This is a genomic window from Rothia sp. SD9660Na (assembly GCF_030064065.1).
In the GTDB taxonomy this organism is placed as follows: Bacteria; Actinomycetota; Actinomycetes; order Actinomycetales; family Micrococcaceae; genus Rothia.
In genome coordinates this window covers 1,087,114-1,200,607 of the sequence record NZ_CP125946.1, presented here as the reverse complement: position 1 = coordinate 1,200,607, position 113,494 = coordinate 1,087,114, and the positions used below count along the sequence as shown (strand labels likewise).

General features: G+C 57.7%; 122 protein-coding genes (1 of these 122 cut by a window edge). 51 read left to right on the top strand and 71 right to left on the bottom strand.

What is annotated here, in order from left to right; translation table 11 throughout:
- On the top strand, nt 1–677 hold the 3' portion of the coding sequence (locus QM007_RS05860; protein WP_283489109.1) for an alpha/beta fold hydrolase. Its footprint begins 241 nt before the window's first position; 677 of the gene's 918 nt are visible here — the last part of the coding sequence; its start codon lies beyond the left edge, outside the window; it ends in the stop codon at nt 675–677.
- A gap of 1 nt (nt 678) precedes the next feature.
- Nucleotides 679–1,791: a glycosyltransferase family 4 protein gene (locus QM007_RS05855; RefSeq protein WP_283489108.1), complete on the top strand. Its 1,113-nt coding sequence runs from the start codon at nt 679–681 to the stop codon at nt 1,789–1,791.
- Nucleotides 1,792–1,840: 49 nt separating this feature from the next.
- On the opposite strand, the gene QM007_RS05850 is transcribed toward QM007_RS05855, so the two are convergent.
- The 31 genes from QM007_RS05850 to hisS form a co-directional block, all read right to left on the bottom strand.
- The gene (locus QM007_RS05850) at nt 1,841–3,925 is read right to left on the bottom strand and encodes a primosomal protein N' (RefSeq protein ID WP_283489107.1); all 2,085 of its coding nucleotides are present in this window, start codon (nt 3,923–3,925) and stop codon (nt 1,841–1,843) included.
- Nucleotides 3,926–3,939: 14 nt separating this feature from the next.
- Nucleotides 3,940–5,145 carry a methionine adenosyltransferase gene (gene metK, locus QM007_RS05845; RefSeq protein ID WP_185172881.1) on the bottom strand — a complete coding sequence of 402 codons (1,206 nt, stop codon included), beginning with the start codon at nt 5,143–5,145 and terminating at the stop codon, nt 3,940–3,942.
- A 5-nt stretch (nt 5,146–5,150) separates the two neighbouring features.
- Nucleotides 5,151–6,449, bottom strand: coding sequence for a bifunctional phosphopantothenoylcysteine decarboxylase/phosphopantothenate--cysteine ligase CoaBC (gene coaBC / locus QM007_RS05840; RefSeq protein ID WP_283489106.1), 1,299 nt, complete (start codon nt 6,447–6,449; stop codon nt 5,151–5,153).
- 13 nt (nt 6,450–6,462) lie between these two features.
- Nucleotides 6,463–6,849: a DNA-directed RNA polymerase subunit omega gene (rpoZ, locus tag QM007_RS05835; RefSeq protein WP_283489105.1), complete on the bottom strand. Its 387-nt coding sequence runs from the start codon at nt 6,847–6,849 to the stop codon at nt 6,463–6,465.
- Between the two features lie 155 nt (nt 6,850–7,004).
- Nucleotides 7,005–7,580, bottom strand: a complete 576-nt coding sequence (gene gmk, locus QM007_RS05830; protein ID WP_283489103.1) for a guanylate kinase — start codon at nt 7,578–7,580, stop codon at nt 7,005–7,007.
- An 8-nt stretch (nt 7,581–7,588) separates the two neighbouring features.
- Nucleotides 7,589–7,903 carry an integration host factor, actinobacterial type gene (gene mihF, locus QM007_RS05825; protein ID WP_283489101.1) on the bottom strand — a complete coding sequence of 105 codons (315 nt, stop codon included), beginning with the start codon at nt 7,901–7,903 and terminating at the stop codon, nt 7,589–7,591.
- Nucleotides 7,904–8,146: 243 nt separating this feature from the next.
- A complete protein-coding gene (pyrF, locus tag QM007_RS05820) occupies nt 8,147–8,989 on the bottom strand; it encodes an orotidine-5'-phosphate decarboxylase (RefSeq protein WP_283489099.1) in 843 nt (280 codons plus the stop codon).
- The gene (gene carB / locus QM007_RS05815) at nt 8,989–12,294 is read right to left on the bottom strand and encodes a carbamoyl-phosphate synthase large subunit (RefSeq protein WP_283489097.1); all 3,306 of its coding nucleotides are present in this window, start codon (nt 12,292–12,294) and stop codon (nt 8,989–8,991) included. Before carB ends, pyrF begins: the two co-directional genes overlap by 1 nt.
- Nucleotides 12,295–12,306: 12 nt before the next feature.
- Complete coding sequence (gene carA / locus QM007_RS05810; protein ID WP_283490965.1) at nt 12,307–13,470, bottom strand: glutamine-hydrolyzing carbamoyl-phosphate synthase small subunit; 1,164 nt, start codon at nt 13,468–13,470, stop codon at nt 12,307–12,309.
- 52 nt (nt 13,471–13,522) lie between these two features.
- The gene (locus tag QM007_RS05805; protein ID WP_283490964.1) at nt 13,523–14,053 is read right to left on the bottom strand and encodes a PH-like domain-containing protein; all 531 of its coding nucleotides are present in this window, start codon (nt 14,051–14,053) and stop codon (nt 13,523–13,525) included.
- Nucleotides 14,054–14,071: 18 nt separating this feature from the next.
- Nucleotides 14,072–15,379, bottom strand: a complete 1,308-nt coding sequence (locus tag QM007_RS05800) for a dihydroorotase (RefSeq protein WP_283490963.1) — start codon at nt 15,377–15,379, stop codon at nt 14,072–14,074.
- 21 nt (nt 15,380–15,400) lie between these two features.
- Entirely contained in the window at nt 15,401–16,384 is a 984-nt protein-coding gene (locus tag QM007_RS05795; RefSeq protein WP_283490962.1) for an aspartate carbamoyltransferase catalytic subunit, read from the bottom strand.
- 2 nt (nt 16,385–16,386) lie between these two features.
- Nucleotides 16,387–17,007: a bifunctional pyr operon transcriptional regulator/uracil phosphoribosyltransferase PyrR gene (gene pyrR, locus QM007_RS05790; RefSeq protein ID WP_283490961.1), complete on the bottom strand. Its 621-nt coding sequence runs from the start codon at nt 17,005–17,007 to the stop codon at nt 16,387–16,389.
- 174 nt (nt 17,008–17,181) lie between these two features.
- Nucleotides 17,182–17,592: a transcription antitermination factor NusB gene (nusB, locus tag QM007_RS05785; RefSeq protein ID WP_283490960.1), complete on the bottom strand. Its 411-nt coding sequence runs from the start codon at nt 17,590–17,592 to the stop codon at nt 17,182–17,184.
- Nucleotides 17,593–17,597: 5 nt separating this feature from the next.
- Nucleotides 17,598–18,161 carry an elongation factor P gene (efp, locus tag QM007_RS05780; RefSeq protein ID WP_283490959.1) on the bottom strand — a complete coding sequence of 188 codons (564 nt, stop codon included), beginning with the start codon at nt 18,159–18,161 and terminating at the stop codon, nt 17,598–17,600.
- 203 nt (nt 18,162–18,364) lie between these two features.
- A complete protein-coding gene (gene aroB / locus QM007_RS05775) occupies nt 18,365–19,459 on the bottom strand; it encodes a 3-dehydroquinate synthase (RefSeq protein WP_283490958.1) in 1,095 nt (364 codons plus the stop codon).
- Entirely contained in the window at nt 19,456–20,076 is a 621-nt protein-coding gene (locus QM007_RS05770; protein ID WP_283490957.1) for a shikimate kinase, read from the bottom strand. Before QM007_RS05770 ends, aroB begins: the two co-directional genes overlap by 4 nt.
- Before the next feature lie 2 nt (nt 20,077–20,078).
- Nucleotides 20,079–21,293 carry a chorismate synthase gene (gene aroC / locus QM007_RS05765; protein WP_283490956.1) on the bottom strand — a complete coding sequence of 405 codons (1,215 nt, stop codon included), beginning with the start codon at nt 21,291–21,293 and terminating at the stop codon, nt 20,079–20,081.
- Nucleotides 21,294–21,394: 101 nt separating this feature from the next.
- Nucleotides 21,395–22,324: a shikimate dehydrogenase gene (locus tag QM007_RS05760; protein ID WP_283490955.1), complete on the bottom strand. Its 930-nt coding sequence runs from the start codon at nt 22,322–22,324 to the stop codon at nt 21,395–21,397.
- Nucleotides 22,324–23,541 carry an endolytic transglycosylase MltG gene (gene mltG / locus QM007_RS05755; RefSeq protein ID WP_283490954.1) on the bottom strand — a complete coding sequence of 406 codons (1,218 nt, stop codon included), beginning with the start codon at nt 23,539–23,541 and terminating at the stop codon, nt 22,324–22,326. The genes QM007_RS05760 and mltG overlap by 1 nt, the downstream gene beginning before the upstream one ends.
- A complete protein-coding gene (gene ruvX, locus QM007_RS05750) occupies nt 23,534–24,052 on the bottom strand; it encodes a Holliday junction resolvase RuvX (protein WP_283491008.1) in 519 nt (172 codons plus the stop codon). The genes mltG and ruvX overlap by 8 nt, the downstream gene beginning before the upstream one ends.
- 28 nt (nt 24,053–24,080) lie before the next feature.
- Nucleotides 24,081–26,768: an alanine--tRNA ligase gene (alaS, locus tag QM007_RS05745; protein WP_283490953.1), complete on the bottom strand. Its 2,688-nt coding sequence runs from the start codon at nt 26,766–26,768 to the stop codon at nt 24,081–24,083.
- Between the two features lie 46 nt (nt 26,769–26,814).
- On the bottom strand, nt 26,815–27,285 hold the full coding sequence (locus QM007_RS05740) for a peptide chain release factor 4 (protein WP_283490952.1): 471 nt from the start codon (nt 27,283–27,285) through the stop codon (nt 26,815–26,817).
- Nucleotides 27,286–27,711 (bottom strand): DUF948 domain-containing protein, encoded by a 426-nt coding sequence (locus tag QM007_RS05735; protein ID WP_283490951.1) that lies wholly within the window; start codon nt 27,709–27,711, stop codon nt 27,286–27,288. It abuts the gene before it with no gap.
- Nucleotides 27,712–27,854: 143 nt separating this feature from the next.
- The gene (gene rpsD, locus QM007_RS05730; protein WP_283490950.1) at nt 27,855–28,487 is read right to left on the bottom strand and encodes a 30S ribosomal protein S4; all 633 of its coding nucleotides are present in this window, start codon (nt 28,485–28,487) and stop codon (nt 27,855–27,857) included.
- A 422-nt stretch (nt 28,488–28,909) separates the two neighbouring features.
- The gene (locus tag QM007_RS05725) at nt 28,910–29,425 is read right to left on the bottom strand and encodes a hypothetical protein (protein ID WP_283490949.1); all 516 of its coding nucleotides are present in this window, start codon (nt 29,423–29,425) and stop codon (nt 28,910–28,912) included.
- Nucleotides 29,426–29,729: 304 nt separating this feature from the next.
- Complete coding sequence (locus QM007_RS05720) at nt 29,730–30,854, bottom strand: hypothetical protein (RefSeq protein WP_283490948.1); 1,125 nt, start codon at nt 30,852–30,854, stop codon at nt 29,730–29,732.
- 376 nt (nt 30,855–31,230) lie between these two features.
- The gene (locus QM007_RS05715) at nt 31,231–32,637 is read right to left on the bottom strand and encodes a replication-associated recombination protein A (protein WP_283490947.1); all 1,407 of its coding nucleotides are present in this window, start codon (nt 32,635–32,637) and stop codon (nt 31,231–31,233) included.
- Between the two features lie 12 nt (nt 32,638–32,649).
- On the bottom strand, nt 32,650–33,084 hold the full coding sequence (gene dtd / locus QM007_RS05710) for a D-aminoacyl-tRNA deacylase (protein ID WP_283490946.1): 435 nt from the start codon (nt 33,082–33,084) through the stop codon (nt 32,650–32,652).
- A gap of 134 nt (nt 33,085–33,218) precedes the next feature.
- Nucleotides 33,219–34,991, bottom strand: a complete 1,773-nt coding sequence (gene aspS / locus QM007_RS05705) for an aspartate--tRNA ligase (RefSeq protein ID WP_283490945.1) — start codon at nt 34,989–34,991, stop codon at nt 33,219–33,221.
- Between the two features lie 108 nt (nt 34,992–35,099).
- Complete coding sequence (hisS, locus tag QM007_RS05700) at nt 35,100–36,452, bottom strand: histidine--tRNA ligase (RefSeq protein WP_283490944.1); 1,353 nt, start codon at nt 36,450–36,452, stop codon at nt 35,100–35,102.
- A 301-nt stretch (nt 36,453–36,753) separates the two neighbouring features.
- Between hisS and QM007_RS05695 the strand changes: the two genes are divergently transcribed.
- Nucleotides 36,754–38,043 (top strand): DUF349 domain-containing protein, encoded by a 1,290-nt coding sequence (locus tag QM007_RS05695; protein WP_283490943.1) that lies wholly within the window; start codon nt 36,754–36,756, stop codon nt 38,041–38,043.
- A gap of 160 nt (nt 38,044–38,203) precedes the next feature.
- The gene (locus QM007_RS05690) at nt 38,204–38,959 is read left to right on the top strand and encodes a type IV toxin-antitoxin system AbiEi family antitoxin (protein ID WP_283490942.1); all 756 of its coding nucleotides are present in this window, start codon (nt 38,204–38,206) and stop codon (nt 38,957–38,959) included.
- Here QM007_RS05690 and QM007_RS05685 read toward each other — a convergent pair.
- The 10 genes from QM007_RS05685 to QM007_RS05640 form a co-directional block, all read right to left on the bottom strand.
- Entirely contained in the window at nt 38,956–41,334 is a 2,379-nt protein-coding gene (locus tag QM007_RS05685) for a RelA/SpoT family protein (RefSeq protein ID WP_283490941.1), read from the bottom strand. The two genes, QM007_RS05690 and QM007_RS05685, sit on opposite strands and share 4 nt — an antisense overlap.
- A 130-nt stretch (nt 41,335–41,464) precedes the next feature.
- The gene (gene secF, locus QM007_RS05680; protein WP_283490940.1) at nt 41,465–42,541 is read right to left on the bottom strand and encodes a protein translocase subunit SecF; all 1,077 of its coding nucleotides are present in this window, start codon (nt 42,539–42,541) and stop codon (nt 41,465–41,467) included.
- On the bottom strand, nt 42,534–44,279 hold the full coding sequence (gene secD, locus QM007_RS05675) for a protein translocase subunit SecD (protein WP_283490939.1): 1,746 nt from the start codon (nt 44,277–44,279) through the stop codon (nt 42,534–42,536). Before secD ends, secF begins: the two co-directional genes overlap by 8 nt.
- Nucleotides 44,280–44,364: 85 nt before the next feature.
- A complete protein-coding gene (locus QM007_RS05670; RefSeq protein WP_283490938.1) occupies nt 44,365–44,712 on the bottom strand; it encodes a preprotein translocase subunit YajC in 348 nt (115 codons plus the stop codon).
- 109 nt (nt 44,713–44,821) lie between these two features.
- Entirely contained in the window at nt 44,822–45,859 is a 1,038-nt protein-coding gene (ruvB, locus tag QM007_RS05665) for a Holliday junction branch migration DNA helicase RuvB (protein WP_283490937.1), read from the bottom strand.
- 7 nt (nt 45,860–45,866) lie between these two features.
- A complete protein-coding gene (ruvA, locus tag QM007_RS05660) occupies nt 45,867–46,484 on the bottom strand; it encodes a Holliday junction branch migration protein RuvA (protein WP_283490936.1) in 618 nt (205 codons plus the stop codon).
- 186 nt (nt 46,485–46,670) lie between these two features.
- Nucleotides 46,671–47,342, bottom strand: a complete 672-nt coding sequence (gene ruvC / locus QM007_RS05655; RefSeq protein WP_283490935.1) for a crossover junction endodeoxyribonuclease RuvC — start codon at nt 47,340–47,342, stop codon at nt 46,671–46,673.
- 22 nt (nt 47,343–47,364) lie between these two features.
- Nucleotides 47,365–48,123: a YebC/PmpR family DNA-binding transcriptional regulator gene (locus QM007_RS05650; protein WP_237185748.1), complete on the bottom strand. Its 759-nt coding sequence runs from the start codon at nt 48,121–48,123 to the stop codon at nt 47,365–47,367.
- 61 nt (nt 48,124–48,184) lie between these two features.
- Nucleotides 48,185–48,964, bottom strand: coding sequence for a type 1 glutamine amidotransferase (locus tag QM007_RS05645; protein WP_272878463.1), 780 nt, complete (start codon nt 48,962–48,964; stop codon nt 48,185–48,187).
- Nucleotides 48,964–50,271 carry a Mur ligase family protein gene (locus tag QM007_RS05640; RefSeq protein WP_283491007.1) on the bottom strand — a complete coding sequence of 436 codons (1,308 nt, stop codon included), beginning with the start codon at nt 50,269–50,271 and terminating at the stop codon, nt 48,964–48,966. Before QM007_RS05640 ends, QM007_RS05645 begins: the two co-directional genes overlap by 1 nt.
- Before the next feature lie 44 nt (nt 50,272–50,315).
- Between QM007_RS05640 and QM007_RS05635 the strand changes: the two genes are divergently transcribed.
- Nucleotides 50,316–51,293, top strand: a complete 978-nt coding sequence (locus tag QM007_RS05635; RefSeq protein WP_283490934.1) for a hypothetical protein — start codon at nt 50,316–50,318, stop codon at nt 51,291–51,293.
- A gap of 131 nt (nt 51,294–51,424) precedes the next feature.
- Here QM007_RS05635 and QM007_RS05630 read toward each other — a convergent pair whose 3' ends face one another.
- A complete protein-coding gene (locus QM007_RS05630) occupies nt 51,425–51,973 on the bottom strand; it encodes an HIT family protein (RefSeq protein WP_283490933.1) in 549 nt (182 codons plus the stop codon).
- A gap of 38 nt (nt 51,974–52,011) precedes the next feature.
- Complete coding sequence (locus QM007_RS05625; RefSeq protein WP_283490932.1) at nt 52,012–53,097, bottom strand: NADH:flavin oxidoreductase/NADH oxidase; 1,086 nt, start codon at nt 53,095–53,097, stop codon at nt 52,012–52,014.
- 90 nt (nt 53,098–53,187) lie between these two features.
- Here QM007_RS05625 and QM007_RS05620 point away from each other — a divergent pair, with 90 nt between their 5' ends.
- Together QM007_RS05620 and QM007_RS05615 are read left to right on the top strand one after the other, a co-directional pair.
- Nucleotides 53,188–53,682: an FBP domain-containing protein gene (locus QM007_RS05620; protein ID WP_283490931.1), complete on the top strand. Its 495-nt coding sequence runs from the start codon at nt 53,188–53,190 to the stop codon at nt 53,680–53,682.
- On the top strand, nt 53,679–54,182 hold the full coding sequence (locus tag QM007_RS05615) for a GNAT family N-acetyltransferase (protein ID WP_283490930.1): 504 nt from the start codon (nt 53,679–53,681) through the stop codon (nt 54,180–54,182). The genes QM007_RS05620 and QM007_RS05615 overlap by 4 nt, the downstream gene beginning before the upstream one ends.
- A gap of 69 nt (nt 54,183–54,251) precedes the next feature.
- On the opposite strand, the gene QM007_RS05610 is transcribed toward QM007_RS05615, so the two are convergent.
- The 9 genes from QM007_RS05610 to QM007_RS05575 form a co-directional block, all read right to left on the bottom strand.
- Nucleotides 54,252–54,569 carry a nucleotidyltransferase family protein gene (locus QM007_RS05610; protein WP_283490929.1) on the bottom strand — a complete coding sequence of 106 codons (318 nt, stop codon included), beginning with the start codon at nt 54,567–54,569 and terminating at the stop codon, nt 54,252–54,254.
- Between the two features lie 10 nt (nt 54,570–54,579).
- On the bottom strand, nt 54,580–54,954 hold the full coding sequence (locus tag QM007_RS05605; RefSeq protein ID WP_283490928.1) for a hypothetical protein: 375 nt from the start codon (nt 54,952–54,954) through the stop codon (nt 54,580–54,582).
- A gap of 185 nt (nt 54,955–55,139) precedes the next feature.
- Nucleotides 55,140–55,634: a hypothetical protein gene (locus tag QM007_RS05600; protein WP_283490927.1), complete on the bottom strand. Its 495-nt coding sequence runs from the start codon at nt 55,632–55,634 to the stop codon at nt 55,140–55,142.
- 612 nt (nt 55,635–56,246) lie between these two features.
- Entirely contained in the window at nt 56,247–56,861 is a 615-nt protein-coding gene (locus QM007_RS05595; RefSeq protein WP_283490926.1) for an HNH endonuclease, read from the bottom strand.
- Entirely contained in the window at nt 56,842–58,299 is a 1,458-nt protein-coding gene (locus QM007_RS05590; RefSeq protein WP_283490925.1) for an AAA family ATPase, read from the bottom strand. The genes QM007_RS05595 and QM007_RS05590 overlap by 20 nt, the downstream gene beginning before the upstream one ends.
- A 15-nt stretch (nt 58,300–58,314) precedes the next feature.
- A complete protein-coding gene (gene thrS / locus QM007_RS05585) occupies nt 58,315–60,318 on the bottom strand; it encodes a threonine--tRNA ligase (RefSeq protein WP_283490924.1) in 2,004 nt (667 codons plus the stop codon).
- An 87-nt stretch (nt 60,319–60,405) separates the two neighbouring features.
- Complete coding sequence (locus tag QM007_RS05580; RefSeq protein WP_283490923.1) at nt 60,406–60,624, bottom strand: hypothetical protein; 219 nt, start codon at nt 60,622–60,624, stop codon at nt 60,406–60,408.
- Complete coding sequence (locus tag QM007_RS11140) at nt 60,582–60,854, bottom strand: DUF1648 domain-containing protein (protein WP_502949084.1); 273 nt, start codon at nt 60,852–60,854, stop codon at nt 60,582–60,584. The genes QM007_RS05580 and QM007_RS11140 overlap by 43 nt, the downstream gene beginning before the upstream one ends.
- Nucleotides 60,855–60,867: 13 nt before the next feature.
- Complete coding sequence (locus tag QM007_RS05575; RefSeq protein ID WP_283490922.1) at nt 60,868–61,764, bottom strand: DNA-methyltransferase; 897 nt, start codon at nt 61,762–61,764, stop codon at nt 60,868–60,870.
- 99 nt (nt 61,765–61,863) lie between these two features.
- Between QM007_RS05575 and QM007_RS05570 the strand changes: the two genes are divergently transcribed.
- Complete coding sequence (locus QM007_RS05570) at nt 61,864–62,163, top strand: ArsR/SmtB family transcription factor (protein WP_283490921.1); 300 nt, start codon at nt 61,864–61,866, stop codon at nt 62,161–62,163.
- Nucleotides 62,164–62,168: 5 nt separating this feature from the next.
- Nucleotides 62,169–62,492, top strand: coding sequence for a hypothetical protein (locus tag QM007_RS05565; RefSeq protein WP_283490920.1), 324 nt, complete (start codon nt 62,169–62,171; stop codon nt 62,490–62,492).
- Nucleotides 62,493–62,568: 76 nt separating this feature from the next.
- On the opposite strand, the gene QM007_RS05560 is transcribed toward QM007_RS05565, so the two are convergent.
- Complete coding sequence (locus QM007_RS05560) at nt 62,569–63,417, bottom strand: fumarylacetoacetate hydrolase family protein (RefSeq protein WP_283490919.1); 849 nt, start codon at nt 63,415–63,417, stop codon at nt 62,569–62,571.
- A gap of 183 nt (nt 63,418–63,600) precedes the next feature.
- Here QM007_RS05560 and QM007_RS05555 point away from each other — a divergent pair, with 183 nt between their 5' ends.
- Nucleotides 63,601–64,107, top strand: coding sequence for a GNAT family N-acetyltransferase (locus tag QM007_RS05555; RefSeq protein ID WP_283490918.1), 507 nt, complete (start codon nt 63,601–63,603; stop codon nt 64,105–64,107).
- A gap of 101 nt (nt 64,108–64,208) precedes the next feature.
- On the opposite strand, the gene QM007_RS05550 is transcribed toward QM007_RS05555, so the two are convergent.
- From QM007_RS05550 to QM007_RS05540, 3 genes are read right to left on the bottom strand one after another with little or no spacing between them, the layout of a single operon-like run.
- Entirely contained in the window at nt 64,209–65,192 is a 984-nt protein-coding gene (locus QM007_RS05550) for an SOS response-associated peptidase (protein ID WP_283490917.1), read from the bottom strand.
- Nucleotides 65,192–65,881 (bottom strand): lipoate--protein ligase family protein, encoded by a 690-nt coding sequence (locus QM007_RS05545; protein WP_283490916.1) that lies wholly within the window; start codon nt 65,879–65,881, stop codon nt 65,192–65,194. The genes QM007_RS05550 and QM007_RS05545 overlap by 1 nt, the downstream gene beginning before the upstream one ends.
- Nucleotides 65,881–66,711: a GNAT family N-acetyltransferase gene (locus tag QM007_RS05540; protein WP_283490915.1), complete on the bottom strand. Its 831-nt coding sequence runs from the start codon at nt 66,709–66,711 to the stop codon at nt 65,881–65,883. The genes QM007_RS05545 and QM007_RS05540 overlap by 1 nt, the downstream gene beginning before the upstream one ends.
- 195 nt (nt 66,712–66,906) lie before the next feature.
- Here QM007_RS05540 and QM007_RS05535 point away from each other — a divergent pair, with 195 nt between their 5' ends.
- Nucleotides 66,907–67,386 (top strand): AAA family ATPase, encoded by a 480-nt coding sequence (locus tag QM007_RS05535; protein WP_283490914.1) that lies wholly within the window; start codon nt 66,907–66,909, stop codon nt 67,384–67,386.
- Nucleotides 67,387–67,576: 190 nt separating this feature from the next.
- Here the strand turns inward: QM007_RS05535 and QM007_RS05530 are convergent, their stop codons facing one another.
- Entirely contained in the window at nt 67,577–68,824 is a 1,248-nt protein-coding gene (locus QM007_RS05530) for a tyrosine-type recombinase/integrase (RefSeq protein ID WP_283490913.1), read from the bottom strand.
- A 543-nt stretch (nt 68,825–69,367) separates the two neighbouring features.
- Here QM007_RS05530 and QM007_RS11135 point away from each other — a divergent pair.
- From QM007_RS11135 to QM007_RS05520, 3 genes are read left to right on the top strand one after another with little or no spacing between them, the layout of a single operon-like run.
- The gene (locus QM007_RS11135; protein ID WP_502949083.1) at nt 69,368–69,685 is read left to right on the top strand and encodes a helix-turn-helix domain-containing protein; all 318 of its coding nucleotides are present in this window, start codon (nt 69,368–69,370) and stop codon (nt 69,683–69,685) included.
- 2 nt (nt 69,686–69,687) lie between these two features.
- Nucleotides 69,688–70,206 carry a hypothetical protein gene (locus QM007_RS05525; RefSeq protein ID WP_283490912.1) on the top strand — a complete coding sequence of 173 codons (519 nt, stop codon included), beginning with the start codon at nt 69,688–69,690 and terminating at the stop codon, nt 70,204–70,206.
- Between the two features lie 51 nt (nt 70,207–70,257).
- Nucleotides 70,258–70,467, top strand: coding sequence for a hypothetical protein (locus QM007_RS05520; protein ID WP_083091133.1), 210 nt, complete (start codon nt 70,258–70,260; stop codon nt 70,465–70,467).
- A gap of 72 nt (nt 70,468–70,539) precedes the next feature.
- Here QM007_RS05520 and QM007_RS05515 read toward each other — a convergent pair whose 3' ends face one another.
- From QM007_RS05515 to QM007_RS05505, 3 genes are all read right to left on the bottom strand, one after another.
- Nucleotides 70,540–71,055 carry a hypothetical protein gene (locus QM007_RS05515; protein ID WP_283490911.1) on the bottom strand — a complete coding sequence of 172 codons (516 nt, stop codon included), beginning with the start codon at nt 71,053–71,055 and terminating at the stop codon, nt 70,540–70,542.
- Nucleotides 71,056–71,068: 13 nt separating this feature from the next.
- On the bottom strand, nt 71,069–72,031 hold the full coding sequence (locus QM007_RS05510; protein WP_283490910.1) for a hypothetical protein: 963 nt from the start codon (nt 72,029–72,031) through the stop codon (nt 71,069–71,071).
- A gap of 152 nt (nt 72,032–72,183) precedes the next feature.
- Nucleotides 72,184–73,260, bottom strand: a complete 1,077-nt coding sequence (locus QM007_RS05505) for a DivIVA domain-containing protein (RefSeq protein WP_283490909.1) — start codon at nt 73,258–73,260, stop codon at nt 72,184–72,186.
- Nucleotides 73,261–73,410: 150 nt separating this feature from the next.
- Between QM007_RS05505 and QM007_RS05500 the strand changes: the two genes are divergently transcribed.
- Nucleotides 73,411–73,611 (top strand): helix-turn-helix domain-containing protein, encoded by a 201-nt coding sequence (locus tag QM007_RS05500; RefSeq protein ID WP_283490908.1) that lies wholly within the window; start codon nt 73,411–73,413, stop codon nt 73,609–73,611.
- Nucleotides 73,612–73,697: 86 nt separating this feature from the next.
- On the opposite strand, the gene QM007_RS05495 is transcribed toward QM007_RS05500, so the two are convergent.
- From QM007_RS05495 to QM007_RS05485, 3 genes are all read right to left on the bottom strand, one after another.
- Nucleotides 73,698–76,088, bottom strand: coding sequence for a hypothetical protein (locus QM007_RS05495; RefSeq protein WP_283490907.1), 2,391 nt, complete (start codon nt 76,086–76,088; stop codon nt 73,698–73,700).
- Between the two features lie 166 nt (nt 76,089–76,254).
- Nucleotides 76,255–76,668 carry an ImmA/IrrE family metallo-endopeptidase gene (locus QM007_RS05490; RefSeq protein WP_283490906.1) on the bottom strand — a complete coding sequence of 138 codons (414 nt, stop codon included), beginning with the start codon at nt 76,666–76,668 and terminating at the stop codon, nt 76,255–76,257.
- Nucleotides 76,649–77,035 carry a helix-turn-helix domain-containing protein gene (locus tag QM007_RS05485; RefSeq protein WP_283490905.1) on the bottom strand — a complete coding sequence of 129 codons (387 nt, stop codon included), beginning with the start codon at nt 77,033–77,035 and terminating at the stop codon, nt 76,649–76,651. Before QM007_RS05485 ends, QM007_RS05490 begins: the two co-directional genes overlap by 20 nt.
- A gap of 95 nt (nt 77,036–77,130) precedes the next feature.
- Here QM007_RS05485 and QM007_RS05480 point away from each other — a divergent pair, with 95 nt between their 5' ends.
- Nucleotides 77,131–77,361 carry a helix-turn-helix transcriptional regulator gene (locus tag QM007_RS05480; RefSeq protein WP_283490904.1) on the top strand — a complete coding sequence of 77 codons (231 nt, stop codon included), beginning with the start codon at nt 77,131–77,133 and terminating at the stop codon, nt 77,359–77,361.
- 80 nt (nt 77,362–77,441) lie between these two features.
- Complete coding sequence (locus QM007_RS05475; protein WP_283490903.1) at nt 77,442–77,606, top strand: hypothetical protein; 165 nt, start codon at nt 77,442–77,444, stop codon at nt 77,604–77,606.
- Here the strand turns inward: QM007_RS05475 and QM007_RS05470 are convergent.
- Nucleotides 77,603–77,989: a hypothetical protein gene (locus QM007_RS05470; protein ID WP_283490902.1), complete on the bottom strand. Its 387-nt coding sequence runs from the start codon at nt 77,987–77,989 to the stop codon at nt 77,603–77,605. The two genes, QM007_RS05475 and QM007_RS05470, sit on opposite strands and share 4 nt — an antisense overlap.
- A gap of 121 nt (nt 77,990–78,110) precedes the next feature.
- On the opposite strand from QM007_RS05470, the gene QM007_RS05465 reads away from it, so the two are divergent.
- Nucleotides 78,111–78,614 carry an HNH endonuclease gene (locus tag QM007_RS05465; protein WP_283490901.1) on the top strand — a complete coding sequence of 168 codons (504 nt, stop codon included), beginning with the start codon at nt 78,111–78,113 and terminating at the stop codon, nt 78,612–78,614.
- Between the two features lie 450 nt (nt 78,615–79,064).
- Here the strand turns inward: QM007_RS05465 and QM007_RS05460 are convergent, their stop codons facing one another.
- Complete coding sequence (locus QM007_RS05460) at nt 79,065–79,799, bottom strand: hypothetical protein (RefSeq protein WP_283490900.1); 735 nt, start codon at nt 79,797–79,799, stop codon at nt 79,065–79,067.
- A gap of 113 nt (nt 79,800–79,912) precedes the next feature.
- On the opposite strand from QM007_RS05460, the gene QM007_RS11130 reads away from it, so the two are divergent.
- From QM007_RS11130 to QM007_RS05300, 33 genes are all read left to right on the top strand, one after another.
- Nucleotides 79,913–80,335 carry a beta-sandwich lipoprotein gene (locus QM007_RS11130; RefSeq protein ID WP_502949097.1) on the top strand — a complete coding sequence of 141 codons (423 nt, stop codon included), beginning with the start codon at nt 79,913–79,915 and terminating at the stop codon, nt 80,333–80,335.
- A gap of 61 nt (nt 80,336–80,396) precedes the next feature.
- Nucleotides 80,397–80,660 carry a hypothetical protein gene (locus QM007_RS05450; protein WP_283490898.1) on the top strand — a complete coding sequence of 88 codons (264 nt, stop codon included), beginning with the start codon at nt 80,397–80,399 and terminating at the stop codon, nt 80,658–80,660.
- Nucleotides 80,657–80,833 carry a hypothetical protein gene (locus tag QM007_RS05445; protein WP_283490897.1) on the top strand — a complete coding sequence of 59 codons (177 nt, stop codon included), beginning with the start codon at nt 80,657–80,659 and terminating at the stop codon, nt 80,831–80,833. Before QM007_RS05450 ends, QM007_RS05445 begins: the two co-directional genes overlap by 4 nt.
- A complete protein-coding gene (locus QM007_RS05440; protein WP_283490896.1) occupies nt 80,823–81,152 on the top strand; it encodes a hypothetical protein in 330 nt (109 codons plus the stop codon). The genes QM007_RS05445 and QM007_RS05440 overlap by 11 nt, the downstream gene beginning before the upstream one ends.
- On the top strand, nt 81,122–81,322 hold the full coding sequence (locus tag QM007_RS05435; protein ID WP_283490895.1) for a hypothetical protein: 201 nt from the start codon (nt 81,122–81,124) through the stop codon (nt 81,320–81,322). The genes QM007_RS05440 and QM007_RS05435 overlap by 31 nt, the downstream gene beginning before the upstream one ends.
- A gap of 85 nt (nt 81,323–81,407) precedes the next feature.
- Nucleotides 81,408–82,853 (top strand): ParB/RepB/Spo0J family partition protein, encoded by a 1,446-nt coding sequence (locus QM007_RS05430; protein WP_283490894.1) that lies wholly within the window; start codon nt 81,408–81,410, stop codon nt 82,851–82,853.
- Entirely contained in the window at nt 82,853–83,527 is a 675-nt protein-coding gene (locus QM007_RS05425) for a hypothetical protein (RefSeq protein ID WP_283490893.1), read from the top strand. Before QM007_RS05430 ends, QM007_RS05425 begins: the two co-directional genes overlap by 1 nt.
- Nucleotides 83,496–84,098, top strand: coding sequence for a thioredoxin domain-containing protein (locus tag QM007_RS05420; RefSeq protein ID WP_283490892.1), 603 nt, complete (start codon nt 83,496–83,498; stop codon nt 84,096–84,098). Before QM007_RS05425 ends, QM007_RS05420 begins: the two co-directional genes overlap by 32 nt.
- A gap of 10 nt (nt 84,099–84,108) precedes the next feature.
- Complete coding sequence (locus QM007_RS05415) at nt 84,109–84,252, top strand: hypothetical protein (RefSeq protein ID WP_283490891.1); 144 nt, start codon at nt 84,109–84,111, stop codon at nt 84,250–84,252.
- Nucleotides 84,239–84,436 (top strand): hypothetical protein, encoded by a 198-nt coding sequence (locus tag QM007_RS05410; RefSeq protein ID WP_283490890.1) that lies wholly within the window; start codon nt 84,239–84,241, stop codon nt 84,434–84,436. The genes QM007_RS05415 and QM007_RS05410 overlap by 14 nt, the downstream gene beginning before the upstream one ends.
- Before the next feature lie 107 nt (nt 84,437–84,543).
- Nucleotides 84,544–85,638 carry an HNH endonuclease gene (locus QM007_RS05405; RefSeq protein WP_283490889.1) on the top strand — a complete coding sequence of 365 codons (1,095 nt, stop codon included), beginning with the start codon at nt 84,544–84,546 and terminating at the stop codon, nt 85,636–85,638.
- 45 nt (nt 85,639–85,683) lie between these two features.
- Nucleotides 85,684–86,376, top strand: a complete 693-nt coding sequence (locus QM007_RS05400; RefSeq protein ID WP_283490888.1) for a hypothetical protein — start codon at nt 85,684–85,686, stop codon at nt 86,374–86,376.
- Nucleotides 86,377–86,593: 217 nt separating this feature from the next.
- Nucleotides 86,594–86,893: an HNH endonuclease gene (locus tag QM007_RS11125; RefSeq protein ID WP_377129212.1), complete on the top strand. Its 300-nt coding sequence runs from the start codon at nt 86,594–86,596 to the stop codon at nt 86,891–86,893.
- Nucleotides 86,894–87,393: 500 nt separating this feature from the next.
- Complete coding sequence (locus QM007_RS05395) at nt 87,394–88,863, top strand: terminase large subunit domain-containing protein (RefSeq protein ID WP_283490887.1); 1,470 nt, start codon at nt 87,394–87,396, stop codon at nt 88,861–88,863.
- On the top strand, nt 88,860–90,116 hold the full coding sequence (locus QM007_RS05390; protein ID WP_283490886.1) for a phage portal protein: 1,257 nt from the start codon (nt 88,860–88,862) through the stop codon (nt 90,114–90,116). The genes QM007_RS05395 and QM007_RS05390 overlap by 4 nt, the downstream gene beginning before the upstream one ends.
- Nucleotides 90,117–90,224: 108 nt before the next feature.
- Nucleotides 90,225–91,511 (top strand): VG15 protein, encoded by a 1,287-nt coding sequence (locus QM007_RS05385; RefSeq protein ID WP_283490885.1) that lies wholly within the window; start codon nt 90,225–90,227, stop codon nt 91,509–91,511.
- 127 nt (nt 91,512–91,638) lie between these two features.
- On the top strand, nt 91,639–92,118 hold the full coding sequence (locus QM007_RS05380; RefSeq protein WP_283490884.1) for a capsid assembly scaffolding protein Gp46 family protein: 480 nt from the start codon (nt 91,639–91,641) through the stop codon (nt 92,116–92,118).
- A 119-nt stretch (nt 92,119–92,237) separates the two neighbouring features.
- Nucleotides 92,238–93,167, top strand: a complete 930-nt coding sequence (locus tag QM007_RS05375) for a phage major capsid protein (protein WP_283490883.1) — start codon at nt 92,238–92,240, stop codon at nt 93,165–93,167.
- Between the two features lie 99 nt (nt 93,168–93,266).
- Nucleotides 93,267–93,725 carry a Gp19/Gp15/Gp42 family protein gene (locus QM007_RS05370; protein ID WP_283490882.1) on the top strand — a complete coding sequence of 153 codons (459 nt, stop codon included), beginning with the start codon at nt 93,267–93,269 and terminating at the stop codon, nt 93,723–93,725.
- 2 nt (nt 93,726–93,727) lie between these two features.
- Nucleotides 93,728–94,069, top strand: coding sequence for a hypothetical protein (locus tag QM007_RS05365; protein ID WP_283490881.1), 342 nt, complete (start codon nt 93,728–93,730; stop codon nt 94,067–94,069).
- Complete coding sequence (locus tag QM007_RS05360; RefSeq protein WP_283490880.1) at nt 94,053–94,355, top strand: DUF5403 family protein; 303 nt, start codon at nt 94,053–94,055, stop codon at nt 94,353–94,355. The genes QM007_RS05365 and QM007_RS05360 overlap by 17 nt, the downstream gene beginning before the upstream one ends.
- A complete protein-coding gene (locus tag QM007_RS05355) occupies nt 94,346–94,747 on the top strand; it encodes a hypothetical protein (RefSeq protein WP_283490879.1) in 402 nt (133 codons plus the stop codon). The genes QM007_RS05360 and QM007_RS05355 overlap by 10 nt, the downstream gene beginning before the upstream one ends.
- Nucleotides 94,748–94,798: 51 nt before the next feature.
- Nucleotides 94,799–95,398 (top strand): phage tail tube protein, encoded by a 600-nt coding sequence (locus QM007_RS05350; RefSeq protein ID WP_283490878.1) that lies wholly within the window; start codon nt 94,799–94,801, stop codon nt 95,396–95,398.
- 97 nt (nt 95,399–95,495) lie between these two features.
- Nucleotides 95,496–95,882 (top strand): hypothetical protein, encoded by a 387-nt coding sequence (locus QM007_RS05345; RefSeq protein WP_283490877.1) that lies wholly within the window; start codon nt 95,496–95,498, stop codon nt 95,880–95,882.
- A 387-nt stretch (nt 95,883–96,269) separates the two neighbouring features.
- Nucleotides 96,270–99,062, top strand: a complete 2,793-nt coding sequence (locus QM007_RS05340; protein ID WP_283490876.1) for a phage tail protein — start codon at nt 96,270–96,272, stop codon at nt 99,060–99,062.
- A 769-nt stretch (nt 99,063–99,831) separates the two neighbouring features.
- A complete protein-coding gene (locus QM007_RS05335; protein ID WP_283490875.1) occupies nt 99,832–102,039 on the top strand; it encodes a hypothetical protein in 2,208 nt (735 codons plus the stop codon).
- A gap of 6 nt (nt 102,040–102,045) precedes the next feature.
- Nucleotides 102,046–102,297: a hypothetical protein gene (locus QM007_RS05330; protein WP_283490874.1), complete on the top strand. Its 252-nt coding sequence runs from the start codon at nt 102,046–102,048 to the stop codon at nt 102,295–102,297.
- The gene (locus QM007_RS05325; protein WP_283490873.1) at nt 102,279–102,668 is read left to right on the top strand and encodes a hypothetical protein; all 390 of its coding nucleotides are present in this window, start codon (nt 102,279–102,281) and stop codon (nt 102,666–102,668) included. The genes QM007_RS05330 and QM007_RS05325 overlap by 19 nt, the downstream gene beginning before the upstream one ends.
- Nucleotides 102,661–103,848 (top strand): hypothetical protein, encoded by a 1,188-nt coding sequence (locus QM007_RS05320; protein WP_283490872.1) that lies wholly within the window; start codon nt 102,661–102,663, stop codon nt 103,846–103,848. The genes QM007_RS05325 and QM007_RS05320 overlap by 8 nt, the downstream gene beginning before the upstream one ends.
- Entirely contained in the window at nt 103,845–105,080 is a 1,236-nt protein-coding gene (locus QM007_RS05315; protein ID WP_283490871.1) for an SGNH/GDSL hydrolase family protein, read from the top strand. Before QM007_RS05320 ends, QM007_RS05315 begins: the two co-directional genes overlap by 4 nt.
- Nucleotides 105,077–105,481 carry a hypothetical protein gene (locus tag QM007_RS05310; protein ID WP_283490870.1) on the top strand — a complete coding sequence of 135 codons (405 nt, stop codon included), beginning with the start codon at nt 105,077–105,079 and terminating at the stop codon, nt 105,479–105,481. The genes QM007_RS05315 and QM007_RS05310 overlap by 4 nt, the downstream gene beginning before the upstream one ends.
- A gap of 80 nt (nt 105,482–105,561) precedes the next feature.
- A complete protein-coding gene (locus tag QM007_RS05305) occupies nt 105,562–106,476 on the top strand; it encodes an N-acetylmuramoyl-L-alanine amidase (RefSeq protein WP_283490869.1) in 915 nt (304 codons plus the stop codon).
- 17 nt (nt 106,477–106,493) lie between these two features.
- Nucleotides 106,494–106,943, top strand: a complete 450-nt coding sequence (locus tag QM007_RS05300; protein ID WP_283490868.1) for a hypothetical protein — start codon at nt 106,494–106,496, stop codon at nt 106,941–106,943.
- A gap of 230 nt (nt 106,944–107,173) precedes the next feature.
- Here QM007_RS05300 and nrdF read toward each other — a convergent pair whose 3' ends face one another.
- From nrdF to QM007_RS05270, 6 genes are all read right to left on the bottom strand, one after another.
- A complete protein-coding gene (gene nrdF / locus QM007_RS05295) occupies nt 107,174–108,148 on the bottom strand; it encodes a class 1b ribonucleoside-diphosphate reductase subunit beta (RefSeq protein ID WP_237242228.1) in 975 nt (324 codons plus the stop codon).
- A 109-nt stretch (nt 108,149–108,257) separates the two neighbouring features.
- Entirely contained in the window at nt 108,258–108,695 is a 438-nt protein-coding gene (locus QM007_RS05290; protein ID WP_283490867.1) for a MarR family winged helix-turn-helix transcriptional regulator, read from the bottom strand.
- A 210-nt stretch (nt 108,696–108,905) separates the two neighbouring features.
- Nucleotides 108,906–111,086, bottom strand: coding sequence for a class 1b ribonucleoside-diphosphate reductase subunit alpha (nrdE, locus tag QM007_RS05285; protein WP_502949082.1), 2,181 nt, complete (start codon nt 111,084–111,086; stop codon nt 108,906–108,908).
- Nucleotides 111,050–111,496: a class Ib ribonucleoside-diphosphate reductase assembly flavoprotein NrdI gene (gene nrdI, locus QM007_RS05280; protein ID WP_185174643.1), complete on the bottom strand. Its 447-nt coding sequence runs from the start codon at nt 111,494–111,496 to the stop codon at nt 111,050–111,052. The genes nrdE and nrdI overlap by 37 nt, the downstream gene beginning before the upstream one ends.
- Before the next feature lie 113 nt (nt 111,497–111,609).
- Nucleotides 111,610–111,843, bottom strand: a complete 234-nt coding sequence (nrdH, locus tag QM007_RS05275; protein WP_283490865.1) for a glutaredoxin-like protein NrdH — start codon at nt 111,841–111,843, stop codon at nt 111,610–111,612.
- 495 nt (nt 111,844–112,338) lie between these two features.
- On the bottom strand, nt 112,339–113,421 hold the full coding sequence (locus QM007_RS05270) for an App1 family protein phosphatidate phosphatase (RefSeq protein ID WP_283490864.1): 1,083 nt from the start codon (nt 113,419–113,421) through the stop codon (nt 112,339–112,341).
- Nucleotides 113,422–113,494: the final 73 nt, after the last annotated feature.

Here is a 113,494-nt window from a genome sequence, read left to right as displayed (position 1 = left end):
AGACTGCCCCGATTGAGGGGGCTGAGCATGCGGTGAGCACCTATGCTGCCTGGTTGGTTGATTTCATTGAGACTGCCGTGGGTATCCCGGTGCACCTGGTGGGCCACTCTTTCGGGTCGATCGTGAGCTCTTATGCCGCCCTGGTTCGCCCCCAACTGGTAGAGCGTTTGACCCTGATTAACCCCATCTGCCAGCCTGCCCTTGAGGGGGACCAAAAGGTGATGAGCCGCCTGGCTGAGCTCTATTACGGTGCGGGAGCAGCCCTACCTACTTCCTTAGGTTTTGCCCTGCTGCGCTCCCGCCTGGTCACCAGATTGAGCAGTGAGTTCATGATGAAGAATCACGACCCCGCCCTGCGCCGGTTCATCAACGGCCAGCACGATGCCTACTTTGGTGCCTTTGCCTCCCGTGAGGCAGTACTAGAGGCCTATCGGGCTTCTATCAGTTCCACCGCAGCTGATTTCACCCCGGCCCTGCCGATGCCGGTGCAGCTCATTGTGGCAGAAAAGGACGACCTGGGTACCCTAGAACTTCAGCAGGCCATGGCCCGTAAACTCCAGCGGGGGCGGCTCGATATCATTCCCGAGGTCGGCCACCTGATTCACTACGAAACTCCCCTGCGGGCTGCTTCGCTCATTGCTGACTTTCATTCCCACAACCTAGAGGAGGGCAAGTAGCATGAAACTCTTTATTGATGCCCGCTATACCCGCATCGGTTTTCACGACGGTATTAGCCGCTACACCGCGTCCTTACTCTTTGCCCTCAAGGAGCTAGCGGACGCCGGGGATCCGCGCCTGCCCGAAGGTCTGGAGCTCACCATGGTCATTAGCGATCAGCGTCAGCTTGAGATGCTGCCCGACCTGCCGTCCGTGAAAATCTGTGCGCCGACATCCGCCCTGGAACCTACCGCCGCCCTGCAGCTCAACCGCTACTCCCCCGACGTGGTCTTCTCGCCCATGCAAACCATCGGGCTGGGTGGGCTCGGCAGGCAGTTCAAGCTGATCCTGACCCTGCACGATTTGATTTACTACTCCCACCCCACGCCGCCGGGCTTCCTCCCCCTGCCGGTGAGGCTGGGCTGGCGGGCCTTCCACACCACCTACGCGCCCCAGCGCTACCTGCTGAACCGGGCGGACGCCGTCGCTACGGTCTCGCAGACCACGGCGGCTTTGATGCGGGAGCACGAGCTGACCACCAACCCCATTACGGTGATACCCAATGCCCCCCAGGCTAAGGACTTTGTGGCCCAGGAGCAGGCGCTCGAATTGGCCCCGGCGCGTACTAAAGACCTGATCTACATGGGCTCTTTCATGCCCTACAAGAACATTGAAACCCTGCTACAGGCCATGAAGTTCCTGCCAGATTACCGTCTGCACCTACTCTCCAAGGTAGCTCCAGCCCGCCTGGCTGAATTACAGCCCCTAGTCGGCGAAAACGTGGTGTTCCACGGGGGAACCAGCGATGAAGACTACCGCCAGCTGTTATGCACCGCCACCGCCCTGCTGACCGCCTCGCGGGAAGAAGGCTACGGGTTGCCAGCGGTAGAGGCCCAGTCGGCGGGCTGCCCCGTGGTGCTGTCGGATATCCCGATTTTCCGGGAAATTGCCCCTTCAGCCCTCTTTGCTGAGACCAGCTCCCCCTTCGCCTTTGCGCAGGCGGTACGTGATCTAGAAGACCGGCAAATCCAGCAGACCAGCATTGTGAACGGTCTTGCAGACGCCGCCCGCTATACCTGGCAACAGAGTGCCCTCACCCTGCTGGATTTATCTTCTTCCCTTCATCGGCAGTAGAAGCCTAGCTGCCCCAGGCACGTGCCCTCTACCCAGTCAACGAGCAGACCTAGAGAATATCGAGCCCGTCGCAGCGTATTTGCACGGGCTCGCTCTTTTTCAGGGCAGCTAGCGAGGCCTTGATGGAGCGCAGGTGGTGAGTGAGTTTGGCTCCCACTGCGTAGGGGAAGAAGATAATGGCGCGGTAGAGGTCGCTGTCGGCGTCCCCCTCGTAGTAGCCGGTCGAATCGGCCAGGGGCATGGGGCCGTTGACGCGGGCCTCATCGGGCAGGGTAATAGCCTCCAAAAAGACCTGCACGGCACGCTCACTACCGGTGATGGCGGCGGTGCGGACAGCCGGGGGCAGGCCAATTTCGGCCCGCTCGTCCATTTCCCAGAGGGCAAAGCCCATGGGGTCCCAGCGCACCAGGGCTTCAAGAGCTGCGGAAGGGCTGGCCGTGGTGACGACGCGGCCGCCCACGGCAAAGGAGCGCACCAAGGCTGCCGCGTTCAACCAGCGCCGAAGGGCGGTTTCGGGGGCTCGCAGGGAGTCGAACTGCAGCATCCGGTCGGCATCGAGTAGCAGGGCGGCCGCATAACCGCCATCAGCTACCGGTTCGCCGCCGGGGGTTGCGATGACCAGGGCCGGTTCTGGGCCGATATTGGTTTTGATGTTCTCGCCGCTGGAGGTTATCACCGGCACGCCGGGAAAGGCTCGCCCCAGTTCTTCTGCGGTTCGCAGGGCACCAGCGATGCCGGTACGCCAGCGGTTATACCCGCAGTCAAGGCAGTGCCAGTGGTGGGCCAGGTGGCCGCACCAGCCGCACTGGGGGGCACTTCCCCCGGCGGGCTGAGTCAGGGGGCCGCGACAGTTATCGCAGCGGGCGGGCATGCGGCAGCGCTGGCAGGCCAGAGCGGGGATGTATCCGGCACGGGCCACCTGAATCAGCACGGGTCCCGTGGCGAGGGCGTCCTTGGCTACGGCAAAAGCCTGGTGGGGTATGCGGGCAATTGCAGCCAGGGGGTCGCGGGCAAGCTGATAGTCATCGCCAGTGGGCATGACCCGGGGAGTAAAAGACCTGACCAAGGCCCTATCAGCCCCCAGGAAACTGGCCCAGCGGGTGCGGACCAGGCGGGCAGCCTCACTAGAGACCGCATACCCCATGAAGAGGGCCGCCGTTTTTTCGAGGGTGGCCCGCAGTAGAAGAACATCCCGGGCCTGGCAGTAGGGGGCCCGCTGCTCGACCAGGGAAGAGTCCCCGTCGTCCCAGCAAGCAACTAGACCCAGGTTCGCTACGGGAGCGTAGGCGGCTGAACGAGTACCGATCACGATACGCACCTGCCCGCTTTGGGCTTTCAGATAACTGCGGTAGCGGGGGGTGGGCTTGTCGTTGGCGGTCAACCGAACGAAGGCGTCCGTATCTACTAGCTCTTCAAGGGCAGCAGTAAGGCGATCTAAGCTCTTGTGGTCGGGTACGACGGCTAGCGCTCCCCTGCCGGTGGAGGCGGTAGCTACCAGGGCGGACGCCAGCAGCTGCTCCCAGCTCCGTTCCGGGTGGGAGGGCAACACAGCCATCACCGCCCGGGCCTGATGGCCGGCAAGCAGATCCTCACAGAACTCTGCCCCCTGGGCGTAGTCAGTGAAGCCGGTGAGGTCGGGGCAATCTGGAGTGAGCACCTCAGCCGTTTCTTCTGCCTCTAAAAAAGCTTTCTCAACGCTAGCAACCCGCGGGGGTACAGCCAGGCGGAGTACATCGGGCACCAGCCCCGCGTAACGCTCCGCTAGGGCATCAGCTAACTCAAAGATTTCAGGGGTAACAATAGGCAGGGGCGATATGACCTTGTGCAGAGGTACCAGTCGGGCGGGGGCGTCCGAATGTTCTACCCGCTCCCGTAGCCAGCCGGTGACCTCTCTCCCCCCGAACTTAACCCGCACCCGCACCCCGGGCTGGGCCTCCTCATCAAGGGCCGCTGGCACTCGGTAGTCAAAGAGCCTATCGAGGTGGGGCACGTGGGTGTCGATGTGCACGCGGGCAATCGGCAGCGTCACCGCGGCGTCCTCGGCTGCAGTGGAACCGACCAGGTGCGCATCGGGTATGTCGAATCCCTGCAACAAATCAGGTTGCAGGGATTCGGGGGTGGGTGCCGTTGTCATACAGACATTTTAGCTTAGAGGCCTACAGCCGCCTTGAGTTCGCTCACGCGGTTGGTGCGTTCCCAGGTGAACTCGCGCTCTTCGCGGCCGAAGTGGCCGTTAGCGGCGGTCTTGGCGTAGATAGGACGGCGCAGCTCTAGGTCGCGAATAATGGCCAGTGGGCGCAGGTCGAAGACCTCGCGGATAGCCTGTTCAATCTTGAAGATTTCGACCTTTTCGGTGCCGAAGGTTTCAACGTAGATACCGACGGGGGCGGCCTGACCAATAGCGTAGGCGACCTGAACCTCGGCGCGGTCGGCGAGTCCGGCAGCAACGATGTTCTTGGCAACCCAGCGCATGGCGTAGGCGGCAGAACGGTCAACCTTAGAGGGGTCCTTACCTGAGAAGGCACCGCCACCGTGGCGGGCCATGCCACCGTAGGTATCCACAATAATCTTGCGGCCGGTCAGACCGGCGTCGCCCACGGGACCACCCTGAACGAAGCGACCTGCGGGGTTGATGATGAACTTGGCCTGAGACGAGTCAAAGTCGAAGCTGGCCAGAACCGGCTCAATCACGTGCTGCTGAATATCGGCTGCAAGCTGGTCGAGATCGTAGTCTGCGGTGTGCTGGGTCGATACCACAACGGTGTCAATCATGACGGGCTTGAAGTTCTCGTCGTAGCCCAGGGTGACCTGGGTCTTGCCGTCGGGGCGCAGGTTGGGCAGGGTGCCGTCCTTGCGTACCTTGGTCAGCTGCTCGGCCAGGCGGTGGGCAACGTAAATGGGGGCGGGCATGAGCACTTCGGTCTCGTTGGTGGCGTAACCGAACATGATGCCCTGGTCGCCTGCACCCTGACGGTCCAGGTCGTCGGCTGCGGTGCCCTGGCGGGCTTCGAGGGAGTTGTAAACACCCGAGTTAATGTCTGGTGACTGCTCGCCAATCGATACAGACACGCCACAGAATTCACCGTCGAAGCCGTGGGTGGATGAGTTGTAGCCGATGTTGAGGATAGTCTTGCGCACAATACTGGGGATATCGACGTAACCGTTGGTGGTCACCTCACCCGCTACGTGCACCTGGCCGGTGGTGACCAGGGTTTCAACCGCTACGTTTGAGAGCGGGTCAACGGTCAGCAGAGCGTCCAGGATTGAGTCAGAGATCTGGTCACAAATCTTGTCGGGGTGGCCCTCGGTCACGGACTCACTGGTGAATAAACGAAGATGATTATTTTCAGTCACGGTTTTTACTGTACTTCTCTCGGCCCGGTGGGGCTACTTGGTGAATGATTGTTGAATTCTTGCGCTATATGACGAAGTATTGCGCGGGAGACGTCGAGCTTGCTGCCCTGGAGGGTTACCTCGCGGTCATTCTGGCCCGAGAGCAGGGTAATAGTGTTGCTATCTGCCCCAAATCCCTGGGTTTCGCTCACGGTGTTCACCGCCAGGTAGTCGCAGCCCTTGCGCGCCAGCTTGGCGCGGCCGTAGTCGAGCGGGCTTGTGGTGGCATCCCCGGTCTCGGCAGCAAAACCAACGATGGTGTGGGGTGCTCGCTGCGGGTTTTCCTCGCGGTAGAGCACGGCTTCTTTGAGGACGTCGGGGTTGCGCACCAGCCTAATCACGGGGTCTTGGCCGGGGTCGTCCGTCTTTTTAATCTTGGCGTCCGCGTACTCTGCCGGCCTGAAGTCGGCCACCGCCGCGGTCATAATCAGGACGTCGGTGGCTGCCAGGTGCTCAAACACGGCTTCGCGCAGCTGCAGGGCACTTGATACCCGGGTGACCCGGTGCAGGTTACCCGGTATCTCGACCTCCACATGAGCTGCAATGAGGTGTACCTGTGCGCCAAGTTCAGTAGCGGCAGTAGCAAGGGCAATGCCCTGCTTGCCCGAGGATCGGTTGCCCAAGAAGCGCACCGGGTCGAGGGCTTCACGGGTACCGCCGACTGTAATGAGCAGTCGCTGCCCAGCCAGGGGCAGCCCACCTGCCTCAACCGGCTGGCCCTCCCCCGCGGCGTCCTGATTCCATCCCAAAAGAGCAAGAGCCTGAGTAAAGATATCTTCAGGCTCGGGCAGGCGCCCCACGCCGGAGTCGGGGCCGGTCAGTCGACCCACGGCAGGCTCGATGACGTGGTAGCCGTAGGACTTCAGGGTCGCTACGTTGGCCTGGGTAGCCGGGTGCTCCCACATCTGGGTGTGCATCGCCGGCGCTAAAATAACTGGGGCATGAGTGGTCAGCACGGTTGCAGTCAGCAGGTCGTTAGCCCGCCCAGCTGCTAAACGAGCCATGAGGTCAGCTGTCGCCGGGGCAACAATCACAGCGTCAGCCTGCTCAGCCTGCCGCACGTGATTGACCTCGGGAACCCGCTCAAAGACGTCCACCGACACCGGGTTGCCGCTCAGGGCTTCAAGAGTAGGCTGCCCCACAAACTTGAGGGCAGCCTCGGTGGGTACCGCAATAGCCTCGTGCCCGGCCTTACCGAAAAGACGAAGGAGCATTGCCGCCTTATAGGCAGCAATGCCCCCTCCAATGCCAATAACAACTCGCATGAGCTACTGCAGATTAGGCCTGATCTGCATCTTCAGCGTCGACGTATTCAACGAAGGGCTCGTCGATGTAGAAGTCGCCACCGGCCAGGAAAGCGCTGGGCTCATCCTCGTGCAGCAGGGTGCCGTTTTCATCGAACTGGCCATCGGCGATATGGCGGGCCTCAATCAGGCCTTCGTTGATTTCACGCATAGCCACAGAGAGCGACTTCTTGTTGGGCTCAGAATCTACCAGGGGGCCTACGTGATCGTACAGGTTCTCGTGAAGCTGTGAGTAGTAGGCGTTAATCTGGCGAGCACGGCGAGCACCAAAAATCACCAGACCGTACTTCGACTCAGCTTTTTGGATCAGAGCGTCTGCGCTGGGATTGATGATACCTTCATCGTTGTGTGCGTTTGCCACGTAAGACTCCATCTTGACTGTGCTTGCTCACCACCGAATCTACCGGTGGTATAAAACTCTACCTATACTATCGGTCAACCGTTTTTTTGTCACGCAAAAGGGCGGCGGTGCAGGGGTGATATTCCCCTAAACCGCCGCCCTAGCGACTCCCTGGCTTACTTGTGGTGAGCACCCATGAGACGCACGATTTCTTCCGCCGCTTCTGCCACGGTTTCGTTGATGACGGTGTAATCGAACTCAGGCTCAGCAGCCAGCTCAATCTTGGCAGTATCGAGGCGGGCCTCCTGCTCCTGCGGGGACTCAGTTCCTCGACCAATGAGGCGGGATACCAGTTCGTCCCAGCTGGGAGGAGCTAAGAAAATGAGCTGCGCTTCGGGCATGGCGTTGCGCACCTGGCGGGCGCCCTGCAGGTCGATTTCGAGTAGGACGTGCTTGCCGGCGTCCAGCTGCTTCTGCACCATGGAGCGAATCGTGCCGTACTTGTAGGAGTTGTGCACAGTGGCCCATTCCAGCATCTTGCGGTTCTCTACCATCGACTCAAATTCTTCATCTGAGACGAAGTAGTAGTGCACGCCGTCCTCTTCGCCCGGGCGGGGGTCGCGGGTGGTGGCGGAGACAGAGAACCACACCTCTGGGTAGTGCTCACGAATGTAAGCAGAAACGGTTCCCTTGCCAACGGCAGTGGGGCCAGCTAGCACGGTCAGTTTAGGTGCTGCGGTCTGTTCAGCCATGGTTTCCCTTATCGGTCGAGAAGATTGATGAGTGCCTTACGCTGGTGGATACCAAGACCACGCAGACGGCGGGACGCAGCAATATTCAGTTCGTTCAAAATGTTCTCGGTACGGACCTCACCCACACCCGGCAGGGAGGTGAGCAGGTCGGTTACCTTCAGTCTAGCGACTGCTTCGTCAGTTTCGGCGCGCTTGAGAACTTCTGCAATAGTAATCTGCTTGTTCTTAACGGCGTCCTTGATTTCGGCGCGGGTAACACGGGCCTTCTTGGCCTTTTCGCGAGCGTCGGCGCGCTGTTCTTCGGTGAGGGGCTGAAGAGGCATAATCCTTGTCCTTCTGTGCGAGATGCCGTGTAAGGCAAAAGGGGTGGGGTGTGTTGGAATAAACATGCAACCGAGCAACTTTGCTCATTCTTGGGGGGTGTTGCTTATCTATTTGCGAACCAACAATTACAAAATAGCATGTCAGAAACGGTTATGGAAGATAGTTACCCGTCAGTAACCTTGTTTTAAACAAAAATGGTGGGAATTTGTTTCAAACTCCCACCATTTTTGTTGGTCTAGACTCTACCGGGCATTTAGAAGCTCGTCACGAGCCTTTTCAGCCGCCTGACGTAGCCCTTGAGTCGACGGCCCCGCCGCCAGCACGCCTCGACTCGAGTTCACCAGCACCTGGTTCTCGATACCGGCAAAAACGGTATAGAGGTCGTGTGCCGTAGCTCCTTGGGCGCCGAAACCCGGTGCCAGAATGGGCCCGTTGAAGGTCGAGAGATCAATCTCTAGCTTCTGCAGGGCATCAGCGACGGTTGCGCCTACCACCAGACCGCAGGGGCCTATGGCCTCCCACTGGCGCTGGTCGTTCTCAGCCCGGGCCGCGGCGATAATCGATGCGGCAACAGATGAGGTACCGCCCACATGCTGCACGGTCTGCCCCTCGGGGTTCGAGGTCAGCGCGAGCACGAAGGTGCCCCGGTCATTGCGGTCGGCCAGGTCAAGGGCCGGGCGCAAAGACTCAAACCCCAGGTAGGGGCTCAGGGTCACTGAATCGGTACCCAGCGGTGAAGTCTCACCCAGCCAGGCGTCCGCATAGGCTGCCATGGTCGAGCCGATATCGCCGCGCTTGGCGTCGGCAACAACTAGAACACCGGCGTCCGCAGCATCCCGCTGCAGCTGCTCGAGGGCAGCCAGACCCGCTGAACCGTGGCGCTCAAAGAGCGCCACCTGGGGCTTGAGGGCTGCGGCTACCTGGCCGCAAGCCTCAAGCACGGTCGAGGCGAAGGTGGTTAAGGACGCCGCGGTGTCGGGCAGCCCCCAGGCATCGAGCAAGGCGGGGTGGGGGTCTATGCCCACGCAGAGGGGGCCCTTCTCCCCCATAGCCGCAGCCAGGCGATCACCAAAACCGCGTGACATTAGGCCTCCCGAGCTTTCAGGGCAGCCTCAATGGAGGCGCCGTGTTCCTGCAGGCTCATGACCTCCCAGCTGTATTCGCGCAGGGCGTTAATACCCTGAACTGCTGCACCGAACTCAGAGACGGTGGTCATCACGGGGCAGCCTACCGAGGTGGCCGCAGCGCGAATCTCATAGCCATCGCCGCGCGCCTGACCGCCGGAAGGGGTGTTGAAAATCAGGTCTATGTCTCCATCGCGCACCATGTCAACGATGGAGCGTTCCCCGTCCTTGGTTTCTGCAATCTTAGGAACGACCAGGGACTCCACCCCGTTGCGGCGCAGAACGTCTGCGGTGCCGCCGGTCGAGACAATCTCGAAGCCCAGCTGCTGCAGCATCTTCACGTAGATGATGGAGTTGCGCTTGTCACGGTTAGCTACAGAGACGAAGACCTTACCCTCGGTCGGCAGCTTAGAACCTGCAGATGCTTCAGCCTTAGCGAAGGCGGTATCGAAGTGGCGGTCTAGGCCCATGACCTCACCGGTTGAGCGCATTTCGGGGCCGAGTAGGGAGTCAACCACTACACCTTCGGGGGTACGGAAGCGGCTGAAGGGCAGCACAGCTTCCTTGACCGCGATGGCGGTTTCGGCGGGCAGGGTGGCGCCGTCCATGGTAGCGGGCAGGTAGCCTTCGGCCTTGAGATCTGCAATGGTCTTGCCGGTACCAATCAGGGCCGCAGCCTTAGCCATCTGCACACCGGTTGCCTTCGAAACAAAGGGGACGGTACGAGAAGCACGGGGGTTAGCTTCAATCACGTAGAGAATTTCAGAAGCTACAGCGAACTGAATGTTAATCAGACCGCGTACGCCCACGCCGGCGGCAATCTTGTAGGTTGCCTCCTTGACCTGCTCGATGACATCCGGGCCCAGGGTGATGGGGGGCAGGGTGCAGGCGGAGTCGCCCGAGTGAATACCGGCCTCTTCGATGTGCTCCATGACGCCGCCCAGGTAAAGCTCTTCACCGTCAAAGAGGGCGTCGACGTCGATTTCGACGGCGTCCTCAAGGAACTTATCGATCAGAGCGGGCTGGGAGGGTGAAACCTCGGTAGCGTTTTCCAGGTAGCGGGCCAGCTGAGCTTCAGAGTAGACAATCTCCATGCCGCGTCCGCCCAGAACGTAGGAGGGGCGCACCAGCACGGGGTAGCCGATTTCGTCCGCAATCTTCTTGGCGTTCTCGAAGGTGTAGGCGGTGCCGTTCTTGGGGGAAATCAGGCCGGCTTCTTCCAGTACGCGGGAGAATTCGCCGCGGTCTTCAGCCAGGTCGATAGCCTCGGGTGAGGTGCCCAGAATCGGGATGCCAGCGGCCTTGAGTTCCTGGGCTAGCTTGAGCGGGGTCTGGCCACCGAGCTGCACGAAGACGCCCAGCAGGCCACCGGTACGATGCTCAGCCTCAACGATTTCGAGCACGTCTTCCAGGGTGAGGGGCTCGAAGTAGAGGCGGGTAGAGATGTCGTAGTCGGTTGATACGGTCTCGGGGTTGCAGTTGACCATGACGGTCTCGTAGCCGGCCTCGCGCAGCACCATGGAGGCGTGGACGCAGGAGTAGTCAAACTCGATACCCTGGCCGATACGGTTGGGGCCGGAGCCCAGAATCATGATTGAGGGCTTCTCGTGGTGGGCTACCTCGTCCTCCTGGTCGTAGGAAGAGTAGTGGTAAGGGGTGAAGGCCTCAAACTCGGCGGCGCAGGTGTCTACGGTCTTGAAGACGGGGCGGATGTTCAGGGCGTGGCGGATACCGCGCACTACTGCCTCGCTCATACCGAGAATCTCACCGATCTGAGCATCGGAGAAGCCGTGACGCTTGGCCAGGCGCAAGGTGCGCTCATCCAGGGTCTTAGATGCGGCGATTTCTGCGGCAACCTCGTTGAGGAGCACTAGCTGGTCGAGGAACCAGGGGTCAATGGCGGTTGCCTCGTACATCTGCTCGACGGTAGCACCAGCCAGCAGGGCCAGCTGGACCTGGAAAATACGGTCGGTGGTAGCGGTCTTGCTCTGCTCAATCAGGGCGGCCAACTCGTCCGCACCGAGTTCGGGGTTGTCGAAGCGGAAGGTTGAGCCCTTCTGCTCCATGGAGCGCATGGCTTTCTGCAGGGCTTCGGTGAAGTTGCGGCCCAGGGCCATGGCCTCACCCACCGACTTCATGGTGGTGGTCAGGGTGGGGTCTGCTGCCGGGAACTTCTCGAAGGCAAAACGGGGAACCTTGACCACGACGTAGTCGAGGGTGGGTTCGAAGGAGGCCGGGGTCTTCTGGGTGATGTCGTTGGGGATCTCGTCCAGGGTGTAGCCGAGGGAGAGCTTGGTGGCGATCTTGGCAACCGGGAAGCCGGTTGCCTTAGACGCCAGGGCGGACGAGCGGGACACGCGGGGGTTCATCTCGATGACGATGACGCGGCCTGTTGCCGGGTCGATGGCGAACTGGATGTTACAGCCGCCGGTGTCAACGCCGACCTCGCGAATCACGTTGATAGCGATGTCGCGAAGCTTCTGGTACTCGCGGTCAGTGAGGGTGAGGGCGGGGGCTACGGTGATGGAGTCACCGGTGTGCACACCCACGGGGTCGAAGTTTTCGATGGAGCAGACGACAACCACGTTATCGTTCTTATCTCGCATCATTTCCAGCTCGTACTCCTTCCAGCCCAGGATGGATTCTTCGAGCAGGACCTCGCTGGTAGGGCTGTACTGGATGCCGGCGCCGGCGATGCGGTGCAGGTCTTCTTCGTTGTAGGCCATACCCGAGCCCAGGCCGCCCATGGTAAATGAGGGGCGCACCACCATGGGGTAGCCCAGTTCCTTGGCGGCTTCGAGGGCTTCTTCCATGGTGTGCACGATGACGGAGCGGGCAGATTCGCCACCGGCACGCTCAACGACGCCCTTGAAGGCCTCGCGGTCTTCGCCCAGGTTGATAGCTTCGATGTTGGCGCCAATGAGCTCTACGCCGTACTTGTCGAGAATGCCCTGCTCATCGAGGGTGATAGCCGCGTTGAGGGCGGTCTGACCACCGAGGGTGGGCAGAATGGCATCGGGCTTTTCCTTGGCAATAATCTTTTCGATGACCTCTGGGGTAATCGGTTCGATGTAGGTGGCGTCGGCAAACTCGGGGTCGGTCATAATAGTGGCCGGGTTGGAGTTGACCAGAATGACGCGCACGCCTTCTTCTTTGAGAACGCGCAGGGCCTGGGTACCCGAGTAGTCGAATTCGGCGGCCTGACCAATGACGATCGGGCCAGAACCGATGACGAGGATTGAGTTGAGATCGTTACGCTTCGGCATGGTTCGGTGTCCTTAGTTCTTCTTCTCGAGCATGAGATCGATGAAACGGTCAAAGAGGTAGGCAGCGTCGTGGGGGCCTGCGGCTGCTTCGGGGTGGTACTGCACCGAGAAGGCGGGGATGTCGAGGCAGCGGAGGCCTTCAACCACCTGGTCGTTGAGGCCCACGTGGGAGACCTCGACTCGGCCGAATTCTTCGTTGGGGGCAGTGACGGCGCCGTCCAGCGGGGCGTCTACGGCGAAGCCGTGGTTCTGGGCGGTGATTTCTACCTTGCCAGTGGTGCGGTCCATGACGGGCTGGTTGATACCGCGGTGGCCAAAGGGCAGCTTGTAGGTGCCGAAGCCCAGGGCGCGGCCCAGTAGCTGGTTACCGAAGCAGATACCGAAGAAGGGGGTGCCGGTGCGCAGGACGGACTGCAGGAGCTGAACCTGGTCGTCCGCGGTTGCGGGGTCGCCGGGGCCGTTAGAGAAGAAGACACCGTCGGGGTTGAGGGCGGTGATGTCTTCGATGGTGGCGGTTGCGGGCAGCACATGCACGCGGACGCCGCGCTCGGCAAAGCGTTTCGGGGTCATGGCCTTGATACCCAGGTCGAGGGCAACCAGGGTGGCCTTGACGTCGCCGTCCCAGCCCTGGTCAGCGGGTTCTACAGTGTAGGCCTCTTCGATAGAAACGGAGTCAGCCAGTTTCTGGCCCTTCATTTCGGCTGCTGCCTGTACCTGGGCAACCAGGTCTGCCAGGGGCAGTTCTGTGTCTGAACCGGTGAAGATACCGGCGCGCATGGAGCCGGCGCTGCGCAGGTGACGGGTCAGGGCGCGGGTGTCGATGCCCTGGATGCCGACGATTCCCTGCTCTACCAGTTCCTCATCGAGGGAACGCTCTGAGCGCCAGTTGGAGGGGCGGCGGGCGGCGTCGCGCACGGCGTAGCCTGCAACCCAGATTTTGCGGGATTCGGCGTCCTCGGTGTTAACGCCGGTGTTGCCGATATGGGGTGCGGTCTGAACCACAATCTGCCCCGCGTAGGAGGGGTCGGTCAGGGTTTCCTGGTATCCGGTCATGCCGGTTGAGAAGACCGCTTCGCCAAGGGTCTTGCCGGTGGCGCCGTAGCTTTCGCCGCGGTAGAAGGTACCGTCTTCAAGGACGAGTACTGCTGCACGTGGGGTGGGTGCTGGGTGGAACATTCACACACTTCCTGTTGGTTGGTGTAGTCACCTGCAATCAGCAGGTGGAAACTTAGGGGCGGGCTAGGGTGTCGTGGCCGACGGTTGCCTGAGGCGCGATAGCCGCAACGGCATCGAGGATTGATTTTTTGTCAGCCGCATAGCGGGTGCGGAAGCCGGTATCGACGGGGTTGCCGTTGAGTGACCAGGAGAGGACGGCCAGGCCGTCCTTCTCGACGAACTTACCGTTCATACCGGCTTCGGTGCGCACACCGATAATGTCGCTGGCAGGAATCCAGATATCTTGGGAGCCGTTGCGCATGATGATAACAGCGTCCTCGTAAACGAAGAAGACGCCGGTTGATTTCACACCCAGGGTGTTGGTGGCGATACGGTCGAGCCAGTCCCCCATGACGGTAGTGGCAACGTAGGTGCCGGGTACCGCGAGTAGGGATTCGGCGTCGTCGTAGCACTCAGGCACATCGAGCAGGGTGCCGGTGTGAACCTGACGCTGCTTCCTACTCTTCCAGCCCTGCCACATAGCCCAGAAGATGAGGGCGGCAACAAGGGCCAGGATCAGGGTGGGAATTAGCTTGTCAGACACGGGCACTCTCCTAGCGGGTTACTGAGCGGACGGGGTGTTCAGTGCACCGTTGAGAACGGTGGGGTGACCGCCGAAGAAGGTGGCTACGACCGCGCCGGGCACTTCCAGGCCCCGGTAGGGGTTGTTTTTGCCCTTGGTGGCCTGAGCGGCGGGGTCGATGACGCGGGTTGCGGCAGGGTCGACCAGCACCAGGTGAGCGGGCTCCCCCGCTTCGAGCGGACGTCCGTGGTCGGCTGCTAGGCCGATTTCGGCGGGCTTGGTGCTCATGATGCGGGCAACGTCGGCCCAGGTGATGTAGCCGGTATCAACCAGGGTCTTCTGGATGATGGACAGTGCCTGTTCAAGGCCGGTCATACCGTTGGCGGCGCAGGCCCACTCGCAGTCCTTGGATTCAGCGGGGTGGGGTGCGTGGTCGGTGCCGATGATGTCGATGATGCCGTCGGCAACTGCCTGACGCAGGGCCAGCACGTCATCTTCGGTGCGCAGGGGCGGATTGACCTTGTAGACGGGGTCGTAGGTGCGCACCAGCTCGTCGGTTAGCAGCAGGTGGTGGGGGGTGACCTCGGCGGTTACCTTGATGCCCCGTTCCTTAGCCCAGCGCACGATTTCGACGGAACCCTTGGTTGACAGGTGGCAGATGTGCAGGCGAGAGCCAACATGTTCAGCCAGCAGCACGTCGCGGGCGATGATGGATTCTTCAGCAACTGCGGGCCAGCCAGCCAGACCTAGTTCTGCTGACACCTTACCCTCGTTCATCTGGGCGCCTTCGGTCAGGCGGGGTTCCTGGGCGTGCTGGGCGATGACGCCGTTGAAGGTCTTGACGTATTCCAGGGCTCGACGCATCAGGGCCGGGTCCCAGACGCACATGCCGTCGTCTGAGAAGACGCGCACCTGGGCACGGGATTCAGCCATCGCACCAATATCTGAGAGGCGCTCCCCCGCCAGGCCCACGGTAACAGCACCGATGGGCTGCACCTTGACCCAGCCCGAGTTCTTACCCAGTTCATAGACCTGCTCCACCACGCCGGCAGTATCGGCAACGGGGTTGGAGTTAGCCATGGCGAAGACAGCAGTGTAGCCGCCCAAGGCTGCCGCACGGGTGCCGGTTTCGACGGTTTCAGCGTCTTCCTGGCCGGGTTCACGCAGGTGGGTGTGCAGGTCGACCAGGCCGGGTAGGGCGATAAGCCCATGGGCCTCGACAACCTGGGCTGCGGCGTCCTCAAGGTTCTCGCCAATTTCAGCGATGAGGCCGTCCTTGATCAGAATATCGGCGGTTTTCTCACCTAGCAGTGAGGCGCCCTTGATGAGGTAAACAGATTCAATCATTGTTTCTCTTTCGTACAGGGCTTAGGAGCCGGAGTAAAAGTCGTTGGCGGAGCCGCCGGTCATAAGCAGGTAGAGCACCGCCATGCGTACCGACACGCCGTTAGTCACCTGGCGCAGCACCCAGGAGCGGCGTGAGTCAGCTGCTTCGGCGCAGATTTCGAGACCGCGGTTCATGGGGCCGGGGTGCAGGATAGCGGTTTCGTGGGCGGACGCATCGAGGCGGGCAAAGCGCTCGGGGGTCAGCCCCCACAGGCGGGAGTATTCTTCGGATGAGGGGAAGAAGGCCGCATTCATGCGTTCTTTCTGGATACGCAGCATCATTACCGCATCAACTCCCGACTCGATGGCGTCGTCAAGGTTGTAGTAAATCTCTGCCGGCCAGTTTTCGATATCTACCGGGAGCAGGGTAGGCGGGGCAACGAACTTGACGGTTGCTCCCAGGGTGTGGAGCAGCCAGAGGTTGGAGCGAGCCACGCGGGAGTGCAGGATATCGCCCACAATAGCTACGCGCAGACCCTCTAGGGTGAGGCCGCGGGTTGTTACGCCCTCAACCTGGGCCTTGAACTGGCGCAGGGTCATGGCGTCTAGCAGGGCCTGGGTGGGGTGGGCGTGGGTGCCGTCACCGGCATTGAGCACGGGCACGTCAATCCAGCCGGCTTCAGCCAGACGCTGGGGGGCACCCGATGCACTGTGACGAATCACCACGGCGTCGGCATTGATAGCTGCCAGCGTCTGGGCGGTGTCCTTGAGTGACTCCCCTTTAGAGACAGATGAGCCCTTGGCTGAGAAGTTGATGATGTCGGCAGACAGGCGCTTTTCGGCGGCCTCGAAGGATAGGCGGGTGCGGGTGGAGTCTTCAAAGAAGAGGTTGACCACGGTGCGCCCCTGGAGCACGGGGAGTTTCTTGACTTCGCGCTGGCCGACCTCGCCCATGTAGTCGGCGGTATCGAGAATGTTGAGGGCGTCGTCAAGGGAGAGATCCTTGGTATCAAGCAGGTGACGCATGGCTACTCCCCTCCTTCCTGGGCTGAGGTGGTGGAGTGGGCGGGCTGGGAAATAATCACCTTGTCGTCTTCACCGTCGATGGACGAGAGCAGCACCTTTACCGATTCATGGGTGCTGGTAGGCAGGTTCTTTCCCACGTGATCTGCGCGGATGGGGAGTTGGCGGTGGCCGCGGTCAACCAGCACAGCGAGGCGGACGGCTTCGGGGCGGCCGTAGTCCTTGAGGGCGTCGAGGGCGGCGCGGATGGTGCGTCCTGAAAAAAGTACATCGTCAACGAGGACGACGGTGCGCCCCTCAATCCCCGCTGCGGGCAGGCGGGTGGGTTCAGGCGTCCGCCCCGGTTTTGAAAGCAGGTCATCACGGTACATGGTGATGTCGAGTTGCCCCAGAGAAAAAGCGGGGTTGAAGCCGGAATCGGTCTGGGCGATTTTATCGGCCAGACGCTGGGCTAGGGGGAAGCCTCGGCGCGGAATACCTAGGAGAACCAGGTTTTCGCTGCCTTTATTGGCTTCAAGAATTTCGTGGGCGATGCGAGTCAGAGCTCGCTCGATGTCGGCTGACTCCAGGATGACCCGGTGGGCTCCTGCAGATACGTCGGTGGGTACACCGGTGGTATCGGTCATGTGCCGGCCTCCTTCCCCGCCTCACAGGACGGACTTAAAGGTTGCTGTCACACCTCAATGTATCACGTCTACCCCTCACCGCGGCTGAATTTGAGACACATTTCAGTAGGTACCAGAAAATCAGAAAAACCCACCTCGTTGGTGGGTTTTTCTGATTTTCTGATACCTATAGGCCTAAGCCAGCAGGGCGGGCTTCACCTGGCGCAGGCGGTCGAGCAAGCCATTCACAAACTTGGGTGAATCGTCAGTCGACAGCAGGCGAACCAGGCCGGTAGCCTCTGAGATAGCTACGGCATCGGGAATCTCGTCATTGAAGAGAAGCTCCCAAGCGCCGAGCCGCAGGGCCACGCGGTCCACGCTGGGCATGCGGTCCATAGTCCAGTCTTGGGCGTAGGTTTCGATGTACTCGCGAATCTCTTCGTCATGGTCGCGTACGCCACGAACAATCTGCTCGGAGTAGAGCGAAATCTGTGCTGAGGTGTAGGTGCGGCGGCGAATCAGGACGTCAATGACGTCATCGCCGCGCTGATCGGCCTCAAACAGGACTTCGAGGGCGCGAAGTCTAGCTTTGGTTCTTGAATTCACGGTACTTAGTCGTTGACGCGGCCGAGGTAGTCGCCGGTGCGGGTGTCGACCTTGACCTTGGTGCCGGTTTCGAGGAAGAGGGGCACCTGAATCTCGGCACCGGTCTCGACGGTTGCAGGCTTGGTGCCACCGGTGGAGCGGTCACCCTGCAGGCCGGGCTCGGTGTAGGTAATTTCGAGGACGACTGAAGCGGGGAGCTCGATATAGAGGGGTGAACCTTCGTGCATGGCGATGGTTGCGGTCTGGTTTTCGAGCATGTACTTGGCGGCATCGCCAACGGTGACCTCAGAAACGTTAATCTGGTCGTAGGTCTTCATGTCCATAAAGACATAGTCGGTGCCGTCCTGGTAGAGGTACTGGTAGTCAGAGCGGTCGACGGTTGCGGTCTCAACCTTAGCGCCGGCGTTGAAGGTCTTATCAACTACCTTGCCTGAGGTGACGTTGCGCAGCTTGGTGCGGACGAAAGCGCCGCCCTTACCGGGCTTGACGTGCTGGAATTCGATGACGGACCAGAGGTTGCCGTCAATCTTGAGAACGACACCGTTCTTGATATCTGCGGTAGTAGCCAACAGACTCTCCTCTAAACTGAAATTTTCAATAAGCGTTGCGGGGTGAACCGTAGACCAGTCTACCGTGTGCTCTGCAGGTTTGAGGAGTTTCTTGGTGAGACTCACACGAGATATTAGAGACCAGCTTTTTACAGAGGGACCAGATTACTCTCAATGGTATGTCACGGCGTGAAGTACTTTGAGAGTAATCTGGTCCCTACTGATTAGGCGGCGATTTCCTGGTAGGTCATAAACAGAATCGAATCGTCGGGTACCTCGTAAATACGGGGTTTGCCCAAGCTCTCCAGCACGACGAAACGCAGCATGTTGCCGCGGGCCTTCTTGTCGCGGCGCATGGTTTCAAGCAGTTTGGGCCAGCGGTCTGCCGGGTAGGTGGTGGGCAGGTCAAGGGCTGTGCAGATGGCGCGGGTTCGCTCGACGGTTGCCTCATCAAGGTAGCCAGCGGCGAGGGACAGTTCTGCGGCGAAGACCATGCCTACCGCTACGGCAGCCCCGTGGCGCCACTGGTAGCGTTCTGCGTGCTCGATGGCGTGGCCCAGGGTGTGCCCATAGTTCAGGAATTCGCGGCGGCCCGACTCTTTCAGATCCTCAGACACTACGTCAGCCTTGACCCGGATGGATCGCTCGATGAGTTCCCGTACTACCTCAGACTGGGAGTCCCGAATCTTGCCGGGGTTGGCTTCAATCAGGTCGAGAATCACCGGGTCTGCGATAAAGCCGCACTTGATGACTTCGGCCATTCCGGTGAGTAGCTCGTGTTCGGGGAGGGTGCGCAGCACACCCAGTTCGCAGAGGACGGCTGCGGGCGGGTGGAATGCCCCTACCAGGTTCTTGCCCTCTGCGGTGTTGATGCCGGTCTTGCCGCCGACTGCGGCGTCCACCATGCCTAGTAGGGTGGTGGGAATGTGGATGACACGGACGCCCCGCAGCCAGGTTGCTGCCACAAAGCCGGCGAGGTCGGTGACGGCGCCGCCACCTACAGAAATAATCGCGTCGGTGCGGGTGAAATCATTCTGCCCCAGCACCTGCCAGCAGAAGGCTGCAACCTGAATGTGCTTGCCCTCTTCGGCGTCCGGAATTTCAGCCGAGTAGGCCTCAAATCCCGCTGTGCGCATCTGCTCCATCACCAGTTCACCGGTGGAGCGCAGGGCGCGAGGATGAATCACCAGGATGCGCTGGGTACGCTTACCCAGAATGTCGGGGATAGTTCCCAGCAGATTGTGCCCAACATAGACATCGTAGTTTTCTGAAGGCTGGGTGCCGGTGACGGGTATGACGGTGGTGGGCTGGTCGCTCACGCTTGACCCTTTCGATTTTTGATGATGAAGTTCTGAATTTCGGCTGCCATGTCGGCTATTCCCCTACCGCCGCAGGCGTCCAGAGTGTAGCTGGCGAGCTCTTCGTAGCGGTCCCGCCGGGCCTCAAATATCTCGGTCCATTTTTGCACCGGGTTGGGCTGGAGTAAGGGCCGGGTTTTGCTGTTCTGGATGCGCGGGGCTACGGTCTCAGCGTCAACCTTGATGTAGATAACGGTCTCGTCTTTGAGTACATCGGCTACCTCCGGCGTCATCGGTGCCCCCCCACCCAGGGAAAAGATGGTGTTACGCCGGGCAGGTGAGGTGAGGACCTCGCGGATAACATCGGCCTCGATACGGCGGAACTCAGCTTCACCGTAGTCGGCAAAGATTTGTGACACCTCACCGTACTTTTCGACGATGAGGTGGTCAGAGTCGAGGAACTCATAGCCATAGAAGCGCGCGAGGTGCGTACCTATATAGGACTTACCCGCAGCCATGGGGCCGATAATCACAACCGGGCGGGATTTTTCGATATAGGTTTCTTGCACCTCGCGAACCTGGTTGGGTGCGAGCACCTCGGTCATGTCGATCGCGTGGTCACGTGATCGGGGGGACATGGTTAGGCGTCCCACCCTGCTACATTCGATTCCCAGGCCAGGGATTCGGGGATAGCTGCCAGGTAGGAGTCCATGTTGCGGCGGGTTTCGGTGATGGAGTCGCCGCCAAACTTTTCGAGGGCTGCTTCTGCCAGCACCAGAGCAACCATGGCTTCTGCTACGACTCCGGCTGCGGGCACGGCACAGACGTCTGAGCGCTGGTGGTGGGCGCGGGCAACTTCACCGGTAGAGGTGTCGATGGTGGCCAGCGCCTTGGGCACGGTAGCGATGGGCTTCATGGCAGCGCGTACACGCAGCAGGTCACCGATGGTCATGCCACCTTCGATACCACCTGCGCGGTTTGAGACGCGCTGGACGCCGTGTTCACCGGGGACGATTTCGTCGTGGGCGCGTGTGCCGGGGCGCTTGGCGGTTTCAAAGCCGTCACCGACTTCAACGCCCTTGATGGCCTGAATTCCCATGAGGGCGGCAGCCAAACGAGCGTCAAGACGGCGGTCCCAGTGCACGTAGGAGCCTAGTCCCGGGGGAAGGCCGTAGGCCAGAACTTCTACCACGCCGCCCAGGGTTTCGCCGTCCTTGTGGGCCTTATCGACGGTGGCGACCATTGCTTCGGAGGTCGCAGCGTCGAAGCAACGCAGGGGGTCGGCGTCGAGGGAAGCTACATCGCGAGGGCTAGGACGCGGGGCGTCGGCAGGGGCTGCCACCTCGGCGATAGCGGTGGTGTGGCTGACCAGCTCTACACCCAGAGCCTTGAGAATCTGGGCAGCCACAACACCGAGGGCTACACGAGTTGCGGTCTCGCGGGCGCTGGCGCGTTCCAGAACCGGGCGTGACTCGTCAAAACCGTACTTCTGCATGCCAGCGAAATCAGCATGGCCGGGGCGGGGCCGGGTAAGGGCCGCGTTGCGGGCACGCCCTTCGATGAGGGCGGGATCAACCGGGTCGGAGGACATCACATCAACCCACTTGGGCCATTCGGTGTTCGCGATTTCGATAGCTACGGGGCCACCCTGGGTTTTACCGTGGCGCACACCGCCGAGGATGCGGACGCGGTCTTCTTCAAACTTCATGCGGGCACCGCGACCGTAGCCCAGACGGCGACGGGCTAGAGCGTCGCGGACCATTTCGCTGGTGAGTTCAACACCTGCCGGTACGCCTTCAATAATTCCTACCAGGGCTTCGCCGTGGGATTCACCGGCTGTGAGCCAACGTAGCATCTCTAACCTTCTTTACGTTTGCCTGTGGGTCTTGTGTTCTAAGATTTCCAAAAATAACGGTCGATAGCAAACTGCTACTTCACGATTCGGTACGAGTAGTCTCAGCGTGTGAGCCAGGCTGACTCGTTCACCGATTCGGGTTCAAAGCCTGTAACCGGTAGCCCTACCGCCTGACGCATGGCGGTGAGCACTTCGTTCTGCCAAGGTAAAGGGCGGCTCCTATCGTGGCCGGTAAAAAGCTTGACCTGGTCTACCGCCTGGTACATCAGCATCTCAAGGCCCCTGGTCACGGCCCCTCCGCGGGCCTCCCACTCCCCCGCTAGAACCGAGGGCCAGGGGTCATAGGAGACATCGAGCAGGTAGCCGGCAGATTCACCCTGGCTAGCGGTAGCCAGCAGCCCGTCGGCTGCTCCCGCAGGAAGGGTACAGATGGTCACATCGAACTCTGCGTAGATGTCTGCGAAGCTATCGATGGGCAGGAAGTCAAGGTTCAGGCCCAGGCGAGTGGCGGTGTCCGCAACCCCCTGAGCCCGGCTAGCGTCGCGCACAAAGACGCGGACACCGTCCGCCCCCATGGCGCGCAAGGCGGCAAGGGCTGCGGTGGCGGTACCGCCGCCACCAATAATTGCAGCACGCGCTGGCTTGCCGACGAAGCCGGCCTGGCGCAGGGCATTGACGATACCCGACACGTCGGTGTTATCACCCCAAGAGGTCAACTGGCCATCAGCATCGTGCCGCCAGTAGACGGTGTTAACAACGCCCACTGCTTGGGCAAAGGGGGTGAGGTGATCTAGGTGCTCTTTGACCGCTGATTTCAGCGGCATGGTGACAGAAAAGCCGCGGGTGCCCTGCTCGGGGGTGTAGCGGGAAAAGACGTCGGCAAGCTGGTCCTCGCGGGTGTCCAGCCGCTCATAGTCCATCTCGATGCCAAGAGCCCGGTAGGCGGCCCGGTGGAGCAAGGGTGACTTGCTGTGCTTAATGGGGTGCCCCAAGACAAAAGCCTTGGGGCACTCGGTAACCTGCTGACCCATTAGGAGCAAACACCCTCGTGAGCTTCACAGAACTCGTTGTACACTTCCACGTTCTTCAGGTGCTCCTCGTAGGTTTCGGCGAAGAGGGTTTCACCGGTGAAAAGATCAACGGTGACCCAGAAGTAGTAGTCGTTCTTCTCGGGGTTCGCCGCAGCCTTAATGGCAGCCAGGCCCGGTGAACCGATGGGGCCCACAGGCAGACCCTTGTAGTAGAAGGTGTTGTACTTGTTGCTGGCGTCCTGCTTCTGCTCGTTAGAGATATGGTAGCTCTGAATACCTAGGCCGTAGGCTACGGTTGCATCGGACTGCAGGAAACCGCTGGTCTCACCGTCGGGGTTGTTCAGACGGTTTTCAATGGCACCGGCGATCGGGTAATAGTCAGCCTCTCGGCCTTCGAATTCAAGAATCGAGCCAACGGTAATCACATGAAAAATCTCGTCGTCGCCTGAAACACCGGCCTCTTCGAGGGCCTTGAAGGTGTTATCAACCATCATCTGCAGAATCTCTTCAGCACCGGCGTCCTTGGGGAGGCGGTATTCTCCGGGGAAAAGGAAGCCTTCGATGGTGGGGAACGTAGACGGGATGCCAAATCGGGTGGGATCGGTAGAAAGTGCCTTGAATTCCTGGGCGCTGATACCGGTACCGGCAGCCAGGGCTTCAAAAGTTTTATCCATACGCCAGGTACGGGCTACCGCCACATAGTTGGTGTTGGCCTCGTCAAAACGCAACAGCTCGCTCAAAGCTGAAGCACTGCTCATTTCTTCCTGCAACTTGTACTCACCGGGCTGGAAGAACTGATCCTGGCCATTTTCAGCGTATTCCTGCAAGAAGCGGTCGGCGTTAGCAATAATGCCCTGTTCTTCCAGAGAGTTAGCAATACCTATAGCCGATGCGCCCTCGGGGATTGTGAAGGTAACTTCGGTGCCGTTACCTTCACCGGCAAAGTCTTTTCGCTCGAACCAGCCAAACTTGGGGGCAAGAATGGAGACAACCAGAACGAGTGCAACAGCAAAAACTAGAGCAGCTGAGATAATAAAGTTGCGGGAACGACGGCGGGTGCGGTCTCGATCGTCCTTGGTGTATTCCTCTTCTTCAACGGCGGTGAAGAAACCACCGTTAGCTCCGTCTTCGGTGGAGGCCAGCAGGCCGTCCAGGTCGGTCTGCTGGTTCTTGGTGGGGCGGCGCGGCGGGCGGCTAGAACTCGAGTTCTCAGACATTCGGGTTCTCCGTTTCGTCGTTGGAGGTGCTGGAATCAAGCTCACCGTGAGGGGCAGTGAGCTCAAGGCGATAGCCGGCCAGGTGCTGGCCAGCCTTGAGGGTGTCGACAGCATGCTGCAAGATGTTGACGGCAGCTACCTGATCGACCATGTTTTTAAAGTCTCTGCTCGACACACCTGCCTCGTGCAGGGACCGGTGGGCGCTCACGGTAGTGAGTCGTTCATCGACCAGCCACACGGGCACGGAAGCACCGTCAGCGGCTAGTTCCTGCACCAGGGCCTCGGCATACTCGCGGGCCATAAGGGTCGAGGGGCTCTCTCCCCCGCGCATGGTCTTGGGCAGCCCCACAAATACTTCGGTCACTTCGTTAACTTCAATGAGTTTACGAAGGACCCGCCGGTCAGAATTCTTTTTCACATCGCGGCGGAGGGTTTTAAGGGGAGTTGCGAGTATGCCGTCGGGGTCGCACAGGGCCAGGCCGACGCGGGCGTTGCCCACGTCGACTCCCATGCGGCGGCCTCTGGTGAAGGTCACTGGGTTAGACTCCCAGCTCTGAAATGGTGGATCGGATAGCGTTGAAAGCTTCGTCAATCTTAGTGGCGTCCTGACCGCCGCCCTGGGCGACGTCGTCCTTACCGCCACCGCCACCGCCGAGCACACCGGCAGCGACGCGGACGAGGGCGCCCGCCTTAACACCGGCATCACGAGCGGCCTGGTTAGTGGCAACCAGAATAACCGGGCGGCCGTTGTTAACACCGGCAACAGCTACGGTGGCAGCGTCCTCACCCAGGCGTGAACGCAGGTCAAGGGCGAGTTCGCGCACGGCGTTGGCGTCCAGTTCACCGGCATTGTGGAGCAAGGTGCGGACGGAGCCCACCATCTGGGCGGTTTCGGTCAGCTTACCGGCCTCAGCCTGCAGCTTTTCCTTGCGCAGCTTAGCCAGTTCCTTCTCAGCTTCCTTGAGCTTGGTCAGGGTCTGGTTGATCTTTTCGGGCAGTTCGGTGGAGGACTGTACCTTCATCAGACCGGTCAGCTGGTTGACCAGGGTACGCTCGGCAGCCAGGTGGTTGAAGGAGTCCAGGCCGACCAGGGCTTCAACGCGGCGGTTGCCCGAGCCGACGGACTGTTCGGTGAGCAGGGTCAGAGAACCAATCTGAGCGGTTGAGCCAACGTGGGTACCGCCGCAGAGTTCGCGGGAGAAGTCGCCGCCCATTTCGACCACGCGCACGGTGTCGCCGTACTTTTCGCCGAATAGGCTCATGGCGCCGAGCTTCTTGGCCTCATCCAGCGGCATTTCGCGGGTGATGGTCTGGAAGTTGTCGCGGATAGCGGTGTTAGCTACCTCTTCAACTTCCTGCTTGGCAGCGTCGGAGAGTCCCTCGCTCCAGGAGAAGTCGAAGCGCAGGTAGCCTTCCTTGTTGAAGGAGCCGCGCTGGGTTGCCTCGTTACCAAGCACCTGGTGCAGGGCTGCGTGGATGATGTGGGTGCCGGAGTGGGCCTTTTCGCCGTCCTGGCGGCGCTGTACGTCCACCTGGGCAATAACGGGAGCGCCAGCTACAACTTCGCCCTCGCGCACGACTGCGCGGTGAACTGAGAGACCCTTGACAGGCTGCTGGACGTCTGAAACGTCAATGGTGAAGCCGTTACCGGTGATAACGCCGGTGTCAGCGGCCTGGCCGCCTGCTTCTGCGTAGAAGGGGGTTTCGTCGAGTACGATTTCAACCTTCTGACCTGCGGACGCTGCGGGTACAGAAACACCGTCGACCAGGATGGCACGCAGGGTAGTTTCGGTGCGCAGCTCGTCATAGCCGGTGAAGATGGAGCCGCGTTCGTCAGCCAGTTCACGGAAGACTGAGAGGTCGGCCATGCCGCCCCTCTTGGCCTTAGCGTCGGCCTGGGCACGGTGGCGCTGTTCTTCCATAAGGGCACGGAACTGGTTCTCGTCGACCTTGACGCCGGCTTCTTCGGCCATTTCCAGGGTCAGGTCGATGGGGAAACCGTAGGTATCGTGCAGGGCAAAGGCGTCTGCACCTGAGACTTCTCCCTTACCGGCAGCCTTGGCGGAGGCAACTGCCTCTTCCAGGCGGGCGGTACCGGATTCAATGGTCTTCAGGAAGGCCTTCTCTTCGGCGTAGGCGATGCGGGAGATCCGCTCGAAGTCTTCAGCTACGTAAGGGTAGGCACCGGCCATAGCGTCCTTAGAGGCGGGGAAGAGGACAGGCAGGCAGGGCTCAGTCACACCCAGCAGGCGCATAGCGCGGATGGCGCGGCGCATGAGACGGCGCAAGATGTAGCCGCGGCCTTCGTTGGAGGGGGTGACTCCGTCAGCAATGAGCATGAGGGAGGAGCGAATGTGGTCGGCGACCACGCGCATGCGGACGTCGTCCTCGTAGCCGTCGTCATTAGCGTTTTCAGAGCCGTGGTATTTCTTGCCGGAGAGCTTGGCTGCGGCGTCGAGGACGGGGCGTACCTGGTCGGTCTCGTAGAAGTTCTCAACACCCTGCAGGAGCATGGCCAGGCGTTCTACGCCTAGGCCGGTATCGATATTCTTCTTGGGCAGGTCGCCAAGAATCTCGAAGCTGTCCTTGCCAGTGCCCTCACCACGCTGGTACTGCATGAAGACCAGGTTCCAAATTTCGATGTAGCGGTCGTCGTCGGCTGCGGGGCCGCCTTCCTTACCGTACTCGGGGCCACGATCGTAGAAGATTTCAGAGTCGGGGCCTGCGGGGCCGGGCTGACCGGTGGACCAGTAGTTCTCGGCCATGCCCATCTTCTGGATACGTTCGGCCGGGAACTTTACGTCATTGACCCAGATGTCGTAGGCTTCGTCGTCTCCCTCGTAAACGGTGACCCACAGGCGGTCGGGGTCCAGGCCGTAGCCGCCGTCTTCGATGGATGAGGTGAGTAGCTCGTAAGCCCAGGGGATAACTTCCTTTTTGAAGTAGTCACCGAAGGAGAAGTTACCGGCCATCTGGAAGAAGGTGCCGTGGCGGGCGGTCTTGCCAACCTCGTCGATATCCAGGGTGCGGATGCACTTCTGCACGCTCACTGCGCGGGAGAACTTGGGGGTCTCACGGCCCAGGAAGTAAGGGATGAAGGGGACCATACCCGCGATGGTGAACATAGCGCCGGGCTCGTGTGATACGAGTGAAGCAGAGGGTACTACGGTGTGCCCGCGCTTTTCGAAGAATTCGATCCAGCGCTTTGAGATTTCCTGTGAGAGCATCGAGGCTTTCTTCCTTCGGTTGGTAGTAAATCTTGGGGTGGTTCGCTTATGCGAAAAAGTCTTTGCCGAGATCGGCATCGCGCTCTAGGCGCCGTCTAATGTCAGCTTCTCGATCTGCCAGGCTACCGGCCGGTGGTAGGGCTTCAGATTCAATGACCTGGTCGTTTGCAAGCTGGTGGTATCCACTCCCCTGCTGCCAGGTGTCGAGGGAGCCGGGCCGGGCATCCTTAGTCTGGGCATCGAAGCGGTCTTTAAGCTCTGCTTCTTTTTCGTCCATACCGGCCTTGACGGTTGCTGCGAAGCTCATCGCTTTGAGGGCGGCGCCTTTAAAGGGGGCCCCGTATTTGGAGTCAAAGAATTGGGCCATGGTGTTACCTTCTGCGGTGAACTTTTGCAGGGGGTGGTTCGTTGAAACCTCTAGGTCGGTGGACGCCGGTGCTGCGCTAGTGGAGCGGGTGGCTAGATAGCCTGCGGCGGCTCCACCTGCGATAAGGAGTAGGTTTTTGAGCAGTCCCATTTAGTGGCTTTCGGGTGAGGTGCCGGTGTAGCCCTGGCTTTCGGTTTGGGGCGCTGCCTGGTGTGAACTAGCTGGCACACCGCCGTCCCCCTTGACGGCTTTACGGATACCGTGGGAGAAGGCTGCAACCTTAATCAGGGGCTGACCTACTGTGGAAGTAACTAGAGAAGAGAGGGCAGATACGTTAGCTGAGGCGTCCGAAACGTTGCTGGTGATACTATCGACTTTTTCTATCTGGGCGTTAGTGCTGGCCACAGTCTTGGTGACTTCGCCGATTAGCGGGGTGGTCTCATTGTTGAGGGACCGGATGGTTGCGGTGAGTTCGTCGAAGACCTTGCCGAGTTTGATGATGGGCAGGGCTAGCAGGGCTACCAGGATGGCGAATACGCCTGCGGCGATGAGGCCTGCGATGTCTGCTCCGCTCATGGCTTTCCTGCTTTCTGCCGAGTCATCCGGCTGTTAAAGGACACGATTTGATAACAATCTTACTTTACACGGCATTAAGGAGCCAGCCCGCTCCCCTGTTCCCGTGTGGGTGCAGGTGGGCGGGCTGGTTAAGCTTGGCGTGATTAGGCCAGGCGTGAGTAGTATTCAACCACGAGCTGCTCTTCGCAGGTCACGGGGATTTCTTCACGCTTGGGTGCGCGCTCGAGCTTTGCGTGGAGCTTCTCGATCTCGACGTTCAGGTAGGCAGGGGTGTCGGGCAGAACATCCTGGTGTGCGCCGGTGGCTGCAACCTGGAAGGGTGCCATCTTCTCTGACTTGGGGTGAACGTGGATGAGCTGGCCGGGCTTGACGCGGAAGGAGGGGCGGTCAACGCGGATGCCGTCTACCATGATGTGGCGGTGGACAACGAGCTGACGTGCCTGTGCGATAGTGCGAGCGAAACCTGAGCGCAGGACGAGGGCATCCAGGCGGGTTTCGAGGATCTCGACCAGGTTCTTACCGGTCTGGCCTTCGATGCGCTTAGCTTCGAGGTAGGCGCGGCGCATCTGAGCTTCACGGATGTTGTACTGTGCGCGCAGACGCTGCTTCTCGCGCAGCTGGATGGCGTAGTTTGAGTCAGCCTTCTTGCGGCTGCGGCCATGCTGGCCGGGGCCGTAAGGACGACGCTCGAGGTACTTTTCTGCCTTGGGGGTCAGTGCGATGCCGAGGGCACGTGACTGACGCACGGTACGGCGGGTACGGTTGTGGTTTGCCACAGTTCGTATTCCTTTTCTTTAGCGGTTGGCACGGCTCGTAACGCATATACGGTGGTGTGCTGAGCGTTCCCCACGGGTGTGGGTGTGCCATTGTTCTGGTGGTCTGGCCTCCGGTGGGCCGCCCACGGTTTGGGCGGTGGAGAGTAGAGAGCAGCCGCACTCTCGGTACTACGAGCCACCCGGTGATCAGCTTCTGCACCCTTGCCGGGGCGGACGCTGCGTTTTGGGTAGTCTGCCAGCCACTTCCCTAGTGTAGCCACTCAGGGTAGGCCAGGGAGGAGAAACTGACTATGATATTAAACATAGCGCCTCCTGTATGCTCAACAAGCTTTTTCTGGGTTGACAAACATAAGAAGTCGACTCCAAGGGAGAGCAATCCCCTAGAGCCGACTTACTCTCATATAGGTGGAACCTTTAATTTCTTAGATGCCGCGGCCGTAGTTATCGTAGACGCCGGTATTGTTAGCAGTGTTGGTGTCTACAGCAGTGTTAGGGATGTAGTCGGTGGTAACCACAATCTTGTTACGCTTGGAGTGGTTAAAGTAGTGGCCATGAGCCCAGTCAAGACGAATCTGCTCGCCGGGGCCCAGCTCACTGCGGAGGGTCACCATAAAGGTGTGGGAGTTAACACGAGCAATCTTGATTTTGGTTGACATCGGGGTAGTGAGGGTTAAAGAGGTGTTCCGGACGGGGGCACCACTCATATCCTCGACAGTTACATAGAAACGAGTTCCGCTGGGCAGGTTACCTGAGGCGGAGCCTGCATTCCCTAGATAGAGCTGGCCGATGGTGGCTAGGCCGGGAACCGGAGCGAAAGAACTTACGTTGGTGTAGACATCAACAGAGGTAGGTGCGGTAGCTGCCTCCGCAGGAGTCAGGGCTGCACCACCCAGGGCTAGAGCGCCTACAGCGGTTGCAGTCAGGGTCTTTTTCATCATAGGTATATCATCCAATCTCTAAAGATGCGAAAGCGTGAGCGATATGCCAAGGAGGGGCCGACTATTAAGTCTTAACCAATCAGCGGCATATCTAAGATTTTAGCAAGCTAAAAACTGACTATGCATTCGGTTTTTACCCCCTTTTATGGGTACAAAAGCACTCTATTTGCGCCTTTCTCAGCCTATACCGGACTTTCAGAGGACATACCAGAGCAGGGGAGGGGTATGTAACCCCTCCCCTGCTTAACCCTTTCCCTACGAGTCTAACTATAGACACGAAGAGTTGGATTTATATTCTTTAATCTTACCAGATACCATCTGCATACATGAGCTGGTAGCCAAGCTGGGTGTCCTGGCCACGAGTGAGTCCAACCAGCTGGTTATTGAAGAAAGTAATAGCGTTGCTGGTAGAACCGTTGAAGCCGGTACCAGCGTTACCTGCAGGGGTAACACCCTGGAAAGCACCAATCTCATTGGAGTAAACGTAATCGCCACCGGAGTAGGTAACGGCCTTAGTATCACCACTGGTGTCATGGGACCAGCCAGAGAACTGGATAGTAGCACCTGCGAAACGCTCGTTACTATTGTTCCAGATAGCTACACGCTTAGTGTATGCATCTAGCAGGCATTCCTGATCAACCGAGGACCCGATGGAAGCGCGAACCTCATTGAAGCTAGGAGGTAAGAAGCCAACGGGGCGAACACCGATAGCAGTATAAATTGCACCGGACCCAACAACGGAGGCATCACGCCAGTGGGAGTTAATGAAGTCAACAGCAGAACCCTTAGTGGCTCTAGTGTTGGGCTTGATGGTGAATAGCCACTTAAGGTGGTTACCTTCAGCAACACCAGTCTCTTCACCAACTTCAGCGGAACCCAGGTTGTTGTAGCGGCCATCGGCAGAGTAGACGTTCATGAAGGCAGAGGCATGGGAAACGTCGCGCTGGTTAGGAGCGTTGGGGTTGTCCACGTTGATAGCTGCGGGTGAAGCATCAGCTACACCGGTGCGAGTGTTCCACTTGCCGGTGGCGGGCCATTCAGCAGGCATACGGGCACTGCGGATGGTGCCGCCACCAAAGAGCTTGTTGATAGCGGGAGAAGTGGCAACATTACGCTGAGCGAACTCGAAGCCAAAAGGCAAAGTAGAGACGTCCAGAGACCCGCCGTTGGTGATCTGCATACGCAGGTTAGAGGTGTGCAAAGCACCGTTGCTACCAGAGTTATTTGTGAACCAGAAACGGATGTTGGTGTTCCGCAGGCTAGGCAAAGAAGCCAAGCGTTTCTGGAAGATCTCTTCGACCTGAATATCAATATCGTCAGGGCAGCTCATTGAAGCTGCATACGCGGGAATAGCAGCAGTTGCCACAACAGCAGGTGCCGCCCAAGCGGCACCCTTAGCCAGGGTGCGGCGAGAAACATTGTGAGTCATGTATGTTTTCCTCATATAAAGGGGATGAAAAGACGTGTTACCACTGCAGCAGCCTAGTGCGAACCGCCGTTCGCAATGGAAACTAAATCAATTATAGGAAAGAAAAATAGAAGATACAGCCCTTTGACGTAGCTGAGATATGAAATTGCGTGAGAAGAAACCACTTTTATATGTCTAGTTTTACCAGATAGGTAAACACATGCACAGCTATTGTTGCTATATAAGCTTGTCAGAGCGGAACTCACCCCCAGTTTTCACAACCCTTTACAACTCTTGGGATTGATAATCTTCTCCCACAAATCCCACATTATGTGTGGCAATTCACTATGATATACGGTAAGTTCAAGTAATTTTTCACTGCTTGACCCACTCATGTCTACCAATAACCATCAGGCTTTCTCAATAATTCCACCCTTTTCAGCCTTTCTCCCAGCTCCTTTTCCGCTCCGAAGACCGTAGGGACGTAGTAAACCTTCCCTGCGAGGGCATCGGGAGCATACTGTTGGCGGGCCACCCCGTTCTTTTGGTCGTGGGGGTAGATATAGCCCTTGCCGTGCCCCAGCGCAGCAGCCCCCGGGTAATGACCATCGCGCAGATGCAGCGGAACTGGCCCCGCCAAGCCGGCGCGGACGTCCGCCAATGCCCCGTCAATAGCCCGGTACACGGCGTTGGACTTAGGGGCAGATGCCAAATGAATCGTCGCCTGCGCCAGATTCAAACGGGCCTCGGGCAGCCCCACCAGCTGAACAGCCTGGGCAGCATTCACCGCAGCGGTCAGAGCCGTGGGGTCAGCCATGCCGATATCCTCACTGGCATGAACGATGAGGCGGCGGGCAATAAACCGGGGATCCTCCCCCGCCTCAATCATGCGCGCCAGATAGTGCAAGGCAGCATCCACGTCTGAGCCGCGAATCGACTTAATAAAGGCACTGGTGACGTCGTAGTGCTGGTCCCCCTGCTTGTCATAGCGCACCACTGACCGGTTGACCGCCAAACTCGCGTGCTCAGCCGTCACCGGCAGGGGCTGGTTGACCGAATATTCAACCCCGGCGTCTGCCGCCTCACCAAAAGCCACCGCAGCAGCCGCCTCTAAAGAGGTCAAGGCCTTACGAGCGTCCCCGTTTGCCATCTTGACCAGGTGCTCGGAGGCCTCATCATCGAGGGCGATCACACCGGCAAAACCACGGGAATCTGTGACCGCACGCTGGAGCAGCTCAGCTATATCGGTGTCGGTCAGCCCCTGCAGGGTCAACAGAATAGAGCGCGACAGCAGGGGTGAAATGACTGAAAAGGAGGGGTTCTCGGTGGTTGCCGCCACCAGAACCACCCAGCGGTTCTCTACCCCCGGCAGCAGGGCGTCCTGCTGGGCTTTCGTAAAACGGTGAATCTCGTCCAGAAAAAGCACGGTGGTGAGCCCGCGAAAATCGCGATCCTCAAGAGCCTGGTCCATGACGGCGCGCACGTCCTTCACCCCGGCCGTGATGGCAGAGAGCTCCACAAACTTACGCCCGGCTCCCCCGGCAATCACATTCGCCAAGGTGGTCTTGCCCGTACCCGGAGGGCCCCACAGAATCACCGAGCTGGGCCCGGCTGGCCCACCGCCCTCACCTGCCAGCACCCGCAGGGGTGAGCCCGGGCCCAGCAGGTGCTTCTGCCCCACCACCTCATCGAGATTTCGGGGGCGCATACGCACCGCCAGCGGAGCTCTCTCCCGGCTGCGCGTTACCCGCTCACTATCGGTATCGGGCTGAGAATCGTCAAAAAAGAAAAGGGAGGGTTCCACGATGAACTTACCTTAGAGAGAGTCAGTATCGAGAATCAGAGTGACGGGGCCGTCGTTGGTCAGGTTCACCTGCATATCGGCACCGAACCTGCCGGTCTCAATGGTTACCCCCAGGTCACGCAGGGCCTGAACATAGTCATTAAAGAGGGGCTCGCTCACGGGGCCGGGCGCTGCCGCAGACCAGGACGGACGCCGCCCCTTCTTCCCATCCCCATAGAGGGTAAACTGGCTCACCACCAGCACCGGGGCACCCTCATCAAGCACAGACCGCTCCCCCACTAAAAGCCGCAGGTTGGCGGTCTTTTCTGCGAGCTTGGCAACCTGGGCGGGGCCGTCCGTATGCGTAATACCCACCAGAGCCAGCAGGCCGGGCCGGTCGATTGCGCCCACCGTTTCACCGTCGACAGTGACGGATGCTGAGGTAACCCGTTGAATAACTGCGCGCATGGCTGCTCCTTTGTGTGGAGGGTGGCTGACGATTCTAGCCTATCAACTGCCCTAGAAAAGGCCAGAAAAACCAGAAATACCCACCTAGTTCGTGGGTATTTCTGGTTTAAATGGTACCTACCGGGAAGGAGCGGTTACTTCTCGCCGTCCTTCTTGGGCTTGAAGTCAACGCCGGCTTCCTTACGCTGCTGGGCAGTAATAGGAGCAGGAGCTGCGGTCAGCGGGTCGTAGCCGCCACCGGTCTTGGGAAAAGCAATCACATCGCGGATGGAGTCGGTGCCACCGATTAGCTGCAGCACTCGGTCCCAGCCGAAGGCGATACCGCCCATGGGGGGCGCACCGAAGCTGAAGGCCTCCAGCAGGAAGCCGAACTTCTCGGCAGCCTCTTCCTCGGTAATACCCATGACCTTAAAGACACGTTCCTGCACGTCACGCTGGTGGATACGGATCGAACCGCCACCAATTTCGTTACCGTTGCAGACAATGTCGTAGGCGTAGGCCAGGGCCTCACTAGGGTTCTCGTCGAAGGAGTCCAGGTACTCGGGCTTCGGTGAGGTGAAGGCGTGGTGCACGGCGGTCCAGGCTGAGTGGCCCAGGGCAACGTCGCCGGACGCGGTTGCGTCAGCTGCTGACTCAAACATGGGGGCATCCACTACCCAGACGAAGGACCAATCGCCGTCCTTAATCAGGCCGGTGCGGTGGCCAATCTCAACGCGGGCTGCACCCAGCAGGGCACGGGAGGCCTTGGCCTCACCGGCTGCGAAGAAGATGCAGTCGCCGGGCTTGGCACCGGTAGCCTCAGCCAGGCCCTCACGCTCAGCGTCGGTGATGTTCTTGGCAACGGGGCCGGTCAGCTCGCCGTCCTCCTGAATCAGTACGTAGGCAAGACCCTTAGCGCCGCGCTGCTTGGCCCATTCCTGCCAGGCATCCAGAGTGCGGCGGGCCTGGGAAGCACCACCGGGCATCACAACGGCACCGACGTAGGGTGCCTTGAAGACGCGGAAGGTGGTGTCCTTGAAGTAGTCGGTCAGCTCGGTGAGCTCCAGGCCGAAGCGCAGGTCGGGCTTGTCAGAGCCGTACTTCTCCATGGCGTCCTTGTAGGTAATACGCTCGATGGGGCGGGGAACCTTCACGTCAATCAGGTTCCAGACGGCCTCAACGATACGCTCACCCAGGTCGATGATGTCTTCCTGGTCAACGAAAGAGGCTTCGATGTCCAGCTGGGTGAATTCGGGCTGACGGTCGGCGCGGAAGTCCTCGTCACGGTAGCAGCGGGCAATCTGGTAGTACTTCTCGATACCGCCCACCTGCAGCAGCTGCTTGAAGAGCTGGGGTGACTGGGGCAGGGCGTACCAGGAGCCGGGTGCCAGGCGTGCGGGCACCAGGAAGTCGCGGGCACCTTCGGGGGTGGAGCGGGTCAGGGTGGGGGTCTCAACCTCGGTGAAGTTCTGGCCGTGCAGCACCTCGCGGGCTGCGCGGTTCGCTTCTGAGCGCAGACGCATCAGGCGGGCAGGCTCGGGGCGGCGCAGGTCCAGGTAACGGTACTTGAGGCGGGCTTCTTCGCCCACTTCTACGTGCTCATCGATCTGGAAGGGCAGGGGAGCTGAGGTGTTGAGCACCTCAGTCTGCTTGACCATAACCTCGATGTCACCGGTAGTGAGGTTGGGGTTTTCGTTGCCCTCGGGGCGGCGGGTTACTTCGCCCACGACCTTGAGGACGTACTCGTTGCGCAGGTGCTCGAAGTCGGCTTCGTTGTGGAAGACCACCTGGGTGACGCCTTCGCGGTCACGCAGATCAACGAAAGCCACGCCACCGTGGTCGCGACGGCGGGCTACCCAGCCAGAGAGGGTAACGGTTTCTCCGATGTTCTCGGCGGTGAGTTCGCCGAGGGTGTGAGTGCGTAGCACTGAGTTCCTTTCGATGGGGCACGGTACCGGGTGGCACTGTCTAAAGTTCAGTTTGCTCCCGATTGTACCGTGTTGTGGTGCGCCTGGCACCGGTTGGATGGGTATGAATTAGGCGGTAGGGAGCACGCGCACGTGCAGGTCCTCAGCCGGTGGGGCCCAGCTGGCCGGGTCTGCTGCTACCTGCTCGCCGGTGCGGATGTCTTTTACTTCGTGGGTGAGCTCGCCGTTCTCCCCTGCCGAGGTAAACCAGACGAAGGGGATGCCCCGCTTCTCGGCGTACTTAATCTGCTTGCCAAACTTAGCGGCGGTGGCTGAGACCTCGCAGGCAATACCGCGGGCGCGCAGGGCATCGGCGACGTCCTGGGCACCAGACCACATCTCGTCATTGGTCAAGGCAATTAGGGCGGCGGTGGGCACCTTGCGGGTAGCTTCGGCAAAGCCCTGGGACAGGATGCGGGCAACTAGGCGGGTTACACCGATCGAAAGGCCCACACCGGGGTAGGTCTTCTTGCCGTTGGAGGCCAGAGACTCGTAGCGGCCACCGGAGCAGATAGAACCCAGCTGCTCGTGTCCCACCAGCACGGTTTCATAGACGGTGCCGGTGTAGTAGTCCAGACCGCGGGCAATAGACAGGTCAGCAACCACCTTGCCGGGGGCCCGTTTGGCAGCCTCACCGATAACCTCGGTCAGCTCAGCCAGACCTTCTTCGAGCAGGTCGTGGGTGACCCCCAGGGCGCGAACCTGGTCAGCAAAAGACGTATCTTCAGCACGGATGCTGGCAAGTTTGAGGGCGGCAGCGGCCTGCTCGTCAGTGGCTCCGACCTCGTCCTTAAGAAGCTGAGCGACGGCGTCCGCACCGATCTTTTCAAGCTTATCGATATTGCGTAGTACACCCGCGGTATCAGTGAGGCCCAGACCCAGGTAGAAGCCCTCGGAGAGCTTGCGGTTATTGACGCGCAGCTTGAAGTCAGGAATCGGCAGCTTGGAGAGCGCATCGACGATAACCAGGGCCAGTTCCACATCGTAGCGGAAGGGCAGGGCACCGTCGCCAACGACGTCCACGTCGGCCTGGGTGAACTCGCGGGCGCGACCCTCCTGGGGGCGTTCACCGCGCCAGACCTTCTGAATCTGGTAGCGCATGAAGGGGAAGGAAAGGTAGCCGGCGTTCTCTACCACGTAGCGGGCAAAGGGCACGGTCAGGTCAAAGTGTAGGGCCAGCTTTTCCTTCTTACCGCCCCGGGCCTCGTCCGCATCGTCCAGCAGACGGGAGACCGCGTAAACCTCTTTATCGATATCGCCCTTGCGTAGCAGCTGCTCAATGGTCTCTACCGAACGGGTCTCAATCGACGAAAAACCGTGAAGCTCAAAGGTCTCTCGCAAAGTATCGAGAACAAAATTCTCTACCAGGCGTTCCTCGGGCAGGTGCTCCGGAAAACCAGAAAGCGATTGTTTGCGAGCCATGTGCTCCCCTTTTATCGGTTGAAAACGGTCGAAGTAGGTAACGTGCCCTCGCGAAATAAGCGGTCTCACAGCAGAGCACAGTCCCTTTAATACTAGACCGAAGGCGCACCTGCCGGGTAATTGCACCCGCTTTCGCCCTAAACACGCTATGCTGGTAACTGCGCCACCTGCGCCCGATAGATTATTGCCGCCTCTTCACGAAGCGGCAACCAGCCCTATCGATACGGCCCGGTCTGGTGCACTTTTCATTACTTAAACGGGGGTTAGCTCCCCCACTACTGATGCGAAAAGAGTTATAGCGGTGATTACCCAATCCGACGACACCACCCTCAACGTAGACCTCGTCAAGGCCCGTAAGTTTGGCCGCGTGGACGAGGACGGCCACGTTTTCGTAATCGTTGACGGTGAAGAATACGCAGTAGGCCAGGTACCCGGCGCGTCTGCCGACGAAGCCCTCGGCTACTTTGCCCGCAAGTTTGAGAACTTCGAAGCCCAGGTTGCTCTGCTCGAAGAGCGCGTAGAGCGCAAGGCCAAAGCCGCTGACCTGCAGAAGGCAGCTGCCCACCTGGGCCAGCAGGTTGCTGTACGCAACATGGTAGGCGACTACACTGCCCTGCAGGAACGCCTGGTTGCCCTGGTTGGTAAGATCAACGAGCGTGAGGAAGCAGAGAAGACCGAGAGCGCCGAGGCTCGCCAGGCAGCTCTTGAAGCCCGCGAGGCCATTGTGTCTGAGGCTGAAGCTATCGTGGCTAAGGACGACTCCGCTATTCACTGGAAGAACTCCCACGCCCGCATGAACGAGCTATTCGAAGAGTGGAAGAAAACCCAGAAGGAACACCACCTGGCCAAGAGCATCGAGGACGAGCTGTGGAAGCGTTTCCGCGCTGCTCGCACCAGCTTTGACCGCCGCCGCCGCGCCCACTTCTCCCAGCTCGATGAGGCTAATGCCAAGGCTAAGCGTGTTAAGGAAGCTCTCATCGCTGAGGCCGAGGCCCTGCAGAACTCCACCGACTGGGCAGCAACCGCCGCTAAGTACCGCGATCTGATGGACCAGTGGAAGGCAGCTCCCCGTGGCACCCGCAAGGAAGATGACGCCCTGTGGGCCCGTTTCCGTGCAGCCCAGGACGTCTTCTTTGACGCCCGCACTGCGGTGAACGCTGAGCTGGATAAGGAATTTGAGGCTAACCTGCAGGCTAAGGAAGCCCTGCTGGAAGAGGCCCGCGGCATCCTGCCTGTCACCGATATCGCTGCGGCTAAGAAGGCCCTTGAGGGTATTCTGGACCGCTGGGAAGCTATCGGACGCGTCCCCCGCAACTCCGTGCGCCGCGTAGAGCAGGAGCTACGCAAGGTTCAGGACGAAATCCACCGCGCCGAGAATGCTAAGTGGCAGAAGACTGACCCCGCTAAGCAAGCTCGCGCTAACTCCATGCTGACCCAGCTCGAAGACGCGATCGCCGGTCTTGAAGCCGACCTGGCTAAGGCTGAGGCTAGTGGTAATGCCCAGAAGGTCAAGAAGGCCCAGGAAGCCCTGGATGCCCGCAAGCAGTGGCTTGAAACCCTTAAGGCTTCTTCTGCTGAGTTCAATGCCTAAGCCTGGCACTTTGTCTGTGACGTCTTTGTGACGCGGAATCCCCCGTCTACCGATCGGTAGGCGGGGGATTTTTGTGGATAAGCCTACCTGGCTAGCCTACTTATCCACAGCCTGACAGATTTTTCTCTTGCACCCGACGTTGATGTGCTAGAACGGAGTCATGGAACAAATCAATGTAGTCGCTGCCCTCTCAGAGCTCCCCTTCCCCTTAGCGCCAGTGCCGCACAAGCCAGCAAGCTCCCTGTACCTCATCGCCCGCGACAGCCATTCCTACCTGCCACGAGGGGCAGAAGCGCCGCCGCAGCAGCATGAGCCACCTGCGCTCGTCCGCCTCTATAGCCAAGAAACCACGCAACTTTCTGCAGATCAGTGGCGAGCCCTCATCAAGGAGCGTCAGCTTGTCCATCTCCATCACGGTATCTACCGAGAGCCAGAGGACGAACCCACCCCACTCATGCGGGCAGCCAGCTTGGGGCTGCTCACCCCGGCAGGCTACCACCACCGCATCCGCTACTCTCGAACCACCGCAGCCTGGGTGCTGGGCTACCTGCCCGAGCTACCTGAGGGACGCCTGCACGTTGATTACGACCGGGATAACCGCTTCAACTTACCCCGCCCCTGCCGGGCGAACTTCGCAAGCCATCAGGCCCAGTTACGCCCCTACGACACCATGGCTATCGGGCCCATTCGCCTCACCACGCCCCTCAAGACAGCTCTGGATATCATCACCCATTCTCTCGATGAGAGCGACCTGGCCATCGTCAAAGCAATCCTGCTCGATAGCCACAACAGCGTCACACCTGAGCTTCTGCTCCAGAGCGCCCGAGAACACATCAACCTGAAAGCGACAGCCCTACTCAGGGCTCAGCACCTGGCCCACCAGCTCATGGCGGGTGCCCTTGCGACTGGGGCCTAGCCATGCTGGTTCATGAGCGGACGGGAACCTGTCAGCCGGTAGGCGTTGTAAATACCGGGAACGTTGCGAATCTGATTGAGCAGGTGCTCCATCATGAACCGATCTGAGAGCTCCACGGTGTACCGGTTGACCACAAAACGTTCGTCGCTGGTGTGCACCTTGGCATCCACAATATTGCAGCCGGCCTCAGAAATAACCCGGATGGTATCTGAGAGCAGGGCCTTACGGTCGATGCCCTCCACCTGGATCGACACCCGGTAGACGGAGTTACTGTTAGAGGCCCACTCCACCGCGGTCTGGCGGGGGTCATCGGCCTGACTCAACACATTGGGGCAGTCAGTACGGTGCACAGAGATGCCCTGCAAGCGGGTGACAATACCGACGATGTCGTCCGGGGGGACGGGGGTGCAGCAGCGGGCAATCTTAGTCAGAATACCCTCGGCCCCGGGTACCACCACACCGTTGTCATCGCCCACCGAGCGGCGGTTAGATACCAGCGAGGCGTCGAAGCTATCGAGTTCAACAGTCTGGTCGACCTCGTCCTCGCCGTAGTAGAGGTTGACCAGAGAGGTAATGACGGCCTGGGTCTCCACCTCGTTCTCGCCCACAGCGTGGTAGAGGGTGGCCACATCGTGCTTGTGCAAGTCCTGGGCCACCTGCAGCATAAGCTCGGGCGTCATCATCTTGGTCAGAGGCAACTCGTGCTGGCGCATAGCCTTGACCACGCGCTCCTTGCCCCGGTTCATGGCCTCGATACGACGGCCCTTAGCGTAGTGCTGGCGAATCTTGGTGCGGGCCTTGCTGGTGCGCACGAACTTGAGCCAGTCCTCGCTCGGGGCGTGGTTCTCGTCCTTAGTTGTCTGAATCTCAACCGTTGAGGCGGTTTCGAGCTCGGTGTGCAAGGGAACCAGCTTGCCGTTGACCTTAGCACCGATAGTGCGGTCCCCCACCTCAGTGTGGATAGCGTAGGCAAAGTCAACGGGGGTAGAGCCCACCGGCAGGCTAATGGGCTTACCCTGCGGGGTCAGCACCACAATCTCGTCGGTCTCAAGCCGCTCAGACAGCTGCTGGTAGAACTGCTCAGACTCGGGATTAGAGTTAGAAATCTCAGATATCGACTGCAAGATGCCGATATTGAAGGCGGCGGTCTGAGTGCCTGGCTCCTTGAAGGAAAGATCCACCTTCTCCCCGCGAGAAGCAGCCTTGTAACGCCAGTGGGCAGCCACACCATACTCGGCCTCTTCGTGCATCTTGTAGGTGCGAATCTGGATTTCCAGGGGCAGGCCGCCGGGCCCGTGCACCGTCATGTGCAGCGACTGGTAGTGGTTGTGCTTAGGCTGCTTGATGTAATCCTTGAAGCGCCCAGGAACCGCCATCCACAGGGACATCACATGCCCCAGGGCGGTATAGCAATCGTTCTCATCCTCGACCATGATGCGCACGGCCAGAATATCGTTGATATCGTCGAAGCTCTTACCCTTGGTCTTCATCTTCTGATGAATCGAGTAATAGTGCTTGGGGCGGCCCGTCACGGTGGCCTCAAGACCCACCTGGGCCAAGCGATCCTCAATCGTCACGCGGGCCTCGGCCAGGTACTTTTCGAGCTTAGGGGTACGCTCGCCCACCATTCGCACAATCTCAGCATAGATATCGGGGCTCATCGCGGCAAAGGAGAGGTCTTCCAGCTCCCACTTGATGGTGTTCAAGCCCAGGCGGTGGGCCAGCGGGGCATAAATCTGCAGGGTCTCCTCAGCCTTACGCGCCGCAGAAGCACCGGATACAAACCGCCAGGTACGGGCATTGTGCAGACGGTCAGCCAGCTTGATGAGTAGCACGCGCACATCCTGCGACATCGAGATAACCAGCTTGCGAATTGTCTCAATGGGGGCGTTATCGCCGTAGCTGACCTTATCGAGCTTGGTCACCCCATCAACCAGGTAGGCAACCTCCGGGCCAAAGTCAGCAGTCAGCTGCTCCTGCGTATAGTCGGTATCCTCCACGGTATCGTGCAACAGACCCGCGACCAGCACAGGGCCGGTAGCACCAATCTCAGCCAAGATAGTGGTCACAGCTACCGGGTGGGTAATGTAAGGGTCCCCGCTCTTACGCTTCTGCCCCCGGTGATAGTGATTCGCCACCTGGAAGGCCCGCTGCAACACCTCAAGATCTTCCTCAGGGTGGTACTTCTTAACGGTTCGAATCACAGGAGCCAGGACCGGCGAAAAACGCGGCGCCGGGCCTTCCGGTTGCTCCCGACCAAACACCAGGCGAGTGGGCACGCGCCCCGAAGCAGACATGACCCGGTGCGACCCACGAACCGGCCGCTTCTCCCCTGCCTGGGCTACCTTCTGAGTGCTCTCTTCTGACCGGCTCATGCCCTATTCCCCCTCAAACTTATTTATACGTGTGGGACTATCTTAGATTAATTCCACACCCTGCGTAAGAAAAACGGGAGCGAACTACTGTCCGCTCCCGTCTCTAGGGCAAAAGACCTAGCTCTTGGCCCTACTTGCTATCGAGGTTAACCGAATGCACGGTGACCATCACCGGGGCAGCCGGCTGCGCGTCGACGTCCTCGCGCTCATCGCCCTCTTCTACCTGCCCCTGGCGGGCCCGGCGGACGAGCTCGGTATGCTCACGCACGCCCTTCTCGCCCAGACGCAGGGCAGCGTAGGCAGGAGCCGCCACAAAGAGGGTGCCCAGGGTGCCGATAATGATACCGACGAAGAGAGCCAGCGAGAGGTCCTTGAGAGTACCCGCGCCCAGGAGCAGGGCACCGATGAAGAGAATCGAGCCCACCGGCAAAATACCCACAATCGAGGTGTTGATTGAGCGCACCAGGGTCTGATTGACCGCCAAATTCACCTGCTCAGCAAAGGTAGTATCGCGGCGCTTCTCTAGCCCCTCGGTATTCTCACGAATCTTATCGAAAACCACCACGGTGTCGTAGAGAGAGTAGCTCAACACGGTCAGGAAGCCGATAATCGCACTGGGGGTAATCTCAAAACCGATGAGAGCGTACAGGCCCACGGTGGTCACGATGGTAAAGATCAGGCCAGCAATTGCCGAGACCGACATCTTCCAAGTGCGGAAGTACAGGGCCATACCGATCATCACCAGCAGGATAAACCAGACCAGACCCACCAGAGCCTGCCGGGTCACCCCGGCACCCCAGGTAGGGCCCACGAAGGACGAAGTCACCTGGTCAGCGCTCACACCGTAGGCCGACTGCAGGGCCTGGCCCACTGCCAGAGTCTCATCGTCCGTCAGCTCACTCATCTGAGCCCGCACGGTACCCGCAGCGATATTAGTGACGCGCACATCGGTAGCCTCGGGAGCGGCGTCCGCAATCGCCTGCTGACCGATAGAAATATCGGTATCGACCACCTGCGACACGGTGAACTCAGAACCACCGCGGAACTCAATACCCAGATTGAAGCCACCGCGCACCACCGGCACCAGGGCCGCCAGCACAACCAGAGCCAGGGCAATCGTCAGCCACAAACGACGCTTAGGCACAAACCCAAACGACCGCTGACCAGAATGCAGTTCATTACCGAACTGAGCGAGTTTATTAGCCACGGCGAGCCTCCTCGGTAGTGGTGGAATCTGCGGCAGGCAGGGGCTCCACATCAGCACTCCCCTGCGCCGCTTCAGCTTCAGCTGCCTCAGCGGCCAGGCGCTCGCGGCGTTTGCGCTCAGCCAGGGAGAGGGAACCGTCAGCTTCTTCAGAGGTGCGGATGCGCCCCGCACCACGGTAGAGCGGGGTGGAGCCAAGGGCTACTGGGTCCATGCCAGAGAAGCGGCCGCCGTTACGGAAGTAGTCCTTGCGACCCAGCAGAACCATAAGCGGGTGGATGAAAAGGAAGGTGATAAGCAGGTCTGAAACAGCGGTGAGACCCAGGGTGAAGGCAAAGCCGCGCACGTTACCGACCGAGGCGAAGTAAAGCACTACAGCGGCCAGCAGGTTCACGGCTTTAGAGGCCAAAATGGTGCGCTTGGCGCGCAGCCAGCCGTGGTCGATACCGGCAGGGATGGTACGGCCGGCACGAATCTCATCGCGAATACGTTCAAAGTAGACAATGAAAGAGTCTGCCATCAGACCGATGGATACAATCAGACCGGCTACCCCCGCCAGTGACAAGCGGTAGTTCATCAGGTGGCCCAGCAACACAATCACACCGTAGGAGAGCAGGCCCGCAACAATAATCGAGGTGATGTTAACCAGGCCCACCAGACGGTACTGGAAGAGGGAGTAGATAAACACCAGCAGCAGGCCGATCAGACCAGCAATCAGACCCATCTTCAGCTGGTCAGCACCCAGAGTTGCAGAAATCTGCTGCTCCGACTGGATAGTGAAGCTAATGGGCAGGGCACCGTACTTGAGCTGCTCAGCCAGGTTGGCTGCCTCTTCTTCGGTAAAGTTACCGGTGATCTGAGGCTGGCCGTTGGTAATCACTGCCTGGGTGACCGGGGAAGAGAGCACCTGACCGTCCAGCATAATGGCAAAACGGGCGCGGGGGTCGGACGCGTTGGTGCCGCGAATAGCGTTCAGGCGGGTGGTGACGTCCTTAAAGGTCTGGGTAGCAGCCTCGTTGAAGACGATATTCACGCCCCACTGGCCGGTCGCGTAACCGGTTGAGCTAGCCACCTGGGAGTAGGAGGCTGTCTCGATATCGGTACCCTCGATTTCGATGGGGCCCAGGATGTACTTCTCACTACCATCTGATGCGCAAGCAACAATGGCGGCATTGGGATCCTGGTTGGTGGTATCCACATTGGCGGGGATAGTGCAGTCCAGCTGCTCGTACTGGCGCCAAAGGTCGCCTGTCACCCAGTTGTAGTCGGACCCGTCGGTGGGTTCAGCCGTCGGTGAGGGCAGGGCGTCCTCGGCAGCGGTAGCGTCCGCCGTAACCGCCTGCGGGGTGCCAGCGTTGATGACCGCGCGGAAGCTCATTTGCGCCGAGGTCTGAATCAGATCGCGGGTTTCTGAGCTCAAAGTGCCGGGCACAGAAACCACGACGTTCTGGCCCGACTGGGTGGTCACTTCAGCTTCCGCCACGCCCGCGCCATCGACGCGCTGGCGGATAATTTCAACAGCCTGGTCGAGCTGCTCAGCAGTAATTTCCTCGCCAGAGGAATCGTTGGTCTCTGGCGAGAGAATCAGCTGGGTGCCGCCAGAAAGGTCGAGAGCCAGTTTGGGAAGCCAGGTGCCCCCGGCAAAGGTCGTGCCGAAGATCCCTCCGGCCAGTAAAAGCAACACCAGGGCCATCGAGGCAAGTGCCCCTCTGGCTTTGGTGGCGTGGGATGGTTGAGCCATCGGTACCCCTTCAGGTGAGTGGGTTAGTGAAACATGAAAAGGCGCGCCACCTCCACAAAAGAGGTAGCGCACCTGAGAATAGTGTTTAGTTCTTGGGGTCGTCTGCGACTTCACCCTGGATGACAGGACGCTCGGCGTCAGCTACCGGCGTGGTAGCGGTGTCATCCTCGATGCTGGTGACGGTCATGAGGTGGACCTTGGCCACGGTACCGGGGGCGATTTCCAGGTGAGCGGTGTTAGCTTCCTTGTCGATGAAGACTACCGATCCGTAGAGACCGAAGTTGGTCATGACCTGGGTACCTGGCACCATGGCGTCATGGCGTTCTTTAATCTGCTGCTGGGCCTTTTTGGCGCGGCGTGCTGGTAGCACGATAAGTACCAACATCATGATGCCTAGGAGTAAGAGCATAAACAGGGGTGAGCCTGACTGCACGAGAATCCCTCTTAACGTGGTTGATGGGGGTGAACAAACTAAGTCCCCATTCTATGCTAAGTTCCTTGCCCTTGGCTGGCTGCTCCTTGATATTACAGGCACCCTGCCGTTAGGACAGGTCCGGAGCCTCCAGTCCGAGGTGTTCCCAGGCCGCAGGCAGGGCAACACGTCCACGGGGTGTGCGCCCAATCAGGCCTTCACGCACCAGGTAGGGCTCGGCAACGGTCTCGACGGTTTCGGTCTCTTCGCCCACTGCAATAGCTAGGGTTGAGAGGCCCACCGGTCCCCCGCCGAACTTAGTAATCAGAGCTTCGAGCACAGCACGGTCTAGGCGGTCCAGGCCGCGCTCATCGACCTCATACATATTCAAGGCTGTGGCAGCGGCTGAGGCTTCGATACGGTCAATACCATTCACCAGAGCCCAGTCACGCACACGACGTAGCAGGCGGTTGGCGATACGAGGCGTGCCCCGGGACCGACCCGCAATCTCTGCAAAGCCTTCGGGGCTGATATTGAGTTCCATCAGGCCAGCCGACCGGCGGATGACGCTTTCCAGCTCGGCCACGGAGTAAAACTCTAGGTGTCCGGTAAAGCCGAAGCGGTCACGCAAGGGCCCGGGCAGCAGGCCCGCGCGAGTGGTTGCCCCCACCAAAGTGAAGGGCGGTAGCTCTAGCGGGATAGAGGTAGCACCGGCTCCCTTACCCACCACGATGTCCACTCGGAAATCTTCCATGGCCATGTAGAGCATTTCTTCAGCCGGGCGACTCATTCGGTGGATTTCGTCGAGAAAGAGCACCTCGCCCGGGGTCAAAGAGGAGAGAATCGCAGCCAGATCACCCGAATGTTGAATAGCCGGGCCGGAGGTAATACGCAGGGGGGCATCCATCTCGGCAGCAATAATCATGGCCAGGGTGGTCTTACCCAGGCCGGGAGGGCCCGACAGGAGCACGTGGTCGGCCGAGCGTCCGCGCATCTTCGATGCTTCAAGCACCAGGGACAACTGCTGACGCACGCGCTGCTGGCCCACAAAGTCATCAAGGGACTTGGGGCGCAGGGCCGCCTCAATCATCTTTTCTTCGGGTTCTTCATCCATCGAAACCAGGCGCTGGCCGGGAATCTGCCCATCGGCATGAGGGAACTGACTCATAGATTACCTATCGACCTACCGTGTTCTGGTTACCCAGTGAGGCCAGCACGGAACGCAGGGCCTCAGCCACACCCATGGTCTCGGCCTTCGGGTAATGTTCGATAAAGGACTCGATGGCACTGACTGCATCGCGCTCGTTCCAGCCCAGGCTGGTCAGGGCGTCCTGCACCTGAGGCTTCCAGCTCACGCCCTGGTCAATCGGCAGCTGGTCGGTAGCGCCGTCTGCCAAAATCAGCTTGCCAGCAAGCTCCAGGACGATACGGCGCGCCCCCTTGGGGCCGATACCGGGTACTTTAGTGAAGGCCTTATCGTCACCGGTGGCCACAGCGCGCTCAACCTCGGCCGGGGTATGCACGCCGAGCACAGCTAGGGCAATGCGCGGACCAATACCCGACACCGACAGCATCATGTCAAAGACCTCACGCTCGGCAGGGTCAGCAAAGCCGTAGAGGGTCATGGAGTCCTCACGCACAATCATGGTGGTCAGAACCGTTGCCTTCTCCCCCAGGCGCAGCTGCGAGGCGGTACGGGCGTTGAGGTGCACCAGCATGCCAAAACCGTTTACATCGATAACAGCGGTCTCCAACCCCAGGTGGGTCACGGTACCGGTCAGTGAGCTAATCATGAAACCAATTCTATTCGAATATATGTACTAGTACAAGAAACGTGTGTCTTGTATGTTGCGGGCAAGCAGCGGACTCACGCTCACTGCCGACCCTCTCGCGCGACTCGCTACGCTCGTTACGCGATTCACGCCAGCCCCGAGCCAGCAGCTTCGCTGTGAGTCCGCCGCCTACCCAAGACCCTCGCCCTACCTTCGTGCCCTTGCCTCTGCCTCCATCCAGGCCCGCTGGGCGGGGGTGAGCTGGGACGTTCGCCGTGCTGCCGCCGGGTTTGACCCCTGATGGGTTTGGGTAGTGGCTGCCATGTTAATGCCCGAGCCAATACCACCGCCGCGCCAACCGTGGCAGATAGCTAGAGCGAGGGCGTCCGCCGCGTCTGCAGGCTTGGGCATCGTGTCAAGCCCCAAAATGCGGGTGACCATGCGACCCACCGAGGCCTTATCGGCGCGTCCGGAGCCCGTCACAGCCGCCTTAACCTCTGAGGGGGTGTGAAAGTGTACCGGCACACCGCGTGCAGCGGCAGCTGCGATGACCACGCCTGAGGCATGGGCAGTTCCGATAACGGTATTGACCTGCTCCTGGGCAAAAACTCGCTCAATGGCCAGGGCATCGGGCTGGTAGGTATCGAGCCAGGCTTCGGCGGCGCGCAGAATCTTGAGGATGCGGGCGTCCAGGCTCTCTGATGCGGCAGTACCAGCCACCCCCACGTTCACGAAATGGGCCTTGCGGTTGGACGTCATATCGACCAAACCGAAACCGCACCTGGTGAGACCCGGGTCGACCCCCAGAATGCGGGCAGCGCCCGGAACTCGCGGTGCGGGTTCCGGGCGCTGGTGTGAGGTGCCGTGAGCCGGGGCCACGCGCTCCTCCTTTCCCTGCTGGTTACTCAGCTTCGAGCTCGGCCATAACGGCTTCGCTGATGTCTGCGTTGGAGTAGACGTTCTGTACGTCGTCTAGTTCTTCGATGGCGTCGGCAAGCTTGAGGAACTTCTTAGCACCTTCGGCGTCCAGGTCTACCTGCATAGTGGGGCGGAAGACCGGGTCGTCGTTGTTGTACTCGAGCTCAGCCTCTTCCAGAGCCTTGCGGATAGCGGGCAGGTCGGTTGCCTCTGAGACAACGGTGAAGATCTCACCCTCGTCGATGACTTCCTCAGCGCCGGCGTCGAGCACTGCCATGAGGACGTCATCCTCAGTCAGGCCCTCGGTCTTAGCAACTTCAGCAACGCCCTTGCGCTCGAAGAGGAAGGCTACAGATCCGGAGTCCGCCATGGTGCCACCGTTGCGGGTAACTGCGGTGCGAACCTCAGCGGCTGCACGGTTGCGGTTGTCGGTCAGACATTCAATGTAGAGGGCGGTACCCTGGGGGCCGCGGGCCTCGTACATGATTTCGGTGTAGTCAACGGCTTCACCGGTTAGACCGGCGCCGCGCTTGATAGCGCGCTCAACGTTGTCGTTGGGAACAGAGTTCTTCTTGGCCTTTGATACTGCAAGGTCGAGGGCGGGGTTACCTGCCGGGTCGGGGCCACCCATGCGAGCTGCAACTTCAATTGCCTTAATGTACTTAGCGAAGGCCTTGGCGCGCTTGGCGTCAATGGCTGCCTTCTTATGCTTGGTTGTGGCCCATTTGGAGTGACCTGACATGATTCTCCTTATTCGTCTGGTGCGCCTGCACGCGGGCGGGCGCGATGTACCTCGTACTATTCTAGCGTGGACGGGCGGACGCTGAGGCGCGCGCCTTTTCCACGAGGGTGTCGTCGATGACGACGGGGGTGAACTCACCGTACTTCTTGATAGCAGCCTGCTTGATGAGGAAGTCCGAGATGGCCGGGTTCTTGGGTAGCAGGGAGCCGTGCAGGTAGGTTCCAATGACGTTGTGGACGCGGGCGCCCTCGCCGGAATCTTCCTTGTTGTTGCCCTCGCCCTTGGTGACGGTGGCCAGGGGCTTGGTGTCGCCGGAGAGATAGGTGAGCCCCGAGTGGTTTTCGAACCCGATGATGGTGCCGAACTCTTCAGATTCCTCAACGATGTTTCCGATCAGGCGTTCTTCGCCGCCGACGGTTTTAGCGTCAAAGACGCGAATACCGTTGAGAGTGACGCCGCCTACGGTTTTGAACTCTCTACCGAAGAGCTGGTAAAGACCGCAGATGACCAGCATGGGGGTGCCGTCTTCTGCCAGCATGCGCAGGGTTTCAGCGTTAGCCAGTAGGTCATCTTGGATGACGGACTGGCCTGAATCCTGGCCACCGCCACCCACAAAGATATCGCCATCGAGCGGGAATTCATCACCGGGGTTGTAGTCAACGATTTCGGTGGTGAAACCGTGGGCCTGGGCCCGGCGGGAGAGCGACAGGGTGTTGCCCCAGTCCCCGTAGATGTTCATGTCTTTGGGGTAGAGCTGCACAATTTTCAGGCTCTTGTTGTTGCCGGTCTGGGTGATAATCTGCTCGCCCGCTTCGACCGGTGCGTTCTCAAAATCGCTCATTAGATTTCCTCCACATCGGTGATTTTTGCCAGTTCCTTACGGATGGCCAGCATTGCGGTGTAGGTGCAGAAGATGCGCATGGGGCGACCCTCTGACTTGGCAATAAAGGTGGCCAGGGCTTCTTCGAGGTCCTCGTTGATGTTTTCTACATAAACATCGTCGTGCTGCAGGCGCAGGGCCATGTCGTAGGCGCGCACGCCCGATACCATGGTGACGCCGCCCTGGGTTAGGGAGTGGAAGTCGACGTCCCAGAGCCAGGAAACGTCGCGGCCGTCGGCGTAGGCGTCGTTGATGGTGATCATGGTGGCGTAGTCCTTGGCATCGGCGGACGCCAGCGACAGGCGGAACCCGCTGGGGTTCTTCACCAGAAGTAGCTGCAGGGTCTGGCCGTTAACGTTGAGGGTTTCACCGCGGCCAAAAGCCGGGGCAATATGCTCAAGTTCAGCCAGAAGTTTAGTCTCGTTGAGAGCATCTCCCATAACCTCGCGAGTCAGGGCCATTGCTGCCGCAGCGTTAAAGATGTTGTAGACACCGTAGAGGTTAATGGTGCCCGCCAGCTCCTTGCCTGCAACATCAAAGGTGGCGGCGGTTCCCTTGAAGTCCTTGAGCAGGACGGACGCCGCCGGCAGCTCTGGTGCCAGAAGACCGGCGTCCGCGCGCTCGGCCCCCTCGGGGCTGGTGCGCAAATCGTCGTCGGAGGGGAAGAGGGCACGCAGCTTCTCGGATAGACCAAAATAGCTGACCTGAGTGCCAGGCTGAATATTTTGAGCCAAAGAGCGAATGCGCGGGTCCTCGCGGTTGAGCACGACTGTGCCCGTGGTTGCACCGGCGACAGTAGCCAGCATACGGCGGGTTGTGTCAATCTCACCGAAACGATCCAGCTGATCACGCAAGACGTTGAGCAGGAGCGCATAGTTAGGCTTGACCTTACGCACAAAATGAACGGCGTGGGCTTCATCCAGCTCAAGCACAGCGATGTCTGCATCCAGCTTGCCAGCCAGGTTCATATCACCCAGCAGAGCAGCAGCCACACCCCGCACGAAGTTCGACCCGGTGCGGTTGGTAAAGACCTTCAGGCCCTGGGCTTCCAGCAGCTGCACCACCATCTTAGTGGTGGTCGTCTTACCGTTCGTACCCGAAACAACAACGACACCACGCGGCAGCTTAGCCAGCTCCTCCGCCACAAAATTCGGGTGCAACTTCTCCATGACCAAGCCCGGGAAGGCAGAGCCGCCCCCGCGCAACTTGGTCGCATAACGAATGCCTTGGCCAACAAGGCGAACAACAGGTCGTGACATGGTGACTATCTTACCGGGTTTGTGTATGCTTCGAACCTGTAATGACTACTTCCATGAACCAGCTTGTACCCTTCCTCGAATTTATCTGGCGTGACATCACTTGGCGCGACAGGGCCCCCTATCTTAAAGTTGAGCCTCTTCTTGATGGTCAACCTAGCGGTGAGATTGAAACTATCGCCGTTACCCCGGGTAGCTTCCTCGGATTTACTGCCCTCCCGGCGGACGTCCGCGGTGGCGGCACCTACTGCAGCGGCTACTCACGGGCCAACCTCGATAGTGTCGGCTTTCATCTAGAACCCTGCCCCAACCACACCATCATCACCAAGGGCAAGCAGTGCGACTCCTGCTTGGCCCGCGACGAATTCGCACCTATTCACCGCATTCACTTGGGCTCCCGCATGAACGAGGCAGCTCTGGCCTATGTCAACCTTGAACACTACCTCTACATTGCCACTTTTCCCGATAGCACATCTAAGGTCGGTACCGCGTCCCTGCACTCCAACCCCCGCCGTCTGGACGATCAAGCTGTTGCCGCAGCCACCTTCGTAGCCCGAGCAGACACCGGCATCATCGTGCGCCAGCTCGAAGACCTGGTCTCGCACGAGGCCAACCTCACCCAGTTCAAACGGGCCTCTACCAAATATAAGGCCTGGGTCGACCCCGCCAGCACCGAACGCCTCAAATCTGAACACTACATGGCTGTAGAAAACGCCACCTGGGCGCTCGAAGACGCACAAGACACCATCGACGGTTTCGATATCACCGCAGACCGCTGGGTGCCATCCGTCGCGATGAGCCGAGCCTACGCGTCCTTACGGGCAGAAAACCCCGAGCCCCTCACCGGCTACCCCACCCTCACCGAAGGCACCCACGGCTTCTACATCACCGGTGGAACCGGCAAATTTCTCACCGCCCACTTCGGCGACCCCGACCAGACCTTCCTCATCAACACCGCAGAGCTCTCCAACAGGGCCTGCCGCCAGCACGGGGAACTCACTCCCCCGGCGTCCGTGCAGGAATTGCTGTTCTAGGAAGATAGTCGATATAAGGCAGCAGGCAAGCCAAACGCCCGCCGACCCTCTGATATCTCGCGCTGGGGCGCTCGATATCATTCACGCCAGCCCCGAGCCAGCGGGCTTAGTTGGCTTGCCTGCTGCCTCCCCTAGCTATCCCAGGCAGTGCTGAGCAGGTCTCGGATCTCGTCCAGGGTCTGCGTGACCGTCTTGGTGCCGGCGACGATGGGCAGGAAGTTCGTGTCACCGCTCCAGCGGGGCACAATGTGCTGGTGCAGGTGGGCGGCGACCCCTGCCCCGCCGACCTTGCCCTGGTTCATGCCGATGTTGAAGCCGGCTGCGCGGCTCACCTCCCGCAGAATTCCCATGGCTTTCTGGGTGAGGGCAGCAATTTCGGCGGTTTCTTCGAGTGTTGCGTCGTCGTAGTTGGGGATGTGCCGGTAGGGGCAGACCAGCAGGTGCCCGGGGTTGTAGGGGTAGAGGTTGAGAATGACGTAGGCGTGCTCACCACGGTGCACGATGAGCGACTCGGCATCATCGTGGGTGGGGGCTTCGCAGAAGGGGCAGGTGTTTTCGGTGTAGTCCTTTTGCCCGCCCTTTACGTAGGCGCGGCGGTGGGGCGTCCAGAGCCGCTGGAAGGCGTCCGGAACCCCCGGCAGCTCAAAATCGTCGGTGGTGTAGTCGGGAATTTCTACCATACCCCTCAGTTTATCCCGAGGGGCAGGTAGGACGCCGCCTAGCGCCGGGTGCGCCAGGCCCGCTGGTACTGGGCAGGCACATAGTCGATATCGACCTTGAGTTCATCAGCCCAGTGCAGGGCGAAGGCGGGGTTACGCAGAGCCTCCCGGCCCACCAGCACCACATCAGCCTGCCCCGACCCTACAATGAACTCAGCCAGACGCGGTGAGTTAATCATGCCAACAGCCCCTACCGGCAGACCGCTCTCGCACTTGACCTGAGCGGCCATAGGAACCTGGTAGCCCGCATAAACACTAATCTTTGCCGGGTAGTTACCGCTGGTGGAAATATCGGCAAAGTCTACGCCGTCCTCAGCCAGCCAGCGCACCACCTGTGAGGTTTCCTCGACAGTAATGCCACCGTCAACAAACTCAGTGGCCGACAGGCGGACGATGAGCGGCATCTCTGCGGGCATGACATCGCGCATGGTACGGGCAACCCTGCGCGCGAAGCGGGCCCGGTTTTCCAGGGAGCCACCGTAGGAATCGTCTCGCTGGTTAGAGAGGGGCGAAAGGAACTGGGTCATCAGGTAGCCATGAGCCCCGTGAATCTCAATGAAGTCAAAGCCAGCAGCCACCGCGCGGGCGGCAGCCGCAGCGAAAGCCTGAACCAGATCGTCAATTTTCTCTTCGGTCAGTTCCTCTGGTTCTTTCAAGCCGGGGTAGGCAAGAGCGGACGGGGCCAGCGTAACCCAGCCACCCTCGTCCTCGCCCAGAGAACCACCATCGTGCGGCACCAGCTCGCCGGGGGTTGAGGCCTTACGCCCCGCGTGAGCAATCTGGATACCTGCCTTGGCTCCCCCGGCATGAATAGCGTCAACGACCGGCTTGAAAGTCTCGGTGTGTTCGTCGCTCCATAGGCCCAGGCAGTAGGGGCTGATGCGGGCGGCGGGCTCAACGCCGGTCATTTCGACAATGACGGCCCCGGCTCCACCCCGGGCTAGAGCCCCGTAGTGGGAAATGTGGTAGGCGGTGGGCTTGCCGTCCTGCTGTTCGACCGAGTACTGGCACATGGGCGGAACCCAAAGACGGTTACGGGTGGTCATGGAGCGCAGAGTGAAGGGTTCAAAGAGGGGCGAAGTCATGTTCATTCGGCCTTTCAAATGGTGTTGTGCACCCGCTTCAACCGGATTGTGGGCCTGAGTATTCCCGCATCAGGGGGTAAACTTGCAGGCATGCAAGAACTGACCGAAGCTGCCGTCCGCTCATCTTTTATTAACTGCTCTAAGGGCGAGACTAAACGCCTCAACCTACCCAGCCTCAAGGAACAGAACTGGGACGACCTAATTTTCCTATCCTGGCTCGACCCGAAAAGCCCGCTCAAGGGTTGCCTGGTCGTGGAACATGAGGGGCAGGTGCATGGCGTGTTGTTGCAGAAGTCTAAGGCCCAGAGTAAGGCCGCTCAGATGTGCCAGTTCTGCCTGACCCTGCACCCGGGGTCGGGGATCTCGCTGTATACGGCGGCCCGGCCGGGCGAGTCGGGGCGACGCGGCAACACCATCGGCACCTACCTGTGCTCCAACCTGGCCTGCACCGACTATGTGCGCGGCAAGAAAAAGCCGGCGGGTATTCGCCAGATGGACGAGACACTGTCCCTCGAAGAGCGCATAGCTCGCACCCGCGATAATGCGGTCAAGTTTATTGAGCGACTGGTGGCGGGAGCCGCATGATTCAGGTTGGGGCGCTCGCGCCCACCCAGGCTGATGTGGTCCAGGCACTCTATGACCAGAACCCTGATTACTTCCTACGGATTTCTGGCCGCCCCGCTCAACCTGGCTCTGCGCTGGAAAACCTGACGGTCTTCCCACCCGGTTTATCCCACTCCCCTGTGCTGTTGGGGGCCTTTGAGGGCGGACGCCTGGTTGGGGTTTTGATTGCTGTGTTGGGTTTCCCCAGTGAGGAGTTTGCCCATGTAGCCCTTGCCCTAGTTGATGGGCAGGCGCAAGGACGCGGGGTGGGCCGGGCCCTACACGACGCCTATTTGGGTGCGGTTCGGCAGCACCCACATATCAGCACCTTACGTTTGGGGATTGTGGCAACTAACGCCGAGGTCGCCGAACCTTTCTGGCGAGCCCTAGGCTACATACCCAGTGGCGAAGTTAAGGACTTTACCCAAGGTGATGTGGTTTCAACGGTGGAGGTTTTCACTCGGCCGGTAAATGTGGCGTAGAAAATCGAATCTAATTTTGTTCTTCGACTGCCTTCACGTTAAAAGGTTGTCTAAGTTCTATCGGACGGCTCATAGCGCAACCGCCTCTTTGAGAGCGAAGTCAGATACCTTGTTCTTGAGAATACTGGGTGTTACTACATCAACAGAAACGTTGAGAATTTCACGGAGCGTCTGCGACATTCCCGCTAATCGCATGAGTCTTCTACGGTCTGGTTCATGCAGGTCCACCATAATATCGATATCGCTCGTTTCGTCTGCATCCCCACGTGCCACAGACCCAAAAAGTCGCGGGTTACTTGCACCGTACTGTTCAAATACTTGATCTATTTCAGCTCGGTGCTCTTCAACAAGGCTCCGCAGTTTGAGGGTTTCGGGTGTGGCTTTCACAAGTACCAGTTTAGTTGGTCAGGGCTTTGTCGCGGTAGTCTCTCATCACTGCTGCCAGGTCTTCTATGTTCGTACCTTCTGGTAGTTTCATGGCCATGGTTGAGATAACGATGGTTGAGTTTGCTGCGCCTTCATGGGTAACCCTGGTGAATGCGCGGATTCCGGTGAGGGTCCAGTTATAGGCGTGGGTATCGGCAATAACTGCCCTGATTTCTTTGCCCTGCTGATTGGCGGTGATGTCTCCGATGACGCTCCACAGAATCAGGTGGTTGCCGTGGTCGAGGACTGTTGAGTGGTTATAAAACCCTTCGGGTGTGAGAATGAGGGCGTATCTGCGCCGGTAGTAGTTGATAAAGGTTAAGATTCCAGCGACTATACACCCCACTCCGGTTGCCAGGGTGCGGTGGTATCTCCAGTCCGGCGGGTTGTGGAGGAACTACACGCCCACCGCTATCCAGCCCACGCCAATCAGGAGGCTCATGCCGAGCTTCTTGGGGATGCGGAGGGTTTCTTCCGTGCTCAGCATATCGACGTTTTTGGATATGGTCGGTTTAGAGGTTCTATTGAGACCTATCGGCTGGTATCTATGGCAGCAACTTTGGTTTCACCATGCGCGGAATCCCGATAGTCCTCGATAGCTTGAATGAGATCGCGCTTTTTCATCCCTGAAGGTAGCGTGAGGTGCTGGGTCATAATGGACTGGTTCCGCGGGGTTATGTAATGTTCTGCGTCTGCATGAGAGCTGGGGTGAATCTTGATTCCGCCTAGCTCGTTGGAGACTCCACCAACAGCTTCCCAGGGGATGAGAGCTGATGACCTTGCTGAGATAGTCGTTCTGTTCAGGATTCCTTCTGCTGTGATGGCGAGGGCCTTACGACCGGTGGCTAGGTAGATTGCTAGTCCGATCGCAGCGCTGGCAAAGAAGAGAGTGCCTACCCAAAGCAGCACCCCAAAGAACCCCGAGCGCTCCATAGCAGATGAAGCAGAAAGAAGCGCAAAGACTAGGCAGGGCACCACATTCAGGCTAACCTTGGCTGGACTTTTCTGGGCGTAAATGTCCTTCATGGTTCCTCCTCATTGAGAGCTACTTGCACCCACAATTTTACCAAGTAGACTTATTTATTTCAAAGTGAGCAGGACTGCCTGCCAAATCAAGTTCTATCTACGAAGGCCTGAGAAATCTCTTCATTGCTGGTCTGCATGTCTTGGGCTACCTGAGCAACCAGGTTTTCAATTCCAGCAGGGGCTTTTAACTCACCAAGCTCCAACCATGAGAGGGAAGGTATCTCAAGGACGATTGCAACGTATTCTTGGCCCTGTGGCAACCATGCGACTCACCAAGGTGTCATGCTCAATCATTGGCCTATCCTTTGAATCTATAGATAGCTTGGAACACTTGCTTGACCTGACACGGCTTTAGGCGGCCAATTTTGTTTTGAATATTAACGAGGAAATCGCCTTGCCATAGTGTTTTGAACACAGCATGAGAAGTGTCAGATTACCAAGAAATACGAAAAGATTAGTTAACCTACATTGGCCACGAAACTGTCCAGTTATTCCTAAATGAAGCACCCTATACACCCAGGGGTTCCGACCTGCAATTTACATAGTCGGTTTTTCAACCATGCAAGAGCTGGTTACCTCTGGCAATTAAGTGGAAATAGTAAACATCCTCCATCAAATCCCATTAATTTTCTTTAAAATTAATTCTTCAACAAACGGTCCGTAGTTTAAATATGTGCCGCTTACGGTATCCCTGTATAGAAATTTTGTCACATCTGAAATAGATTGTGGTTGATTTTTCATGTATTCTAAATACCCAGAAAGGACATTTAATTGATTGTTAATAAAATCACTTCTATCTGCAACAAGAGATTTATTCAAATTGCCTACATTTAAAATATTAAACGATTCTTCAACTGAACTATTTTGAAAAATAAATTCACCTGAATACTTTAATTCTACGCAAGCCCAATCATCTTCAAACGGATTAGAAGGCAAATCACGATTCCCGCGCCTCGCATTACAAGTTTGCCTATCTTTACAACTTGCAGTCATATTGAGGTAGGAGGTTTGAAGACTCGAATCCTTACTTCTTGGGACTACATGTTCAATGCTAGACCCAGAAATACTGATCTTTCGATAGCAGTACACACAAAGTCCCTCTTGCTCCTCCAAGCAGTACTTCTTTATTTTTTCCTTAAGATCCCCAGGTACTTCGTCGTAACGTGAATAGGACCTTAAATCATTATCAATATCTTTGCGAGTTTCTTTAGTTATTTTTTTGGGCATTTTTAGAAAAAAATTCTTCCATCGAAATCCTTGAAGCAAGCTGGGATATAATTGATGATTCTCTATTTATTCTCTGTTCCAAGTTCTCCAAAAAATTTCTTGCGGCAGAAAAATCATTTTCATCGAGACTAGCATAAATATCATTTATTAATAAATCAACTGATCTATCTCTCTCAGGCGTCCCCATAGTTGTTTTAAGTAAATGTGAAACACTCTCCCCAAATAAATTGAATTCTAATTTTTCACATTTACCTGAATCCACCCTAAAAACATTCGCTTTATTAGCACTTGAAAGCACGAGTGGAGAGTGTGTAGTAAGAAAAAATTGACAATTTTTAAATGTGCTTTGAAGCTTACCAATTATATCCGCTTGCCATTTTGGATGCAGATGTAGGTCAATTTCATCAATCAATACAATTCCCGGACAGCTTAGAGGATCATCACTCTCTGGATTCATAATACATAAAGTACGAGCAATATCACCCACTAATGATAAGAGATTCTTTTCTCCTTGAGATAGTTGTCCAAAAGTAAACTCTTGGTTATCCTTTTTTACCTTAAATCTCTCACTTGATTCGCGATCAATTCTTATCTCTGTGATATTATTTAAAAAGCTCGATACAGCTGACCTAACAACTTTAAGCCTTATGTCTTCTGAAAAATCAAAAATAACCCCATCGCTCAATTGAGCATGGTCTTCGATATGCTGGGTTACGACCTTACGGAATCTTTGGTTTTCGATGTTTTCTAGCTCTTCAAACCAACCGAAGAACTGCCTAAAATTACTAGTTCCATTAAGTGAATCTCTGTATTCAATTATCGGATTATTGTTTTGAATACGATTAACCTGATTTGACTTTACAACATTCCTTTCTGCTCCATAATAAATCAATGTCGGCAATGAGAAACTCGTGGCCTCACCAATAATAGATCTTAAATCACTTGAATAGCTGTTTAGCTGCTTGTAATTTGAACTAAACTCTCTTACACGCCCGGCACGAGTCCGGGCAGTCTCCCACTCGAGATTTTTAATTTTATATTCATTTATTTTATGTATGCCACTTTCTAATTTTATGTTTTCAAACCCAATTACAGTCTGACCGTTATCCTCTTCATCAATTTCATCTTCAAATTCTTTCTTGAATTTATACTCAATCTTTAAATCTACTACTTTAATTTTAATAGAAGCAGAGCTCTCCCCGTTTGAAATTTCATCTGAAGTAATAAGATTCGAAGTATTTTTATTTACAGAAATTAATCTTGCGGGCAACCAACTCAAGGATTTTGCAATGCCATCAAGCACTGCGCTTTTTCCGGAACCGTTGTCACCAATAAATATATTTATTAAGTTATTTTTTTCGCTTTCCTGGTCCAGGAAATCAAACTTCTGTTTTTTATATACTTTGTAGTTGTTGAACTCTAGACTTTTTATATACATGCGCTAAAGATTTCCTTAACTAAACTTCGGATCTTCATTCACTCGCTCTTCAATATGCTTCACAATCCTCTCCACGGCCTCATCCACGGGCACGCCGTTTTCCTGGGAGCCGTCACGGAAGCGGAATGAGACCGCGCCGTTCTCGGCGTCCTCGCCACCGGCAATCAGGATGAAGGGCACCTTCTCCTTAGACGCGGTACGAATCTTCTTGGGGAAGCGGTCGGTACCGTAATCCACCTCAACGCGCACGCCGCGGGCCTTGAGCTTGGCAGCAACCTCACCCATGTAATCATTGAAAGCCTCAGCAACGGGCACACCAATCACCTGAACAGGAGCCAGCCAGGCAGGGAAAGCACCGGCATAGTGCTCAATCAGCACGCCCATAAAACGCTCAAATGAACCAAACTTAGCCGAGTGAATCATGACCGGCTCCTGGCGGGTACCGTCAGATGCCTGATACTCCAGACCGAAGCGGGCAGGCTGGTTGAAGTCGTACTGCACGGTCGACATCTGCCAGGTGCGGCCAATTGCGTCCTTAGCCTGAACAGAAATCTTGGGGCCGTAGAAGGCAGCGCCACCCGGGTCAGCCACCAGTTCCAGACCGGTCTCAGCGGCAACCTTTTCCAGCACAGCGGTTGCTTCTTCCCACTGCTCGTCCGTACCGATGAACTTATCCTTCTTATCGCCCTCGGTGTCGCGGGTTGAAAGTTCCAGGTAGAAGTCGGTCATGCCGAAGTCCTCGAGCAGGGACAGCATGAACTTGAGCAGGTGGGCAACCTCAGCAGGTGCCTGCTCCTTGGTCACGTAGGAGTGGGAGTCGTCCTGGGTAATCATGCGCACGCGGGTCAGACCTGACAGCACACCGGACTTCTCATCGCGGTAAACCGAACCGAACTCGAACAGACGCAGGGGCAGCTCACGGTAGGAGCGGCCACGAGAACGGAAAATCTCGTTGTGCATGGGGCAGTTCATGGCCTTAAGACGGTAGGCCTGGCCCTCGTCCTCCATAGCCGGGAACATGCCGTCCGCGTAGTAGGGCAGGTGGCCGGAGGTGTAAAAGAGATCTTCCTTCGAGATATGGGGGGTCTTAACGTACTCGAAGCCCTCTTCAATGTGGCGAGCACGCACGTAGTCTTCCATAGCACGCAGAATGACGCCGCCCTTGGGGTGAATCACGGGCAGACCAGGGCCAACAGTCTTGGGGAAGGAGAAGAGGTCAAGCTCTTCACCCAGACGGCGGTGGTCGCGGCGCTCAGCCTCAGCAATGCGGTCCTTGTAAGCAACCAGCTCTTCCTTGGAAGGCCAGGCGGTGCCGTAGATACGCTGCAGCATGGGGTTCTTCTCAGAACCGCGCCAGTAGGCACCACCGGAACGCATCAGCGCGTAGCCGTTAGCAATCAGCTTGGTGTCGGGCAGGTGAGGGCCGCGGCAGAGGTCCTTCCAAACGGTCTCACCCTTCTTGTTCACGTTGTCGTAGATGGTGATTTCACCTTCGCCCACCTCAACAGAAGCGCCGTCGGCAGCGTCCGCACCGGAACCGGGGCCCTGGGAGAGCGCAAGTAGTTCCAGCTTGTAGGGCTCGCTCGCCATCTCGGCCTCAGCCTCAGCCTGGGTGACCACGCGGCGGCGGAAGGTCTGCCCGCTCTTGATAATCTTCACCATGTTCTTCTCAATCTTCTTGAGATCCTCGGGGGTGAAGGGCTCCTCGACGTCGAAGTCGAAGTAGAAACCATCGGTGATGTAGGGGCCGATGCCGAGCTTGGCGTCCTTGCGGTATTCCTGCACAGCCTGGGCCATCACGTGGGCAGCTGAGTGGCGCAGCACGTTCAGGCCGTCTTCCTCATGGATAGAAACGGGCTCAACGGTATCGCCATCGGTCAGTTCGGTAGAGAGGTCAACCAGTTTGCCGTTGATACGGGCAACGACGATTTCACGGTCCTCAGCGAACAGGTCGGCTGCGGTGGCACCGGCTTCAATCTGCTGGGCGGCACCTGCGACGGTAATGGAAAGAGCGGACAAATGTGTCTCCTAGGTTTGTGCCCACCCCTACAACGGGTGAGCTATCGTTACATCTGCACGGTACGAGGGTGCAGAACAAACCTAATTTTACCGTCCGGTGTGCCTGTTCGTGTCCCTTGCCAGGGCGCGAGTATCAAACTTTTTCCCGGCCAGGTAGGAGCGGGCGGTCAGGAAGAGGCAGTAGTCCACCACCAGCACGGGAGCGAAAAGGACGGACGCCTCCCCCAGCACCCCGACCACGGTCAGGTTAATGACTTTCACGGCTAACACCAGGGCAAGGGCCAGCCCGGCGAAGAAGGGAACCACAGCCTGCGTCTGGGCGTAAAGACGGCGAGCAGAGTAGACCCGGGCATCCAGGCCCAGGCCCTCTTTTCAGCCCAGCCGGTGGCCTGGCCCAAAAGGTCAAAGCGCATCGGAAGCTGCTGGGGCAAAGAAGGGTAAAGAAGGGCCAGATACACCAGCTCAGCCACCACCAGCCGCAGGGCAAAAATAAACCAGATAGGGTTGGGCTTGATGGGTGGGTAAGGGGCTGTCATGAGCTACCTGCTTCTACTTTTTCCTGCCAGCTGTCGTCTTTGATGCGGCCTGGGCCCCGGCCAAGGAAGCCTTAGCCCGGGACTTCTTGAAGGTCACCTCCAGCCCCTCCAGGGCCCGCAGGCGCCTGCGCATAACCTTGATAGCCTCGGGGTTCTGGTCAATCATGAGGAAGTTGCGGTCAAGCTGGGCGCAGGCGTGGCCGGTCGTGCCGGAGCCGCCGAAGAAGTCCAGCACCCAGTCGCCGGGTGCACTCGACGCCTGCACAATACGGCGCAAAATACCCAGGGGTTTCTGGGTGGCGTAGCCGGTTTTCTCCTTGCCGCTGGGCGAGACAATGGTGTGCCACCAGACGTCCGTGGGCAGCTTACCCACCTTAGCCTTCTCCTCGGTCACCAGGCCAGGGGCCATATAGGGCTCGCGGTCAACCGCCTCAGAATTGAAGTAGTAGTTCTCGGGGTCTTTCACATAGACCAGGATGTTATCGTGCTTAGCCGGCCACTTCTTCTTAGACTTAGCGCCGTAATCGTAGGCCCAGATGATCTCGTTCAAGAAGGACTCCCGGCCAAAGAGGGCATCGAGCACCACCTTGGCGTAGTGGACCTCACGGTAGTCCAAGTGCAGGTAGAGGGTGCCGGTGGGCTTGAGCAGACGCCATGCCTGCATGAGACGAGGCTCTAAGAACTCCCAGTAGTTCTCAAAAGAGTCAGAATACCCGTAGATATCGCCCTTAATAGTCTCGTAGGTATGCCCCTTATAGCCGACCCGGCTGCCGCCCTCGGTCCGCACGGTCTTGATGCTTTGTCGCTTCTGCACCTTGCCGGTGTTAAAGGGCGGGTCGATATAGATGAGTTGAAAACTCTCTGCGGGCAGGTTCTTGAGCACGGCGAGGTTATCGCCGTGAATCACCATGCTGGTGCTATCTGCTGACCACAAAGAACGTTTTGACACAAGGTACAGAATACCCCAAGCACTTGACTCATAAATAAAAACTTATATAAGATTCTTCTTATGAATAACGGTGAGATTCCCTGGGCAGAAGATCTAGAGCCCTCAGTAGCCCTCTTCTCAGCCCTAGCCCACCCGCTACGGCTGGCCATCGTCCGCCACATCATGGACGAACCCCACACCGTCAGCGAGATCCACACCTGCATGGGAGTCTCACAGCCCCTAGTCTCCCACCATCTCAAAATCCTACGAGAGGCCAGCGTCATCACCAGCAGGCAAGAAGGGCGAAAAACCTACTACGCCCTAGCCGATGACCACATCAGCCACATCGTCAAGGACGTCTACCAACATACCAAGGAGTAAAAACCATGACCACCGCAACCCTGCACCGCGAATCAGAAGCCCACACCCACACCCACGGCCCCGACTGCGGCCACCAGGCCATCATCCACCTGGACCACGTGGACTACCTACACGACGGCCACGCCCACCGCGAACACAACGGCCACTACGACGAATGCAACACCTGCCAGTGCCAGGACTGCTCAGACATCTGCGCAACCTGCACCTGCACCGACTGCACCTGCGCAACCTGCAACCACGACGTCTGCGCCTGCGCTGATTGTTCCGACTCCTGCGCCAACTGCGCCTGCACCAACTGCAGCTGCGCCACCTGCCAGCACGCCGCCTAAATAAATAGGTCACCCAGCAAGAGGTTCCCTAGACTCACACTCCCTGTGAACCTAGGGAACCTTTTTCACCCCGTCCTCACAGGTCAGCCCGCTCAAGAGAAGTAGCCAGACGGCAGACATTGGTCAAACTACCAATACCCTCAATAGCGGTCACCACCACCTGGCCATCAGCCAGCCACTGCCGGGGGCAAAGGGAAAGACCCACCCCGGCAGGAGTGCCCAGGGCAACCAAATCCCCCGGCTCCAAGGTCATAAAAGTAGAAATATAGCTAACCACCTGAGCCGGGGTGAAGACCATATTGGCGGTGGTACCCTGCTGGCGTGCTTCGCCGTCGACGGTACAGGTCATGGCTAGGCCGCCCGCGATGTCGAGTTCGTCGGGGCTGACGATGACCGGGCCGAAGGGAGTCATACGGTCCCAGTTTTTGCCCTGGAACCATTCGGACGTACGCCCCTGCCAGTCGCGCACAGAGACGTCGTTAAGCACGGTGTAGCCCAGCAGGTAGTCGTCCACCTGATCTTCGGCGATGTGGCGGCCGCGGCGCCCTACCACCGCGCAGAGCTCGACCTCCCAGTCGATTTTGGTACTCTCAGCAGGCAGTTCAATCGCCTCGCCCGGCCCGACGAGGGCGTTGCCGAACTTGGTGAAGATGGTGGGATAGGTGGGCAGCTCAGCCCCCAATTCTGCGGCGTGGTCCGTAAAGTTCAGCCCCACACACAACACCCGTTGCACCTTGTTCAGCGGGGCAATGAACTCTTCAGGGCTCACCTCAACCGGCCTAGCTCCCAGTTCAGCAGGGCTCATCGACCCTAAATCACTCGACCCTACAAACTTGTGCAGGGGCCGGCCTAGCTCGTACCAGCGTCCGCCGCTTTCAACCACCGCGCGAGCCTTACCAGCTCGCCTGACCTGCGCAAACTTCACCCCGGCCGTCCTTTCTGTTACAGCACCTAGTTTCGCCCCGCCGGGGCGGTCAACTAGACTTTCTATGACGCGATATTCCGTTGACAAGGTGAATAATCGGTAAAACCGTAGGCAATCATCAGCCAACAGAGTATTCTATACATCACAGTGTAAATCAATACCCGACCCACAAGGAGGCCAACCATGAGCGGCTTGATTACTCTGATCTCGCAGACTTCAAAGGCGCGCAAGCCCATGACCGTCAGCACCCGCCCCGCACAGCTCGACGACGCCGAAGCGCTGGCCCGGCTTTACTTCGCCTCCTACGACGACGAACGCTTCGCCTCCCAGGCCGACGCCACCGCCGAGATGGAGCGCATTCTCAAGGGTGAGCACGGCGAGTTCTACGCCGAGGCGTCCCCCGTGGTGGTTGATGATCACGACCGCATTATCGCTGCGTCCCTTTGTCTCAAGCACCGCGTGGTCACCGAGCCCAAGGGCATCCCCACCATCTATGAGCTCTTCACCGCAGCCTCCCGCCGCCGCGAGGGCCTGGCAGAACAGCTGATTCGCCGCAGCATCGACCAGATGTTCGAGGACGGCTACGAGCAGGTTTCAGTACGCATCAGCGAGAACAACGCCGCCGCTCTAGCCCTCTACCTGACCCTGGATTTCAACCGCTGGTTCCCCGAAGACGACGATATTCTCTAGACAAGCGGTACACTAGTAAACAGTTGAGCCCTACCCCTCACCAGCAGCGGGGGTGGGGCTCGGCTGTTTCGAATCTAGAAGCTCTAGGTGAAGCAGGCTTTTCACAACCCACTGAGCAAATCTTCGACCGGCTCCAGCAGGTAGGGGGCGTTGTTGCGTACGTTGCCGACGTCCTTACTCACCTCGCGCAGGGCCCAGCCTGCGGTTTCAGCGAAGGCCTGCTCGCGGATGAGTTGCAAGGACGCCTGCGCCTGGGTGCGGTAGGCCCGTTTCTGCTCGGTGTTGGGTTTAGTGGAACCGGCTGGGCGGCCGGACCGCAGCCAGGTGGTGAGGCTATCTGACTCGTTTATTTCAGTATCACTTGCCACGTGAAGAGGTATGGGCAGGCGGTTGTGTAGCTGGCCCAGTTGCCGTTCAATCTCATTTGTGTAGCCGGGGTCGCCGCCCAGGTCAGCCATGATTCCGGGTTCGAACTCGCCGTTGCCGGGCGAATCCATGGTCACGATCGAGCAGGAGAGCAGCCACTCCCCCTGGTTGCCCGCGAAAGACCCATCTGGCCCGGCGAATTCTGCGGGAATCTTCCACCACTCGTACAAGCCAGCGAAGTAGATGGGGCGACCATCGGGGCGGTGCACAAAGTAGGGAGTCTTGACCTGTTTACCCGCAGCGGTAGTTTCGGTTTTCCATTCGTAGTAGCCGCTCACGGGCACAGCGCAGTGCCCCGAAACAGCGGCTTCGCGGAAGGTGGGCTTTTCAAAGATCGTCTCACTGCGGGCGTTGAAGGCCCGCGATGAGAAGGCGGGGTCCTTCGCCCAGCCCGGCAGCAGGCCCCAGCGGGCCGAGTGCAATTCTCGGGTGAAAACCGGGGAGTTCCCCTGCCCGCCGTCAGAGTGGGCGGACGCACCCGCGCGGGCTGGTGCGTCCGCACCTGTGACCTGCTCGGTGGGTGCCGCTAGCCGATCAACCAGGATGGGGACCGTGCTGGTGGGTGCCACGTTGTAGTTGGTAATGGGGTCGGCGAATTCGACCCCAGCCATGTACTGGGGGTGTTCCTGGGCTAGTTCAAGGGCGTAGCGTCCGCACACTAGAACCCCTCGCTTTCGTAAGCTTCGATGACGGCGTCTTCAAGGTCGTCGACGGTGATGAGGGGTTCGATGTCGGCTGCTGCGCCCACTGTTGCGGGTTCCAGGGGTAGGCCGAGGGCCTGGTAAACGTCCGTTGTTACCTCGCGTAGGCTATCGGCCCCTGTGACCACAATGCCCGACGAGAACCACCAGGCTCCGGCAACAACCCGCTGGGCCGTGCCTATGAGCTTGACCCGCTGGCCGCCGGGTAACTGGCCCCAGACCGAATACTCACCGGGGCAATACTCACCGGGCAGCTCCCCCACCCCGGCAGGAATGCCCAGGCTGGTGAGGGCCTCTGCGAACATGGCCCCGAAGATGCCGTAGCGCTCGTGATTGCCGCTGACAGCGTCCGACGCTTTCTGGAAATGATCCACCACCAGGCAGCCCGAGTGATAGGCGGCGGCGTGCCCGCCCACGGTACGCACCAGGGGTTCAAACCCGCGGTCTAACGCAGCCGTGCGGGCCTGCGCAAACCGGGGGTTGAGCTCGTCCCTGCGCCCAAAAGCCACCGTTGGCTTGGGCCGATAGAGACGCAAGGTGCTGGGGGCCGCCCCCCTGCCCACTGCGCGGACGGTCGCCATGGCTGAATCAACCATCTCGGCCATGGTTCCGCTGGTGGCGGGGTCAACGCGGTCAAGGTGCAGCATTAGTCCACCGAAATTTCGTTCAAGCTGGTAGAGACAAACTCCCACCAGGCCGGGCGCAGGCCCGCATTTAGCGCAACTTGCTGGCTGATGATGTGCGAAGGGCTGGTGCCGTAGAAGGGCACGAAGCCCTCGGTGAGAATAGCCTGCGACAGCTCCTTGACCAGGTAAGACGCCAGCCCCCTACTGCGGTGGCCGGGCAACACATCAATACCAATCTGGCGGCACCAGTCGGAGTCTTCACTAGCACCAGCTAAGGCTACCAGCTCCCCCTCGGTATAGGCACCAAGCACCTGCACATCGGGGCGCAGCTCTTTAAAGCCGAGTGCGTTCTCGAAGTCGGGGTTGCCGCGATACTGCTCCAGTTCAGTTGGTTCCAGCCACCGCACCGTGTAGCCCTCGGCGGGGAAGCCGGGGCGGACGTCCGCACCCCGGGTAAAGAAATCCCTGCCGGGGGTGAAAAAGAGGGAGGTGCCGCTCATCTGCAGGGCGTAGGGGGTGAGGTAGTCGTTGAGTTTGCGCAGCTCGGAGTAGTCCCCCACCCAGTTCCCGTTATCGCCAGCTAGCAGGTTATCGGCGGCCTCACGCACGCGCGGGTGCTGGGCACAGATGACGGTGAGCCCGCGGTAGTTAATCAGGCGTAGCTCCCAGTGGTCGCGGTAGCGGCGGCGGGCCGGGTGCATCTCGTCGAGGGGAATTCGCCGCGCCGAAAGGTGGGTTGAGCCGTGCTGCTGCGCTATATCAATAGCCTGCTCGGGCAGGCACAGGTCAATGGACAGCTGCGCAGCCAGAATCTTCTCGGCCTGCTGGTAGCTGGTGATAGGCGCGGGCATGGTTCTCTTTCTGCTCGGTGGGGTCTGTATCTAGGGTACTCGCTTTAGCGGGGGCGCGGACGCCGGTGGCCGCTTTGCCTTTCGGGGTGGGCTGGTGGGGTGCGCGGGTTTCACCCTGCATTTATTCTGTTTTACCCGCAACTAGTTGCGGCTTTTTCAGAATAAATGCGGGGGGTCGGTGTTTATGCTGGAGGTATGAAGATTCTTGTTCTGGGTTTGAGCGGCGCCGGTAAGTCCACCTGGGCGCGACGGTTGGCTGCCGGGTACGGGGTACCGCTGTTGCATCTTGATACTGTTCACTGGTTGCCGGGGTGGGTCGAGCGGGACCTTACGGACGAACGCACTCTTGTGGGCGAGTTTCTGGAGGAAAATGAGTCCTGGGTGATTGAGGGCGGCTATTCCGATGTGCATTTTGAACGGCGGCTAGCTGAGGCTGACCGTATCTATGTGCTGTTAGCGCCCCGCCTGGTGCGTCTGTGGAGGGTAGGACGCCACTGGATCACCTACCGCGGCACCAATCGGCCTGATATGACCGAGGGCTGCCCCGAGAAGCTCGACCTTGAATTTGTGAAATGGCTTCTGTGGGACGGCCCTAGCCGCGCCCGCATGAAGGCCCTGGCGGACGTCCGCCGCGCCTACCCCGACAAAACGGTGTGGAGAAGGTGGTGGGGCTAAGCCCCCTGCTACTCCTTTTATAAAAACGGCCCCTCGCCATTCCCGCAGAAAGGGGTTCAACAAGGGGCCATTTTCCAGCTCTGACTAGGGCATTTAGAAGTCCCAATCCTCATACACAACTGGGTAAATAGCGCTCTCACAAGCCAAATCACCTCATTCATAGGCAAACTGAACCCCATTTCGAACCCCTTTATCCAAAAAGGGCTGTTGAGACCTTCTCAGCTGCATCAGTCCGCATATCGTCGAGCACATGCTGGTACCTCCTGAGCATCTCAGGGGATGACCAACCAAGAATATCCATGGTGACTTGAGGCGCTACGCCCATGGCTAGCAGTAGAGTCGCAGCAGTATGCCTAGCATCATGCACGCGCATGCCCTCAAGCCCATGCTTTGAGGTGAAAGCCCGCCATGCCCTCCAATCATCGTTTGGGCGCACCAGACGGCCGCGCCGGTCGGTAAAGACTAAATCCCAGCTCTTACCCTCAGCGTCGACAGCGCCAACCCATTCGCGCCCTGCTTCAAGCTGACGCCTACGCTGCCTAACCTTATGCTCTTTGAACATCTGAATAAGGGGCTCAGGCAAAATATTCTCGCGAACACCTGCCCGATTCTTCGGTGGGCCCATCACGAAACCGCCTCCCCACCGCTGGGGGCAGTATGAACCCTGCTTGCGGCCGCACCGAGGGCTCTCACCTTCGGAAGCGCAGCCGTGTTTCCATGGTCGCAATATTATGCCATGGCGGATGCGCAGCTTGCCGTTGACTAGATCGATGTCATCCCAGCAGAGGGCTAGGCGCTCGCCTTGGCGTGGGCCCAGTGCTAAGGCGACGGTGAAGGCTAGGCCGTTTTCTTCGTCGTTGCGTAGTTCCTTGACCATGGTTTGAGCCTGGGCTGGAGTAGCGATTTTTGGTTCATAGACGTCGAATTGGGGCAGGGGCACTCTGTCCATGGGTGATTTGGCCAGCAGATCCCGGTCCACTGCTGCTTTGAAGCAGATGGAGAGGACTTTGTGCATGTGGTTGACGGTGTTTTCTGAGAGGTCGTGCTCGCGCATGCGCTGGTAGATGGCTTCGATGTGCAGGGGCTTGATTTTGGTGAGGGGCATGTTCGCTGTGCTGGTTGGGTATGCCCATCTTTCCATGTAGCCGCGGTAGCTTTTGAGGGTTTGTTCTCGCACTCGTTTGGCTGCGATGGTGTCGAGCCAGTGTTCTGACCATTCGTGCAGGGTAGTTCGGGTGGTGTCTGCTTTGACGCCTGATTCCAGGGTGCGGATGTATTCTTTTGCTTTTGCGACCGCTTCGGCTCTGGTTTTTCCGTAGATAGTTTTGCGGTGAGGCTTGCCTGTGGTGGTTTGGGTGGTTCGGATTTTGACTTGCCAGCGGCCGTCCGGTCGTTTGTAGGGTGCAGAGCCTTCGCCGTTGGAGCGTCTGGTTGCCATAGTGCCTCCTGGTTGGTTAGAACATGTGTTCGGTGGTTAAAGGATTGCTGAAGGGACTGACATTTTTAAGGCGGGGTTTTGTGCTGCCCGGTCCTACGGGGGCTTCGCCCCAATTGGCTGGTCGTGCGCTGCGCGGGAAGCTTCTTGATTCCCATCCCCCAAAGAGTCCCGAGGTTTTGACGCAAGATAGCCTCTTCTTGATACGAGAAATAGACCCCCTGTTTCCTCGGTGTGCGAGATTCAGGGCAGTCTGGTCGTATGCATCAAGCACTGGTAGCTATCCTGTGTTTGATTCCTTTGTGGGCCAATGCCGGTAATGGCTCTATCTCAGTTGCCCAGCTCCATCGGGCTATCCGGCCGGTTGCTTGTGTTCACTCTCGGGTTGCAGGGCCGAGAGTCGGGATTCAAGAACCGTAAGGTAAGAATGACTTCCCGAGAAACGTCGTAAAACAAACGTTTCTAACTGCAAGCATACACTATAACGATTGAAAACAGGCTTATATAGGTTGGGAATAGCTCGAAAACAAACGAAAGGCTAGAATTATGGCTATGAGCACCCCCACCTGGACCTTTCAAGATCGCCTACGCAAAGCCCGCGAACATGCGGGGCTAACTCAAGGTGCACTCGCAGAAATTCTTGGAGTAGCAGCTGGAACCATTCAGCGATGGGAAAAGGGATCGCTCAATCCTCGCCCTAAAGCACTGGAAGCGCTCGCTGAGGCTACCGGTGTCCCACTTGCATGGTTCCATCAGGACGACGCCACGCAGCCCTCCGCAGGCACTCCTGACCTACTTCCAGCCGGCTCCACCGTCACATGGACCCCGGACGGCCTGCGTGTCATCGCATCCCCGGAGGAGTAGACATGGCCGAACAACCCAAAGATTCGTCGACCGGGGCAAAAATCTTTGCCGTACTCTTCCTTCTAGCAGCCTTTGCAGCCATTATTTGGGTCATTGTAAAGATTGTGCAACTAACTTCAGCGCTCTACGGTTTCGTCCAATCACTCTCAGGCGAACAGTGGGCTGTCATCGGTGAAATACTGAGGAACACTGGTGGCTGGGCTGCCCTAATTGCAGCGCTTGGGACGATGTCAATTATGGTTGCAACGAACAGATCTCGCGCCAAAGAAGCTGCCAGTAGTGACTTCAGACAGCATATTCAGTGGGCTGTCGAGAAAGTATCCTCTGACAATCAATTTGAAGTTTCTTTTGCTCAGTCTGTTATTCAGCATTTCGCACAAAATCGCCCTAGGTATCTTTCAAAGCAAGAACATAACCTTGTACTTGAAGTTCAAGAAACACTTGAAAAGTTACAGGTTCTTGAAGAATTTCCAGAACCTTTACATGAAAAATCTGCTTCTGAGAGCTCACCAGGTGACTGAGAGGCGGTATAGTCAAACTACCATCATCAACCGAAGCGAACGGAAAGCGCTATGACTGTTGATACTCAGAAGCAACTCTCTGGTCTACCCCAAGCGCCACGACTGAGCGAGGATCGTGCCGCTGCCCTTATCAAGGAACAGCGGGCTCAAATGGCAGCCGATAATGAGCGTCGTCGTAAAGAGATGGAGTCTCCCACCTTCAGCATTATGCTCAAACGTAAAGGTTTTATCCCAGCAATGCGCTGGGCTCTAGGGCAGTAGAGCTATACTTTAAAGTCCCGGTCCCCAAATTTGGGGACCGGGACTTTTGAGTCTCTGTATTAGATTCTAAGACTAGTCCTCATCTCGACTTCTCAAAGATATTTCGTCTGGAAAGTTGCTCATCACGTCATCTTCTTCAATCAGAAAGAGCGCAGACACAAACCACACTAGTCCTCTAGCACCCTTGATGAGCGCCCAGGCCCCTGCATTGATTGCCAGAATCAGACCGATAGCATGATTTCCTGCCGCGGCTACTCCCACCCCTACAACTGACGCAGCCCCTGCGAGAATCGACCAGGCGAGGACAGAGCTCCAGTTTTTCCGTAATTCCTCTGAGTATAGGCGTCGAACTTGCTTCAGGCCGTTTGCAGAGCTTTGATATACCATCGAACATGCAAATACTGCGACGGCAACAACAATCGAAGTAAAAGAGACAATTGCAGTTAGAAAAGAAAAGAAGGCACCTTCTTGATCTGGAGTCACGTTGGCAGGCAAAGGAAAGACGACAGACAGCACCAACACAGCAAGCATCAATAGGAGGTCTATCCATACCCGTACAGAGTAATAGTCAAGTGCTCTGTCTTTCATACTTTCTCGTTTCTTAAGATGGTCTGTAGCTGAGTGCCTTTTGAACCTCTTCCTCCAACCTTAACAGTTCTAGCTTGACCGCTTTGAGAAGACTTGAAAAGGTTAAAGTTGCTCGTTCTGGCGGTGAGAAGTAGATAGTCGAAGCCATATCATGGTCGATGAGGTCAAGGACGACTTCATCGTTATCAATGACAGCAGTAGCTCTCTGTACACTGCCATGCCAGAGACCATCATTAGTCGTCAATACTTGTTCCAACATCTCCTCTTGGACATTTCGCTGATTCTTAACGTCCTTTACATTCAATAAAATTTCGACTTCCCCGCCAAGTGGCTTCGCGATTAAACGACTAGCCTTCCGAGGGCCTTTCCCTTGGACAAGAGCTCCCTTGAGGGTATGGGGACTCTCAATAAATTTTGCTGTGTACTGTTTTATCCGGTTTGCACGTTTGAGCCGTTCAATATCAGCCGGTACGATGAGTCCTTTATGAGCCCAGTTAACTCCTTTCTCCGTAGCAAAGAAATGATTGAAAAATATTGAGACAGCTCGTTGTCTTGGAACACTGATGCTTGAGCCTCTTGCGATGGCAACAACTAACGTGCCCTGAATTTCTGTAATAGCAACGGCCGATGCATGTGCCAGGAGAACACCACTACCCTGAGATTCAAGCTTAAAGTCAGCAACAGATTCCTCACCCCGATTAATTTGGCTCATCAGGGAGGGGTCAAGTTGCTTATGCATGCCGATTGTTGCTGCACGTCGTCGTTCATCAACCTCGACTTCATAGACGATTCCATTGATAGTTCTTTCTTCCATGGAAAGATCCATAATTTCTTTGAGCGCTTCCATCCAGTTCTTTGGAGCAGTCGGGTCGTTCCGCCGCTTCCCCATTGGATTAGTCAGCACTCTGTACAGACGGTAGAAGTTAACCGCTCTATGAAAATCATCAATAGATTCATCGTATTTTTTCGGAGTCATGGTTAAAAGATACGATTAAATTTCTTCTGAATGGGATGAGTTCCGTATTAGTAGCTACTTCTCGGCCATCGGGGGGCTAGCCACCCGCTATCTCCTGCTCTCTCTGCCAGGCCCTGGTGCTGCTCAGCTCTTCACGCATCTTCGTGCTGACGCTACTTCCTCGCGTACCAGCTCATCACGCTCATCTCACGCTCGTAGTCACGAGTCCGGTTCATAGATTGACGCATCTCGGTGCTTAGGCGCCCAAATTTCTTGAACCATTCCACATTCTCTGGAGTCATCAGGGTGTTCTGAACATAGATGCTGTTAAGAATCTTCGCGATCCGTCTAATTTTGGGCATGGTATCTCGAACAACAAACTTTTCAGGTAAGTCAACCGCAGACTTCTGTTGCAGCGCTCCCTTAGCCTCAGAGGCGGTAAGTGTCAGCTCCGCATCAATAAACACAGATATACCCAACGCCTCCATCGCTTCGAAAAAGGGACTCAGGTACGCCGAAGTTGTAGCTGTAATCCCTCCCAGCAGGTGCCCTTGGGCATAGGCGAAGATGTATTTCTCTCGCCCTTCACTAATCCACTCGGGTGCTCGCTCGGCAAAGAGCTGTACCTCAACTTTGCCAGTAATAGTCTCGCCCTTCTCCGGCGTTCCCAAGACCTCCGCGAAAGAGTCACGAACCTTTGTCTTGCCAACAGACAGGGTCGCTCCATACCCACCCGGTGCCAACTTTAGCCTGCGCTCACCGGGGCTAAAATCACCAACGGCATGCAGTACCTCTACCAGCTCAAGAGCAGCGGTGCTGATGGGTGACGGTATGAACTCAGCAGAGCTATGCGCCTTCTGCCAGTTCTCGTGCCCTTCTTCCCATGCGCGGCTTGCTGCGGTAAAAACATTGGCATGAGCATCACTGAGCATCTTTTCAGCTTCTGATGTAGTTTCAGCTGCTTTAGCAAGAGCATCGTCTAGAACTGTGGTAGCTTCTTGTTTTGCTTCAGAACGCAGGTTCTCAGCTTCATCACGAGCCTGTGTGAGAATCTTTGCCGCTTCGCCGTTGACCATCTCAATTTCATCGACTGTCGGTACATGCTGCAACTGAGCTAGTTGCTGTTTGAGGTCAGCGTTCTCATTAGCCAATCCTGCAATCTCTTGCGCCATAGCTTTCATGCGGGTGCCTTTGAGGCCTTTGCTGAAGGCTGCGAGTATCTGTTCTGCTGTGTAGGGCTGTGCGGTCATGGTTAAAAGATACGATTAACCGCGCTCGCTTGTGGCACGTTACACGCAAAAGAAGCCCGCCACCTTCCCAGGTGGCGGGTTTAAGCAGGGCAATCAGCCCTCATGCAGCTTCATCAAGCACCTGCATAAATTCTGGGTGCGCTCGCTGAGATGATTCCTATGGCCCGCAATACGCTTAGCCGGTGGGAGTCTGGGGCCTTCAAGCCGTCTGGTGACGGCCTAGACCGCCTGGCAGAAATTACGGCCGTTGACCGCACTTGGCTGGAGACCAGAATCGAGCCAGACGCCACAGGCGACCTGCCCGCCTCTCTCACGTTTCGCTGGACTCCCGGCGGTATCGAGGTAGAGTAGTAGATTTTTAGCCCCTGAGAGGGCAGCAGAAAGCCCCGACCTGCATGCACAAATCGAGGCTTTGCTTCTAACTACTATGGCTTGCCTTATGCATACACAAATCGGCGTACATACCCGTCATAATTCGCTGTGTAAATTTCACCCGCAGCACCTATATCGAAGCTAGTACAAGTCATCGGCAGTTTCGTTAGGCCCTTCACGCCGCGCGCAGCAAGGTCTATGCAATGAATAAACACATTGGTTCGTACAAGCAATTGACCTGTGGGGGTTTCTTTAAGGGCCCCATACCCTGCGAAAGCGGTACGTGAAGTGGTGTAAACAAAGGTTCCCTGGCCCTTGTTGCCAGTAGGGATGACTTCAAAAGTTTGGGCGTCTAGCTCGAGAATCACGTTTGCGTCAGTAACCTGGGCACTAGAAGAGTTTGTAACGGTTACGTGGTGCCCGTACTGCGCTAACACAAAGATACGACCAGAGGAATGTCTCAAGATATCCCAGACAGCTTTCACGCCAGCTGGCAGCTTCACTGTCTTAGTTACTGCCCCTAGCATCTGAGTATCCTTGTTATAAGGCAGAACCGCAATCACGGCGTCCTGTTCAACATCACGCGCTGCGGATGTTGCGGAGTTCTCCAAGCGGGTATTGCCACCAGCAAGGACGGTATCTCCCTTGGAGCTGGGTAAGCTACAAACAGCAGTAATGTTCTGCTGAGGGATAACCGCAGTGTCTGGGTAAGCCGTCATAGTGGGAGTAGTAGCGGTATCCTGCGCCTTGAAAATCGCCAGCCCTGCTGCGCCTTCGTTGAACTTGCCGGTAGCTCCATATAGTGTGTTGCCGTCGGACAGATAGGTTTGGCATACTAGCCGTGCTGCTTTGGGGTCTCCGTTGTCTTTGGCCAGAGGCTTGTCAGAAGTCTGCGAATCATCAGAGTATGTATAAGCATTGATAAGTTGCGCGCCGCCACCGGAGTAAGTGCCCGTTGTGATAAGCCCGTCTGGGCGGTGGCCAAATGATTCAATCTGCGATGATTCGTAGCCAGGGCGTCCTGGAGAAGACTGAAGCCGAATACGGGTATTGTTTGAGCTAGCAGATACAGCATGCGGGTTATCGATGAGGCCGATACGTTGGTCTTGTATCCATTTGGGTGCGAAGGCTAGCATCTGAGGGTTATTGCCCACGGCAGGAACATGAATGATGTGGTAAAGCTGGGTGCGGGTAGCAGGAACAAGAGTTGGAGTTGTTATCCTCTGAAAAGGTTCTTCTACAGAAGCGTCCTCGAAGGAAATAGACCCCGGTCCCAGTGAGGATACTACTACCCCATCTTGGAAGGTAGTTATAGCGCAAGTCTTGCCATCGATAGTGAGTAGAGGTGTCTGGCGGACTAGAGTACCTGGCCCGGCGTTACCGACGTAAACCAGAGAATCATGCGGGTTACGGGCGTTCATGTCCAGACGAACAAGATACCATGTAGAACCATGTTTTTTACGGGTAATAATTGAGTGCCGGTCAGCCGTAGCAATTTGGTTTAGCTCAAACGCTGTTCCTAGTATTTTGGGCTTAGTAGAAAGCCCGATTGTATCAACGCGAATACGCACGGCAACAGTACCGTTAATACGAGCTACTAGCAAAGGCCCCTGAGCGCTATCAGTGATTAAAAGCTGAAAAGGCTGGTAATCGCTGGGGGCAACTGTGCTCTGTGCGGCGTCCGGGGTTAGGTTCTCAAAATCGTTTAACTCCAGTGGGCGGTCTGTATTAGCTGCCTCATCGAGTGCAGATTCGTTGATTCGGTACAGGCCTGCGTTCTCACCGCGTACTCCTACATAGAGGAAGCCTTGGTGGAAGGCGGTTGAAAGAATGTCAGATTCGGCTCCAAAGGGCTGGCCGTATGAAATCCAGATATTGGTGTTGGGGTTTGACGAGTTAGGTGGGAGGATAAAGCGGCATAAGCGCCCGTCTGAATCTCCTATGTAGGATTTATCAAGGCCTGCGGGCCAGGTGGAAGAACCTATCGCGATGTTTGAAAGCTGCCCGTAGACGGATTCTCTGCCGGGGCGTGTATCGCGTTTGTAGGTTATTGCCTTGAGAGTATTGGAGTTGAAGTGGATGACAAGGCCGCTGGTGCCTATTGTTACGGTTTGGCGGTTGGGATAGGTGATAAATGCTTCAGGGCGATCATAGTCCTGGTGGAAGGGTTCAAAGGCGGCGATTTGTTCACCGGTGAGCAGGTTTGCTGCTGAGAAACGGGCGGCTATACCTTCCGAGTATGTAAAACAGATAGGTGCTTTGACGGCTGAGGACCAGACTGCGCCTGCGCCGTAGTCGAGGTCGAGAGTAGCTGGGATATGTCCGATGATAGTTTCTGAGGTCGGTGGTTTAGAGTAGTCGAGATTGCTGGCCTGTGCGGGCGCTACTGTATTCCCAAGGGTGGTTGCTATAAGCGGGGTCATGATGGCGGCGCGGCGGGATACGTGAAGAGACATGGGAGGGTGTTCTTTCTGCCTGGGATAGATAGGTGACGGGACAACAGGGGCCGATGTGGTGGAGGTGGCGTCAATTAACTATACGCTAAACGCATGTGGCACGTTACACGCAAAAGAAGCCCGCCACCTTTCCCGGTGGCGGGCTTCCCCATCGCTCTCCAGTCCCCTAGGCCACCTCGTCTAGTTCGATGAGTTCGACTCCGTGTGCTCGTACCCAGGCGTTGAGGAGCCTGTTGGTGATGCCTAGCTCGCGGGCTACTTTGGCGCCGTCGTCGGGGTACATGGTGGCTGCTTGGCGGAAGGCTGCCAGATCGATGAGCAGTTCGGCTGCTTGAAGGTCTCGCTTGGCTTCGATGGTCGGTGAGCTGAGCACGTGTAGGTAGGGTTCGTCCCCTGCTATGACGTGCATGAGGTCGTGGGCGATGGCGCAGCGCTCTTGTGTTTGGGATAGGCGGGTATCGACGATGATTCTCGCACCGTCCCAGTAGGCGTGGAGTCCGCCGGCGAGTTTGCGGTAGACGATGGGGACGCCGAGTTCTTCGGCGAGGGTGTAGGGGTCTTTAGTCGTCGATGTAATCAACGCCCTTCTCCTCGTCTGTTTCGTAGGCGGCTAGGGTGTAGCCGTCGCGGGTGGTGGGGACCCATTCGCCGTCGGAGTTGTAGCGACCGGACGGACGCTGGGTTTCGGCTTGTTCTTGCTGGGCCAGGACGGCACGCACAGCATCATCAACCACTTGTGCCGGAGAAACTTCAAGCACCTGGCAAATAACGTCCAGCTCGTCAGTATCCATGGACTGCTCAGCAGTTCCTAGAATTCGACTTATTTTCGACTTGGAAATTCCTGCACTCTCAGCCAGTTGCTTCTGATTGAGTCCGCGCCGTCCCATCCAGCTGCGGATTTCTGCATTGACTGCCCTACTGAAGTCGGTTGGAAAGTTTTGATTCATACTGAAATAGTAAACCAAGAATTAAACAAAGTCCCGCATTACTTGACTCATTCCCATATATGGGATTACAGTAGAGGCAACGAAAGGAGATTGCCATGCTGGTAACCGAAACCACTGCCTCAAACGTAAGAGCAGAACTAGCTCGCAAGGATATGACCCAGAGCCAGGCTGCCCTAAAGCTGGGCATCTCTAAGCAAGCCATGTCTAGCAAGCTCAACAACAAGACTACTTTTACCCTCCTGGAGCTTGGACAGCTCGCCCAAATCCTCGATGTTGACATCAGAGACTTCTTCCAGGTGAAACAAGCCGTTGCTGACGCAGCCTAATTTTTTACCCATAAATCCCATATTTGGGATTATCTCGCGCTCGCCGACCACCACCGTCCGCCCCCCGAAAGGAGAACCCCATGCCCTGGCCCAAGCCAAAGAAAAACCCGGCCACCAACAACAGCAACCGGGAAATCCTCAAACGCCTAGACCGAATCATCGAGCTTCTTGAAGAAATCGCCTCGCCTCATCAGCGAGTAGTCGAACAACTTCGGAACAGCCATGAGCGTCCCAAGCGAATTTAATCATCTTCTGAGGAAGTATCCTCTGACCATTCTTTAGCGGCCTTCAAAATATCTTCAGAGGGCTCGATAAAGTTACCAGCTTCATCAAGAATGATCTGGGAATTGTAGAAAACTGTCACCTTCAAGAGCTCGAAGTATGAGCCAATAGTCCTTTCATCAAGGCCCTCTTCCCCAACCCTCTCACTCGTAAAGGGTGTATCTAACCTCAGCGTCAGGCGCTTATCGGGAAAGACCAACTGAACGGCCTTCGAAGCCGAAAGAAACGAAGCGCTGTTTGCAGAAAGGACAAGCTCTTCATATGCCCTCACGAAGTTAATGTCGGTTTCGAACTCGAATGATTCGCTCGGAAGAAAAAACTTCATTTTGGCTGTCTTAGTAGCCATAAACCCTCCTAGTTTCACGAGCTACAGCCCTTGTAGCTCACCCTAAGTATCTCGTTAATCCGTCCGGCGCGGAAGACCCTCCCGCCGGCGTCCGCCCCGCCACCCGAAAGGAAAACCATCCATGCCCTGGCCCACCTCACGAAAAGCCACTGCACAAGACCGCCGTGTAGCCCTCATCGGGCTAAAAGCCGACATGGAAAAACTGTCCTGTCTCGTCAGTGAAGCAATCTACAAGGAAGAGTACCTCAACGAATACTGGGAAGAAATCGTTGAAGAAACAGCACTGCTCAAGCGACGACTCATCACCCGCCCAGAACGGGACTGGGACCAGACCCGGCAAAAAGACACCAGGAACCGCCAGCTCACCCTAGCGGTCCGAGAACGAGACGGAGATACCTGCCGCTACTGCGGGGCCACCGTCACCTGGACTGACCGCAAATCCAGCGCCGCCGCCACCTACTCCCACGTCAATGTTGGTCAGGGAGCAAAAACACCCGAAGACATGGTGGTCTCATGCCTGCCCTGCAACCGGGAACGGTCACAAGACCATGCAGAGGGCAAGACCCCCAGGACTCCTAATCCTCTTCCCGAGTCGGCAAAGGATTCCAGTAATGGTCAAAAATAAAGTACCGGTCTTCTAAAAAGGTCAGATCAAAGACCCTCACCAGCTCATCAAAACCAGCAGGGTCATAGCCGTCAGGCACATCAAATTCATAAATATCTACCCCGTACAAGACAACCGCCCTACCGGCGTTCGACTCCGAATCATCAAGGTGGACAACCACCAAAGGAACCCAATCCCTCCGTCTGTCATTGAGCCTCGTGTAGTGCTGAACAAAAGCCACTACCTCAGCCGGGGCCTCCAGCAAGACGTTACGGGCCGGGGAGTTATCCCTAATGAAACCGATTCGCACAATAAACCTCCAAATACTAGCCAGCTACAACCCTTGTAGCCCAACCCAAGTATCTCGTTAACCCGCCCCGCGCGGAAGACCCGTCCGGCGGCGTCCGCCCCACACAAAAGCCCCTCCCACCCACACAGGCAGAAGGGGCAAACCCCGAAAGGAACAAGAACCTATGAAGACCTATATTCCTGCGGCCGACCAGCAGGAGACCGCCACGAAGCCTCCAAACGCAAAGGCACCATCGAAGGCAAAGGCTGCATAGGAGGCACCAAAGGACGAGGCATAGCTATCTCATAGTCAAATAGCCCACCCCCAGCCTTTCGCTTAGGGGCAGGCCCCCGACTCTCTGCAAGAGCAAGCTCATACCTCTCAAGCTCAACCTGATACTCCTCAGTATCAGCCTTTAGCCCCGGCACCAAAACGCTACAAGACCCACCAGGTGGCAACAATGACGCTGAAACCTCAACATGCTCATCACCATAAAGAACAATGCCCTCAAAATCATGAGCGAAACCCGAACCAACATTCTGGATTACCACTAAGCCAGGCTCATCCTCAGACTCATCAAACTCAAGAACAACATGATTGCTCTCATTGGCTTGATCAACTTGCTTCTCCAGAAGCTTCAACCGCTTCTTAGCAATCTTGTTAGCCCGCTGGGCCTCAGCAACAGACTTCTCAGCAGCGGCCACCTGCTCTTGCAAAGAATCAGCCAACCGTTGAGTCGCCTCAGCCTGCTTACGCGCCTCATAAGCCTGAGCAAAAGCACTCTTGGCCTGAACCTCAGCACGAGACACAGCATCAGCCGCCTCAGCACGAGCTTTCTTCGAGCCATTGGCCTGATACCAAGCAAATACCGCACCAGCCATGCTCAACATGGTCAAAACAATTTCTAAAACATCCATACAACCAATTATCGGAAAAAACCAATGCAGTTAACAGACCTCATCGACACTTTCCAGTCCATCGCCATTATCTTCCTGGCATTTGCCGTTATCACCTCGAATCGTAAGCCCAAATAAGGAGAACCTCCATAGCCAAGAAAACCACCACCCTCAAAGCCCTCAGTGCAGCCCTGCTGCTCACCGCAATCCTCACCGGCTGCACCTCCCAGGCAAACCGCGCCTCCGAAAACGTCTCAACCGCAGCAGACAACTTCGAAATCAACCGCCGAGTCACCTTCATCAACGGCATCACCAACGACACCACCTTCGTCGTCGAAGGCTTCTGCTCCATCAACAAGGACGACAAGAACCAGCTGCAAGTCACCTGCAAAGACACCGACGGCGGAATCACCAAAGACTACTTCGGGCTCTCTGACAACTCCTACTACCTGGTTGAGCAGCTCGACTCCAAGAACGTCAGCGTCTACCACCGCAAGGTAATCATGAACCCCAAGTCGGTCATCCCCGACATCGACATCCAGACCAACGGCAAGTAACACCACAAGCCACCACGCAAAAGGGGCGGACGACGACGTCCGCCCCCGAAAGGAAACCGCCATGCCACACCCACTCCCCCAGATTGAACCCCGCGACGACGTCGTCCTGGTCGACCGTCTCTACAAGCTCGAAGACGCAGCCGAGCTCCTCGGCTACGACTCCGCCAACTACTTACGTGCCAAAATTGCCGCCGGCGATATCGCCTACGTCGATCTAAACCCCGGAGGCACCCGCCCCGTCTACCGGCTCCGCGCAAGCCAAATCAACCAACTCGTCGAATCCTTAACCTTCGACCCAACCCCCAAGCTCAGGAGCGTCGCGTGAAGCGCAAGTACATCACCGAGTACGCCTGCCAGCTCTGCGACTGGCATATCTCGCGGGTCTCCACCAGCGAACTAGGGCTCATGGCAGACGAAGAAGAACTCGAGTTACTAGCCAATGAGCATATGACCACCGTTCACCCTCTAAAACCACAGAAGAACCCTCATGACTCGTAAAACCAAGCTGATCCGGGCAGAACGACTAGGAATCCGCGACGTCCGCCCCTTCGCACCCAAACCCATCATCTCCACCACCTTCAGCTACCGCGAATACAAAGCCGACGACCGCACCCGCGAAGTCCGCGACCACGCTCTCAAAGCCGCCCTACGCGAAGCCCTGGGCACCGGCCCAGACCCCATCGACGTCGACGAAACCAGCCGCAAGGTACGTCTACTCACCGCCGACGGCCCCGTACACATCGCCACCTACACCACCGAAAAAATCATTCTTCACAGGAGCTCAGAATGCGAACCACCCACCGCCGGCCTCTTCTAGCCACCGCCCTGCTCACCCTGGGCCTGCTGCTACTCATCGAGCACATCACCGCTGGCGGGCCCTTCAACGCCCAGCCCCTCACCGGCTGCGCCCTCGCCGTCTACGGCGCAGTATGGCTGATGCAGCTCTGGCAGGAAACCGCGGACACAAAAGCAGGCGCAACCCCCTAGCCCATGCCAGAACCCCCGAAAAAACTGCACAAAAATTTCCCACGAAGTTTCCATCCACCCTAAGCCCGTCGAAAGAACGCACACCATGACAACCCCCGCCAACGACTTCCTCGCCCGCTGCACAACCTCCCGTCTACCCGTCAGCGCTCTACGCGCTCACCCACAGAACCCCCGCCAAGACCTTGGCGACCTGAGCGAGCTAACCGAAGCAATTCGCGCCAAGGGCATCACCCAAACCGTGCTGGTCATGCCCCACCCCGCCATCGAAGGCGACTACCAAATCCTCATCGGCCACCGCCGCATCGCAGCCGCCCGTGCCGCCGGCTTCGATACTGTCCTAGCCAACATCGCTCCAGCTGACCTCAGCGACTCCGAGCAGATGGAAATCATGCTCATCGAGAACCTGCAGCGCACCGACCTCAAACCCTCCGAGGAAATCGCCGGCGTCCGCGCTCTCTTCGACATGGGCAACACCGCCCAGCAAGTCTCAAAAGGCATCGGCAAGCACATCTCAACCGTCAAGCGGTACAAAAAAGCAAGCGGAGCCTCAGCCACTGTGAAAGAAAAGCTTGACGCCGGGCAAGTCACCCTCGACCGCGTCCTCAAGATTGCTGAGTTCGCTGACCACCCCGAGCTGGCCGAGAAGCTCGAAGAAGAATCAACCGGCTACAACTTCGACTACTACTACAAGCAAGCCCAGCAACAGGTAGAAGACGAGACCTACACCGATATCGCCATCGCCAGCCTCAAGAGCTTTGGCGTCACCATCTTCGAAGACGGCGCCGCGGCTAACGAAGCCGGATTCACCGTCTCCTTAGCTTCCCTCTCCGGGGAGCTGCCTAAAACGCCCAAAGCTGTTGCCCAGAACACTAAAAGCCAGCTGGATCAGCTCCTACCCAAGGGTGTAACCCCTGCTGAGGTAGCCGTCATCGCCCGCCCGGGCGCCACCTACATCTGGCGCACCAAGGCAAACGCAGCGACCGGCCAAGAGCCCACCACCCCGGCCAAAAGCCCCGAACAGCTCGAATCTGAGCGAATCGAAGCTGGCCTGATCAAGAACCTTGCCGCTGCCCGTAAGAGCTTCACCGAGCACATCTTGCACCACCTCGAGCACCCCAAGACCCTCAACAAGAACGGCGCCTCATACGGGCTAGCCCTGGCAATGACTGGCGACGCCACAGATATGGGCTCCTACGTCCGCCTACTGGGATTCGACGTCGAGGGCTCAACCATCACCCAGATGCGCCAGGACTTCTTCGACAAAGCCTGCACCCAGAGCTTCGACAAGCTCTTCGCCGCACTCGTAGCCGCCAAGCTGGGGGTCACCAACGACGGTAGCGTCTCAGCCCGCCATATCTTCGAGTTGCGAGCCTTCAACCCCGCCACAGTCGACCACGGGGAAGCCCTAAGAGCCTTCACTACCGCCGAACAGCTCTTCGACTGGACGACCACCCCTGCAGAAAAGGCCGCGCTGAACTACTACCAGCCCACCTTCGACAAGATGTACATCAACGATGAGGTCAACTTCTAATGCCTGACTACGTCTACGGAGCCACCACAAGGAAACAAGCAGCAGGTGGACCTGCCACCGCCAAGCGACCTACCTACAAGATCCCAGCCCGGGTAGATGCCATGCACCGAGCCCGCGACGCACGAATCGCTGAGCTCACCGCCCTCAACGACAAGCTCTCCGATGCCCTCACCGCAGCTGAAACCGAGTTCGAACAAAAAACAAACGAACTACAGGGACTCACCGAAAGCTACGACACCCTCACCGGCATCAACGAAGGCCTCAACCAGGCCCTCATCAAAATGACCGAAAGAGCCGAAACCGCCGAAGCCGAAACCCGAGCCCTCAAAGTCGAAGCCGAAAACAACAGGCTCACCGACGTCCTCACAGAAGAGCTTGAAGCCGAGCGAAACAAGAACAGCAAGCTCCTAGCCAAAATCACCGAACTCCAAGGAAACCTCCGCCGAGCCCGCCGCCGCACCGAAGAAACCCGCGAACAACTCGAAACCGCTATCGCAGCTGCCCACAGCACCCACGAAGGCGCCGCCATCACCCTCACCGCCACCGGCATAGAGCTCCACGGCACCTACCAGACAGCGCCCATCGACGACATCATGAACACCCTCAACCTCGCCTTCCAAACCTTCGTAAGAGGAGCAAGCCGTGCTGACATCACAGCTGCATCTGATCGCTGAAAGCTTCGCCTTCATCATGCTCCTGGCAGCGCTCGCTGGCGTCCTCTTCGTTGCGGGTGCCACCGCCCTGAACCCGGCGCAGCCGCTGGGTCCCACAGGGCAGGAATACGTGACCGCGTTCTTCACGGCCGCAAACGACAGGCCCTATAGGACCAGTGCCTGGTCGAATGCCCCGCCGGGGCTCAACCTCGACGAAGTTCTTGCCCACGCTCAACGCAATCGAAAGGAAGCCATGATGCCTATCAAGACCATCACCCTGTACGCCAAGCGAACCGGCTGTATGCCCTGCAACCTCACTAAACGAAAGCTACAGGAGGTCGGGCTTATTGCCGAGAACAGTGCCGGGCAGCTTGTCTCAGCTGTTGAGGGCGTTGAGTTCAAGCTCTACTACCTCGATGACCCGGGCAACGAAGAGCTCGTTGAGACCCTCAAGAGCGAAGGGCGCAGCTCTGTCCCCTACATCCAGCTCAACTTCCCCCTCGCCCCGGAGGACGGCCACCCCATCGAAGAGTGGACCGGCTTCATCCCCTCCCATATCGGCGACCTCGCCAACCAGCTCATCACCACCTGAAAGTACAAGCATGATCACCGAAGAAACCACATACCCCACCGCCCTCTACACCCTCGATAACCAGCCACAGCGCACCCCCAGCCCCGCAGAGGCTGAATGGGCCCGTTGGGGCTACGACCTGGCTAAGAAGGAGGCCAACCGTGAAGCGGCCTGACATCATCTGGTCCGAAATCGCTCACGCTGTCGCCGACGTCGAGATCGACGAGGCCACACACCCCCACCTCACTGAGGAAGAGCGTGAAGACTGCATGCACCACATCAAGCGCCTCATCTTCCAGTGGCACTGTGTCGCAGGAGCCTTCACCGACATCCTCGAACAACAGCAGGGGACGAAATGACAACAAAGATTAACGTCCCCATAACCAGCTAATGACAACACCAACGACAAGGAACCTTGCATGCCTCATCACTTTGATGCAAATGCTTCCCCCGCTGGGGGTCGAGCATGAGCTGGCTCAAAGTATCAGATGCCTTCGCCATGCACCCGCTCCTGCTGCAGGTGCTCGAATTCCCCGAAGCCGACGACCGCATACTCAACGAGTTCGCGGGCTTCATTACCCGCTGCGGAACCAGCGCCGCAGCATATGAAACCGACTACATCATCACCAAAGGCATGGTCCAGACCCTCGCAGGCTCCTTCGCCCGCAACAAAGTACTCTGCGACCTAGCCCTAACCATCGGGGTCTTCACCGCAATGAAAGACCCCAAAGGCCGAATCGTCTACAAACTCATCGAAGAAGAAGATTTGGTCCACATGATCGAAAAAGCCGAAAGACTCTGGAGGAACCGCCGAAAGCAAGACAACCGCAACCCCAAACTCACCGTACCCGTCCGCAAACGAGACGGCGACGAATGCCGCTGGTGCGGGCAAATCGTCAACTGGAACAACGACCGCAAAAGCGGCCGCGCAGGCACCTACGACCACCTCAACCCTGGCCAGGGCTCCGCAACACCGGAAGAAATGGTCGTCTGCTGCAAAACCTGCAACAGCTCCAGACAACACGATGCCCCCAGCTGGGATAAAACGTTGAGACCAGCCCCTGAGACTCCGTACTACTCCAAAGCAACCGTCACCTTCCTCGCCAAATACAACGTCAACGTCACCCCCAGCGACTCCCTCCCCATCGAGGTAGCAGGCGCTGAACCCACCATATCTCTCACCCCCGTCGAGCCCACCACCGCGGTAGAGACGACCCAGGTAGAGCCCACCACCGTAGAGCCTGAAACACCGGCTCCAGTGGCGCAGGCACCCAGGGCCACGACTCCCCACCAGGCGCAGGCACCGGAGACAGAGACCTACGAAGTAGACCTTGACAACCTCGAACAATCCATAGCTGATGCCCCCGACTGGGTACAAGCAGAATGGCACAAAACAGAATCAGGCAGAACCCGGCAGATATCCACGGTGACAAACCTGGATTTGTCGGGACGGGAAGTAGAAATACTAACCACAAGAGAACCCAAGAAACCTCAGACACTGGCACCACTGCACCCAAACCCAGAAAGAGAAGAAGGCGCAGAAGGAAAAGGAAGGCAGTGAAACCTGAAACTAACCAAGGAACTAGCTCACGAAAGGAAAGTACCGATGCCTGAGCACATTGACTCACCCGAATGCGGCTGCTGGGGATGTATCGAAGAAAGCAACCTGCGCTCGCGGGCTGCCAGCGCCCTTGGTCTATTGGGGAAGGAACGGCGGCGGGCTGACCTAGTTGAGATCGGGCAGCAGGTACCTGTAGAGTACAGCCTCATTGACCAGCTTCAGCAGTGCTTGGCGAACTCAACCGGTGGCGCCAACGTTGGGCGCGGTCGTCCTGGTCTGCCCTATGACGTCACCGCCTCAGAGATGTGGACTGCTCTCTGGCTAGACTTACGCGCCGACGCCATGGACTGCAGCCTCTTCGGTGAGCCCGACACTCCCCAGCGCCATGCCCAGGCGCTACTCGAAGCTATCAACGACTTGCCCGCTGAATGGCTCCAGCATCGCGTACAGGTCTGGGAATCCTGGTGTACCTCAATCCAAGCCCATGTACACCCCGCACGAAAAACTCCCATCGAGGGGCGCTGCCCCAACCCTGAGTGCCATCAGACTCAATGGGCCTCCTACGATGAGGACGGCGACCACACCACCGACACAGCGCTGACCCTCACCTGGGATAGTGACCGCATCTCAGGCATGATGTGCCGCTGTTGCTTCTCCACCTGGGATAGAAGCGACCTGCTCAGCCTGGCTCACGAGCTCAACGAAAATCTTGGGAAGGTTCTTGCGGGCCGGGGCTAGAGCCTGTTAAAGTTGTCAGTGCATCGGTTTACTGTATCCAAAACCAGTAAGCAACTTCGAGAGCCTTCACCTTTCGGTGAGGGCTCTAGTTGTTTAACCGGTGTTGCTTGGAGGGCACCGTGTTGGGGTGCTGAGTATGTTGTCGGTTCGTATGAGCGGGGCTTCCGTGGCACTACCCTTTACCCATTGGGTAGTGCCACGGAAGCTTTTCTGAACGGTGGTGTCCTTGGGGAAGAAAACACGCTACAACAACCATGCTTACCGCAAACGCAATGCAGCACTAAAAGCCCACGTTGGCCGAACTAATGAGCCTTGCTGGTTGTGCGGTCAACCGATAGACCTAATGCTTCCCTATACGCACCCCATGAGCTTTACTGCTGACCATGTGGAGGCTATCGCCAATGGTGGGAAGCTACTGAGCGAACTGCGACCTGCGCATCGACGCTGTAACTCATCCCGTGGCAGAAAGCGAGTCGATGAACTCATCTCGAGACCGAAAACCACCCGGACTTGGTGAAATGCCCGGGGGGGGTGCCCCTCCCCCTAGGGGTCTGACCCCCTTCGGGTATAGTCATTTTCTCTCGCAGGCCTCTGCACCGATTCCCAATTACCAATAAAGGGGGTGTGACATGGGCAGACGCATTGCAGAATGTGGCACTTGGTCGGCCTATAAGCGACATAAACGGCGCGGAGAAGAAGCCTGTGACGCCTGCAAGAAAGCGGCTGTGGAACAATCGCGCAGGCAACGTGAACGCGCAGCCCAAATCAAAATACAAGGATTCGACGGCGAAACCGTATCGGTGTCCCAAATCGTTGCATACGGGCAGTCAGTCATCGTCCCTGTCCCAGCTACAGAAAACCCCTTAGAGTCAGCTCGTTGGCGTTTACACCGCGTCCGCGCAGCCCTGCTTGTAGCGTCGCCTCGAGACGTCGCGAGTTTGTCAGACGCTGAAGCAAAGTGCATAGCAGAGGTTGAGCGTCTAACTGCTGAATCCAGCCCTGCGAAGGAGAGCATCCTTGACCAACTTGCAAATAAGCGAGCTGAGAGGCGCGCAAACGCCGCGGGTTGAGCTCACTCCCCTTTTCAATACCTCTGCTGGTGATGACGCCGTCGATCTAGCCGCAGCAGCTGGTCTTGTTCTTGACCCGTGGCAGGAGCATGTGCTTCGGGGGTCCTTGGGTGAAACTAGCGATGGCCGCTGGGTAGCTTTTGAATGTGGGTTAGTAGTGCCCCGCCAGAACGGAAAAGGCTCAATTCTTGAAGCTCGGGAACTAGCCGGTCTTTTTCTGTTCGGCGAAAAAACAATTGTGCATACAGCGCATCTGTTCAGCACGGCGATGGAACATCGGCAACGTATGGAGAGCCTTATCTGCGATTCTCCATTGGTTGAGTACCTAAAAGGGTATGCAGGTTCTAAAGACCCGAAACGGATCCCTGGAGTAAAAAACGGCGGCACCGACGTCAGCTTCACTCTAGAAAACGGAAACCGGCTCAAGTTTCTAGCTCGCAAAGGCGGTTCTGGCCGTGGTTTCACCGGAGATGTAGTTGTCCTAGACGAGGCCTACGACCTCCCAGACTCAACAGTAGCTTCACTCATGCCGACTATGGGTTCGCGCTCGCTGTTGGGGTCGCCCCAAATCTGGTATGCCTCGTCAGCTGGCATGCCCGATTCAGATGTTCTGCGTCGTATTCGTGAAAGGGCTTTGAGCCCTGGTGAGGACGACAACCGTCTGTACTATGCAGAGTGGTCTGTGGAAGAGAATGCCGACCCTGATGACCCTCTCTCCTGGGCACAGGCTAATCCCTCGCTGGGGATACGCATGTCTGAACAGTATGTAGCTGATGAGCGCAGGACGATGGGTGACGAAGAGTTCAAACGTGAGCGTTTGGGTATCTGGGCCAAAATTGGTGGTTCATCTGCTGTCCCTCCCCAGATGTGGGACGCCTGTCTAGATGAAGAGTCTGATCCGGCTGCTGAGGTTGCTTTCGGCGTTGATGTATCGCCTTTGCGTGATGTAGCCACGATTTCGGCAGCGTCTGTGCTGGAAGATGGGCGCGTCCATGTTGAGATTATCGACCGCCGGGCGGGGACAGCCTGGGTTGCAGACCGTATTGAAGAGCTGCAGAAGCGGTGGAAGCCTGTCGCAATTGTATTTGACGCAGCTTCCCAAACCGCCCCGGTCGTCGCGGAGAAGCCGCGGTTGAAACGGTTTCTGACGGGGCTTGATGCTAGAACCTATGCCCAGTCTTGCGGTGATTTCTTCGACGCAATTACTCAATCCAAGATTGCCCATACGGGGCAAGAAGAGCTAGATAAGGCTGTGGAGGCTTGCCGCCGCTCAAAGGGTGGGCAAGATCTTTGGCGCTGGTCTAAGCACGATAGCACCAAAGATATTACTCCCCTGGTAGCTGCAACCTTGGCGCATCACGGTGCCGTAAACGCTGAAAGAACCAAGTCAAGTAGAAAGTGGGTGGTCTACAGATGAGCCATGATGTCATGCTTCAGTTGGCAGGGACCCCTCATAAGTTCAATATCTATGAGAACTACTACGCCGGTGAGGTAAACCTGCAACAGCTGGGTATTTCTCTGCCGCCCGAGGCGAGAGTGCTTGAAATGTCGGTGATGTGGCCCAAGCTGGCTATCGATGTCCTGGTTGAGTCACTGGTGCTTGAAGGGTTTACTGTTGGGTCAGGTGCTGCGCCTGGCGAGATTCACCGTATCTTCCAGGCCAATAACTTTGATACTAAGTGGCCCCTGGCTATGACTGAGGCTCTAGTGCAGCGCCGCTCGTTTGTAGTGGTTGGTGGTGGAGTAGACCCCACCACGCCCCTGATTAGTGTTCACTCCCCCAAGGGGTTTGTTGTGCGTCGAGATCACTTCGGCCGGGTTGTAGAAGCCCTGCGTAGGTACAAGAACGGCACTGATGAATACACAGCGCACTATCTGCCTGGAGTAACGACATGGCGCAAGCTCATCAATGGTAAGTGGGTCGTACTCGATTCCCAACAAACAGGGCTGACCCGCGTCCCTATCGTTGAGCTTACTAACCGCGTTCGGGCCGGTGGCGATGGGTACTCGGAACTTGAAGCTATAGCAGATATTTGTGACGCGGCGTCCCGCTCCCTCATCAACTTGCAGGTGGCTCAGGAAATGCTCTCGATGCCCTTGCGCTACTTCTTCGGTGAAGGAGCTGATGATGAAAAGATTGACCAGTTCGGTAATGCTGTCTCCAAGCTTGATGTCTACTGGGGGCACCTGATTACTGGGCCTGCAGGATCGTCGGCGGGATCCCTAGACGGCGCAAGCCTTGAGCCGATTATCTCTGCCTTCAAGCTCTACGCACAGCAGGTCTCAGCTATGACCGGCATTCCTCCGTTCATGCTGGGAATTACGGCTGATTCAAACCCAACAAGTGCTGAGGCTATGCAGGTAGCTAAGGACCGGCTGGTGACCCGTGCAATGCAGAAGCAGAATCTTTTTGGGGACGCCGCTGAGGATATCGCCCGCCTCTGCCTGGAGGCTGCAGGGCACAGTACCGATGGGCTTGAGACCCTAGAAGCGCGGTGGCGTGACCCGTCGGTTGCGTCTCCTGCGGCGCGTAACGCTCAGATACTGCAAGCTCAAGCGCAAGGGATTATCACCAAGGAAACTGCCCGTGAGTTCTTGGGCCTATCCCCAGAACAGCTTGCACGAGAGAACATCTACGACACCAACTCTAGGGCTGTTCTCGGGCAATAACTCCAGTGGGGAGAGCGACGAATGCTTCTTGATATGTTCGCTACCCTGCTGGGTTCTATTGTCCAGGCTTTCAGGCAAGAGCTCACCCCAGCGCTCCGAGACCTTGACATGGCTGATTCTGAGAGTTTCGAGGAGTCTGTCCCCATGCTTGCTGCTTTGGTGCGTAAGTACCGGCGTCAGGCAGCTGAGCTAGCCAACCAGCTGATGGCGGAGGAAGCTGCTAAGGTTGGCGGGCAAGCCTTGATCCCGCCGGTAGAGGGGTACGCTGACCAGGCGGTGCATGAGGTGCTGACCCACTCGCGAAGTATTGACCAAGTGAGCAGGTCCTTGGAGCGGCATGTTCGGACGGCTGCCCGCCGGCAAGTAGTCCGATCCATTCCCGACCCGGTTGTACCACCCGCCTCTGAGACGAACCCATCTGCAGATGAGATTGATGTCGATGAGGACGGTAACTTCGTTGGTGAAGCCGGGGATGGATTTGAAGCCCTGCCAGCCAGTAAGCGTGAGAGGGAACAGCCTGCTGTCTATCCCATCGGTTGGGCTCGGGTTCTCACCGGCAAAGACAACTGCGCTTTTTGTATTGTGCTGGCCTCCCGTGGCCCGGTCTATTCATCCCAGCATCATGCAAGTTCTACCAGCAGCAAACGCTGGGATAAAGAAGGGCGGCAGTGGGCTAATTCCTACCACGACAACTGCGACTGTCTTGTGGTGCCTGTCTACGACTCTGAAAACTGGGCAGGAAAAGCTCAATCAGACAAGCTCTATAAAATCTATGAGGAAGTTACTCGAGAGGCTGTAGCTGGTGGTAAAAATATCACCGAAGGCAACGATAAGCTCAAAGCTTTTTCTGACTACTTACGTGATCTCAAGAAAGACGGAAAAGAACTAGAGTACCCTGCCTTAAACGAGCTTGATAAAGCTCAAGGCGCGGCTGAGAAAGATAAAAAAGTTGCTCAAGCGCCTGGTCTCAAATCAGTCATTCCGCCAAGTGCGGAGCTTGAGCCTCATGAAGTCGAGTTTTTGAAGAGGTTCGAAGTCCATGGTCAAACGGCTCATTGGATTGCGAATGATACCGTTCTCCCTGGGGTTGGTCTTATACCAGCTAATGATTTCCATTGGGTAGAAAAAGGACACCAGGCTACAGAGCTTAAGACATCTAAGAATAAGTACTCGACGATTGCAACCCGCATTAGAGACGCTGTGGTGGGAGCAAAAAACCATGCCCATCCTGTTGTGAAAGAGCATTTTGTAATTGACCTTGGTTATCACAAGCTGAACGACAAGCTCCGTTACCAGCTAAGCGAATATAACCTCCGGAAACCTGACGCCAAAATTACTTCATTATGGGTGATGCATTCAGAAGGAGAGTTATTCGAGGAAATAATCCTGCGATAAAAAGCAGGTACCCCACCTCTGACCGCTTCTAGACCTTTGGGCCGCCCTGTTATTTCAAGGTTGCGGAGGGTAGTACCTGCTCTAAACCCAATTTTAACATCTGTAATTATCAACCGTAAGGATAAACATGGAAAAGATGCCTTGGGAACGCGAAGGCGAAACCTTCGACGCCGACCGCGCCAAAACCCTACTGCTGAATCTTCGAGCAGAAAAGGAAAACTACCAGGCCAAGCTAGCGGCCAAGACCAGCGAGCTTGAAGCCCTCACCTCTGAGCGCGACGAGCTCAAGAGCCAACTCGAAACCGCCCAAGCCACCACCAAGGAGCTGGAAGAGCAGGCCCAGCAGGCAGCAGGAGAACTCTCCGCCCTCACCCTGCTGCGAACCAAGGAACAGGTTCTCACCCGTAAGGGTCTGCCCACAGACCTTGCCGACCTGCTCACCGGAGAGGACGAAGAAGTGCTCGAAGCGGCAGCAGACCGGCTGGCAGGCCTGCGTGGGCCTAACTCCGGGCGTCCTGGCACCCCAATGCCACCTGACCCTGCTCAGCTTGGAGAACCTGCTACTGACCCTCGCGAGGAATACGCAGAAGCTCTCTTCGGCCAGTAAAAGAAAACTTGTGCCCAGGCGGCACCCACCATAACTAAATACAGCAACGACCCGCTACGCCAATCGAATGGCTAGCGGATTTTTTATACCCAAAATCAATCTGAAAGGAGCAGCACGCAATGGCTGCAACCACTCTTTCTTCCCTCGAATCAAGCGGTATCCTGCCTAAGCCTATGGCGCAGGAAATCATCAAGAAGGTCAACGAGGAATCTGTTGTTCAGAAGCTCGCTGGCACCATGCCCATGTCTATCACCGGTGCGTCCGTTGCGGTACAGACTGGGCAGGCACAGGCAGGTATCGTCGGTGAAGGCGAAGCCAAGCCCGTAACCAATGCCGGCGTGGCGGTGAAGAACATCAAGCCAATCAAGGCCGCTGCCATCGTCTACTGGTCTAAGGAAGCTCGCCTGGCTAACCCCCTGGGCTATCTGGACTTCCTTCAGGAACAGCTCACCGGCGCCATCACCCGTGCCTTCGACCTGGCCTTACTGCACGGCAAGAACGCCATCAACGGCCAGACCATCTCCGGCGTTGAGCACGTCAACCAGACCACCAACCGCGTGGAGCTGGGCACCGCGGCAAAGGACGCCGGCGGCCTAGCCACCGACCTACTGGCCGGCTACGATCTGGTCACCGGAAGCGACAAGGACTTCGACTTCACCGGTTTCGCTGCCGATAAGGTTTTCCGCTCCAAGCTCCTTGGAGCTGTGGACGTTCAGGGCCGCCCGATTTACTCCAATCCACTGAACTTCAAGGACGACCTGGGCACCGCCTTCGGCCTGCCCGTCGCCTACGGCAAGGCAGTTTCCGGCAAGATCGGCGCAGCAGAAGACACCAAGGTCCGTGCCTTCGGCGGCGACTTCACCAACAACCTCAAGTACGGTTTCGCCGAAAACATCTCCTTCTCCCGCACCGATGTGGCCACCATCGTCGATAACGGCCAGACCGTCAACCTCTGGCAGAACAACATGGAAGCTTTCCTTGTCGAGGCTATCTTCGGATGGGTCATCACCGACAAGGACGCCTTCGTCGCTTACGAGGACAAGGCCTAAGCATGGCCCCGCGATACCAGAACAAGGAAACCGGCACCATTATCAGTACCGATAATGAGCTGCCGGCTCCTTGGCACAAGCTGAAAGAGGTGAACTCCGATGGCGGTAGCGACAGCACAGGACGTGGAGACCTCCCTGATGAGAAGCCTGCACGAAAGCGAAGCACAGTACGTCGAAAAACTGCTGAATAGGGCTGAGAACCTCATCAAGGTCCGCATCCCTAAACTTGCTGAACTCTGCAGCGCGTCACCAAGCTTCATGGATCTGCTGACCCAGGTGGAAGCAGAAGCTGTAGCCCGCGTTTTTCGCGCAGAAAACTCAGGTATTTACACCTCCGAGTCCGAGGATGGCTACTCCTACCGGCTCAACCTCAAGGTTGCTTCTGGCCTGCTCGATATCCTCCCTGAGGAATGGGCGCGGCTCATGGGTAACGGTGGCTTCCGGTCGGTGGCCCCACAGTCTGATGGGTATGCCCGTGCCAGGTTGCGCGGGCAACGCCCTGACCTGAACTTCCAGTTCGGCTGGCCAGGGAAAACCCTTTTATCTGAGGAGCTCTAGCCATGAGCCTTATCCGCCGTCCACGCCACACGGTCACCGTCGTACTACGTCAGGAGCAGGACGACGGCGAAGGAGCCCTGGATTATGTCGAAACCGGGCGAATAGAGGTTCTCTGCAACGTCCACCCGTCATCCACCACCGATGTAGAGAGCTTCGGGGTAAAGCCCAATGACCTCTACACTGTCACTGCCCCGCCCGGCACCTGGCCAGGTGACCCGCTTGCCCTCATCATCTGGGAGGGAGAAACCTACACCCAGCGCGGGCGAGTTCTCAAAAGCCGAATGGGCAGGGCAACTCAACACGATAAGGTCTACATGGAGCGAGGCAATGGCACAGGTCTTTAAATCAACCGGCGACGAGCTAGCCCGATTCGTCTCCACCACCGAAGCTTTCGACTCAGAGGCAGATAAGGTTCACGCTCGAGTCCGGTCAGAAGCCGCTAAAATCTCCGAAACCGGCGAATACCTTGACTCTATTGGCATTGATGCTTTCCCTGGACGCAAAGGCGTCATCGACCGCGTCATCTACTCCGATGATGATGGGGCGCTCGCTATCGAGTTCGGTCGTAAGACTAAAGACGGCGGTTTTGAACCAGGTAAACACGTCTTTGCGAAAGCGATGTGGAACTGATGATTGTCACCAAGTATTTGGCGGCTCTTATCAAGGGCCTTGGGCTGGTGCCGGTAAGCACGGTATCAGCCAATAAGGTGCCTGAGCGGTTCATCTTCTACCAGGTTGTAGGAGCAAACCCCCTGCCCAGCCAGAGAGCTACAGCATCTGAGCGGGTGTCGGTGAATATTTCTTCGATAGCCTCGCGCCGGGCAGAAGCAGAAGCCGACCTGCAGCAGGTTCTGCAGGCTCTCACCGACTCCTACGAGCTCGATGTATCTCATGCTGGGGTCTCGCCGTCCTACCTGGAGGTGACTGCCTTACCCGTTCTCTTGCCGGCGGTTTCTGCAGCCGATTTGAGTAAGCAGGCCTATCAGTACACGATGACCGCGACTCTCATCTTTCAAACCTAACAACTCTTGCCCCGCTACCTGGCGGGGTTCTTCTCTTAAGGAGGGAAAACTATGGCTCGTGAAGCTAACTACGATGCCGACAAGCTGGTGGTGCCCGGCCACGGCACCGTGCTTGTATCCGTCACCGACAAAGCCGACCCCTTTGACATCGAATCATTCGTACTCGGCGACGACACCTCGTACCCCAAAGATCAGTGGATGCCTTTCGCCCTGACATCGAAGGAAAACACCTTCGCCTTCACCAAGGACGGCGGCGACGAGACCGTTCTCGACGTCTGGGAGTTCGACTCCATGGACTCTTCGACCGAATCAGCTACCAACGGCTTCACCGTCAACGCCGCTTCCATGCAGAAATCCGTATGGGACCTGGCCTACGGCGGCGGCAAGTACGACGAAGAACTCAAGGGCTACGCAGAGCATGAGACCGTGCCTGTAGAAAAGTCCGTCATGGTCATCTTTGCCCATGGCGGTAAGCGCGCAGGTGCTTACATGCGCAAGGTCAAGATTACTGCCGGTGACGCTCCCGATATCTCACCAGATAACTTCTTCGAGACCCAGCTCAAGGGCACCATCCTCACCCCCGATGTCATGACCTGGGGCAAGCGCTTCTGGTTCGACGCTCGCCCCTACAAGGCAGCAGTCGGCGGCTAACCCCCTACACCCCTGCCCCGAGCTACGTGAGCCCAGCTCGGGGCAGGCCCCCCCACCGGGCTCACCCACCATCATTTTCAATTGAAAGGGCTCACCCATGACCACCAAACCCCAGGACCACAAGGCACCCAAGGCAGAAATCAACGCCGCAAAGCAGCTCAAATTCAGCGAAGTAGAAGGCTCAGAATTACTCCTCCCCTTCAGCAAGCTCAAGGCCTCCGACGCCATGCGCCTCACCGGTCGCCTGCTCAAGACCCTCGGCGATGAAGTCCTCGACAACAACGGCAACCTCGACACCAGCAACCTGCGCGCAGCAGTCTCAGCCCTCGACTGGGACCAGGCAGCAGACTTCATCGACTACATCGGCGACCGCTACGTCATTGACCCCGCGGGGTGGGAGAAGTTCAACCGCTTCGACAACATGAACGCCGTGCTCGACCTTGTCTTCTCATACGCCGGTGAGATGGGAAAAGACGAGAGTTAGAAGAATTCTTCGACGCTAACACTGAGGCTGTCGCTGACTTCCTGGCTCTCTACCATTACTCACCCTTCGACCTCATCTGGGCTGATGATTTGAGGCCGCTCGAAGCTCTCATGGAGCGTCTGGCGCAGGACCCTCGGTCACGGTGGAGAGCCACAGCCAGCGGTGACGAAACCTGGTGGGAATACGACGAAACGAACCGCCGCTTGGACGATGTCATTGACATGCTCCGAGTGCTCAACCACACGGTCGCCCAGGTCAATTCCCCCAAGAAGGTTCGAGAGCCACAACTGGTACCAAGGCCAGGGAGCACCCCAAAGGCTAGCCAGCCGCTCTCCCTCGACGACGTCCCCAACTTCTTCTAACCAACCTGCTAGGAGGTAAGCCCGCATGGAAGCCGGCAAAATCTGGATTAGGGTTATCCCCAACACCAAGAACTTCCGCCCTGCCCTCGAAAAGCACCTAGAACGCCTAGAGCGCCAGGTCATCATGAAAATCAGGGCAACCGTAGACGCGGACTACCTCCTAGCCCAGGCACAGAAGGCCGCGAAAGCAGCTCAGGCAGCACTTGGAACTCTCGATGTCCGAGCAACCGTAGAAGCACAAACCGCCCGCGCTAAAACCCAAATCGCTGCCCTTGAACGTGGCCGTGACATCGACGTAAACGTGGACCTCGACTCCGCCGCTGCTGCAACCCGCATCGCGGTACTGACCCGCACCCGACGAGTCTCCATCGCCCCGGTCATCAACAAGGCTGCGCTCGCTGCCGCTGCTGCTTCACTTGCTGCTCTCAAAGCGGTAGGTGCGGCTTCTGCTATTTCATCTGTTGGCGCTCTTGCCGTTGCCGCGGTGGGGCAGGTGCTGGCTTTTGGGTCGGCTCTAGCCTCTATCGCGCCGGTGGCTCTGGCGCTTCCTGGTTTGCTGGCCGGGGCAGGCGTAGGCGTCGGCGTCCTTGTCGCTGTCCTCAAAGACCTGCCAGAAGTTCTAGGTGACCTGGGGCCACAGTTCTCAGCCCTGCAAGACTCCATGTCCTCAGCCTTCTGGGACAGGGCTGCTGGCCCTATCCGTGAGATGGTGGGCACCGTCCTACCCGCGCTTTCTGGTGCTCTCACAGAGGTTGCCGGGCAGTTTGGTGGCTGGGCTGTAGCCATCTCAAGCGCACTGTCTGATTCACACTCTATTGCGGTGATGACAGGCTTCCTGGAGAACATGCGCGACGCGGTAGACCTGGCCGGTGACGGTGTCGGCGCATTCGTCGCCGGTCTCATCAACCTGGCCGGGGTCGGCTCAGCCTACATGGGCCCCCTTGCCTCAGCCTTCAACGGCACGGCCTACAGCTTCGAGGCATGGACACAGCGAGTCACCGCTAGCGGTGAAATCTTCCGCTGGGTAGAGGGAGCCTTGCAGAGCCTTCGCCTGCTTGGCTCCATCATCGGGTCAATCACCGGCATCATCGTAGGGCTTGCCACTGCTGCATCTAATGCTTCTGGCGGTGGGCTCGGGGCTATGGCCGCCGCCCTTGCAGCTATCAACACTGCGGTGAACGGGCCGGCCTTCCAGGGCGCGCTTACCACCGTTTTCCAGGGAGCATTCACCGCGGTATCAGCGCTGTCCCCAGCACTGTCAGCGCTTGGGTCGGCCTTTATCGCGCTGGCCCCAATCATCGCCCAGACCATGGGGACGCTAGGAACCCTGCTCGGCTCCGTCCTCGGCGCTGCCATCACCGCACTGGTACCGGTCGTACAAACCCTACTATCAGCTCTCTTGCCAGTTGTCGAGCTACTTGGCGGCATACTGGTGCAAGCAATCGGCCTCATCGCGCCTTTGCTTCAGCAGATTGCCCCGGTCATTGCATCAGTGGCAGCAACCCTGGCATCAGTACTGCTGACCGCGATAGCCCAGCTGCTACCTCCCATCATGCAGCTGGCCACCGCACTACTGCCCCCGCTGATGGCGCTCTTTGCCGCCCTGGTACCGGTCATTGCGGCGCTCGCCTCAGCAATCATCCCGGTAGTAGCCGCCCTAATATCAGGGCTAGTGCCGCCGCTTACCCAGCTACTCGGTGCAATCCTGCCACCGCTCATTTCCATCTTCCAGATGGTCGCCGCCGCTATCCAAGCGCTGGCACCCATCGTGATGCAAATCGCACAAGCAATCCTGGGAATCCTGATACCGGCATTCCAAATCATCCAGCCGGTAGTCCAGACCATCTTCTCAGTCCTCGTCACCCTCATACAGGCAGCCCTAGATATCATCATCGGGGTCTTCAACGTCTTCGCAGGGCTACTGACAGGGAACTGGTCACAGGTCTGGGAAGGCATCAAGCAGATTGCCTCCGGAGTCTGGGACGCCATCAAGGGCATCATCTCCGGCGCCCTACAGATCCTGGTCTCTCTCATACAAGCTGGCATGGCCGCCGCCCAAGCTATCTGGTCAGCCATCTGGAACGCCATATCCAGCCTACTTTCCAGCATCTGGGCAACCATCACCTCAGCGATCCAAACAGCCATCAGCGTCGTTCAAAGCATCATCAGCTCAGCGCTCGCTACGATTCAGGCGCTCTGGTCGGCGGGGTGGGAAGCTGTGCGCAGTTTTGTCTCGACCGCTTGGGAGAACATCAAGTCTGCTGTATCTTCTGGCATTGAGAGTGCTGTTTCTTTGGTGCGGGAGATGCCCGGAAAAATCAAGAATGTCCTGGGAAACCTCGGTGGGCTCTTGATGGATTCAGGTAAGGCCCTGCTACGTGGCTTCATCGACGGTATTAAGTCAATGGCTGGTGCCGCAGCTGACGCCGCTAAGGGCGTGGTTCAGAAGGTCCGAGATTTCTTCCCCTTCTCACCTGCAAAGGTCGGCCCATTCTCTGGGCGTGGGTATACGACCTACTCAGGTAAGGCACTGACAGGCGACTTCGCTCAGGCGATTGCCGGCAATGCTTCGGCTGTCGAGTCTGCTACGCAAAAGATGATGAATGCTGCTGCTACCAGTGTTGCAGCAACACCCCAATTTATGACGGGGCCGGCAGCTGCCCCAGCACCGTCGGTAGCGCAGGGTATATCTTCGCCAGAGGCATCATCTGCTACAGAGCTAGCTGATGCTATTCGAACAGCACTAGACGACCTATGGCGTCCAGCCGGTGACCGAGAAGTTCTTATGCTCATCCGTCGAGCAGAAAGGTTGCGCTAATGCGTGGAAAAGACTATATCGGAACCCTAGCAAACATGATTCCTGTTGGTTGGCATTCGTCTTTTGATGAAGCTGACAGCGACGAGGTGTACGTCTTCCAGCGTTCACCTCGTCGCAAGTGGGCTTTCCGAGCTCATGCTGCTTCAAAACGCGAGTGGACAGTAGGGGTCTCTGCTAGGAATGAGGATCTTGCTGTGCTTCGAGGGTTCTTACGTGGAGCCTACGGGCCTGGGCCATTTTGGTATGTATCAGACGTAGCCTCATTTACCAACGTGTTGACGCCAGAGCAGAGTGATTTGGCTGGTATAGCGAATACTTCCGCTCAGGCAGTGGGCGGGTTCGCTCCTAAGGCGGTTACTGGTCCGGATTCCGTAACCCTTGCTACGGGCGTGCCTGTAGTGCCGGGTAAATATGTGACTGTATCGATAGATGCCTCTGGTTCAGCTGTACTCACTGTGCGATTCAAGACCGCCTCTGGCTCGGCTGCCCCTTCGCCATCGCCAGTGGCGGCCAAAGGCGATCTAATGCAACGGCTGAGCTGGACTGGCATCGTTCCTGCAACTGCTCGCCAGGTTGAGGTGAGCGTAAGTGGCCATGTTGTTGCAACACGTCCTCAGGTGACGTGGACTCCGTATACAGTGCCATGGCTTGACGGGGGCGGGTGCGCTTCAGCAGTGGTGGCTGAGGCGCCTCGCTCGATGAAGAATCATGACCGTGGCACGCATAATTCTCTGTTTGAAGTAACTGCCAAGATTGTGGAGGTAGGCTAATGCTCCCCGGCAACTACAACCCCGGCCCGGCCATTGAGGCCAAACTCCGCATCTACGTGAACGGCACCGAACGCCCCCACCTATCAGCAACCTACGGAATCGACTCCACCGCAGGACTACCCGACGCCTTCATCCAAGGAGGCACCGGCATCACCTCAAGAACCGGGACTGTCACATGGGCCCCAGATAGCGTCATAGAAGCCAACCCATTCCAGCCCATCGGCGAAACCCGATGGACACCCCACCGCGGGGACACCATCATCATCGAATCAACAGTCGAAGGAGCCACCTACCGCGAATTCACAGGCTACATCGGAGAAACCACCTACAACCTCACCCGCAACACAGCAACCAGCAAGATCACCGACGGCCTCGGCGACTTCCTTGCCCAAAAAGTCACCATCAACCACCAAGGCAACATCCAAGGAATCTTCCCCGCCTGGCAAGCATACCGGGCACTCACAGCCGCCGGCCTCGGCGTCCTACCCCCAGTCAGCGCCTCCACTGTCTTGCACGCAAACCATCAGGTTTACACCAGCATCGCAGAAGTAGGCTCAACCACCGGGCGCTTCATGCAAGGCGACTCCTACGGGCTACACACCATGAACCTAACCCACAGCCCTTCCACATCCACCATAACCGGCGACGTCTTCGCCATCACCCGCTGCGCCAAGGCCTTCGACACCACATTCCGCCTCAAAATCGACGGAACCTGGTACCACCTAACCTTCTCCCGCGCAGCAAACGAATACCGCCTCAGCAAAGGCGGAACCCGTATCCTCACTGCACCACGAGACCCAGCCGACACCGACCCTCTACCCATCATGGCCCTCACGATTGGAACCGGACACATTAGACTCTGGACCTCTCGGAAAACCAGCGTAAAAACTGAAATCCAGAACTCACGAACAGCCTTTACCCGCTGCGAGACCGTCAACACCCCAGGGATCTCTGTAAGATACCTCAGCGACCTGGCTATGCAGCAGCAGACCATCGAGCGTCTCCACCACTCACCGGCCGCCCACCACCTCATCGTTTCTCGTGAAGAGCAACAGAAGCAAAAAGGGGTGCGCGGTTTTGAGGCGGTTGAAGCAAAAACCGTGCTGCAAAGCTTTTGCGAAGCGACCATGAGCGCCCTAGCCATGGATGAATACGGTGTACCGCGGTTGTGGGCACGCGAAGTATTCCTCGCAAACCCCACAACACAGAACATCAAGGTATCAGAACGGGTCTTTGCAGGGTCCTTCACCACCGGCAGAGATAAAACATACGGGCGTGTGGAGGTCTCATACCAAGATTCCTACATCACCTCCCAGGGGTACGCTAACACCCAGGGAACTCTCGCCTACCAGCCCGATAACCGACTCGAAATCACCCTGGGAGAAGAGCTACAAAGCATTATCACCGTCCCGGCTGAGCAGGATTGGCACGGCGTTGACCTTAACATGAGGCCGGTCATCGATGCCAGTGACGGGGAGGATAACCGAGCCGCATTCAACCGCCCAGTCGGATCATGGTGGGGCATCTGCTTTGAAGACCCGCAGTATGATGGCGAGATGCGCTGGACCGGAGCAGGATTCGAAGATATCTCCGGAAAGATTGAGCAAATCGGCCAGCGAGCGTACAAACTCACGCACCTGGTTACCGGTGGCCAGCCACACTGGAAGTACTATCTCACCTCCCCCACCTTGGGAGTGGATGTCATACGAGCTGGCAACCGCGGCGTCCCTCTCCCCATGATTCGCTGTGACTTCATCACTACCTGGGTGGACTCTCTGGTGCAGTCAGTGGGGTACGGCGGTTCTGCCCTCACCTTCTCTCACGATGCATCTTGGTGGCTCACCAAAGCAGAAGCCCAGCTCCTTGCTAGAACGCTCGCTGAGGAGATGCGAACTGAGCGAGTGACCTTCGATATGCTCCCTATCCTGTGGGACCCCCGCATCCAGCTCTTTGACAAGCTCACCATCACCGGACAAGACCACGATGGGAACGACACCTGGGAAGTGGAAGCCCTGGTCACAGGTAAAGACATCGAATGGGATGGGGGCGTTCCGAGCATGAAGATTAACGTGGCTGCGCTAGAGCTTACTGACTTGCGCTCCGGTAAGTCGTACCGGACCCTGGGCTCTGTTTACTCGGCTTACCGTGATGTCCCCTCTACCAAAACCTATGGGCAGGTCTATGATGCGCTGCCTGGGAAGGCATAAGAAATTATGGCAACATCCACCCCCAACTATGGTTGGCCGGTCCCTCAGTCACCTGACCCGGCCCAAATTCCCAAGGACATGCTGAACCTTGCTATCCCCATTGACGCAATCGTCAAGGAGTTCTCAGACCGACTCGAAGCGCGAGAAAATGTCTTTATCACTCACGAAGGTGAAGGGGCCTACACGGTAGCCAATGGACTGGGTGAGGCAGTGCCTGTGAAGTCTGATGGTGACGGTACATGGCAGGTGCTTCTATGACCCTAGTAGCCGGAACCTTCTGCCTTCCCTACGGGCCTGGCGGGTCTTCTGCTGCAACTGGCACCGTGACATTTACTCAAAGCGTCCTTTCATATCGACAGGGCGCTATTTTTCTACCCACCTCTGTCGTCTCGCCTATCACTGATGGGCAGATGGAACCGGTAGAACTATCCCCTGGGCTCTGGAAAGCCTGCATTACCTCTGAGCATCGGACTTTCACCCTTCCTACTGTTGCGGTGGAAGGTGAGCAGGTGCACCTTACAGCGGATGCAGCTGCCGGGGATGGCACCTACTTTTTGACTCTAGAGAAAGACCAAGCTATCGCTCACGTGGGCGATGGCTCCTACGAGATTGGACCAAAGAATGGCTAACGTTATCAAGGGCTTGCTGCCGAGCGGCAAAGCCCCCTCAGTGCTGAAAGCTGAGATTATCGAGCTTGTGAAGGCCGAAGCACCGGCTCCTGACCTTTCGCCCTATGCCACTAAGGAAGAGCTAGCGAAAAAGACCATCGGCATACCCATCTTCCAAACCCTAGCAGAGGCCAAGGCCTGGGAAGCTCAGAACCCGGGTAAGGTCGCACTGACCCTTGAAACCTCAGCCCCAGATACCGTGCCCCCAAAGTTCCCTGCTGGGGCAGCGTTCTCAGTAGACCCTGGCATGACCACGGCGACCCTAACCCTATCTGCAGCTGCTACCGATGACCGGCGCATTGAAAAATACCAGGTGCAGCTACCGGGTTCATCAGCCTGGGTGGACGCTCAGATTCTCTCACCTACCACTTTGAAGATTAGTGGCTTGGCCCCATCCACCGCCTATGATTACCTTGATTTGCGGGCCGTGGATGCAGGCGGAAACCCCTCGAATGTCATCCGCTCTATGGGAGGCTTTACCACCTTAGCGACCCCGCCGGTAGCGTACGAGGAGACTCTGAAGACCCTGGCCCCAAAGATTTATATCAAGGGGTCACCGGCTACCAATGCCGGCACCCAAGGCGCTCTCTCAAATGTTTCACTTTCTGCCCCTGAGACCAGCGCCGCACTAGGCGGGTATGTAGCCTCCTACACTTTGACCAAAGGCAGCAACAACACCCTTAAGTGGCAGACTAAGCCAGAGAACGGCATGGCTAGCACCACCTGGTCTTATTCCTTTATTCTGCGGGTAAACCAAGCTAATGCGATTTCTAACGCTATCCTGGCTTTCCCAACTACCCTCAGGCTGCGAACCCCGCACTCACCGGATGCACCACAACCTGCGATTATCGAGATTACAGGCACCAGTACCCCGCTATGGCGAGCCGAGACAGCATCGATTTCCTCACCGGTCACTGTACACGTGGGCGTGGAATGTGACGGGTCAGCAACCCGCTACTACCTAAACGGCGTCTTGAAGTTTACTGGCCCGGCGCGAGCTGAGGGGCAGTCCGTACGCTGGTTCGGTTTCGATTCAGGGGCCTGGGTCGATTACGACGTCGCGGGCCTGGCCTGGGATAGCAAGGCCTGGGGTTCAGCCGCCTTTGCGCAGCTGGCTAAGGACGCCGGGGTGGGAGCGTGAGCTACACCACCCAAGGTTCAGTGACCCCGCTCTACTTAACAGACGGGGCAGCCCCGCCGGTCTACCTGACCACCGGGCAGCAGGTCATCAACCGAACAGGCAGTACTGCGGAAGCCCCGGTGGTTGATACATCTACCCTGACTGCCACCGCCAAGCAGGTCGCTAAGCTCACCATCATCAACGGCGTTTCAGCTAGTAAATCACCTGATGGTGGTGAGACCGCCATCTGCCGTGTCACTTTCGCCTCTGACGCAACGAATCTGCGCTTTTGGCTACGGGCTCTACCGGCTGGCACCCGGGGAACCTTCCACCTAGGCGGCGGGGTCTACCCCCTCCAAGCCGCCGGAAACACGGTCATGGCCGGTGATGTACTCACCGACCCTCTCGCTGATATCGCGGTGGCCGCTGGCACCTCAGCAGAGGTTCGCCTCTTCTTCCCTGCGGGGTCGGCGAAATCAGTGACCAAGGTGCCCATGGAAAAATCTGGCTTCCTGGCCGGAGAGCACCTGGTGGCAGGTAGTTTTAGCGCTTCTGCTGCCGCTACCTTCTCCCCCTACGGGGTCCTAGGTGACACCACCGAGGGAGCCCGCTCTATCATGTGCGATGGTGATTCCATCCTGACCAAAGATTGGCACCGCTCTGTACTGGTAGGGGCCGGATTCGCGGTTTCTGACCGCGGTGTATGGGGCATCCAGGTCAATTCTTGGGACCCGCTTTTCGGCGGAGCCTTGGCCCGCTCACCGTGGGATTACTTCCTCTTCGAGCTGGGAACCAATAACTCTGGCGCCCCTCAGCCTGCCACCTTCCAGAAAGCAATCGACGCGATGTACAGGTACGCTGACGCCGGCGCCTTGGGGGCCCAGACTACCCTGCTGCCTCGCTCTACCTCCACTGATAGGTGGGCCACCGTCGAGGGGCAGACCCCCAGTATCTCCCCTGAATGGCGCGAGGATTGGAATGCTTGGGTGCGTGATGGCTCCCCAGTAGATTCTCAGCGGAAATGGGTGGCACCTGGCACTCCTGGTGCTCTTCGTGCAGGGGACCCCGGGCATATGCTGGCCTTCCCTTGCTTTGATTTGGCTGCGTCGGTTGAAGTGCCAGCTGCTGGGGCGCATGTGTGGGCTGCAGGGGCGCTGACTGATGATGGGACTCACCCGACTGATGCGGGTGTGGCTTTGATGCGGAGCGCTTTTGGCCAGTATGTGGCCAGGGTATGGGGAGTGGCTCAATGAGTCTTCCTCCTATTCCTCCCGAAGCTTGGGCCCTGGTGGGCGTTGCCGTCACCGCTATCGGTGGTTTCTCTGGAGCTCTGATGACGGCCTGGGCGCAGCGGGGCAAGACCAAAGCCGATGCATCAGGAGCCCTGGTCGATAACCTTCAAGAGGAGGTCGCCGAGCTACGCGCCGAAGTGCGCAAGCTACGCGATGAAGCCGCGAAAGCTCATAAGGAGATGCATGAGGCCAAGACCGAGGCCTACGCTATCAAGGACGCCGCCCGCCTGCATATCTCCATGAGCGCGGCCTACATTTACCAGCTGCGTGCGCACATCGATACCGAGCAGCCACCGCCTGCGCCGCCTATACCTGAAGAGCTAATCCAGCTGATGCCGGATTTCCTCAAGCCGCCTCAGTAGGTGGCTTTTTCTTTACCCAAAAACAAGCGCCCCTTGGCCCATCAACTGAGGGGCGCACCCATTTAAAGAAAGGAGGCAATATGGCCACAACCTTCAAGCCCGACAGTTCGCTGGTCACCTCGACCGCACTCTCGCCGAACAGAACCGTGACCAACGGCCGCTACGCGCGTCTCGTCTGTCTTCACACTATGGAGACCGACGAGCATGCCACCGTGGCTGAAGCTATCGGCGCCGGCTGGTTCCTCAACCCCACAGCGATGGCCTCAGCCCACTACAACGTCGACAACGACAGTATCGTCCAGGGGGTGCCCGAGAAGGACATGGCCTGGACAGCGCCAGGCACCAACGAGGACGGAATCCAGATTGAGCAGGCAGGCCGGGCTGCCCAGACCACCGCCCAGTGGAATGACGCCTACAGTGCTGCCCTGCTGGAGAACACCGCCCGTCTGGTCGCTGATATCTGCCGACGCAATAATATCCCGCCGGTCAAGCTCACCGATGCCCAGCTTGCAGCAGGCGCAAAGGGAATCATTGACCATGCTCAGGCGTCCCGCGTCTACCGGATGAGCGACCATTGGGACGTCGGCACCGGGTTCCCCTGGGACGCTTTCATGGCGAAGGTCCAGGGCTACTACAACGGGGGCACCGCTTCTGCAGGGCTCCCCGCCACCACCACTACCGTTACTACCTCTACAGATTGGTTTGATATGGCTACCAAGGCAGACCTCGAAAACGCTATCTTCCATAGCCCCCGTTCCGAATGGGGCGGCCGCACCCTCACCGAAATGCTGCAGGACAACAACCGCGACACCTACAGCACCCTGCGCATGGTGCGCCACCTCTTCAACCTCTACCGCCTGGGCATCCCCGGCGTCATCACCGATGGCACCTTCGGGCACAAGATCCGCTCAATCTTCGGTTACGACGAAGCCAAACAGGCCCCGTCCCGGGTAAAGGAATTTGAGAACGACAAGCGCGGCCTCTTCCGCTGGTAAGAAAGGAGAAGAAGCAAATGGCTACTTTGACCAATCAGACCCGCAAACGCACCGTGGGCTCAACCACCGCTTTCGCAACCGGCGGCACCGCCCTTGGTGGGGCGGTGGCCACCATCATTCACGAGCTGCTGCTACCTGACCTGACCGCTAACGGTGCTTTGGCGCTGGGTGTGGTTTGCTCAGCCCTGCTCGCGCTGGCTGGCGGATGGCTGGCTCCGTCTTCGAAGGCTGAGACTGAGGCTTACTTGGGTTCTGTGCTGGCTATGGCTCGGCAGGGCGACCACGGGCGGCTTAGTGCCGTCCAGCCCGCCCAGCCTCCAGCGGTCGAGCAGGTAGAACCTGCAACAGCAACTGAACAGGAACAGCCGGCTAAAGAGCCTGAGCTGGCCGAGATCCCTGACGGGTACGAACTGGTCGACACCGCGGGAACTGAGTACAGCAACCCGGCCTATGCCCTAGGTAAGTAGGCAAAAAAATAGCCCCTCACCGCTCCCCTAGTTTGGTGGTGCGGTGAGGGGCTATTTTTCCGTACTTGATTAGGCAATACATGGTAAAAAGGGGTTCAAAATTTCACTTTGAACCCCTTTTTGAACCCCTTTAGCTATTACAGCTCGTGATTCCTCGTTGTCACGACCTCGAAAAAACCCTTATTTTTCAAGGTTTTATGACCGCTCATAACCACCTATGACCTATATCGCTAAAAGTCCCAGTCCTCATCTTCCGTGTTTACGGCCTTGCCGATCACGTAGGAGGAGCCGGAGCCGGAGAAGAAATCATGGTTCTCGTCGGCATTGGGTGAGAGGGCCGAGAGAATTGCGGGCGACACGTTGGTGACGGAGGCGGGGAACATTGCCTCGTAGCCCAGGTTCATGAGTGCCTTGTTGGCGTTGTAGTGCAGGAATTTCTTGACGTCCTCGCTCAGACCCACGCCGTCGTAGAGGGAGTGGGTGTAAGCTACTTCGTTCTCGTACAGTTCGTAGAGCAGGTCGAAGGTGTAGTCCTTGAGCTCTGCCTGGCGCTCAGCGGTTTCCTTTTCGAGGCCGCGCTGGTACTTGTAGCCAATGTAGTAGCCGTGCACAGCCTCATCGCGAATGATCAGGCGGATCAGGTCGGCGGTGTTGGTGAGCTTGGCGCGGGATGACCAGTACATGGGCAGGTAGAAACCTGAGTAGAAGAGGAAGCTCTCGAGCAGGGTTGAGGCGACCTTCTTTTTGAGGGGGTCATTGCCCTGGTAGTAGTCCATGACGATGCGGGCTTTCTTCTGTAGGTGCTCGTTTTCGGTGGACCAGCGGAAGACCTCGTCTATTTCCTTCGTGGAGGCCAGGGTTGAGAAGATCGATGAGTAAGACTTAGCGTGTACCGACTCCATGAAGGCGATGTTGGTGTACACGGCCTCTTCGTGGGCGGTGACGGCGTCGGGCAGCAGGGAGACAGCGCCGACGGTGCCCTGGATGGTGTCGAGCAGGGTCAGGCCGGTGAAGACGCGCATAGTTAGCTGCTTTTCTTCTTCGGTCAGAGTCTTCCAGGACTGCACATCGTTTGAGAGCGGCACCTTTTCGGGCAGCCAGAAGTTAGCGGTCAGACGGTCCCAGACCTCAAGGTCTTTTTCGTCTTCGATACGGTTCCAGTTGATGGCTTCAACGTGGTTGACCAGTTCGACCTTCTCACTCATGGTGATGGGTTCTCCTCATGTCGGGTTGGTGTGGTGCCTGAAATAGGCTTGATTCTATTCTTTCACCGTTGGGCGGTTTTCGCACCAGCGGCTCGGTTTGCTTAATATCTCAGGGGCGGACGCCTGTACCCGCTTCCTCTTGTAGGGCGGCTTGGCGTTCTGCTTTGGTTTCCCTATCGACGAGGCGGCGTAGTAGCGGCAGGGCCGCAGCAAGCTGCGCGGCCTCGTCCGCGGTGAGTATCTCGTCGGCTCGTTCTACAATCCAGCGGTCGCGGCGGCTGATGATGGAGTCAATGGTGGCACTCCCCTGGTCTGTCAGGTAGAGCTCCTTGCGGCGCTTGTCGTGCAGGTTTTTACCCGATGCGATATAGCCTCGGCGCAGGAGTGAGGCCACGATTTTGTTCATGGACTGCGGGGTCATGCGCTGAAAGCGGGCCAGTTCAGCACCGGTTTGCCGCGGGGCAGCCTGGAGCTGGGCGAGCACGGTTTCCTCTGCAAATGAGAGGGGCGAGTGCGAGTCGGTCTCGTTCCTCAGTCGTCGATGCATTCTAAACACCGAATACCTTAAGGTACCTGCCTGCTCATATGAAAAATTTTCCAAGGGCACCAGCCTAAAATAATCAGTTTAACTTATCAGTTATATAGATTATATACCGAGATAAAGAAAGCCCGCCACCCCAACACAAGATGACGGGCCCGCCCAGCCGGGGCGGGCGTCCGCGCCTTATCAGCGCAACACCCTACCCCGCCTCAGGCCTTAGAGCATGCAGCTGACGCAGCCCTCAACCTCGGTACCCTCAAGAGCCATCTGACGAATACGTGAGTAGTAGATGGTCTTGATACCCTTACGCCAGGCGTAAATCTGGGCCTTGTTGACGTCGCGGGTGGTGGCGGTGTCCTTGAAGAAGAGGGTCAGCGACAGGCCCTGGTCGACGTGCTGGGTGGCAACGGCGTAGGTGTCGATAATCTTCTCGTAGCCAATCTCGTAGGAGTCCTGGTAGTAGTCCAGATTCTCGTTATCCATGTAGGGAGCCGGGTAGTAGACACGCCCCAGCTTGCCTTCCTTACGAATCTCAATCTTCGAAGCAATGGGGTGAATCGACGAGGTAGAGCCGTTGATGTAGGAGATAGAACCGGTCGGCGGAACAGCCTGCAGGTTCTGGTTGTACATACCGTGCTCAGCAACATCGGCAGCCAGCTGCTTCCAGTCTTCGGCGGTGGGCACGGTGTGACCGGCAAACAGCTCGCGGGCGCGTTCGGTCTCAAAGTCCCAGGTGCCGTTGATGTACTTCTCGAAGTACTCCCCCGAGGCGTATTTAGACTTCTCAAAGCCTACGAAGGTCTCCTTGCGTTTGCAGGCAATTTCCATAGAGGCGCGAATCGCGTGGTAGGTAACGGTGTAGAAGTACATGTTGGTGAAGTCCAGAGCTTCTTCAGAACCGTAGTAGACGTGCTCACGGGCAAGGTAGCCGTGCAGGTTCATCTGCCCCAGGCCCACAGCGTGGCTCATGGAGTTACCGCGCTCGATGGAAGGAACCGAGGCGATATCAGACTGGTCAGATACGGCAGTCAGAGCGCGGATGGCGGTGCCGACGGTCTGACCCAGGTCGCCGCCGTCCATGGCCAAGGCGATGTTCAGGGAACCCAGGTTGCAGGAGATGTCCTTACCAATGGTCTCGTAGCCCAGGTCAGCGTTGTAGACGGAGGGCTCTGAAACCTGCAGGATCTCAGAGCAGAGGTTAGACATGATGATCTTGCCGTCAATGGGGTTGGCCTTGTTGACGGTGTCTTCGAACATGACGTAGGGGTAGCCAGACTCGAACTGAATCTCAGCCAGGGTCTGGAAGAACTCGCGGGCGTTGATCTTGGTCTTCTTGATGCGGGCATCGTCGACCATCTCGTAGTACTTCTCGGTGACGTTGATGTCTGAGAAGGGTACACCGTAGATACGCTCAACGTCGTAGGGTGAGAAGAGGTACATGTCCTCGTTCTTCTTGGCCAGTTCGAAGGTGATATCGGGAATCACAACGCCCAGTGAGAGGGTCTTAATGCGGATCTTCTCGTCGGCGTTCTCGCGCTTGGTATCGAGGAAGGAGTAAATGTCGGGGTGGTGGGCGTGCAGGTAAACTGCGCCTGCACCCTGGCGGGCACCGAGCTGGTTGGCGTAGGAGAAGGAGTCTTCCAGCAGCTTCATCACGGGGATGACGCCTGAGGACTGGTTCTCGATCTTCTTGATGGGGGCTCCGGCTTCGCGCAGGTTGGTCAGGGCGAAGGCTACGCCGCCGCCGCGCTTGGACAGCTGCAGGGCTGAGTTGATGGAGCGGCCGATGGACTCCATGTTGTCTTCGATGCGCAGCAGGAAGCAGGAGACCAGTTCGCCGCGCTGCTTCTTGCCGGCGTTGAGGAAGGTGGGGGTGGCAGGCTGGAAGCGGCCGGAGATGACCTCTTCAACAATCTTGGTTGCCAGAGCCTCGTCGCCTTCTGCCAGCAGCAGGGCGACCATGACCACGCGGTCCTCGAAGCGTTCAAGGTAGCGCTGGCCGTCGAAGGTCTTCAGGGCGTAGGAGGTGTAGAACTTGAAGGCGCCCAGGAAGGTGGGGAAACGGAACTTCTTAGAATAGGCCAGCTTGGAGAGGGACTTGACGAAATCGAAGGAGTACTTATCAAAAACCTCGGGCTCGTAATACTGGTGCTTGACCAGGTAGTCAATCTTCTCTTCCAGGTCATGGAAGAAGACGGTGTTGTTGTTGACGTGCTGCAAGAAGTACTGGCGGGCTGCCTGACGGTCTGCTTCGAACTGAATCTGGCCGTTCTCATCGTAGAGGTTCAGAAGGGCGTTCAGCTCGTGATACCCCATGCCACGGTATTTCTCGGGGGTGCTCGGATCCTCGTGACCGGGTTCTACGCTGAGGCCGGGTACAGGGAGTTTTGAATCCAAAATTTTTCCAATCCTTCTTGAACGGTTTCTACATCTTCTTCGGTACCCATGAGCTCAAATTTGTAGAGTACGGGCACGTGGCATTTGGCGGCGACTTTGTCTGCTGCTACGCAGAAGAGGTCACCGAAGTTGGTGTTTCCCGCGCCGATGACTCCTTGCAGGAGTTCCCGGTTGTGGGGGTTGTTGAGGAACTTCACGGCCTGGGGCGGTATGGAGCCCGCTCCCCCGGGTCGCCCGTAGCTGGGGACACACAGCACGTAGGGCCCGGTGACCTGTGGTGGGTCTTCACTGGTCTTCAGCGGTAGCCGTATGTTTTTTATTCCGGTCTTCTGCACGAACTTGTGGGTGTTCTCTGAGACCGATGAAAAGTAGACGATGGTGGGCTGGCCGGTGGTATCTGTAGTGTCCATGGGGGCTGGTGCCTGGATCTAGTCGTGGTGGGTGTGTGCGCGTGGCGCGGGTAAGAAAAGGCCCGGGTGCGTACGCCGGTGGGCGGCGGGTGCTCCCGGGCAGGGGTCAGCGGTTAGGCTGCTGCGCTGGCCAGGGCGTTGATCTTGTCGGGCTGGAAGCCTGACCAGTGGTCTTCACCGGCGATGACGACGGGGGCCTGCAGGTAGCCCATGTCCTTGATGAGTTCGAGGGCTGCGGGGTCCTCGGTAATGTCAACGGTGTTGTACTGGACGCCGAGCTTGTCGAGAGCGCGGTAGGTCATGTTGCACTGGACGCAGGCAGGCTTGGTGTACACCGTAACGGTCATTGGGGTATCTCCTTGGTGTCCCGCGCGGGGCGGGAGGTTTCTGGCATAGGGGGCTCTTTTCGAGCCGGTGTGGGGTTGGGCGGCGGTTTTTCTCTTGTCGCCCGAACCGAGATTTAATACTACATCTAGTGTTTGGGGAGCGCACCTAACCCTACATAGTGTGGTCTGTTACGAAATTTTTTAAAATCGGTATCTATCCACAGCCCTTCGGCGCGTTTGCGGGCTTTAAAGAAGTTATCCACATTAAGGGCTACTTGAGGCGGGGTTGAGGGTGGCGTGTGACCTTAAACCCGCGGGCCTGTCTATACCCCTGGGGCTTAAGACCGGACGTCCCGCGAGATATCAGGGCTGGGGCTTTCAACCCTAAATTGAGCCTTGAGTCTTAGGGGCCGTGTGGGGCGATTTTTTAAGGTTTTTTACCGGGGTGTGTCGTGCGAAAGGGGCACCCTGCCAAGCTTGACAAGGGTGCCCCTTAAGGTGTTTAAGCGCGACTATTTAGACGAGCCCGCGTTCCTTGAGCTGCTCGTAGAGGGCGGTGCCGTCGTTGCCTTCAAGCCAAAGATCGCCCTTAGTGATATCGCGAGCGCGGTTATCACCCCAGACACGGCCTGATGAGAGCACGGATTCGCCGAAGGTGAGGTTGCGAATGAGGATAGCTTCAACGTTGTGGGGGTAGCGGACGGCAAATCCGTTGTAGATTTCGGGGTCGCGTTGGCCGTCGTCGCCGATGAGGATCCAACGGATATGGGGGAATTCGGTGGCGAGGCGTTTGAGGGTGTTGACTTTGTGTTGGGAGCCGGAGCGGAACCAGCGATCGGGGGTGGGGCCCCAGTCGGTGAGGAGGAAGGTGCCTTTGGGGTAGCCGTTGCGGTGGAGGAAGCGGCGGAGGGTGGGGGTGACGTTCCAGGCGCCGGTGGAGAGGTACATGAAGGGGGCGGTGGGGTGGGCTCGGTGGAGGCGGTCCATCATGACGGCCATGCCGGGGGTGGCGGAGCGGGCGTGTTCGTTGAGGACGAAGCTGTTCCAGGCTGCGACGAAGGGCCGGGGTAGGGCGGTGTTCATGACGGTGTCGTCAACGTCGCAGATGATTCCGATGGTTTGGTCTTCGGGGACGATGTAGACGCTGGTGATGGCGGGTTGGCTGCCGGGGGTGGTGATGGTGACTTGGTGGGTGCCGGGTTCTAGGGTGATGTTGAGTTTGACGTCTACGACTCCTCCGCGGTCGGCGTGGACGCGGTGGTGTTGGCCGTTGATGTGGATGTCGATGGGGGCGTGGGAGATGGCGACGGAGGTGAAGGAGCGCCAGCCGCGCACGGGTTCGATGGTGGGGTCGCCTTTTTCGACGGAGTCGAAGAATTCTTCGAAGAGGTCGGTTTTGTAGAGTGCGCGGCCGAGGATGCGCACCCATTCTTGGGTGCCGTAGCCGACGCTGGGTACGATGACGGGTTCTAGGCCGTGTTTTTGTGCTTGGCGTTCGCGGTAGGAGTGGATGCTGTCGCCGATGCGGTAGCCGATGTTGACGGCTTCGTCGGCTGCTTCTGCGACGATGGTGCGGATTTCATGTGCCCCTGTGGTCATAGCCTTAGTTTTTCATATTTGGGTGGTTGGTGCATGGTGTGACACCAGCGGAGGTTCGTTCGTGATCAGCGGT

Coding starts and splice junctions, on each gene's coding strand:
- QM007_RS05305 (WP_283490869.1), top strand. CDS start 105,562: ATGGCCACAACCTTCAAGCCCGACAGTTCGCTGGTCACCTCGACCGCA.
- QM007_RS05635 (WP_283490934.1), top strand. CDS start 50,316: ATGAACCAGCTTGTACCCTTCCTCGAATTTATCTGGCGTGACATCACT.
- QM007_RS05510 (WP_283490910.1), bottom strand. CDS start 72,031: ATGACTCCGAAAAAATACGATGAATCTATTGATGATTTTCATAGAGCG.
- QM007_RS05400 (WP_283490888.1), top strand. CDS start 85,684: ATGCCTGAGCACATTGACTCACCCGAATGCGGCTGCTGGGGATGTATC.
- QM007_RS05320 (WP_283490872.1), top strand. CDS start 102,661: ATGGCTAACGTTATCAAGGGCTTGCTGCCGAGCGGCAAAGCCCCCTCA.
- nrdI (WP_185174643.1), bottom strand. CDS start 111,496: ATGGACACTACAGATACCACCGGCCAGCCCACCATCGTCTACTTTTCA.
- QM007_RS05405 (WP_283490889.1), top strand. CDS start 84,544: ATGAGCTGGCTCAAAGTATCAGATGCCTTCGCCATGCACCCGCTCCTG.
- QM007_RS05375 (WP_283490883.1), top strand. CDS start 92,238: ATGGCTGCAACCACTCTTTCTTCCCTCGAATCAAGCGGTATCCTGCCT.
- QM007_RS05470 (WP_283490902.1), bottom strand. CDS start 77,989: ATGGCTACTAAGACAGCCAAAATGAAGTTTTTTCTTCCGAGCGAATCA.
- QM007_RS05590 (WP_283490925.1), bottom strand. CDS start 58,299: ATGTATATAAAAAGTCTAGAGTTCAACAACTACAAAGTATATAAAAAA.
- pyrR (WP_283490961.1), bottom strand. CDS start 17,007: ATGACCGATACCACCGGTGTACCCACCGACGTATCTGCAGGAGCCCAC.
- QM007_RS05310 (WP_283490870.1), top strand. CDS start 105,077: ATGAGTCTTCCTCCTATTCCTCCCGAAGCTTGGGCCCTGGTGGGCGTT.
- QM007_RS11140 (WP_502949084.1), bottom strand. CDS start 60,854: ATGACAGCCCCTTACCCACCCATCAAGCCCAACCCTATCTGGTTTATT.
- QM007_RS05385 (WP_283490885.1), top strand. CDS start 90,225: ATGGCTGATTCTGAGAGTTTCGAGGAGTCTGTCCCCATGCTTGCTGCT.
- QM007_RS05515 (WP_283490911.1), bottom strand. CDS start 71,055: ATGAAAGACAGAGCACTTGACTATTACTCTGTACGGGTATGGATAGAC.
- QM007_RS05525 (WP_283490912.1), top strand. CDS start 69,688: ATGGCCGAACAACCCAAAGATTCGTCGACCGGGGCAAAAATCTTTGCC.
- QM007_RS05570 (WP_283490921.1), top strand. CDS start 61,864: ATGAATAACGGTGAGATTCCCTGGGCAGAAGATCTAGAGCCCTCAGTA.
- alaS (WP_283490953.1), bottom strand. CDS start 26,768: ATGCTCTCACAGGAAATCTCAAAGCGCTGGATCGAATTCTTCGAAAAG.
- gmk (WP_283489103.1), bottom strand. CDS start 7,580: ATGGCTGAACAGACCGCAGCACCTAAACTGACCGTGCTAGCTGGCCCC.
- hisS (WP_283490944.1), bottom strand. CDS start 36,452: ATGGCTCGCAAACAATCGCTTTCTGGTTTTCCGGAGCACCTGCCCGAG.
- QM007_RS05600 (WP_283490927.1), bottom strand. CDS start 55,634: ATGAAGGACATTTACGCCCAGAAAAGTCCAGCCAAGGTTAGCCTGAAT.
- QM007_RS05540 (WP_283490915.1), bottom strand. CDS start 66,711: ATGCCCGCGCCTATCACCAGCTACCAGCAGGCCGAGAAGATTCTGGCT.
- QM007_RS05270 (WP_283490864.1), bottom strand. CDS start 113,421: ATGACCACAGGGGCACATGAAATCCGCACCATCGTCGCAGAAGCAGCC.
- QM007_RS05475 (WP_283490903.1), top strand. CDS start 77,442: ATGCCCTGGCCCAAGCCAAAGAAAAACCCGGCCACCAACAACAGCAAC.
- QM007_RS05345 (WP_283490877.1), top strand. CDS start 95,496: ATGACCACCAAACCCCAGGACCACAAGGCACCCAAGGCAGAAATCAAC.
- QM007_RS05505 (WP_283490909.1), bottom strand. CDS start 73,260: ATGACCGCACAGCCCTACACAGCAGAACAGATACTCGCAGCCTTCAGC.
- QM007_RS05440 (WP_283490896.1), top strand. CDS start 80,823: ATGACTCGTAAAACCAAGCTGATCCGGGCAGAACGACTAGGAATCCGC.
- QM007_RS05595 (WP_283490926.1), bottom strand. CDS start 56,861: ATGCCCAAAAAAATAACTAAAGAAACTCGCAAAGATATTGATAATGAT.
- QM007_RS05735 (WP_283490951.1), bottom strand. CDS start 27,711: ATGAGCGGAGCAGACATCGCAGGCCTCATCGCCGCAGGCGTATTCGCC.
- QM007_RS05530 (WP_283490913.1), bottom strand. CDS start 68,824: ATGGCAACCAGACGCTCCAACGGCGAAGGCTCTGCACCCTACAAACGA.
- QM007_RS05325 (WP_283490873.1), top strand. CDS start 102,279: ATGGCAGGTGCTTCTATGACCCTAGTAGCCGGAACCTTCTGCCTTCCC.
- QM007_RS05425 (WP_283490893.1), top strand. CDS start 82,853: ATGCCTGACTACGTCTACGGAGCCACCACAAGGAAACAAGCAGCAGGT.
- QM007_RS05460 (WP_283490900.1), bottom strand. CDS start 79,799: ATGGATGTTTTAGAAATTGTTTTGACCATGTTGAGCATGGCTGGTGCG.
- mltG (WP_283490954.1), bottom strand. CDS start 23,541: ATGTCTGAGAACTCGAGTTCTAGCCGCCCGCCGCGCCGCCCCACCAAG.
- QM007_RS05555 (WP_283490918.1), top strand. CDS start 63,601: ATGAGCGGCTTGATTACTCTGATCTCGCAGACTTCAAAGGCGCGCAAG.
- carA (WP_283490965.1), bottom strand. CDS start 13,470: ATGTTCCACCCAGCACCCACCCCACGTGCAGCAGTACTCGTCCTTGAA.
- QM007_RS05535 (WP_283490914.1), top strand. CDS start 66,907: ATGAAGATTCTTGTTCTGGGTTTGAGCGGCGCCGGTAAGTCCACCTGG.
- QM007_RS05500 (WP_283490908.1), top strand. CDS start 73,411: ATGATTCCTATGGCCCGCAATACGCTTAGCCGGTGGGAGTCTGGGGCC.
- QM007_RS05795 (WP_283490962.1), bottom strand. CDS start 16,384: ATGCGTCACCTGCTTGATACCAAGGATCTCTCCCTTGACGACGCCCTC.
- QM007_RS05450 (WP_283490898.1), top strand. CDS start 80,397: ATGCCACACCCACTCCCCCAGATTGAACCCCGCGACGACGTCGTCCTG.
- QM007_RS05565 (WP_283490920.1), top strand. CDS start 62,169: ATGACCACCGCAACCCTGCACCGCGAATCAGAAGCCCACACCCACACC.
- QM007_RS05370 (WP_283490882.1), top strand. CDS start 93,267: ATGGCGGTAGCGACAGCACAGGACGTGGAGACCTCCCTGATGAGAAGC.
- QM007_RS05485 (WP_283490905.1), bottom strand. CDS start 77,035: ATGAATCAAAACTTTCCAACCGACTTCAGTAGGGCAGTCAATGCAGAA.
- QM007_RS05800 (WP_283490963.1), bottom strand. CDS start 15,379: ATGATTGAATCTGTTTACCTCATCAAGGGCGCCTCACTGCTAGGTGAG.
- QM007_RS05690 (WP_283490942.1), top strand. CDS start 38,204: ATGGAACAAATCAATGTAGTCGCTGCCCTCTCAGAGCTCCCCTTCCCC.
- QM007_RS05630 (WP_283490933.1), bottom strand. CDS start 51,973: ATGGTAGAAATTCCCGACTACACCACCGACGATTTTGAGCTGCCGGGG.
- QM007_RS05725 (WP_283490949.1), bottom strand. CDS start 29,425: ATGATGAAAAAGACCCTGACTGCAACCGCTGTAGGCGCTCTAGCCCTG.
- QM007_RS05575 (WP_283490922.1), bottom strand. CDS start 61,764: ATGGTGATTCACGGCGATAACCTCGCCGTGCTCAAGAACCTGCCCGCA.
- QM007_RS05290 (WP_283490867.1), bottom strand. CDS start 108,695: ATGCATCGACGACTGAGGAACGAGACCGACTCGCACTCGCCCCTCTCA.
- QM007_RS05350 (WP_283490878.1), top strand. CDS start 94,799: ATGGCTCGTGAAGCTAACTACGATGCCGACAAGCTGGTGGTGCCCGGC.
- QM007_RS11135 (WP_502949083.1), top strand. CDS start 69,368: ATGGCTATGAGCACCCCCACCTGGACCTTTCAAGATCGCCTACGCAAA.
- QM007_RS05645 (WP_272878463.1), bottom strand. CDS start 48,964: ATGAGCGATTTTGAGAACGCACCGGTCGAAGCGGGCGAGCAGATTATC.
- ruvA (WP_283490936.1), bottom strand. CDS start 46,484: ATGATTAGCTCACTGACCGGTACCGTGACCCACCTGGGGTTGGAGACC.
- QM007_RS05625 (WP_283490932.1), bottom strand. CDS start 53,097: ATGACTTCGCCCCTCTTTGAACCCTTCACTCTGCGCTCCATGACCACC.
- QM007_RS05545 (WP_283490916.1), bottom strand. CDS start 65,881: ATGCTGCACCTTGACCGCGTTGACCCCGCCACCAGCGGAACCATGGCC.
- QM007_RS05480 (WP_283490904.1), top strand. CDS start 77,131: ATGCTGGTAACCGAAACCACTGCCTCAAACGTAAGAGCAGAACTAGCT.
- QM007_RS05465 (WP_283490901.1), top strand. CDS start 78,111: ATGCCCTGGCCCACCTCACGAAAAGCCACTGCACAAGACCGCCGTGTA.
- carB (WP_283489097.1), bottom strand. CDS start 12,294: ATGCCGAAGCGTAACGATCTCAACTCAATCCTCGTCATCGGTTCTGGC.
- QM007_RS05760 (WP_283490955.1), bottom strand. CDS start 22,324: ATGGGTCAGCAGGTTACCGAGTGCCCCAAGGCTTTTGTCTTGGGGCAC.
- ruvB (WP_283490937.1), bottom strand. CDS start 45,859: ATGAGTCAGTTCCCTCATGCCGATGGGCAGATTCCCGGCCAGCGCCTG.
- QM007_RS05685 (WP_283490941.1), bottom strand. CDS start 41,334: ATGAGCCGGTCAGAAGAGAGCACTCAGAAGGTAGCCCAGGCAGGGGAG.
- QM007_RS05620 (WP_283490931.1), top strand. CDS start 53,188: ATGCAAGAACTGACCGAAGCTGCCGTCCGCTCATCTTTTATTAACTGC.
- QM007_RS05430 (WP_283490894.1), top strand. CDS start 81,408: ATGACAACCCCCGCCAACGACTTCCTCGCCCGCTGCACAACCTCCCGT.
- QM007_RS05495 (WP_283490907.1), bottom strand. CDS start 76,088: ATGTCTCTTCACGTATCCCGCCGCGCCGCCATCATGACCCCGCTTATA.
- QM007_RS05415 (WP_283490891.1), top strand. CDS start 84,109: ATGATCACCGAAGAAACCACATACCCCACCGCCCTCTACACCCTCGAT.
- QM007_RS05390 (WP_283490886.1), top strand. CDS start 88,860: ATGAGCCATGATGTCATGCTTCAGTTGGCAGGGACCCCTCATAAGTTC.
- mihF (WP_283489101.1), bottom strand. CDS start 7,903: ATGCCTCTTCAGCCCCTCACCGAAGAACAGCGCGCCGACGCTCGCGAA.
- QM007_RS05335 (WP_283490875.1), top strand. CDS start 99,832: ATGCTCCCCGGCAACTACAACCCCGGCCCGGCCATTGAGGCCAAACTC.
- QM007_RS05360 (WP_283490880.1), top strand. CDS start 94,053: ATGGCACAGGTCTTTAAATCAACCGGCGACGAGCTAGCCCGATTCGTC.
- dtd (WP_283490946.1), bottom strand. CDS start 33,084: ATGCGCGCAGTTATTCAACGGGTTACCTCAGCATCCGTCACTGTCGAC.
- QM007_RS05740 (WP_283490952.1), bottom strand. CDS start 27,285: ATGGGACTGCTCAAAAACCTACTCCTTATCGCAGGTGGAGCCGCCGCA.
- QM007_RS05435 (WP_283490895.1), top strand. CDS start 81,122: ATGCGAACCACCCACCGCCGGCCTCTTCTAGCCACCGCCCTGCTCACC.
- QM007_RS05380 (WP_283490884.1), top strand. CDS start 91,639: ATGGAAAAGATGCCTTGGGAACGCGAAGGCGAAACCTTCGACGCCGAC.
- coaBC (WP_283489106.1), bottom strand. CDS start 6,449: ATGCGAGTTGTTATTGGCATTGGAGGGGGCATTGCTGCCTATAAGGCG.
- QM007_RS05300 (WP_283490868.1), top strand. CDS start 106,494: ATGGCTACTTTGACCAATCAGACCCGCAAACGCACCGTGGGCTCAACC.
- secD (WP_283490939.1), bottom strand. CDS start 44,279: ATGGCTCAACCATCCCACGCCACCAAAGCCAGAGGGGCACTTGCCTCG.
- ruvX (WP_283491008.1), bottom strand. CDS start 24,052: ATGGGAGTCGACGTGGGCAACGCCCGCGTCGGCCTGGCCCTGTGCGAC.
- QM007_RS05520 (WP_083091133.1), top strand. CDS start 70,258: ATGACTGTTGATACTCAGAAGCAACTCTCTGGTCTACCCCAAGCGCCA.
- QM007_RS05615 (WP_283490930.1), top strand. CDS start 53,679: ATGATTCAGGTTGGGGCGCTCGCGCCCACCCAGGCTGATGTGGTCCAG.
- QM007_RS05330 (WP_283490874.1), top strand. CDS start 102,046: ATGGCAACATCCACCCCCAACTATGGTTGGCCGGTCCCTCAGTCACCT.
- aroC (WP_283490956.1), bottom strand. CDS start 21,293: ATGCTACGTTGGCTCACAGCCGGTGAATCCCACGGCGAAGCCCTGGTA.
- pyrF (WP_283489099.1), bottom strand. CDS start 8,989: ATGTCACGCGGTTTTGGTGATCGCCTGGCTGCGGCTATGGGGGAGAAG.
- QM007_RS05770 (WP_283490957.1), bottom strand. CDS start 20,076: ATGTCCCCCCGATCACGTGACCACGCGATCGACATGACCGAGGTGCTC.
- nrdF (WP_237242228.1), bottom strand. CDS start 108,148: ATGAGTGAGAAGGTCGAACTGGTCAACCACGTTGAAGCCATCAACTGG.
- QM007_RS05650 (WP_237185748.1), bottom strand. CDS start 48,123: ATGTCAGGTCACTCCAAATGGGCCACAACCAAGCATAAGAAGGCAGCC.
- QM007_RS05855 (WP_283489108.1), top strand. CDS start 679: ATGAAACTCTTTATTGATGCCCGCTATACCCGCATCGGTTTTCACGAC.
- QM007_RS05340 (WP_283490876.1), top strand. CDS start 96,270: ATGGAAGCCGGCAAAATCTGGATTAGGGTTATCCCCAACACCAAGAAC.
- QM007_RS05720 (WP_283490948.1), bottom strand. CDS start 30,854: ATGACTCACAATGTTTCTCGCCGCACCCTGGCTAAGGGTGCCGCTTGG.
- QM007_RS05365 (WP_283490881.1), top strand. CDS start 93,728: ATGAGCCTTATCCGCCGTCCACGCCACACGGTCACCGTCGTACTACGT.
- QM007_RS05850 (WP_283489107.1), bottom strand. CDS start 3,925: ATGACAACGGCACCCACCCCCGAATCCCTGCAACCTGATTTGTTGCAG.
- nrdH (WP_283490865.1), bottom strand. CDS start 111,843: ATGACCGTTACGGTGTACACCAAGCCTGCCTGCGTCCAGTGCAACATG.